Below are 115,343 nucleotides of genomic sequence, written 5' to 3'. Positions count from 1 at the left end.
AAACGTCCTCTTACTTGATGAGCCGACGAATGATATCGACGTCAACACACTTCGTGCTTTAGAGGAAGGTCTTGAAGCATTTGCAGGTTGTGCAGTAGTAATCAGCCACGACCGCTGGTTCCTCGACCGTATCTGTACCCACATACTTGCCTTTGAAGGCAACGGTGAAGTAGTCTTCTTCGAAGGCGGCTTCTCGGACTATGAGATCAATAAGGCTCGTCGATTGGGTAATGAAGAGATAAAGAAAGGTAGGTATAGAAAGCTGATGGAGGAGTAAAAGCCCCACCCCTTCCCTCCCTGAAGGGAGAGGGGGAAAAAGCCTCACCCCCAACCCCTTTCCAAAAGGAGAGGGGGAATGCTGGAAACAATTCGCTTGGGAAAAAGCCTTTTCGGAATTAATTTGTTGGGGTGATAAGCGTTATCAAAACTAATTGGATAGATGATGATAACCCTTATCTGAATTAATTTGTTTGTGTAAGCCTTTCTGTCATTCTCCCAACCAATAGGGGTATCGCGCTAATCACGCCCCTCCCTATGGGGGAGGGGACGGGGAAGGGGCCAGTTGTTTGCTTGTTTGCTTGTTTTTATTTACTTTTCTTATTCAGCAGCACATACCCACCTATTCCGCCTAAGATGGAGGCGAGGAAGATACCCAATTTTGCTTGTGTCATCAATAGCTCGTCGGTGAAGGCAAGGGTAGAGATGAACATTGACATTGTGAAGCCGATAGAGGCAAGCATACCTAAGCCCAGCAGTGTGCGACGAGTGATGGCACTTGGAAGGGTTGCCCAACGCATTTTTACCATTAAGAAAGTTGCTCCGATAATACCAATCGGTTTTCCTAAGAGCAGACCCAATGTCACTCCGAGTACTACGTGGGTAGAGAAGATGTCAGATAGACTTAAATCTGTGAAGCTGATACCAGCATTGGCAATTGCAAAGATAGGCATGATAAAGAAAGTAACGATAGGTGTCATCTTATGTTCAAGTTGTTGCAGCAAGGGAATTGCGATAGTAGTGTCGTGCTGGATATGTGTCAGTACGTCAACCTGTCCCTCCTCCAAGGTTCTCACCTCGTTAGCTTCCTCTTTCTCGAAACGTCTTGTCAGTTTCTTTATACGCTTAAGATAGACCGACTCATTAATCTTCGCATCGGCTGGAATCATAAAGGCAGCAAGTACGGCAGCAATCGTTGCGTGGATTCCTGACAACAAGAATGTTACCCAGACACCACCGATACCAAGTGCGGCATAGAAGAATAGGCTCTTGATACCGAGTCTGTTGCCTATAAACATCACTGCGAGAAAGCCCAAACCAAAGAGCAAACTCGCAATAGAGAGTTCGGAAGTGTAGAAGAAGGCGATGACAAGCACAGCCCCAAGGTCGTCTACTATGGCAAGCGTTGTAAGGAAAACCTTAGCCGATACGGGTACTTTATCGCCCAAAAGATATACTACTCCTAAGGCAAAGGCAATGTCAGTTGCCATCGGTATACCCCATCCCATCGTTTGTGGGGTACCTATGTTCAGACTTAAAAATATCAAGGCAGGTACAATCATACCGCCTATTGCTGCGCCGATAGGTAGAATGGTGTTTCTGATGTCAGCCAGTTCGCCACCGATGAATTCTCTTTTCAACTCTAAGCCGACCACAAAGAAGAACATAGCCATTAAGCCATCATTAATCCAATGGTGCAGACTATAATTCAGATAAGGCTCTCCGTTGACGATAAAGCCTACTTCCTGCTCAAAGAAATGGGAATAGCTTTCAGCAAGGTTGCTATTTGCCAATATCATCGCTAAGGTGACACTGAGAATCAGAACGATACCTCCTGACTTCTCCCTACCCATAAACAGCTTTATCGGTAGCATCAAATGCTGGTTTAGCTTCTTTTCAACTCGTTGTCTCATAATTTTCTTGTTATCCTTATTTTAGAATATATATAATAGGTGAAGAACGCAACAAGCCCTATATAATAAAAGCATATAAAACCTATATTCTAAACACTCTTCGATTTAAACGGAATACCCTCGTAAGCCAATATACTTGCGAGGGGGTATTCAGTCTTATCCTTTTTTATCTTCTAGCTTTCATCCTTTATGGGGAATTTCCTCGTCCTTTCCCCCTAACTTCCCTTCTGGCAGTTACCACAAGTTCAGAAATACTAAGGGGTATCGCGCTAATCACGCCCCTCCCTATGGGGGAGGGGACGGGGGTGGGGCCAGTTGGTTGTTCTATTTGTTTACTTCTTCTTCCACTCCATATACCCTGCTCCCGCAATCGCCAAGAGGAGGATAACGATAGAGATGTAAGCAATGGTCTCAGTAGTAGAGATACTTGTTGGGTGGAAGTCGAGTACTACGATGTGCTTACCTGGCTTCACATTTACAGCGCGAAGAATATAATTCACTCGTCCAAGTTCTACAGACTGTCCATCAACGGTTGCTTTCCAACCCGGATAATATATCTCTGAGAAGACAACAATACCACCATTCTTTGAGTTAACAGTGTATTGCAGGTTGTTTGGCTCATACTTATCAAGCTTCACTGTGGCTGTAGAGTCGTTCGCCTTTGCCTGTCCGAGCACTGCTTCGAACTGCTTATCAGCTACAGCTTCATGCCGAACATCAATCTTCCCTACCTCAGCATACTCTGCATTAGCATCAGCAACATAGTCAATCTTATCAACAAACCAACCGTTACCCTGCGCATAGATATTCTTCAATGGGATTGTTGCACCACCTTGAAGAGGGAAAATAAAATACTTTGTGTTCAACATATTGAGCACAGGGAACAACTTCACGCCATCTACCTGCTGCATGTTTCCACCCTTAGCTGCAATAGCCTGCATCGCTTTCTGCATCTCAGGAACGATATAAGCATCTACCATCTCCTGGTAACGACGCAACTTTGCTGGGTGATAACCACCTATACTCTTATGGAAATAAGAGGTCTCATTCTCGTTAAAGGTATTTGAAGCAAAGTTCAATACACGATAATCAAGGCTCTTATCCTTATTTATTTCAATATCTGTAGCCGTTGGCTGCTGTGGCATATCACGTTCACTCTTCGGTACAAACATCTCATCATTGAGGTAACGCTTATCTACTTGCCACATATCAACAAGACAAAGCACCAGCAAAGCAGCTATCATATAGTCGGCACGGAGCTTCTTTAGCTTATAAGCAAAGAGCAAAGCAAAGCCTATCAGGATAATAATAACCGACCGCCAAGCATCAGAACTGACCATTGCAGCCCGCATATCAGAGATATTTGCAAGGATAGTACGAGCTGTACCTCCATCCATTCCCTGAATACTTCCAATCATCTGACGCTCCTGTTCGCTGACAAATGGTCCCATCATATCCGGGAATAGAGCTATTAAAGCTGCTACACCTGCCGTAAGAGCAAGACTAATATAAGCAAACTTCATCTGTTTACTGAGTACATCAGGCTCATCAACGATCTTCTTCAATGCCAAAGCAGCAAGCAATGGGATAGTAAACTCGGCTATAACAAGGATACTTGCCACTGTTCGGAACTTCGCATACATCGGTATATAATCGAGGAAGAAGTTCGTAAAGCCCATGAAGTTATGCCCCCAGGCTAAGAGAACGGACAATACTGTTGCTGCTAACAAAGCCCACTTCATAGGACCTTTCACAATGAACAAGCCTAAGATAAAGAGGAAAAGCACGAAAGCACCCACATAAACAGGACCGCTCGTACCCGGTTGTGTACCAAAATACTGTGGAAAGGCATCGTAAAGTTGTGGTATCATAGACTGAATCTGTGGGTCAGCCTTTGCCATTGCAGTTGCATTCTTGCTCAATGGAACACTTGCTCCACCCTTTGCATCAGGCACAAGAAGCGTTAATGTCTCATCAATACCATAACTCCACTGTGTGATATAATCACGATCAAGCCCTGAACTGGTCTGGTTGGCAGCGTCTTTCTTGACCAATTCACTCTTACCACGCATACTTTCCTTCTGATACTGCCATGTATGATAAAGGCTTGAGAGGTTGATTGCTATACCAATCAGTGCTGCGGCAGCCAGAACACCCGTCGCTTTAAGGAATACAGCAAGCTGTTTCTCACGGATAGACTTTACCAAATAGCCTATTACCATGAAGAGAATGATGAACAGATAATAGTAAGTCATCTGCACATGGTTCGCCTTTATCTCAAAAGCTGTGAACAATGCCGTGACAATGAAACCCGAAAGGTAACGCCCACGATAAGCCAAGACGACACCAGCTATCATTGGTGGGAGATAAGCCAACGCCATAACCTTCCATAAGTGGCCTGCAGCAATGATGATTAAGAAGTAAGATGAGAATGCCCACATCACACTTCCAAGTGCTGCAAGGGACTGTCGGAAGTCGAAAGCACGTAACAAAATATAGAAACCTAACAGATAAGCGAAGAGGAACCACACGTTGTCTGGCAGCCAAAGATGGTAAGCATTCATTACCTGTGACAGTCCATCTGTAGACTGATAAGACGGTGACATCTGGTAAGTAGGCATCCCTCCAAAGATAGAATTGGTCCATCTTGTAGTCTCACCCGTACGGTTCTGATACTCTGTCATCTCCTGTGCAGCGCCAACTCCAGCTGAAGCATCATGCTGATAGAGGATCTTACCCTGTGTGATTGGTACAAAGAAGTAAGCGAAAGAGATAATCGCAAACACTGCAATCACCACGACGTCAGGTAGAAATTTCTTCCAAGTTTTCATATTTATTGCGTTTTGTTTCTTCTCAAATGTATATAATTATGCGTGCAAAGTTACAAAAAACAAAGTACTTACAATATCCAACTTCTAACTTTTTCGTACCTTTGCCGTATGAAAATAGGAATCATCGTTGCTATGGACAAGGAGTTCAAGCAACTCAACACAATTCTTTCTGACACGCAGACGGAGCATATCAATCACAAAAACTTCGTCAGAGGAAACTTAGAAGATAAGGAAATCATCCTCCAACAGTGTGGTATTGGCAAAGTAAACTCAGCTATTGGTGCCGTAGAGATGATCAATCACTATCATCCTGACCTTATTATATCCAGCGGTTGCGCCGGTGGAGCAGACACATCACTGGAAGTTACTGACGTTGTTGTAGCTACAGAGTGCGCATACCATGATGCTTACTGTGGCGATGAGGTTGCTTTCGGACAGATAATCGGTATGCCTGCTCGCTTTAAAGCACCTTCAGAACTGATTGAGAAAGCCCTTTCATTAAACAATCTACCCGATTGTAAGGACCTACATATCAAAGCTGGACTCACTGTCAGCGGCGAATGGTTTGTCAATTCACAAGAAAAGATGCAACAGATCATAAATAACTTCCCCGATGCAACAGCCGTTGACATGGAGAGTTGTTCTATTGCACAGGTCTGCCACATCTATGGAATACCTTTCGTTTCCTTCCGTGTTATCAGCGATATCCCTCTCAAAGACAACAAAGCAAGCCAATATTTTGACTTCTGGGAACGCATTGCCAATGGCAGTTTTGAGGTAACGAAACATTTTATCAGTGCTATTTAATAGTTAGAGAAGTTAAGTTGTTAGTGACATTAAGCCAACACCAAGGTATCCCTGTGCTGCACTTAACAAGGCAGTATCTTGTTGTATCCCTTCTAAACAAACACATCAGGCTTGCCCCATCTAACTCTCTGACTTCTTAAACTCCCTATAAAAATAAACAAAAAGAGACAATGAATAAGATTCCATCATTCACTATTGACCACGAACGTTTGCTCCGTGGCATCTATGTAAGTCGTAAAGATAAAGTGGGAAACGAGACAGTTACCACATTCGATATCCGTATGAAGGAACCAAACCGTGAACCAGTGGTACACGTTGGGGCTATCCATACTATCGAACACTTAGCAGCAACTTATCTCCGCAATGACCCTGAATGGAAAGAACGAGTTATTTACTGGGGACCAATGGGCTGCTTAACTGGTAATTATCTTATCCTTCAAGGTGATTTAGAGTCGAAGGATATCGTAGAACTCATGCGCCGTACTTTCCAGTTTGTAGCTGATTATGAGGGTGAAATACCTGGCGCTGCGCCTCGTGACTGTGGAAACTATCTGCTTCACGACCTCCCTATGGCACGCTGGGAATCACGTAAATTCCTTACAGAAGTTCTGGATAAGATCACAGAGGATAATCTGAAATATCCTGAAAAGAAATAAGAAACTTCCCCACCCTTCCCCGAAAGGCAAGGGATACTTAATAAAAGAACATAGGGACAAATGCCTCCGTCTATCCGCCACAACATCCTGCGGCGAAAGAACGAGGACATTTGTCCCTATCTTTTATAACAGAATAATAATTAATTCAGAAAGTTTTAAAAAGCTACTAACTACTAAAGATTAAGCTTATAGCCTACTGACACTTCCAAGATGTTACTTCTTGAGGAAAGTCCTTGATTAGAAATATTCAATACACCCACATTGTAACGAGCATCTAACACAACATTTTCATATTCATAACTGATACCAATAGGTATAGAAAGACTAAACTTACGCAATCCATCTTTCACATCCATATCAATCTCATCTTCCCTTATGTTAGTTTTATGACCATCTGCATCATGGTCATAACTCTGAAGTCCAGCGTGATATTTGCCACGAACCCGGAATGAAGGTGACAGTCCTGCATTAATAGAAAAGCCTTGTGCAACATAAGAATGTATCAGGATTGGTACTACAACATAGTCCGCCCTCAGATAATGGTCATGCCAAACATTTTCATTAATATCAATATCTTTATAGTTACATCCACCTTGAATATATGCAAGACCTGCAGAGATTCCTACCCTATCCGTTGCTTGATACATCACATCAGCACCTCCCGTGAAACCAAGACGAGCATGTGGTTTCAATTCAAGTCTCTCATTATCGGCTATTGCAATATTCATTCCTGCACCCGTAAGTGTTGCCACTGACACCCCAATATGTGGAATCACAGACCACGTTTTCTTCTGTTGTTGTGCCCATGTCGTCAGCGTTGCTGCAACGAATAATACTAAAAAAGCTATGCGTCTCATTTGGTTTTATAGTTATTTAATTAAAGATTGCATAGTCATAACGGGGATATGGCTTAGCTTATTGTGGATATCAAGACAAAAATATCCACGATTCCTCAGACTGTCTCAGCACTAAGGCTAACAGTTCTGAGCACTATCTGATAGCAGAGATTCAATATATAATGTCAGATAAATTCACATCTGCTTTCTAATAGATGCTCTTTTGGGTTCTAAAAGGGCACCTTTTGCAATGTAAAAGATGCCCTTTTGCAGTGTAAAAGACGCCCTTTTACGATGCAAAAGGGCGTCTTTTATTTCTGTTTTTATAACCATTTGATATTCTATAAGTTACAAAACCGAAATCAATACATATTTAGGTAGTATGGAATTATTGTGCTTTCCTTTTTTGTAAAATCATTTCTCTACTTCCATTCGAGCAATTGTTTTAGGGCATTCAGCTCTGTTCTCTGTTCTGGCCCATCTATATTAATCAACTCAATATTAACCTTTTATTTACAGAAAGACATTGAAAAACCTATACATCACAGACGCTTTAACAAAGAATTATTTTAAGATTGATTATATAAAAGAAACGAAATATAATACATAAAACATGCAGTCTGTATCCACTCTTTATATATAAGGTAGAGATATGCCCTAAGTTACTGTTAAATAACTATTTAACCTTTTGCTTCTTTAACCTTTTATCTTTCTTCTTTTACTACTTTTTAACCCCTGCACATCCAATCATTATGCAACGAAACTCTAACTTTGCGCTCAAGAAACTAATAATCAAATAACTAAGATGAAAAGAATAACTCTACTGATTACATCAATCCTCATTGGCATGGCGGTTCATGCACAAACAGGATTACCAAAACTAATCCTAAAAAACATTGAGGGTAAAAGTGTGCAAATAGACACACTATCCAACAATGGGAAACCAATGATTATCTCTTTCTTCGCCACTTGGTGCAAACCATGCAACCGAGAGCTGAAAGCTATCAATGAGGTTTATGCTGATTGGCAGGAAGAAACAGGAGTAAAACTCATTGCTATTTCCATTGACCAGGCACAGAACATGAATAAGGTTAAGCCGTTAGTAGATGAAAACGGTTGGCCCTATGAGGTCTTATTGGACCCTAACAGTGATCTCAGACGTGCCCTCGGAATACAGCTAATACCATATGTTCTGGTAATCGATGGCAAGGGAAACATTGTCTATAAGCACAATGGTTACACTGATGGGGCTGAAACTGAACTTTATGAGAAAGTAAAGGAAGCATGCGGTAAGTAACTATGAAGACTTATATCTTAGCGGGATTGCTGCTCTGTGTTCCCCATACGATGTTATGGGCACAGGAAAACAACGATAAGATAAGGCTTTCAGGTAGCGTACAAAGTGATGTTCTCATTCCACAGAATGATGAAAAGACCGGTGCATCCAAAGCTTCTGGTAGTTTCCTCACCAACACTTATGTGGATGTTAACGCTACAAGCAACTATGTAGATGCAGGACTTCGCCTGGAATATCTCAAACATCCACTCCCTGGATATGAGAATGATTTTAAAGGATGGGGTATTCCTAACTTCTATCTGAAGGGTCGTTACAAGAATGCTGAGCTGACATTGGGTACTTACTATGAGCAATTCGGGTCTGGATTTATCCTCCGTACTTACGAAGAACGTAGCTTAGGAATAGACAATTCACTGCTCGGAGCTCGTCTGTTGTACAAGCCTTTCAATGGTGTCAGTCTCAAATTACTCTCTGGAAAGCAACGTAGATACTGGAAACATAACAAAGCTTTAGTTTCAGGAGCTGATGTTGAGCTCAATCTTGATGAGTGGTTTAAAGCCTTAAAGGATAAGACCTACATCACACTGGGTGCTTCATTCATCAATAAACATGAAGGTGACGAGGACATAATGGTTGATGCCACACACCGACTGAACCTCCCTCGCAATGTGAATGCCTTTGATGTGCGTGCTCGTTTACAACATGGAGCCTTCAGTATTCTGGCAGAATATGCAGCAAAAGGGCAAGACCCATCGTTTGATAATGGTTATATCTACCGTAATGGATACGTAGCCATGCTCTCTGGGTCATACTCTAAACGAGGTGCAAGCATACTTCTGCAAGCTAAACGCAGCGTAAACATGTCTTTCCGTAGTGCTCGTAGCATGTCTGGGACATCCTCCTTCATCAATCATCTGCCACCATTCACAATGGATCATAGCTATGCTTTGGCAGCTCTCTATCCTTACGCAACACAGCCGGGAGGTGAATGGGCTTATCAGGCAGCCTTCGGATACAACTTCCCAAAGCACACTTTCTTTGGTGGAAAGTATGGAACGAATCTGAAATTAAACGTGTCACACGTGCATGGCATACGTAAAAATGAGAACGGAGGTAAGGGAACAGATGGTTATGGGTCACCTTTCTGGGCATGGGGACCGTCAACTTATTACCAGGACATCAATGTTCAGATGGAGAAACGTCTGTCAAAAGGTATCAAACTGAACCTCATGTACATGAATCAGCTATACAACAAAACAGTTGTTGAGGGTGAAGGAGGTGTCATTCACTCTGATATCTTCATCGCTGATGCAAAGTTTAAGTTAGCACCGAAGGCCACTCTACGTACCGAGATGCAGTATCTTGCCACAAAAGATGACGACGGAGACTGGCTCTTTGGTCTTGCCGAACTATCTATAGCACCATCATGGATGTTCACTGTATCTGACATGTACAACAGCGGTAGCACCCATATCCACTACTATCAAGGGCTCGTCACCTTCCTAAAAGGTGCCCACCGCCTGCAAGTAGGTTATGGAAGAACCCGTAGCGGGTACAACTGTTCGGGAGGAGTATGCCGCTTCATACCTGCAAGTAAAGGTTTCACACTCTCATATAACTACAACTTCTAACACAAGATGAACAAACTACTTTCTTTCATAGCATGTGTTCTCATCATGCTATCTTCGTGCAGTAATATAGATGAAAACGACCGTTTTATCTATGTTCCACCTGTAGCTGTAGGACGATGCGTACTCATTGAGGACTTCACTGGGCAGACATGCCTCAATTGTCCACGTGCTGCTGAGACCATTGAGAAGCTTCAAGAGCAGTATGGAGCCGACACTGTGATAGCTGTTGCTATCCATTCGGGACCTCTTGCACTAAAGCCTACGGCATCAGTCATCGGACTTCGAACAGACTTAGGCGACCTGTATTACGGTTATTGGAAGGTTGAAAGCCAGCCTTCAGGTCTTGTTAACCGTAAAGGTGGACTTACCAATGACTCTCAATGGGCATCAGTCGTCTACAATGAGATACAACAGAAAGCTACCGTTGACATCAAACTTGCTATCAATAATGATACGATTACCCATCAATCGCACGTGAAAGCAACCATCAACAACTTAGGAGAATCTTTCAGTGGGAAGCTACAACTTTGGCTTGTAGAGGATGATATCAAGGCTTTACAACGTATGCCTGACGGGAAATTCAATAAAGAATACATACACAATCACGTCCTTCGGAAAGCCATCAATGGTGACTGGGGAGAAGAGATTGCCCTTGGCAAGGATGCTACAGCTGATAAAGAAGCTGATTTTCAGCTTGAAAACGGTTGGAAAGTAAAGAACATGAGCATCGTAGCTTTCGTCTATAATGACAACGGTGTACTGCAAGTCACACGCAAAAAGCTCGTTAACCCTTAATTATTCACAATTATAAAACAACAAGTATGAAGAGATTGTTTACATTTATTCTCGCCACAGTGCTGGGTACAACAGCATTAATGGCGCAAAACAAACAAACGTTTGAGTTTGTTGATGCTAAAGGGAAAGTCATCCCGAATGGCTCTACTGTCACCTTCAACAAGGTGGAAGAATTCGTTCCAGGAGTACCAGAAGCTGGTCTAATCATGCCTGCAGACATCTCTGTCCGCAATATATCAGGCAATGCTCAGAAAGTAATCCTCGTAGGAACGGTTAAAAATATGAAAGAAGGAGTACTGCAAGTATGCTTCCCAGCAGGATGCAAACGATGGAAAAAGGTTGGTTCTTATACTTCTGAAGCAGGTGATCTTTCAGCAAAAAAGACTGACTTGACTTCACTTGAGATGGAGTTCAGCCTTGCAGAACAAGCTACCAACCAGGCTAACTGTACCGTTCAAGTACAACTGTATACTGCAAAGAAGGCTGGTAATGACTGGGTAACAGATAAGCCAGGTCCAAAGATTACTATTGTTTTCGACAAGACTGCCACAGGCATTAACACTGTCAGCACAGAAGGACCAGTTACTTATACCGTCTACACGCTGCAGGGTAAGCTCGTTGGTAAGGGTATTTCATCATTACAAGGACTTGCCAAAGGTACTTACATCATCCAGAAAAAAGACAACAAGGGTGTCGTAAGTGCAGAGAAACACATCATTCAGTAAACCTAAACAATAAACCTTTAAAAATAAAAATCATGCAGAAAAAAATAACACTGAGGCTTTTCTTAGCCCTATCACTGGCATTAATGCAAACTAATGCATTCGCACAAGTTCCTTCACAAGAAGCTTATGTTAATCTAAATTCAACAGGAGTCAACGTTCCTGTGCCTCTTACCAACATCACAAATGGGGCAAAGAGTATTGAATACACACTCACACGCAATGGTGAAGTAATCGAAACGAAAACCATTGCACTTAACGGAGCAGGCAGAACACGCAGCAATCAGACACTCAATGTGGTAGTTCCTCCTTCTACTGATCCTACCGTTGACGAGCTTGCGCTTAATATCACAAAGGTTAATGGTCAACCAACAAACACTACAGAGCCTTACACTACTATTACCCGAACAACACTTACACAGACTCCTAAGCGCAAAGTCGTAGTAGAAGACTTCACTGGTATGTGGTGTCCATGGTGCCCAAGAGGTATGGCTGTATTATCTTACCTAACTCGTACCCATCCAAATGACTTCATCGGTATCGCCGTTCACAATTCTGATGCATTGGAATGTGATGATTACTCTGGCATACGTGTCTCTGGATATCCTACTGTTAGATTTGACAGAAGAACTGATACCAATGACTACACAGGTGAGTCAACGTTCCGTTCAGAACAGAACAGAGGAGCAGAAATGGATGTTAAGGTCTTTGCTGCATGGGATGAATGGAAGCGCAATATCTCAATCACAACGAGAACAACTTTCCGTGTTAGCAAGTACAACTCACACTATGCACTCGCTTATGTACTGTTGGCAGACGGTCTGCAGAGCCGTTCATACTACCAGAAGAACGGTTTCGCTGGAGGCTACCAATACAGAGGTTACTCACAAGACCTTGACTTCTTTGTGAATTCTTCAAACCCAGTTTACAACTTAAAGTTTGACCATACAGCTATTGCAGCTTTAGGTGTAACCAGAGGTCTACAAGGAAGTATCAGCACTCCTATCGTAGCTGACAAAGTACAAGTACACCAAACAGCTTTCAAGAATATATCACAGTATTCTCTTATCCAGGACAAATCAAAACTCTCAGTTTGTGTATTGGTAATCAACACTCAGACAGGTGAGATTGTAAACGCTGATAAATGTGAGATTTCTGACCACACATCAACTGGTATTGAGAATGCACCAACAACTGGAGAAGTAGTAGAAGTTGCTCGTTACAACGCAGCTGGATGCCGTATCTCACAACCTACACGTGGTTTGAACATTGTGAAATACAGTGATGGTCGTACAGTAAAAGAGATCGTGAAATAACGAGAAACGAGAATTATAATAGGAACTCCTAATAGAGTTCATAATGACCGATTAAGAATTAGATTCCCATTGATTGTAAGATTAATTCAAACATAGAAACTAATTGACGGTCTTTTACATTCTAAAAGGGCATCTTTTGCAAGTCAAAAGATGCCCTTTTGCCATGTAAAAGGTGCCCTTTTGAACTGCAAAAGGGCACCTTTTAAAACGCTCAAGATAACCTGCTGATTATCTGTAGTTTACAAAAGCGGAAAAGAAGCCAATCCTTTCAAATCAGATTTAAATGGAGAAAATAATTGTAAAGGTATTTCTATAACCCTTATGAATCATAAGAACGACATCTACTCACATACGGAAAGAGGCGGCTGCCCTATATGGACAGTCGCCTCCCGACTTATGATTGAAATAAGATTTAATCCTTATTCTGGCGTTTACGCCCTAAATGATCAAGTGTAATCTTACGCATACGAATATTCTTAGGGGTCACTTCAACATATTCATCACCCTTAATATACTCCAAACATTCCTCAAGACTCATCTCAGTCTTAGGGATAACACGAGCCTTCTCATCAGAACCTGATGCACGGACGTTCGTCAACTGTTTAGCTTTAGTAACATTGATAACAAGGTCATTATCATGAACATGCTCACCAACAACCTGACCACCATACACCTCTTCACCAGCATCAATGAAGAACTTACCGCGATCCTGTAACTTATCAATAGCATAAGCATAAGCAGTACCAGCCTCCAGAGCTATCATTGAGCCATTAGTACGACGGATAATCTCACCCTTAAACGGTTGATAATCCTTGAAACGGTGTGCCATAATAGCCTCACCCTGACTTGCCGTCAGTACGTTGGTACGCAAACCAATGATACCACGTGAAGGAATTTCAAAGGTAATATTGACACGATCACCCTCAGCATCCATACCAAGAAGGTCACCTTTACGACGGGTTACCATATCAATCATCTTACTGGAGAAATCAGTTGGGACATTGATTGTCAACTCTTCAATAGGCTCACACTTCTGACCGTCAATCTCTTTATAGATAACTTGTGGCTGACCAACCTGTAACTCATAGCCCTCACGGCGCATAGTCTCAACGAGGACAGAGAGGTGGAGCACACCACGACCACTAACAATCCACTTGTCCATAGAGCCTTCCATCGGGCGAACACGCAAAGCAAGGTTCTTCTCAAGCTCTTTGCTCAAACGGTCACTGATGTGACGTGAAGTACAGAACTTACCCTCTTTACCAAAGAAAGGAGAATCATTGATGGTGAAGAGCATACTCATTGTTGGCTCATCAACAGCAATTGGTGGCAGAGGTTCTGGATTATCAAAGTCTGCAATAGTATCACCAATCTCAAACTTCTCCAAACCTATTACCGCACAGATATCACCTGAATCAACATGGTCAGTCTTTTTGTGCCCCATACCCTCAAAGGTGTGAAGCTCTTTGATCTTTGTTCGCTCCTGAGTACCATCACGATGACAGATAGTTACATTCTGTCCATCTTTCAAAGTACCACGGTGTACACGACCAACGGCAATACGTCCTGTATAACTTGAGTAGTCCAAAGAAGTAATCAGCATCTGTGGAGTACCTTCAAGCTGCTTAGGAGCAGGTATTTCCTTAAGGATAAGGTCGAGCAAGTACTCTATATTATCTGTTGGTTTCTTCCAATCGGCACCCATCCAACCATTTTTAGCAGAACCATATACCACAGGGAAGTTTAATTGTTCTTCTGTTGCATTAAGATCGCACATAAGATCAAAGACCATTTCATATACTTCCTCAGGGCGACAGTTCGGTTTATCCACCTTATTAATAACCACAACAGGTTTCAAACCAAGCTGTAAAGCCTTCTGCAACACAAAGCGTGTTTGTGGCATAGGGCCTTCGAACGCATCAACAAGTAACAGACAGCCGTCTGCCATGTTCAAGACACGCTCTACTTCACCACCAAAGTCAGAGTGACCCGGTGTATCAAGAATATTGATTTTTACTCCTTTCCAATTAATACTTACATTCTTACTCAGAATTGTTATCCCACGTTCACGCTCCAAATCGTTAGAATCGAGAACTTCTCCACTGTTGTCTTGTCCGTCACGGAACAGTTTACCAGCGAGCATCATCTTATCAACCAAGGTCGTTTTACCGTGGTCAACGTGCGCAATAACTGCGATGTTACGAATATCTTGCATTTATTTACCTTAAAAGCTTATGCTAAATTATGGTGCAAAATTACGAATAAAAAATGGAAAAGTATTGTCGTTCCAATAAAAAGTTGTAACTTTGCACCGCAAATTCGGAGACTCCGATGCATTTGAAGTCGTACTCTTGTTGTGATTAAGGCAAGTTAACGACTGAAAGATGTAATAGCAAAACTTATTAATCAAACAAAAATTATGTATTTAGACAAGGCAAAGAAAGAAGAGATCTTCGCACAGTATGGTAAAGAGCAGAAGACAACTGACACTGGTTCAGCAGAGAGTCAGATTGCACTTTTCACTTATCGTATCAAGCACTTAACCGAGCATGTAAAGCAGAACCGCAAGGACTATGTTACAACTCGTTCTTTGACACAACTCGTAGGTAAGCGTCGTGCATTGCTCGATTACCTCTATGACCGTGACATTGAGCGCTATCGTGCTATCGTTAAGGCTTTAGGTTTGCGTAAGTAATCATCTAAAGAATAAGAAAATCCCCGCTACCTCATTGGTAACGGGGATTTTTATTTTCAATATCTGCTCTACCCAAGCCGTAAACAGGCAACTAATAATTACCATGTAAACCCCTTCTAAAAGACAGTTTCCAATAAGACATGTTCTTACTGTCTCTGTTTTGCTGTCATTACTGTCACAATTTTTATCTCATAATGACTTTATTCACAAGTACTTATCTAAAATGTTAAATGTGACAGCAAAACGATTTCAAACTTAATCTGGTGTTTTGAGAAGAGTAATTTCACTACAAATTCATTAGATCAGATACTGGTAAACCACTCTATCTAACTTGTTATTCTTTAATTTCCAGCAAAGGCTTCATAACGAACTCGCGTTCTTCCATCAGAGGATGAGGAATGACAAGATCAGGTTCGTTGATATGGAGATCATCATACAGCAAGATATCAATATCTATAATACGATCTACGTATTGTAAACCAACCGTCTTCTCAATCCTTCCCATATCACGTTCTATAGCTTGAGTCACCTCTAGGAGCTGACGAGGAGCAAGCTTAGTAGACACGCATATACATGCATTCAAGAAAAGATTGGGACTCTCAAAGCCCCAGGGCTCTGTCTCATAAAAAGAAGATTGGCGCATAACTGTGCCAACCTTCTTTCCTATATTATCTATAGCCTCGCGCATAATAGCCTTCCTGTTACCAAGGTTTGTGCCGAGAGCTAAGTACACTGTATGCATATTAATCATTGAGGATCAATAACGAATCACCAAAACATCCAAACATATAACCATTCTTTACTGCCTTATCATATGCCTCCATAACAAGATCATAACCACCAAAAGCAGCAGTCTCCATTAACAATGTAGAATAAGGATGATAGAAGTTGACCAACATAGAGTCAGCAAACCCAAACTTATAAGGAGGAAATATGAATTCATTGGTCCAACCATCATACTCTTTCAGCATACCATCTGTACCTACAGCTGTCTCAGTTGCCTTTACAACACTTGCCCCAACAGCACACAAGCGATGTCCACTTTGCTTTGCTTCATTGGCAATTCTACAAGCCTCAGCATTGATATGCATCTCTTCAGAGTCCATCTTATGCTTTGTGAGGTCTTCCACTTCAATATCATGGAAGTTACCTAATCCACAATGTAAGGTAATAAATGACTTGTGAATACCACGTATATCCATCATCTTCATCATATGTTCAGAGAAATGAATATTCGTACCTGGTGCAGAAACAGCACCCTCATTACTTGCAAAAACAGACTGGAAGTTCTCCATATCCTCAGCAGTAGCATGAGCAAACTCCTCACCTTCTTCTTTCGGACGATTATCTATAATGTAACGTGGAAGTGGTGCTTCACCCAACGCAAATAGTTCACGTTTAAACTCTTCATGAGGACAATCATAGAGGAAACGAAGGGTACGTCCACGTGATGTGGTATTGTCAATAACCTCAGCCACCATTGTTCCAGACTCATCAAAGAAAAGTTTATTACCTATACGTATCTTACGTGCAGGCTCTACTAATACATCCCACAGACGCATTTCCTGATTCAACTCACGCAAAAGGAACACTTCTATCTTGGCATCAGTCTTTTCCTTCGTACCATAAAGGCGTGCTGGGAAGACTTTTGTATCATTGAAGATAAAAGCATCACCCTCATCAAAGTAGTCGAAAACATCCTTAAATCGTATGTAATCCTCTTCCTTCGGTTCGCCTTTAACCTCATTTTTAAACATATCAATGGTCCCTGACTTGCGATGAAGAACCATTAGTCTGCCCTCATCACGACGAGTAACCGTGAAAGTCTGCGTACTACCATCTGTACGTGTTAACACACGCTTAGATGAATGAGGATATAAAGCGACCTGATCTTTAGGTAAATTGAATTTAAACTGTGAAAGCTTCATATTTATATATTGGGGAGTTTTTGTTATTTTTCTATTGTTTGCTGCTGAAGCCATGTGTCAAACTGGTCATAATCAACACAGTTCTCAACCTTAACATCACCAACACGCGTCCGTCGCAAGGCCGTTAAGTAAGCCCCACTGTTTATTGCACGCCCGAAATCACGTGCCAATGCACGTATATATGTTCCTTTGCCACATACTACTCGAATAGATAATTGCATTTTATCTATATCAAAGTCTAGCACTTCTATCTCATCAATACGAATATTCTTTGGCTTTAACGTAACATCTTTTCCACTACGCCGATAGTCGAAAGCACGTTTTCCATCTACCTTTACAGCGCTATAAGTTGGTGGAATCTGCTCGATGTCTCCAACAAATTGTGGCAGTGTAGCATCTATCAGTGCTCTTGTTATATGTCCCGTAGGGAAAGTTTCGTTCACCTCATGTTCCATATCATAGCTTGGTGTTGTTGCCCCAAGCTGTAAAGTTGCAACATATTCCTTTGTATGCGCCTGTAGAGTCTCTATCTGTTTCGTCATCTTTCCAGTGGCTAGGATAAGTACTCCTGTGGCTAAAGGATCTAATGTTCCTGCATGACCTATCTTCACTTTCCCGTCATTAGCCTGTGTACAAAGGTAACGTACATGTGCCAATGCCTTGAAACTGGTAATGCCATAAGGTTTATCTATCGGAATAATTACTCCTTCTTTGAAGTTCATTCGAATTATGATACTAAGAGATTAAAGATTAGTCTACCATATTCAATGACATACCAGAGAGCAACATCACAAGAATAATGGCGCCAACAATGATACGATACCATCCGAAAGCTTTAAAACCATACTTGGTTAAGAAGCTTACAAACCACTTCATTGCAAACAAAGCAACGACAAATGATACGACACAGCCAATGAGAAGCATTGTCAGATTATGAGCTGTTGCCCATGAACTATCTGCCTCTAACAAATCATGTAGGTCCAACAATGTAGCTCCTGCCATTGTTGGTACAGCTAAAAAGAAGGAGAATTCAGCAGCACGCTTACGTGTCAAACCATTCGCCATACCACCAACTATAGTTGCCATAGAACGACTTGTACCAGGGATTACTGACAGGCATTGGAATAAACCAATATTGAATGCACGCTTCTCATTCACCAAGTTCTCTTCAATACCTTTATTAAAGATCTTATCACAGAACAACATGAACACACCACCTACGACAAGCATGATCGCAACAACCCATACAGAATCAAGCAACCAGTCCAGCAATCCACTCTTCTTTGCTGCCATTCCAACAACAACAGCTGGCAGTACACCAACAAAGAGCAGCCAATAGAACCTGATGGGATGAATCATTCTGAGGAAAGAAGATTTACAATCAGCAGGTACAGGAGAACGGTCTATATGAAAGAAACGCTTCCAATACAAGCATACTACAGACAAAATTGCACCAAACTGGATAATGAATGTGAACGCATGCACGAACTCATCACCCTGCGGAACACCCAGAAGGTTCTGCGTGATAATCATGTGTCCTGTAGACGAAACAGGGAGGAACTCCGTAAGTCCCTCCACAATTGAGATAATGATAGTTTGTAAAAGTGTCATTATTCCTCCGTGTCTTTTGCTTCTTTTGGTCTATAAATAATAGCACCAATGATTGAGATAAACCCGATGAAGGTCACAACAGGAGCCACCTTTATACGGCGTGCGCTGAAGATACCTGGGTCAAACATCGTCTCAGTAGAACCACTTCCACTCATCAAGATAAACCCAATAACAACAATGGCAATACCTACTGCCAACATAATAAAGTTGGTTTTCCCAAAAGCTAAGTTTCTTTTGTCCATATTTTTTGAGGAGTTATAAGGAGTGAAAGGGCCTAAACAGAAGTGATAGGGAGTAAAGACAAAAGCGTCTTTCCTTATGATATCAACTTACTTCTTTCCCTTTTACTCTTTTACCTTTTTACTTTTCGCTATATCTTATACAAGTCACCAGCCTTCATTCGTAGGAACTTATTGACTGACAACCATGAGCAGAACGTTGCTATCAGTACACCAAAAGCAAGCATAACGCCAGCGGTTATGACTAACACGTCCCACGAAAGAACCTTTGTTATATCTGGTTCGTAGTCATAAAGGAGGCATAAACCAACCCCTAAGGCTGCAATTGCAAGTAATGCTGAGACCAATCCCTCCATAACAGCACGCCGAAGGAATGGTGCACGAATAAATCCCCACGATGCGCCAACAAGCTTCATAGTGTGAATAGAGAACCGGCGAGCATAGATACTCAACCTAATCGTATTGTTCATCAGCGAGAATGAGACGATAGTCAGCAATATTGCAATTACCAACAACACGAGACTTATCTTGCCCAATGTGTGGTTTACACTCTCAACAAGGTTCTGAGGATAAGTGATATCGCTCACTCCACGATAAGTTCTAAGCTCACGTTCAATGTTTTTAATAGAATCATTGTTGGCATAATTGGCCTTTAGCTGTAGCTCTATCTCACCAGTAAAAGGGTTTTGTCCAGCAAACTCTGCTGGATTAGCACCAAGTTCACGCGTTCCTTCCTTCAAAGCTTGTTCCTTACTAATGAAATTCAGACTGCTGATATAATGTAAAGAACGAATGCGTTGACAAAGAGCTGCACTCTCTTCTGTGCTCATATCTGGTTGAAGAATCATTGTTACAGTAAGATTCTCCTTCACATAAGAGCTTAAATTACGACTTGTAAAAACAGTCAGCACAACCATGCCTATCAATATCAGTACCATAGCTGTACTGATGCATAGTGTTACAACCTGCAAGCTATGATGACTGCGAGCTTTGTTTCTTCTTTTTGCCATTTCCGAAAAGGATATAATACACCGAAATTGATGCAAAGATACTGCAAAATAAAAGAATGACAAAGGAATTTATACATTATTTAGACTTACAAAGACATTTCCTTATTGTGCATGAAACGTTGTAGTTTATTTGTTTTATCTTTGCACAATACCCCTCTATATACACGAAAAAAGATATCAAATGAGTACAATTATCTATCCGTCACCTATCTTTGGACCTGTCCATAGCCGCCGATTAGGCATTTCACTCGGCATCAACCTCATGCCTGCAGATGGGAAGATTTGCACGTTCGACTGCATATATTGCGAATGTGGATTTAACAAAGACCATCGGACAAAGACACCCCCCCCTACTCGCGAACACGTGGCAAAGGCGTTAGAAGCAAAGCTAAAGGAACTGAAGACACAGGATATTCATCCGGACGTATTGACATTTGCCGGTAACGGAGAGCCTACATCGCACCCTGACTTTGCGGGAGTTATAGATGATACCATCAGACTTCGCAATGAATATTGCCCACAAGCAAAGATTTCTGTACTCAGTAACTCTACATTCATCCATCGTCCAAAGATTCACGAAGCACTGTCAAAGGTAGACAACAACATTCTGAAACTTGACACTATCAATGCTGATTATATAAATAAGGTAGACCGTCCTACACAACCTTCGTATGATGTTAACAGAATAATTGCAGACATAAAGTCATTTAACGGACAAGCAATTATCCAGACTATGTTTATGAAAGGGGAAACAGAAGACGGCACGAATATCGACAATACGGGGGAAGAGTTTGTAAAACCATGGCTTGATGCTGTCAAAGAGATAGCACCGAGAGAGGTTATGATTTATACAATTGACAGAGATACACCTGACCATAGTCTTCAGAAAGCCACACATGAGGAGCTTGATGCGATCCGTGATCGAGTCATTGCACTAGGGATTCCTTGTACGGCATCATACTAAAACAGCATAATAGACAGATAAAACGCACTTAAGAAGTATCTTTACAAATAAACAACTATAAGGAGCTGAGTCCCTGTACATAACCCCATTTTATCCCATCTGTAACTAACGAATTACTAAGCAGTTACAAATAGTATTCTAAAAGGTGCTCTTTTACCTCTTAAAAGGGCACCTTTTACATGTCAAAAGACGCCCTTTTACAATGCAAAAGATGCCCTTTTGAAACACAAAAGAGCAACTATTAAAATCCAGAAGTAATATTATAAGACATTCTTAGTTTTGCAAGACGAACAGAAACGTATGCATTACGTTCACAAAACAACTTCTCCCTTACCCCAAAAACATAAAAGAAGGCATTATAAAAAAGAGGGCTAACCTCGCGGTTAACCCTCTTAATCATCATGAAATGTATAGGTATGAAATTTACAACTTACTGATGATTCCTGCTTCTGTACCACGTACGAAGTTTACAATATTACGTATTTCTGTAGAATCAGGTACCTGCTGATCAATCTGAATACATGCATCAAAGACTGAGGTCTGCCCATGGAAAAGCAAACGATAAGCATTTGCAATATGCTTCAGGACCTTTTCATCAAAGCCCTTAGCACGACATACAGATGTATTCACGCCATGATATTCAACAGGAGCACCACCTGCGATAATATAAGGTGGGACATCCTTAGAGAATGTAGTACCTGCCTGTACCACAGCATACTCACCAACACGTGTATTAGCCTTCTCTACTACGTTTGAAGAGAGGATTGCACCACTTCCTATCACACAATCTCCAGCTATCTTAGCACCATAACCGAAGACGCAACCATCCCCTACGACGGTGTCATGACTAATGTGTGCACCTTCCATAAAGAAGTTATTAGAACCTATAACAGTCTTACAACCGCGATGTGTAGCACGATTTACTACTACATTCTCACGAATAATGTTGTTATCACCAATGATAAGTTCGCTTTTTTCTCCAACGAAATTGAAGTCCTGTGGCAGTGCTGCCAGCACTGAACCTTGATGAACCTTATTACCATTGCCCATCCGAGTACCCTTCAAGATGCTCACGAAAGGGAAGATAATACAATTATCTCCAATGACAACATCGTCTTCTATATATACAAACGGAAATATCTTGCATCCATCTCCAATCTTTGCTTTTGGAGAAACTTCCGCTTTTGGGCTGATTTCACTACTCATAATCTTGAATATTGATTATTAATACTTGTGTTTTTTACTTAGAACCTCCACCAAGAGCATTGTACAAATTCACAATAGCTTGTAGCTTTGTAAACTGTTCTTGCACCTGTGAGATCTCGGCATTAAGCAAACTTTGCTGTGCAGTAATAACCTCTAAGTAAGAACTTGAGCTCTGTGCATAAAGCATCTGAGTATGGTCTACATTTTGCTTCAGCACATCTATCTGCTGTTGCTGTAGCTTATTCTTCTCATCAGCCGAGTTATATGCAACCAAAGCATTGCTCACTTCAGCACCAGCCTTTAGGATACTATTCTGCCATGTGTTATAAGCCTGCTTATACCTATCCTCTGCTACACGCAGACCAGCTTTCAATTGACCACGCATAAAGATGGGTTGTGTGAGGCTTCCCACCACTGAAAGCAACAATTTTCCTGGATTAACCAGTCCGTTGCTATTGGTCCATGCACCTGTCGGAGAGATGTTTAATGCTGGATAAAAACGACTTCGAGCTTCCTGAATATTATAGAAACATTGTGCTAAAGCCATCTCATTGGCATGAACATCTGCACGATTGCTTAATAATTGAACACCAATTCCACCAGAGAAGTTCGCCGGGAGACTCTGGTTTTCAAGTGAACCACGTGCAATAGACTGTGCTGGCTCACCAAGAAGTAAGCTAAGTGTGTTTTCAGTCTCACGAATTTGGCGTTTAATATCCGCCCCCTGAGTCTGTACACTATAATAAGCAGCCTCAGCACTCTGTACACTTGTTGAACGAGCACGTCCGAATTCCATCTGCAGCTTCATCATATCCCAAGTGTTTTTGGTCAATCCAGACATGTCATCCACTATTTGTTTTTGACGATCAAGCATCAAGAGCGTATAGTAAAGATTGGCTACATTACATATAAGATTAGTCTGTACAGCCACCTTATAGTCGCGTGACTGAATCAAAGCCATCTGTGCTGCCTTCTTTTGTGAGCGCAGTTTACCAAACAAATCAACATCCCAGCTTGCAGTAATAGGTAGAGTGTAAGCCTGAGTTGAGGAGGTATGCGTACCAAAATGAGATATACTGCCATTCGGAGCAAACACTACAGACGGCAGGAAAGCCAGCTTTGACGCACGTAATTGCTGTTCGGCAATATCAATATTCAATGCAGCATTAAGCAAATCGGGGTTATTTTCCAGTGCCTTTTCTATAAGAGTTTGTAACTGAGGATCAGTGAACACACTACGCCAAGGCAGATTTCCAAAATCACTGGAGCCTGCTAATGCAGCCTTATCATCAACTGGATCACGAACAATTCCAGAAGTTTTAATGTCTGGACGCTCGTAATTACCATACAGACTCTTACAGCCTGTCAGTGACAAGGCTGCAAAAGCTATAATGATTATATTCGTTTTCTTCATTGTTCTTCTTTCTTTTATATCCTACTCTTCTATGATGTAATCAGTAGCTGAACCTTTCGCAAATTGTGCAAGTTCCTTAGAAACTTCCTTGTTCTCCTCATCTTCAAATACAAGAGGCTTGATACGCTCCTGTAAATACTCAAAGCCTGCAAACAGAGCTGGGACAACAAAGACCTGACAGAGTGTACCGATTAACATACCACCTACGGCCGCTGCACCCAGTGTTTGGTTACCATTACGACCAACACCACTTGCAAACATCAGTGGCAACAGTCCGACAATCATAGCCAAAGAGGTCATCAAGATAGGACGGAGACGAGCTCCAGCACCTAAGATGGCAGCATACTTGATAGCCATACCCGTACGCCGGCGTTCAAGAGCGAACTCTACAATAAGAATAGCGTTCTTTGCTAACAGACCAATCAACATGATTAAAGAGATCTGCATATAGATGTCATTATTGTGACCGAATATCATTGTAAAGATAAACGCACCAGCCAAACCAAACGGAATGGAAAGAATTACAGCCAAAGGAAGGAGGTAACTCTCATACTGAGCACTCAGAATCAAGTACACAAACACGATACAAAGGACGAAGATCATCGCTGTTGAGTTAGAAGACTCTTGCTCTGAACGTGTCAAGCCAGAGAACTCATAGCCATATCCCTGTGGTAACACTTGTTTTGCCACTTCCTCTGCTGCCTTAATAGCCTCTCCAGAAGAGACCCCATTTGCTGGTGTCGCATTAACAGCAATAGAGGTAAAGAGGTTGAAACGAGTGATATTTGACGGTCCATAAACACGCTTCAACGTACAGAACTCACTTACTGGAGCCATACCTGCTGCTGTTCGAACATAGATGTTATTCATGCTCGACTCGTCCATGCGGCTCTCTGCTGTTCCTTGTATCATCACACGGAAGAGCTTACCGTATGCATTGAAGTTGGAAGCATACATACCACCATAGTATCCCTGCAATACAGAAAGAATAGCTGCCGGTGATGTTCCTGCCTGCTTTGCCTTAGCAACATCCACATCAACCATGTACTGTGGATAGTTAGGATTATACGTTGTAAGTGCTCGACTGAACTCTGGACGCTTGTTCAATGCTGCTAAATAATCCTGAGCAACCTTGAAGAACTTATTCAAATCACCACCAGTCTTATCCTGTAAAGAGAATGAAAGACCGTTTGACATACCATAACCAGGAATCATTGGTGGTGCAAAGGCAAGTATCTGTGCGCCCTTAATACTAGCTGTTTGCTTATAAATCATACCCAAAATCATGTTAGAAGAGGTTGGGTCAATGAACAATCCAGCAATACCAGCACCCGTGAATACCGACTTAATACGATCAAACATACCATATTCACGCTCAGCAAAAGGCTTCAACTTAACAATAAAGGTTGACTGGTTAGAACCCTGTCCAGCCAAGAAGTTGTAACCAACTATCTGCTCACGACGTTCAATGTAAGGATTACTTGCCAACATCTTATCCACCTGATCGGTCACTTTCTGAGTCTCTTCTTGTGATGTCCCTGGAGGCATACTGACCATAGCGAACAATGTTCCTGTATCCTCATCAGGTACAAGCCCTGTATTGGTAAAGCTCATTGTCAAAACAAGAGCAACTATACCAACAACAACAGAAAGACCAGCTATCAATCGATGGCCAATAACCTTCTCTACAACTTTCTGATATTTATTATTAATCTTGTCGTACTGGGTATTGAATGCCATATGGAAACGATCAATAGGCGAGAGTTTCTTATGTTCTTCATCCTTACTGTGCGGTTTCAGGAAGATAGCACATAAGGCTGGGGACAGAGTCAAGGCATTCAAAGCCGAGATAACAATGGATACTGCCATCGTTACACCAAACTCTCTATAGAACGTTCCAGAGGTTCCTCCGATAAAAGATACAGGAACGAACACTGCTGACATCACCAAAGTAATAGAGATGATAGCTCCTGAAATCTCATTCATTGCATCAATGGCTGCAGTCATCGCGCTCTTATAACCTAAGTCGAGCTTTGCATGGACAGCCTCAACCACCACAATGGCATCATCGACCACAATGGCAATCGCTAATAACAATGCTGACAAGGTCAAAAGGTTGATGGAGAATCCAAACACCCATAGGAAGAAGAATGTACCAATCAATGCCACTGGCACAGCAATCATAGGAATTACTGTCGAACGGAAGTCTTGCAAGAAGACATACACAACGAAGAATACCAACACAAGTGTGATAACCAGTGTACGAATAACTTCCTCTATAGATGCAAAAAGGAACTCTGTTACATCCTGTTCTATCGTCACTTTCATCCCTGGAGGCATCTGTTTCTGTGCATCAGCCAAGGCTGCTTTTACATCATCGGCAATCTGTGTAGCATTTGAACCTGCCACCTGGTTAACCATACCTAATACAGCTGGTTGACCATTGCTACGCATAGCAACAGAATATAGCAAACCGCCCAATTCCACCTTTGCAACATCACGTAAATGTAATGTCTGCCCATTTGTATTGCTTGAGATAATGATATTTCCATATTCTTCTGGCGTCTTCAAACGTCCCTTATAGCGCATAGTGTACTCAAACTTGAGCTTACTTTGCTCACCAAAGGAACCTGGTGCTGCCTCAATATTCTGTTCTGCAAGAGCACCAGAGATATCAGAAGGAACAAGACCATACTGCTTCATCTTATCTGGCTGGAGCCAAATACGCATTGAGTAAGTCTTCATACCAGGTATATGGACGTCACCTACACCATTAATACGCTTCAACATTGGAACGATATTGATGTTGTTATAGTTCGTCAAGAACTCATCATCATATCGTCCATCATCTGTTGTCAAGGAGTACATGACCACAGTCGAATTCTGACGTTTCGATACAGTCACACCCACACGGGTAACTTCAGCAGGTAACAAAGCCTGTGCTTGTGACACGCGGTTCTGCACATTGACTGCCGCCATGTTTGGGTCAGTACCTTGCTTAAAGTAGACTGTGAGCATCGCCATACCAGCGTTAGTTGCAGTCGACTCAATATAAGTCATATTCTCTACACCATTGATACTCTCTTCCAATGGTGTAATAACTGAATTCAATACGGTCTGCGCATCAGCTCCTTGATAGGAGGTTTGAATGGAGATCGTAGGTGGTGCAATGTCCGGATACTGTTCAATAGGCAGTGATATCAATCCTATTATACCCAAAAGGACAAAGAAGATTGATATAACCGTTGACAATACCGGTCGTTTAATGAAATTTGTAAATGTCATAACGTCTACTGTTTGGATTCTTAGAACTCATCTTGACAACTGCGACCTCATTTATATACAAATGTCATCAACAATCTTAAGCATTAAGTTCCAAGCTCATAATTTACTTACTGTCACCTTTCATTGTCTTCAAGAAGCCTGAGGCTGAACTCTGATTTTCACCGAGTTTCTCAGCTTTCTTTATTGCTTCTTCGTACTCTGCAGGTGTAAGTGCTTTAATTTTTGCTCCATCCTCAAGACTAGATACTCCCTTACTAACAATGCGTTCACCCATCTTAAGACCGCTTGTCACGATGTAATTGATACCATCATTCTGAGGATCGACTGTGATTTCACTATAATGAACCTTATCTTTTGCATCAACTTTATAGACGAACATTTTGTTCTGAACCTGTGTTACAGCCTCTTGTGGAATCAGAAGTGCACGGTTATTATTCTTAGCAATTACAATCTTACCACTACCGCCACTCTTCAACAGATGTTCAGGGTTAGGGAATCGGGCAATAACATTTATCGTTCCAGTTGTCGCATCAATCATGCCACTGGTCTTAACAATTGCACCTTCGTGATTATAGGTAGAACCATCAGCCAACAACAAGCTAACTGCAGGGAACTTCTTAATGGCATTACTGAGTCCATCATCCGTACGGCTAAGCTTCAAAACATCAGCTTCTGTCATAGAAAAATACACTTCTATAGTAGAAGTATTACTGATTGTTGTAACAGGCTGGGCTGATGAAGCACTCACAAGGGCACCTTCCTTAAAAGGAAGGCTTCCTACATAACCTGAAGCTGGACTCTTTACATAACAGAAACCAAGGTTGTCCTTAGCCGTAGAAAGCATCGCTTGTGCTTGTCGAACACCTGCTTCAGCTTGTTTTACAGCAGCCTGAGCGGAAGCAATACCGCTCTGTGCCTGACGAACAGATGCCTGTGCAGTCTCATAAGTATTCTTTGCACTCTGCAATTCATAGTCACCTATCACCTTATTATTATATAGGTTCTGACTATTATTATAAGTAAGACGAGAGGTAGCAGCCTGCGCATTGGCTGAATTCAAGCTTGCATTAGCTTGTACAACATTAGCCTTTGCTTGAGCCACAGCGCTCTGAGCTGAGTTCACCTGTGCCTGTGCCTGACGTACTGCAGCCTGATAAGTAGAGTTATCTATCACGAACAGAACCTGCCCTGCATGAACATATTCTCCTTCATGTATATTCAATTTAGTAATAAAACCACTTACCTTTGGACGTACCTCAACGTCCTGTACACCTTTTATCGTGGCAGGATAAGTTGTTTTCAACTGTGCATTTGATGCCCCAATCGTAATGACTGGATACTCATCACTCGTTGGGAGTCCCTTCTGACCACCCCCACAACTGGTAAGTACTGCCACAAGTGCAGTGACAAACAGTAAGATCTTAGCTTTCTTCATATATATAATAATTATATAATTTCGTTCTGTGATTATCTTTAATATATAAGGTCTCTGCCCTATTCTTCCTCCTTTTTCTTCTTCCATGGATAAGAGATTGTAAAAAACTACATTGTGTACTTGTAGTTTTCTACGTGCAAAATTACATATTAATATTTAAACTACACCACTTATAGAACGCTTTTTAACAATTATTATCGGAGTCTATGGTAACTCAAAACACCAACTCCGATAATCTCAACACATTGCACGTTATAAAAAGAACATTATATCAAGCCCATCTCCTTAGCCTTATCTCTCAATAGATTTAGTAGTGGTTCACGTTCATTAGCTACCTTATTATCAAGCACTGCATCCTTTAAAGTATGTTTTAAGACACCTACTTCGCGGCTCGGTTGCAGGTTAAACATCTCCATAATCTCATTTCCATCAACACAGGGTTGCAGTAACCGCTTGTAATCACGTTCCTTCAAGTCCTTCAACTTTTCACGAACAATACGAAAATTATCTAAGAAATGCTGCTTTCTAATGGCATTTTTACTCGTAATATCAGCTTCACAGAGTGTCATAAGGTCGTCTATGTCATCTCCAGCATCGTTCATGAGGCGTCGAACCGCCGAATCTGTCACCTCTTCATCAGCAATAACGATCGGACGCATGTGCAGATCGACTTGCTTTTGGACATACTTCATTTTACTATCCATTGGCAACTTCAACCGTCGGAAGATACCAGGGACCATTTTTGCACCCACGAAATTATGATTATGAAAGGTCCATCCAGCGGCTGGATCCCACCGTTTACATTTTGCCTTACCTATATCATGCAACAAAGCAGCCCATCTCAACCACAGATTATCGGTATGTTTGCAGATATTATCAAGCACCTCTAGCGTATGATAGAAGTTATTTTTATGTGCCCGACCGTTCTTTGTCTCAACAACATCAAGTGCAACAAGCTCAGGAAGAATAAGCTGCAGAAGCCCACAACGATATAATTCAATAAAGCCTTTACTTGGTGTTGGGGTCATCATAATCTTGTTTAACTCTTCCTCTATGCGTTCACCACTGATGATTTTGATACGATCAGCATTGCGTTCAAGAGCTTCGAAGGTTTCATCTTCTATAAAGAAATTAAGCTGAGTTGCGAAACGAACACAACGTAACATGCGCAATGGATCATCAGAGAAGGTTACATCTGGGTCAAGCGGTGTACGAATAATACCATCCCACAAGTCGTCAACACCCCCAAAGGGGTCCACCAACTCACCAAAACGGTCCTTATTCAGACAGACAGCCAGTGCATTAATAGTAAAATCACGCCGATTCTGATCATCCTCCAGCGTCCCGTCTTCCACAATCGGTTTCCTACTATCATGGCTATAGCTTTCTTTACGTGCACCGACGAACTCTACTTCTATATTCTTATATTTCACTTGAGCTGTTCCAAAATTACGGAAGACAGGAAAATCTACCTTCTTCCCTAACTTAGCATTTAGCTCACTCGCCACCTGAATACCACTACCTACAACCACAACGTCAATGTCATTTGACGGACGTTTTAAGAATAAGTCGCGAACATAACCGCCTACGACATAGCACTCTAAGCCTAACTTATCAGCGGAATCTGAAATATGATGAAATATATCCTTATCTAAAAGTTTTGCCAACTGGGCATCTGAGAGGTTTCGCATATAATGATGTCTTTATAAAAGCAATGCAAAGATACACATTTTCCCTAAGCCTAACAAATCAAATCATGGGTAAAAAAATGGTAATAGACATAATTTTATGAGATTTTCCATCAACCTATTATCATCAATAAGGTTTTGTTTCATCGCCGCATAAAAGTAGTTTATCACCACCCTCACCACCTTTTAATGTAAATTCTTTTCCCACCTACAAATTAAAAGACGCTCTTTTGCAATGTAAAAGGTGCCCTTTTGCGTGGTAAAAGATGCCCTTTTGATGTGTAAAAGGTGCCCTTTTGCAATGTAAAAGACGCCCTTTTAGAAGCGTGCTTATAAACAATTGAATATCTGCATATTACAAAACACATTTAAAAGTATATTCAAAGAATTATCAATCGACAGTCGCAAGAATATTGTAAGGGCTTTTCAAACTTTGAATTTAAGCTATAGCAGGAATCTTTAAGGCACACGAATATGCCGTACAAAGTACGGAACATATCGAACGAACACTATCAGCAAAACAATCAGGGGATACAATGAGAACCGTTAACATCTCTCTTTGTTTTAGTTAATTATCTTTTAGAAGATATCTTTTCTTTGTAAATTTTACAATTGTTTATAAAAATAGTTGTAACTTTGCACCCGAAATAAAAGAACACTAAATAACTTTTATACAACACTATTAAAACCTACTGTATAACAATAGCAATAAAAATAAAGTTCATAATCGACTATACCGACCCTTAATTCCTTATAACTTTTTTAGACTTTAAGACTATTAAAGGGATAAGTTTTCTGTGGCAAGACAATAAAATCGGCAACGATTGAAGATAGAAAGATTTATAAAAACGAAATAAGACTTAAAAACAAAGAAGATGAAAAAAAATTATAGAAAACCCTCAACTACAATAGTATTCATGGAGATAGAGGGTAACTTATTAATGGATAGTGCGCATGGCACAAGTCACGAAGGTTTCAGTGGGGGATCTGATCTGAGCTCACACGTTGAAGATGGAACTGATGATGACTCACCATTCTAATCAAAAGAAATTAAACTTGCCACAAAAACAAATAAACCAAAAGGAACAATATGAAACTTTTTAAAACATACTTATCATTCTTAGGAATCGCTTTGGTATTTGCATCATGTGCAAAAGATGAACTATACAACAAAGAGACGAACAATGAGGAGTTAATAGACATGGTATTTACTGCCCATTCAAACCATCCTCTATCACGTACAGTCTTAGGAGCAGATGGAGGAACTGTTACTTGGCAGGAAAACGATCAAATTGGAATAGGATACCAATATTCGGATAATAATGTGACCAAACCTTTTAAGACTCCTACTGCAGGAAGTAACGTACATTTCTGGGGTAAAGCAGCAGACGTCACTTCATCCTATTTCATGATGTATCCTTACCAAGAGAATGCAAGAATCAGTTATAAAACTAACTTACAAGCAGAATACAAATTTAACTTCCCTAAAAATCAGACGGCTACTGCAGGTAGCTTTGATCCTAAGGCTAACATCTCTGTTGGTGTTATACCAAAGCGTTATGAACCATTTATCGCTTACAATGTTGGTGGACTCGTTCGTTTTACGATCAAAGGTACGGATAAAGTAAAACAAGTAAAATTATTTGCCATTGGACAGGACAATCTTGTAGGCGATATCACTTCTACTATCTCGTTTAAAACGAATGGTCAGATAAACAAGATGCAAACAAAGATTACTAATGGCACACCTGTTGTGAATCTCATTGCAGAGAATGGCGGACTGAAGGAAGAAACCCCTTATTATATAGCATTACCAGAAGAGAAAATATCTAAAGGAATTAGTATAATATTCACTTTAGATGATGGCAAATCTATCATTAAGAAAGTAAAACAAGAGATAAATATCGAGCGTGCAAAAGTGTACGACTTGGGAGAAATCGTGTTAAATCCAACCTCTGCTAAAGCATTCATCTTAAAAAATAAGGTACTGATTGATGCTGTCGCTGAGATAATCCATGGGATTGAACGTTATGGTAATGGAGACATGAATATCTATGAGGGTGAGAATCTTGAGAAGATTCTGTCTTTCAAAGGGACTTTGAGTATCCAAAACAATAACGAACTTACGACATTAGATGAGTTACAGTATTATCGTAATGTAACAAGTCTAAATGTACAAAACAATAAGAATCTTGCTGGAGAAATCGATTTTAATAAATATCCACAACTCACGAATTACATTGTCATCAGTAATAGTCCATTAGTAACAAAACTTGATATCTCAGGATTGACAGAACTAAAGTTCTTATCAGCTCATCAACTGGATGGACTGACAGAAGCGAAAGTGGGTAACAACCCTAAAATGACTTCCCTTGCGTTATATAATAACAAGCTGCTTACTAAGATTGACGCAAGTAATCTTCCTGCTCTGGAAACATTGCAAGCTTATAACAATGGAGAACTGACAAACATCAATACATTGAACTCACCAAAGATACAAACTATCGATATAAGTAACACAAAGAAATTGACCCAAATAGAGGGATTATCCGATAAAGATCAACTTGAAAAATTTGTTGCTTGGAGTAATAAGATAGAAAGCTACGACTTTAGCAAAATGACTAAGTTGAAGTCTATCAATCTCATAGGTTCTCCAGTGAAAGAGATAAAAGGGTTGTCAGCTGCTGGCACAAACTTAACTTCACTTGACTTGGGCAGTACGCAGATAAGTTCATTAGACGTAACACAGAATACAGAGCTGCAAAAACTTAACCTCAGTTATGTTAAAGGAATAACAACATTAGATTTAAGTAATAATACACGCCTAACAGAACTGACAACGAACAATTCAGGTATTCGCGAGTTGAAGTTAGGGAGTAAAAACGGATTGAAAAATATAAATGTTTCAGGTAGCAAACTCTCATCTCTCGACATAAGTGAAGCTGGGACGATTGAGAATATAGCTGTAGGACTTCAAACTGATGCTACTGGGACAAATCAACAGATAAAAGTAACAATGACACAGCAGCAAAAGGATTATTTCGACAGTAAGGGTATAATATTCACAGAGAATATCATAACTAACAATAATGACAAGAATAAACCAAATAGCAATGTCAAGGTCATAATTAAACAATAATCAGATTATAACACTTCAAAAGAGAGGATATGTTCACGAAAAAAATGACATATTCTCTCTTTCTTTTATAAACCCAAATTGGTCTTTAGAAACTGAACATATTGCGGTATCATGAACGATTTGGGGTTAATTTGTGGAGAATAAAAACTACAACATTAAGAGATTCTTCAACGAAAGAAATGAAAACACCGAACGAATCAATCTACATTTTATCTGGTGAGAGAATGTCAAGTTTCCCTTTTCAGAAAAATGCACGTATACTACAATAACGTGAGTTCGATGAATTCAGAACAATGTAAGCTGTGTGTCAATGGTCCTTTGTACATTAACACAAGGCTTCTTTGGGAACAAACAATAGGCAGCAATTGCCCTTAATAAGTTGACGATGAAATTGTCAAAGTATCTATGTCTGGAGTATTCCACTTACACAATGTTCTTAAGTTCATCACTAACACTACCCTCTAATGTAAATTCTTTTCCCATCTACAAATAAAAAGACGCTCTTTTGCAATGTAAAAGATGCCCTTTTGCGTGGTAAAAGATGCTCTTTTGCAATGTAAAAGGTGCTCTTTTGCAATGTAAAAGACGCCCTTTTAGAAGCACATTTATAATCTACTGATTGTCTGTACATTACAAAACACATCTAAAAGCATATTCAAAGAATTATCAATCGACAGCCACAAGAATATTGTAAGGGTATTTCAAAAGTACGAATTTAAGCCATAGCAGGATCCTTTAAGACACACGAATATACCGTACAGAGTACGGAACATTGCAGAGAATTACCATTAGCGACACTATGAGGAAACACAACGAGAGTCTTTAACATCTCTCTTTATTTTAGTTAATTATCCTTTAGAAAGTATCTTTTCTTTGTAAATTTTACAATTGTTTATAAAAATAGTCGTAACTTTGCACCCGAAATAAAAGAGCACTAAATAGCTTTTATACAACACTATTAAAACGTGCTATATAACAATAGCAATAAAAACAAAGTTCATAATAGACTGTACTGACCCTTAATTCCTTATAACTTTTTTAGACTTTAAGACTATTAAAGGGATAAGTTTTCTGTGGTAAGACAATAAAATCGACAACGATTGAAGGTAGAAAGATTTATAAAAACGAAATAAGACTTAAAGACAAAGAAGATGAAAAGAATTTATAGAAAACCCTCAACTACAATAGTATTCATGGAGATAGAGGGTAACTTATTAATGGATAGTGCGCATGGTACAAGTCACGAAGGTTTCAGTGGGGGAACCGATCTGAGCCCACACGTTGAAGATGGAACTGATGATGATTCTCCATTCTAAGCGCACAAGAGATTAAATTAATAACAAAAAAGACGAAGAATAACAATATGAAGTATACAAATCGACTGAAGACTTATGCTTTATGCATAGGGCTTGCACTAAGTGTTGTGTCTTGTTCAAATGACGACTTCGAGGGTACTAACACCACAGATGATCAACTGGTAGACATGACTTTCGTATCTGCAGGATTGGAAAGTCCCTCAAATGCAGAGGATATTACCCCATCAAACCAAGCTAAAACCCGTACCGTATTAGGCTCCGATGGGACAACTGTCACTTGGCAAGCAAACGATAAGATTGGTATTGGCTTTAAATCACCTACTGCCAAGAACTATCCTTTCACCACTCCTACCGCTGGAAGTGACGTACATTTCTGGGGACAAGCGCCAAATGTCAATAATGTAGCATACTTTATGATGTATCCTTATCAGCAGGATGCAAAGATATCAGCAAATAATAACACCCAAGCTATATATCAATACAACTTTCCAAAGGCTCAGAATGCCATTGCTGGCACTTTTGATCCAAAGGCAAATGTTTCTGTAGGCATAATCCCACAGCGTGGAAAACCATTCGTTGCTTACAACATAGGCGGCTTACTCCGCTTTAGTCTTCGTGGAACTTCAAACGTAAAACAGGTGAAGTTACTTTCTGTTGGCCAGGAGAACCTTGCAGGCAACTTAAAGTCTACCATTACTTTTGCTAATGATGGGAAGATTAGTACTGCTAAAAACGAGTTCAGCGCAGCATCTCCTGTAGTAAGCCTCACGCCTGCATCGGGCACTTTTGAGGAAGGAAAGGCATATTATATAGCACTTCCAGAGCAAAAGTTGGCACAGGGACTGACACTCATCTTTATCATGCAGGATGGCAAAGCCATATTGAAAAAGGTTAAGCAGGAGGTAAATATCCAACGCGCTAAGGTGTACAACCTTGGCGAAATGGCGCTTGATCCAACTAAAGCTAAGGATTTCATTCTCAAGAATCAGGGTTTAATCGAGGCTGTTGCTGTGAAAGTATCAGGCTTAGTCAGAACCGCAGATGGGCACCTGGACATCTATGCAGCAGACAATTTGGAGAAGATCCTTTCTTACAAGGGAATACTGGAAGTCAATAACAAAGACAACTTCACGTCAATTGATGAGCTACAATACTATCGTAATATTAACGGACTGAACCTTCAAGGTAACAAGAACCTTGCAGGAGAGCTCAATCTCAACAAGTATCCACAGCTCACTGGTCAAATAGTAATTAGTGGTAGTCCATTGGTTACAAAGATTAATGTGACAGGATTGGATAAGATAACACAGTTACAAGCGCACCACCTGGATGGACTGACAGAAGTTGTAACTGGTGGTAACACTAAGCTCAACTTATTCGCATTGTATAATAACAACAGCCTTCAGTCGGTTGATGCAAGCAATATGCCTTCATTATCAACATTACAGACATATTATAGTCCTAATATACAGACTATCAATACCACCAATTCACCGAACTTGAGCGACTTTAATGGTCTCTCTAACGGTAGTCTTCAGAGCTTCATAGGTTTGTCAGATAACTCAAAGCTGCAAAGATTTTGGGCATCAGGTTCACAAATTGAGAGCTATGACTTCAGCAAGATGACAAACCTAAAGAATGTCAACCTTGCAAGTGCAGCAGTGAAAGAAATTAAGGGATTGTCTGCTGCTGGTGCTAACTTACAGGAACTTCAACTATCAAATACCCATGTAAGTTCATTGGATGTATCAAACAATCCAAACCTCACCAAGCTTGACTTGTATAATGTAAGGGAGATGACAACAGTGGATGTAACGCATAATCCAAACTTAACATATTTGCGAACAACCTTCCTTCCTCTGACAACGCTTGACTTATCAAACAATACAAAGTTAGTAGAATTAAGTATTGCGCACAACAAGCTTTCATCATTTGACATACGTCACATGCCAAACTTGGCGAAATTTTATGCTGGTAGCCAAAGTCCAAATGGCTTCTTAGCAAACATTACTGTCACAATGACTGCTGCACAAAAGGCAAAACTGGAACAAGTAAAGCCATTCAAAGAAAGTGCTAATGATGACAGAGCTAATTACGATGACACGAATAGTTGGGTAAAGGTTGTAGTTGCACCATAAGGTAATGCATCCTTCACACATAAATCCAAAGAACGGGAATGTCTACAAAGATGTTCCCGTTTCTTTGTGAATATCAGTTCTTCTAAGAAACAAAATAATTTTGCAGTCATTTCTGTCACACCTTTCCATACCATAACAGACTAAAAGACAACCTATTAGTACAAATGTTAAAACTGACAGCAACTATAATTAAAACTAAATTAGGGGATTTTTAGCTTTTCCTCTGCACTAACTAACCACCTTTCTAATCTATCCAAGTCCTTATGAAAAGTGGGAAAGTCAAGCAAAAACAACATCAATATTACTCTCCCAACTTACTTCAGTCAAGCAATCTTCTTTCTTTGGGGAGTCCCAGCAGAGTTCATTCTCGCCTTGGAAAGGCTTTATGCTCCCATATCCTTCGCCTGAATTAGTTGCTAATTCCTTCGTTTATTACAATGAAAATAAGTATTTTTGCAGTCAAATCAATTCATCACAATGGCAAGTCAATTAACAAAGACACAGCAAGAATTCCAAGATACTTTGGCAGAGTGCCGAACACTCTTTGCAAAGAAGCTCCATGACTACGGTCCCTCATGGCGAATCCTACGCCCATCATCGCTTACTGACCAGCTATTTATCAAAGCTAAACGCATCCGTTCCTTGGAAATCACTGGGGAATCACTGGTTGGAGAGGGTATCCGCCCTGAGTTTATTGCATTGATAAACTACAGTATCGTTGGACTCATACAATTAGAAAAAGGGTTTGTTGATAGTGTTGACATGACTGCTGACGAGGCTTTAGCACTTTACGATCGCTATGCAAAGCAAGCATACGAACTGATGATGAAGAAGAACCATGACTATGGAGAGGCTTGGCGGGACATGCGCACAAGCAGTTACACGGACCTTATCCTCACAAAGATTGAACGCATCAAGGAAATAGAGAACCTTGGAGGTGCCACACTGGTAAGTGAAGGGATTGATTCAAATTACATGGACATAATGAACTACGCCGTTTTCGGAGCTATCAAACTGCATGAATAAAGTAAAAACAATATTAGTAAACCTCAGTCGTGCGCTACTTGCATTGACATTTATCTTCTCTGGATTCGTCAAAGCTATCGACCCATTGGGCTCACAATATAAAATAGCTGAGTACTTAGAGGCGGTGCAGTTGTCTGCTTACGTTCCAGATTGGACTCAACTAATATTATCTATTGTACTTTCAGCTATTGAATTCACCTTAGGTGTAATGCTTTTATTGGCTATTCGCCGTCGCTTTGCCAGCAAGGTATCACTGATATTCATGACATGTATGACCGCCGTAACACTGTGGCTTACGATCAGTGAACCTATCCAAGACTGTGGATGCTTCGGTGATGCCATTCATTTAACGAATACACAGACTTTTATCAAGAACCTTATACTGCTGATAGCAGCACTAATATTGGTCAGGTGGCCCAGATACCAGTCGCGTTTCATCTCCAAAACAAACCAGTGGATAGCCTTCTATTTCACAATTGTATTTATCTGTCTGGCTTCTGTACTAAGTCTTTATCATCTTCCTATCTTTGATTTCCGCCCTTATCACATCGGACAGAACATTAAAAAGGGAATGGAAATCCCAAAGGGAGCTAAGCAAACAACCTATAAGACCACTTTCATCTGTGAAAAGAATGGTGTGACGAAGGAATTTACAGAGAAGGATTATCCATATAATGATTCCACATGGGTATTCAAGGACACACATCAGGAAGTACTTGAACAAGGCTATGAGCCACCAATCCACGACTTCTCCATTACTGATGAAAAGACTGGAGATAACCTTACAGACAGTATTCTGAACAAGGATGGATACACATTCTTGCTCATTTCCCCTATCTTAGAACGTGCTGACGATAGTAATTTCGGAGAGATTGATGCTATTTATGAGTATGCCAAGGAGAATGGTTATGGTTTCTACGGGCTCACAGCAAGTACGGATAAAGCTATAAAGCATTGGAGAGATGTCACCGGAGCAGAGTATCCTTTCTATACAACGGATGGCACAACACTAAAAACCATCATCCGTAGTAACCCAGGATTAGTATTACTCTACAAAGGAACCATCATCAATAAATGGAGTCATAATGATCTTCCAAAGCAAGCTGAGCTTAATGCTCCGCTATCATTAATAGAAACGGGACGGGAACCAGAAAATAAAACGTGGACAAAGATTGTCCTAATCATCATCTGTTACATCTTCCCCCTCGCCTTTCTTATTGCTGCTGACCGCATTTGGTCATGGACCCGATGGGTACAGAAGCGTGAGCAATGGCTCAAACAAAAGGAAGAATGGCTTAAACAAAAGGAACAATCAAACAGATTATATCAACTTTTAAAACGTAAAAGACAAATGAGAAAGAAAATTGTAGCAGGAAACTGGAAGATGAATGAAACCCTCCAGGAAGGTGTTGCTTTGGCAAAAGAGATCAACGAGTCACTGAAAGCAGAAAAGCCAAACTGTGATGTTGTTATCTGTACTCCATTCATTCACCTCGCAAGTGTAGCACAAGTACTCGATTCTAACGTTGTTGGACTTGGTGCTGAGAACTGTGCTGACAAGGAAAAAGGTGCTTATACAGGTGAAGTTTCAGCCGCTATGGTAAAGAGTACAGGTGCTCAGTATGTCATTCTTGGCCACTCAGAGCGTCGTCAATACTATGGTGAGACTGCTGAAATACTGAAAGAGAAAGTTAAGTTGGCATTAGCAAACGGTCTGAAGGTGATCTTCTGCTGTGGCGAAACACTCGAAGAGCGTGAGGCTGGAAAGCAGAATGAAGTAGTAAAGGCTGAGTTGGAAGGTTCTGTATTCAACCTCTCTGCAGAGGAATGGAAGAGCATCATCCTTGCTTATGAACCAATTTGGGCTATCGGTACAGGCAAAACCGCTACTTCAGACCAGGCACAAGAGATGCTGGCATACATCCGTTCTATCGTAGCAGAGAAGTATGGCAATGAAGTTGCAGAGGACACTTCTATCCTTTATGGTGGTAGTTGCAAGGCAAGTAATGCTCCTGAGTTGTTTGCAAAGCCTGACATCGATGGTGGATTAATTGGTGGTGCTTCTCTGAAAGCTGCTGATTTCAAGGGTATCATCGACGCTTGGAAGAAGTAATCCAAAGTAAATTAAAGAATTCTACTGGTAGCATCAACGGTCATTGAACTATCAGTAGAATTCATTTCAATTATAAAAGAAATGAAAAGACTCCTTACTATCATCGTATTTATGCTGACTGCCATTGTGGCTGTCAATGCTCAAGGATCAGTTACGGTAACACAAAGTGCCGAAATTGATGCTTTAGTTAATGGTAAAAAGGCTGCAAAGAAAGCAAATAAGGAACGCCAGAGAGTAGAGAGTCAGCATGAATCACAGAAGACGTCAGCTGCTAATACATCCAAGAAACAAGATACAAAGAAGCTGACAGTACCCAAACTCAACGACCACAGACCTGAGATCTCACGTCCAGAGAATATTCCCGCACAACCAGTTCGCCCTGCAGGGACAAAACTTGTCAAACGTTTAGTCAAAAGACCGCACATCCCAACGGATGAAGAAATAGATGGAACGTATCTTGTGACCAAACGTGTTAAGAAGGGAAACAAGAAGGTTAGAGGGTTTCGAGTACAGGCTTATAGCGGTGGTAATACCCGTATTGCACATCAACAGGCTGATGCTGCTGGGCAAAAAGCTAAGGAACTGTTCCCTGAACAACCCATCTATGTCCACTTCTATTCTCCACGATGGATGTGTCTTATAGGTAATTTTACGAACTATAATGCAGCAAAGAAAGTCATGAGAACCCTTCGTAAGAATGGTTTTCCACATGCAAATATCATCCGAACCATGGTAACAATCAAAACATCCCAATTTGTTAATTGATAAAAAAGATAATATGACACCACAAGCTGAGTTCCGCGAAGGACTTGATGAGTTAGCAGTACACTACAAAGAAGTACTGAAACTATTAGGAGAAGATCCAACAAGAGAAGGATTAGAGAAGACTCCAATACGTGTTGCAAAGGCTATGCAAGTGCTAACACGAGGCTACACACAAGATCCAAAGAAGGTTTTGACCGACGCTCTCTTCGAAGAAAAGTACAATCAAATGGTCATTGTTAAGGACATTGACTTCTTTTCTATGTGTGAACATCACATGCTCCCATTCTATGGAAAGGCCCATGTAGCCTATATTCCTAATGGACACATCACCGGTTTAAGCAAGATAGCACGCGTCGTAGATATTTTCTCTCACCGACTTCAGGTGCAGGAGCGCCTCACAGAACAGATTATGCAATGTATTAACGATACATTAAAACCACAAGGTGTGATGGTTGTCATCGAAGCAAAGCACATGTGTATGCAAATGCGTGGTGTGGAAAAGCAGAACTCTATCACTACAACAAGTGCTTATAGCGGCGTATTTGAATCAAGTAAAACCCGTAATGAATTTATGAACTTACTACGTGGAGAGACTAAACGGATATAATAACGACTTAATATTTAAAAGGAATCATTATGAATAAATTACTAAAGACAACCACTTTTACATTCGCAGTAATAGCCACTATCAACATCTTTTCCGCTTGTTCTAAGGAGGAAAATACACCCAGTATAAATATTGACCAGCTTTACCAAAACATAAATGGTTCCTATGTTGGCACAGCAAATATGCGCAACAGTGAAAATATCTTAGGCTCGAAAAGTACAACATGGACCGCAAAGAAGGAGATGATCAGTGTTAAGAATATCACAGGTAGCGAACTTGCTGGCGGTGTAAAGGATCATTCCTCAAAATTATACCAAGCCCTCTTGAACGCTACAAACGGTAAGCTGGAAATCACTATGATGAGTTTTAGGCCACAGGAGCGGAGCATTGTTTTCAGTACATTAGCTAAACTCAGCTTCACTATCAATCTTGATGGACAACAAGTAGAAGTTGTTGGTACAGGAGGTTCACGTCCTTTCTCTTGTTATTACGTAATGTCGACACAAGAGATGTTCTTTAATTTCACAATAACAAATCTGAAGAAGAGCAACGGACGAGGTTCATTCACTCCCCTATCCACTGATTACAACTTACCCGTAACGTTTGAGTTTGACTCACATCAGAAGAATTAATAATAATATTAGAAACAATAGAAAGAAAGAGATATGAAACTGATTTCTTGGAATGTAAATGGCTTACGTGCCTGTGTTGGGAAAGACTTTGAACAGCAATTCAAGGACTTAGATGCCGATTTCTTCTGCATTCAAGAGACCAAAATGCAGGATGGACAACTCGACATCAGCTTCCCAGGATATGAATCATACTGGAATTATGCCGAAAAGAAGGGATATTCAGGTACTGCCATATTCACAAAACATAAACCATTGAACGTATCATATGGTATTGACATCGAGGAACACGACCATGAGGGACGTGTGATTACTTTAGAGATGGACGACTTCTTTCTCGTCACAGTATACACACCAAACTCTCAAGACGGGCTTCGTAGGTTAGAATATCGTATGAAATGGGAGGACGACTTCCAAGCTTATCTACACAAACTTGATGCTAAAAAGCCTGTCATAGTATGTGGAGATATGAACGTTGCACATGAAGAAATAGACATCAAGAACCCTAAAACAAACCGACGTAATGCAGGATTCACTGATGAAGAGCGTGAGAAAATGACCCAGTTGTTGAACAATGGATTCATTGATACCTTCCGTTCACTCTATCCAGAACAAGTAACTTACTCTTGGTGGTCCTATCGTTTCCGTGCAAGAGAGAGGAATACAGGTTGGCGTATAGACTATTTTCTCATCTCAGACAGGCTAAAGGATAGGCTTGTAGATGCTAAAATACATACAGAAATAATGGGAAGCGACCACTGTCCAGTGGAAGTTGACTTGAAATAAGGCCTACCTATGCATGCCCAGATAAAGACCTTAACACTGATGGCTGCTGTTTTAGCAGCCATTGTCGTTTATGCTGTTATCCCGAAAGAGGTAACGCTGGGCAGCTATACACTAAAGAAGATCACCTTTTCCAGTATCTTCCATCATGCTCCACAAGTAAAAAAACACCCAAAGAGTGGACGAAAAATCCATCGAAACCAAACTATTCTCTTCATTGGAGACTCCATGGTAGAGGGATTATCACGCCGTTTGGGAGATTATTCTGCTGAAAATGGACATACACTCTACACCGTTATATGGTACAGTTCATCCACTGAACGCTGGGGAACGACCCATACTCTGGAGTATTACATGCACAAATACAAACCAACTTACGTAATCATCTGTCTCGGAAGCAATGAACTCTTCGTCAACGACCTAGAAAACAGAGCACAATATGTACGTGAGATTGTGAAGAAACTTGGTAATACGCCTTTCGTTTGGATTAGTCCTTCAGACTGGAACGGTGATACTGGCATCAATGATGTTATCAAAGAGAATATTGGAAAGGAGCATTTCTTTGACAGCAGACACCTCAAACTCAAACGAGGTAGCGACCATTATCACCCGACATGGGCTGCTGCTGCCTACTGGATGGACACTGCAGCACAGTTCATTGCCAGCCATCAATGTGCTAATCCCCTACAATTAAACAAGCCAAAAGCACACCACAAGGCAACTAAGACAAAGCTCTTACAACCTTCTTTCGAAGGTTATTAACAGGAAAATATGGCAGATATGACACAACTATCATCCACTTTACTCAGCTTCTTGTCCACACAAGACAAGAACTGGTCGTTGTGTACCTTGCCATTCATGGCTACCTTCTTGGTATTCTTTGCCATTTTCTTGTGTCTGAACCGCTATCAGCGAACATGGATGAAGCTGTATGTCATCCTCTTCAGTCTCTTTTTTGCTTTTAAAGCCAATGGAGCCTTAATGTGGTTACTGCCTTTTACAACACTCACCTCATGGTATCTCACACGTTTCATGATGAGGTTGAAGAGAGGAAAGATTCGTAAAATAGGACTGGCGATTGTTATTTTTACAGAGCTTATCCCCCTACTCTACTATAAATACATGAACTTCACGCTCGAAGTCATTCATGAAATACTACGCAGTAACTTTGCTCCAGAGAAGATTATCCTACCCGTTGGTATCTCATTCTTTACTTTCCAAGCCATCAGCTACACTGTAGACGTTTACAAAGGACGGTTTCCTAAGACTACAGAGCTGATCGATTATGCTTTTTATCTCACTTTCTTTCCACTCTTCATTGCTGGTCCTATCACCAGAGCAGAAGTACTTGTACCGCAGATACAAGTAAAACGCCCCGTAAAAGACGACTTAGTATATAAAGGACTATGGCTCATTATCTGTGGACTGATAAAAAAAGCACTCATTGCCGACTACATTGCACAGTATAACAACATTGTTTTTGATGCCCCATCCGTACAAAGTGGCTTTGGAGATCTGATGGGTGTACTGGGATTCTCAGTACAGATTTATTGTGACTTCTCAGGATATAGCGACTTAGCTATTGGTGTTGCAGCCCTCATGGGATACGAATTAAAAGATAATTTCAACTTCCCTTATCAGAGTTTGAACCTCACAGAGTTCTGGCATCGATGGCACATAGCACTCTCTACATGGTTTCGTGACTATCTGTATATCCCACTGGGAGGAAACAGGAAGGGGGCTTTACGTACCTACCTGAACAGCTTTCTTGCAATGATTGTGGCTGGATTATGGCATGGAGCATCATGGATATTCATTCTATGGGGTGTTCTTCACGGCATGGGACTGGTAATTCACAAATTCTGCTTGAACAATGGACTTAATAAAATCCCAAACAATACATACGTAAAAGTCGTCAGTTGGCTTATCACTTTCTGTTATGTGTCCTTCGCCTGGATATTTTTCCGTGCTAATAACATAGACTCTGCAATAGAATTAATCAGTCATATCATTCATGAGACACACCTTAGTGATGCCTACACCTTCCTCATGGCTTACCCAGTATGGCTACTTTTGGTTCTCATTAGCTTAGAACTTCATAGTATCCGAAAGACTGATTATGATTGGTTACAGCAGAAATTTATTGTGTTACCATGGGTTTTAAAACTTATTATCTTTATCCTGGTAACACAATTAGTGATAAACCTTAGCCAACAGAGTATCCAACCGTTTATCTATACACAGTTCTAAGAACTGTCAACACAGAACTATAAATGTAACATTAATTCATAATTAGAAAATAAACTACGCCCTTTTGGGTTGTAAAAGATGCCCTTTTGCATGTCAAAAGGTGCCCTTTTGAAGAGTAAAAGGTGCCCTTTTAGAACGCAAAAGGGCACCTTTTGTTTTCGAATTCGTAACCTATTGAATCTCTGTTAGTTGCGAAGCAAGAAAAAATGAATTATCTCTTATAGCACCATTCATAAGAGGCTAAATATTGTAAGGGTGTTTCATAAAGTCCTAAACTACGTTATTAAAAGTATAAAACATCCATAGTAGATGAAAAGAGACAAGTAAATACTCTTTGCAACTCCATACAATAAAATGTCCCCAGTAGGCTTCGCTCAGCTTACTGGGGACTGGTTTTTATAGAGGATTTTACAATCTCACTTGATAAAACAAGCGTAACTATAAAGTCTGATACCGCATCTCACGACGCAATTTCAACAGATCTAACCCTTATTTACAAACTTATAAAATCATTGAATATTAATCTTATCTCATAAGAATCGACTCTATTAAACAACCATCTGCCACCAAAAAGCCTTCGGTGGACTTATGACAAGCTCTCTTCGTCATACTATTTTAAAACATAAAAATAGTATCAAAAGTAAATTCTTCTTTGTCCTTAGGTTTTTAATATATATCTATTCTGCGTGCAAATGTAACGCTAAGAAGTGATACCTCCAAATATTATGACTGATATTTTCTAATTATTTCTTGCGCTTTTTTAGTTGTTATTTAACGTATATCAAAACTTTCAGAACGTTAAGAAACAAACATCAGAATACTAAAAAAAGAAAGTCAACTATACAAAAATCAATAATCTGCCTATTGCAAGCTATCTTTTTGCTATATAGTTGACCTATATCAAGTCACCCTGTATGGCTATAATTTACAGGTATGACACTATGAACATATAATGTATTATTGCAAGTAAGAAGAACTAAAAGACTAAAAGAAAGCCCTTACTTTATAAAACATTACAGGTGTAATCAATCTTACTTACAAATAAAACCCTCAACACTTGAGATTTAAAAGCATTTTATTGCTCATAACTTCATGAATGAAGTCTGGCGTCGTTGTGCTGTTTTACCACTCTTTGGAGTGAACTTATCATTCAGTTCCATCACACCTGTAAACCGTATTGACTCCTTTCCACTTGGATTTACAACAAGCGAAGCTGTAGCATTATCAAACACTTCAAGCACCATCTGATAACTCTCATAATCATTACGAGTGGTCATAAAGATGCGACGTCCTTCCTTCATAGGCTCTTCTTTATAACTTGTAAGAGGCTCAACAAGACTCAAACCGCCACCTCTTCCATACGGAATCTGATAAACTCTACCAAAGTAAGGAAGAAAAAGACCGACAGAATCGCCACTAACTTCTATGCCCCAATCATCAGTCAGATAGACAGATGGACCACGCATAGGATACATTCTATCCATGAAAATACGGTAACGATGTTCCCCAAGATGCGCCCTTACAGCTTCCATTCGTAGCTGTTCCATCTTCTCTTTCGGTACAGGATTACCTGCTGAATCATAGTAAGTTGTTGCACAACCAGCTATAAGAGCCGCAATGAAAAACAATAAAATAAAACGTCTCATACTTCACCTCACTTTCTATTTATTTATACACTACAGATACAATAGGTATCACATGACAAACTATTCTATCTTTTCCACCCTCGGTGCATTCATCTTCTCTATCGTCGGAGCTGATGGCTTTGCTGTCGGATCGGGGGCTGGAGCTGGAGTAACGGGGGGAGCTGGGGCTGCCATAGGTGCCTCTCCACCTGATGCAGCAGAGGATTTTGCCTCATGATCTGTCTTATCTTGTTTATCTTTAGCATCCTCTTTCTCCTTTGCTTTCTCCTCATCAGTCATCATATCTTGCCGAGAAGGTTTCATACGAGGCCATAGATAATCGCCCACAATATCTATTGTGTCCATGTCAGCCTTCCTCTGTTGCTCTTCTTCCTGCTCCTCTTCACTCATTGGAACATCATCTTCTGCTACGATGATGTTGTAACATAACCCCAAAAGGAATAGGACTACCAAGCCACAAAGTACCTTAAATGTAAGTGTTTTCGTAAATTTACGCCGCCCGTTCTGCTTTGACATATCGTTTCTTAGTTTATATAATTCATAGAAGAAAACAATCGGTGCATTCTCCTTCTCAGTCTACAAAGGTAGACATTTAAAAGGAAAATGCACCGAAACAATACTAAAAATAAATAACTTCTACTCTTTTATACGAATAAAAGCATTAGCAAGAATGGCTGTTAAGCCACCTGTTGTTATTCCACTGGAGAATATATTCTTTATAATATCAGGCATTTTGTCTAAGATTCCTGGTACAAGTTCAACGCTAAGTCCCATCGCAAAGCTAATAGCCATGACCAATACAGCCTTACGAGTTATCTCTGTAGAGGCTATAATACGAATACCTGCTGCTGCAACTGTACCAAACATCAGCAAAGTAGCACCACCCAGGACTGCATCAGGTATCAAAGAGAACAGCTGACCAACCACAGGAAAGAGTCCTAAGATGACCAATGCTGCTGCAATAAAGTATCCAACATAACGGCTGGCAACACCTGTTAGCTGTATCATACCGTTGTTTTGTGCGAAGATTGAGTTTGGAAAACTATTGAAAACAGCTGCAAGGAAAGAGTTAAAGCCATCTGCCAAAATACCACCTTGCGCACGTTTCAGGAATACAGGACCCTCAACCGGTTGTCCGGAGATAAGAGAATTGGCTGTAATATCGCCGAAAGCCTCAACAGCTGTTACAAGATAGATGAGTCCAAGACCAATGATTGTTCCAGCATCAAAGCGTACCCCATACTTAAAAGGTACGGGAATATTCAAGCTACCAGCACCGTTAAGACGAGAAAAGTCTATCATTCCAAGCGCATATGCCACAATGCAACCTATCAAAAGCCCCAAAACGATAGACGCCATACGAAAGAAACGATTGTTAGAACGGTTGAAAAAGATGATACTTACCAATACTAACAATGCCAAACCAAGGTTCTGAAGAGAGCCAAAGGTACCTGCATCAATCGCAGACTGTCCTCCTCCGCATGAGTTAATACCTGCTTTTATAAGACACATACCAATCAATGAGACAACAATACCCGACACTAACGGGGTAATTACCTTACGTGTATAAGGCAAAAGACGGCTTACTACCATCTCAACAACGGCAGCTAACATACAACCACCAAAGATATAGCTCAGTCCCATCTCTACATTCATCTTCCCATTGACCATCCCTAACATACCAGCACCTATGATAGGACTGATGAAAGAGAAGGATGTTCCTTGTATACAAAGCAATCCTGCACCTACTGGACCAATCTTTTTACATTGAATAAATGTAGCTAATCCCGATACAAAAAGTGACATAGAAACAAGGAATCCTGTTGTCTCTAAATCAAATTTCAACGCCGAACTGATGATAAGAGGAGGTGTAATAATTGCCACAAAGATTGCCAACAGATGCTGTAATGCGGCAAAGAGTGTCTCACGGAGGGGTGGTCTGTCATTTAGACCATAGATAAGTTCTTTTGACTTTTCCATCTTTTTATTTTTATAATTATATAAGGTGAAAACTAAATCACCAGATTATACTATGCGATAATCATATAAATGAAAACAACATCATCAGATTATACTATGCTACTATCATTATAGTGAAAGCTAATTCAACAGATTATACGATGCAATCATTATAGAAGCGAAAAGCGGAATCACTATATCATGCGATGCAATCATTATATAAGAGAGAGATAAATCACCCCACTATACTATACCAATGATTATGTCAACAGGAAAGAATTTACCGTGCTGTACAATATAACAACTAATAAGTTGAGACTTAAACCATCATATTACACCACGTAAAAACCTCTATAATCAAAAAGTGGCAGGCGCAAAAGCCCACCACATTAATCTTCTTTCATCTTTATTTCACAATTATCAAGCGACTCAATAATAGCCAGACTTTCGCAGCGTACACCTGCTTTTTCTATTGCATCTCGCCCATGTTGAAAAGCTTTCTCTATGATAAAGCCCATTCCAACCAGCTCCGCTCCTGCCTGTTTGCATAAGTCTATGACACCTTTCGCAGCATTTCCGTAAGCCAAGAAGTCGTCTACAAACAACACTTTATCGCCCTTTCCCAAGTATTCCTTCGATATAACGACATGATATTCACGCTGCTTTGTAAACGAAAAGACCGTCGTTGAAAGCATATTTGTCATTGTTGAAGGCTTCTTTTTCTTAGCAAAGACAACGGGTAAGTCCAAAAGAAAGCCCATCATGATGGCTGGTGCGATTCCACTTGCCTCTATTGTGATAATCTTATTAATCTCTGTTGAAGCGTAACGGCGTATAAACTCTACACAAATCTGCTTCATCAGATTAGGATCCATTTGATGGTTGATAAACTTATCTACCTTCAAAATACCGCCAGGATAACATTTTCCATCCTTCAGGATACGGTCACGTAATGCTTTCATCGTGCAATTAAATTTCAGTCGGGTTCAAAAACTAATTGCCTACAAAAGTAGTAAAAAGATTAAATATACCAAGGTTTCCAGCGCATTTTTATCCCTATCAAACTGAAAAAAACACATTAACCAAGCGTCAACACCCACTGTTACAAAAAAAAACATTACTTTTGCAGCCGTTTGGCAATAAGAGAACACTCTTCTCTTACGCCTTTTTATTAATTTAATATATGTACAAACCAACATTTCAAAAGCGCAGTGTTCTGAAGTTTAAGCACTTCTCCAACCACGGCTATTCCCTATTTTCTGTTCTTGGAAAAGAGGTTTTGATTGGTGTACTGAGTGTTGCTACCTTGCAGCATGCCACTGCCAAAGGCATAAGCATTGAGACTAACAAGGTTGAAAGCGATTCTACAGCAACCCGTCAAAGCGTGATGATGGATGAAGTGAGCGTCACTGGAACGCGCGCACCACTGACTGTCAGTCAGCAAGCGAGAATGGTAACTGTACTGAGTCGTGAAGATATTCAAGCCGCTCCAGTACAAAGTGTAAATGATTTGCTCAAATATGCCGTCGGAGTTGACGTCCGACAGAAAGGTCCTCTGGGCGTTTTGACCGACGTAAGTATACGTGGAGGCAACTCAGAACAAATCACAATCCTCCTCAATGGCATCAATATCTGTGATGCACAAACAGGACATAACTCCTTCGATTTCCCCGTTGACATTAGCGAAATTGAACGAATAGAAGTCCTTGAAGGCCCCGCTGCCCGCGTTTATGGTACATCTTCATTATTAGGAGCCATAAACATTGTTACTCGAACTCCCGAAAAAACAAGTCTTTCTGCCCATGCTGAAGCAGGTTCTTATGGTTATTTCAGTGGTGGATTACGCGCCAATATAGCATCAAACAACCATTGGAACAATCAGCTTTCAGCATCCTACACACGCAGCGATGGCTATCTGCGCAACAAGGCTGGAGCCCTTAGCGCAGATTATCATACAACAAAAGCCTTCTATCAAGGTAACTATAAAGATGACGAAGTACTTGTTAAATGGCATGCAGGACTAAGTGTGAAGGATTTCGGAGCCAACACTTTCTATGCATCTAAGTACGATGATCAGTTCGAACATACGTTTAAAACGTTCACTGCCATACAGGCTGAGAACCTACATGGGCGCCTCCACCTCCGTCCTTCTATTTATTGGAACCGTAGTATGGACCGTTTTGAACTCTTCCGTGGTGCCCCTAACAAGTATCCTTACAACTATCACCGCACGGATGTATATGGTGTAAACCTTAATGCCTACTTTGATTGGTCATTAGGACGTACTGCTTTCGGTGCTGAACTACGCAATGAAGATCTCGTAAGTGGGAATCTTGGTGAGCCTTTAGAGCGTCCACACCACATTCATGGGACTGATCGTGACTATACAAACGGACTGAATCGTACCAATATACAGTTCATTCTCGAACATAATATCATCCTTGATCGCTTCACACTCTCTGCTGGTCTTGTTGCAGTTAAGAACAGTCAGGCAGACATGCCCATGCATATTTACCCTGGGATTGATGCCAGTTACCGCATAGGAACAGCCTGGAAGTTATATGCCTCCTATAATTCGTCCCTCCGCATGCCATCTGTTACAGAGCTTTTCTATTCTGTTGGCGGACATAAAGCAGATAAACATCTCCGCCCTGAAGAGCTTTCTGCAGTGGAAACAGGTATCAAATATGCGCTGAATGGCATCTCTGCCAAAGCAAGTGTCTACTGGAATCATCATAAAAACCTCATTGACTGGATCAATGACGGGACGTTAGACGCAAACGGTGCTGTCCTTTGGAAAAGTGTAAACTTTGGAAACATCAACGACTTCGGTGTTGAAACGGCTCTTGATTTCGACTTTCAGCAAATGTTCCCTTCGATGCGCACTTTGAAAAAGTTCAGTCTTGCATACAACTATATCCATCAGAATAAGGGTGAACAGGCAGGTATCGTGAGCCAATATGCTTTGGAATATCTGAAGAACAAGCTTGTTGCAAACCTTCAGTTAAACCTCTATAAACACTTGGACTTGGGTATCTATTACCGATTCTTACACCGAATGGGTAGCTATCCTGATGCTTCCAATCAGCGACATGAGTATGCCAGCTATGGTATCGTAGACAGTCGACTCAGTTGGACAGCACAGAAATGGTCTGCATACGTAGAAGCGAACAACCTTCTCAACAAGCATTATGTTGATTATGGTAATGTTCCACAACCTGGAGCATGGATTGTTACAGGCGTAAACATCAATTTATAACAAGGAGTTTATATCTCGATATTTAAGTTTACACGGGGAGTTAGAACTTGTTCTGACTCCCCTTACTTTTAACTTGACGTAGACTTTATGTAAAAGAAAATCACATTCGTAAAACGAAAGGGGCTCTTTTGCATTGTAAAAGGGCATCTTTTACCATGTAAAAGGGCGTCTTTTGCACTTCAAAAGGGCGTCTTTTACAACGCAAAAGGGCACCTTTTACAAGCCACTTTGCAACCTATTGATTATCTGATGGTTACAAAGCCCGTTTTTATCCAAACTCTTCAAAACAGCCATCTATCTTCAATTTTATTTGTAAAGATAGTTCCAACATCTATCAATCTTAAACACGAATGTTGCATTCATACCCAAGGAATCGTTCCTGACACGCTCCTCTATATCTGAAATAATCTATTTCTCCAATCAATGAGGACATCACTTCCTATAAAAAAATTGGCATGAAGGCTTCCAAAACAGCTACTAAGAAAATAAAAAGAACACGCTATTAGATAATACAAGTGTGTACGACCTGAAACTAAACACAAAAGAAAGAAGCTAAACAAAGAGCAAAACTCTCTATTTAGCTTCTTATTTCTTCGTCGGGATGACCAGACTCGAACTGGCGACCACTGGTCCCCCAGACCAGCATTCTAAACCTACTGAACTACATCCCGCACTTTATTCGGAACGCAAAATTACTCACTTTTACTGAGATTAGCAAACTTTTGGACTTCTTTTTCTCCCATGCCAAGTTTATTTTGTAATTTTGTCATGTTAGAATTTTGTAACGGAACACACATGCAATACGTCATAATTCCCCCTAAAAATATCAATGCCCACATAATGCTTCCTGCCTCTAAAAGCATCAGCAACCGTGCACTGATAATTCAGGCACTATCAGGCAGTAGCATAAAGCCCGACAATCTGTCCGATTGTGATGACACACAAGTGATAGTAAAAGCTTTCAAAGAGAAGCCAGAAGTCATAGATGTAAAGGCTGCAGGTACAGCAATGCGCTTCATGACAGCCTACCTTAGCGCAACAGAAGGAGAACATACGATTACGGGAACAGAACGAATGAAACACCGTCCGATAGGTGTTCTTGTTGATGCCCTACGCTATCTGGGTGCCGATATAGAGTATAAAGGTGAAGAAGGATACCCTCCACTCCATATAAATGGACATAAATTAGAAGGTGGTTCAATAGAGATTCCAGGCGACGTGAGTTCACAATACATCTCAGCCTTGCTTATGATAGCCCCCACTTTCACGGCAGGATTAGAACTAAAGCTCACCGGAGAGATTGTGTCACGCCCATATATCGACCTCACATTACACCTGATGCACCAGTTTGGCATCGTTGCTGAATGGAGTGACTTCGATACAATCAGCGTAAAACCACAAACATACAAGTCACGACACTATACGATTGAGAACGACTGGAGTGCTTCCAGCTATTGGTATGAGATATTAGCTTTACAGGAAGAGATAGGCGCTAGCGTTACATTACCGGGTTTAATGAATGGCTCAAGACAAGGTGATTCTTCCGTCAAGTACATCTTTTCACTCTTAGGTGTCAAGACAAACTTTGCTAATAAGGAGGAAGGGGCATTGACAGATGTTACGTTGACACGGCACAACTGCATGCTCAACCGATTGGATTATGACTTTATCAATCAGCCAGACTTGGCACAAGCACTGATTGCAGCATGTCCTGTACTCGGCATTCCCTTCCATTTCACGGGTTTAGGTAGCCTGAAAATAAAAGAGACTGACCGTATAGTGGCAATGAAAACAGAGATGGCAAAGCTTGGGTTCGTGCTGCATGAGACGAATGATTCAGAACTTTCGTGGGACGGAGAGCGTTGTGAACCAGCAGAACAACCTACTATTGACACCTATGAGGACCACCGTATGGCAATGTCTTTTGCTCCTTTGGCAATAAAATTGGGTAAAATACGTATTAATAATCCAGAGGTTGTATCCAAATCATACCCACATTACTGGGAAGATTTACGCAAAGCAGGGTTCCAAATCGAAGAGATTAGGTAAACAATCCTCGTCCTCACATAAAAAAAACGAAGACAGAAAAAGAATGAATATATTCATCATAGGTATCGCATCACTCGTTGTTTTGGCTGTTATAGCAGCTATAACGACCCTTCTTTCCAAGCACAAAGAGGGTGAACCAGATGTTGTTATGCCTACATCAGGCGACTGTTCATCATGCGATGGCATGGATGACAAGTGCGAACAGGTCTGTATGATGGAGGCTGCAACAAAGGAGATTGAATACTATGATGACGAAGAACTCGACCGCTTTTGTGGTCGTTCTTCCGAGAACTATACTGATGAGGAAGCCGAAGAGTTTGCTAATGTACTCTACACCATGCAACCTCAAGAAGCAAAAGGCTGGAATCGAAGTCTTATTCTCCGTGGTATCAATGTTCCAAACCAAGTCAAAGACGAACTGATAGCCGTGATTGAGGGTAAATAAAAGAGAGATTAAATCAGGCAACCAAACATAAATAAAGACAATAAAAGAGTGAAGAAAACATCCACCAGACATATCATATCCGCACTACTTGCAATCATTTTCCTGACGATTGTTAGTTGTTCTACGAATAAGAACACGTCGCAATCAAGATGGTGGCATGCTTTTAATGCTCGTTACAATACTTATTTCAATGGAGCACAAGCCTATATAGATGGCTCTTTGGAAAAAGAAAACGGTAACAAAGACAACTTCACAGAGATGATTCCACTCTATACTGTAGGTAACAAGAGCAGTAGAGAACTGGGAAAGACCAACTTTGACCGTGCAATAGAGAAGGCTGAGAAGGCTATTGCCAGGCATAGTATCAAGAAAAGACCCGAATGGAACAAGAGTAGACGTAAGACTGCAAGTGACATAGAATGGCTTTCACGCAAAGAATACAACCCTTTTTTGTGGAAAGCATGGATGCTTATGGGACGTTCACAGTTCCATCAAGGGGCTTTCGAGGAGGCTGCTGCCACCTTCGCATACATGAGTCGTATCTATAAAGGACAACCAGCTATCTACGGAAAAGCACGTGCCTGGCTGGCAAAATGCTATGTAGAGCAGGATTGGTTATATGATGCTGAGGACGTAATCCGCAACATGCAACGTGACTCTATGGACTGGCGTGCTGTAAAAGAATGGGATTATACCTATGCAGACTACTACCTACACACTGGAGAATTGGCCAAAGCCGTACCTTATTTACAAAAGGTTATTAAGCATGAGATGCGCCGTAAACAGAAAGCACGTGAGCTTTATCTTCTCGGACAAGTACTTGCTGCACTCGGAAAGAACCAAGAAGCTTACAAAGCTTTCCAACGTGTGATTCGTACAAACCCACCTTATGAACTGGAATTCAATGCACGTATCGCACAAACGGAGGTTACTGCAAAGGGACAATCAAAGAAAATGATTGGTAAACTGAAGCATATGGCAGCTTCAGACAATAACAAAGAATACTTAGACCAGGTATATTACGCCATGGGTAATATATATTTGGCAGACCGAGATACCCTTGCAGCAATCAATGCTTACGAACAAGGAAACAAGAAAGCTACACGTAACGGGATTGAGAAAGGCGTGTTGCTGCTACATTTGGGCGACCTCTATTGGGCAAAAGAGCGTTTTGGAGATGCGAAACGTTGCTATGGAGAAGCTATTGGACTACTTGATCAGGATCGAAAAGACTACGAACAATTATCAGAACGTTCAAAAGTGCTGGATGAATTGGTTCCTTTTACAGATGCTGTACAGCTACAAGACTCATTACAACATCTGGCTAAATGCTCTGAAACAGAACGTAATGCAGCCATAGATCGCGTCATTACGGCACTGAAAAAGAAAGAAAAGGAAGAGAGAATACAGCAACAAGCTCTGAATAACGGTCAGGAACAAGGGATTGAAAACAGTTTTGGAAACAACAATCCTGGCAATACAATAAAGCCAAACGGTGATAATCGGCAGCAAGGTAACACCTGGTACTTCTATAATCCAATGGCTGTACAACAAGGAAAGGTAACCTTCCAACAGCTATGGGGCAAGAGAGAGAATATTGATAACTGGCAACGAATAAACCAAACAGTTGTTGGGACACCAGGGAAAAACGGCAATAACCTTTCAGAACTGACTGATGCGCAACGCGATTCTATCACGAAAGCTGAAGCGAAACAAGACTCTATCAGTCATACAAGAGACTCTCTTAAGAACGATCCACATAAACGTGAGTACTATCTTGCGCAGATTCCGCTCACTCCAGAACAAATGATTGCGAGCAACAAGATACTGGAGAACGGTTTACATCACTCTGGAGTAATCTTTAAAGATAGGCTTGATAACCTTCGATTAGCAGAAAAAGCACTTCGTAGGGTAAGTGATAACTACCCTGACTATGAGCAGATGGATGATGTTTATTACCATCTTTACCTCCTTTATATGCGAAAAAATCAACCTGACATAGCTGAAACTTATGTCAGTAAGTTAAAGAAAGATTATCCTAAGAGCCAATGGACAACGCTTCTTACGGACCCATATTACAAGGAGAACCTAAAGTTTGGAACACAGATAGAGGACTCTCTCTATGCTGCAACATACGATGCTTTCAAGCAAGAGAGATACAATGAGGTACAAGGGAATACCAAAGTATCCGAGAAACGGTTCCCATTAGGTGCGAACAGGGATAAGTTTTTGTTCATTGGAGGCTTGAGTAAACTGAACAATGGAGATGTAAATGGCTGCATCAATGATATGAAAACGGTCGTAGAAAAGTATCCACAGAGTAGAATCAGTGAGATGGCGGGCATGATTGTCAATGGTGTTCAGGCAGGAAAGAAGCTACATGGAGGTAAGTTTGACCTTGGAGACGTATGGAGTTATCGCTCAAATGTGTTGAATGACAGCGACAGTATCCATCAAGCAAAGCTCTCTCCAGAACGTGATATAGACTTTAAGTTCTTGCTCATATACAACCCTGACTCTGTTAATGAGCATAAGCTGCTATTCGAAATGGCACGTTTCAACTTCACAAACTTCCTTGTCAGGAACTTTGAGATTGAGATACAAGATCTCGGAAGCTTACATCAGATGCAGATATCAGGCTTCCGCAATTACGATGAGGCTTATCAATATGCACGTCAATTGCTTTCTTCTGAGGCTATCATAACGCAGATGGGCAAGACAGCAAAGGGTATTATCATCAGTGACAAGAACTTAAAACTGATAGGAACAGCCTTCAGTTATAAAGATTATGAAGCCTTCTATGCCAAGAACTTTGCTCCTCTGGCCGTCACTAAACGCTATCTATTAAGCGAACCGGCTAATGTTACGAAGCCAAGAGAACGTGATCTGCAGAAGGAAATAGAAGAGAAACATGCGAATGATACGGATCTTTATCCTGACACACAGGATGCTCCAACTGATAATTCCATGACCATTCCGTTGGAAGAACCGAACCAGAAGCAGTCCAAAACAAAGGATACGTCAAAGGATAAGAATGTCATTGAACTACCAAAAGAGGAAGAGAAACCAACGTTGGAGGACACGAATACCTTTGAAATCCCAATGGAGGAGCCAAAGAAAGAGTCTGCACCAGCAACGACAACAAAGCCAGAGGCGCAGCCGAAGACCAAGCTCCCCACCCCATCTGGGGCTCAGAGGCCTGCGAAACAGCAGCCTGCAACAACAGGGCAAGCAACAAAGTTGCCTGTTCAGACACCACAGACACCGCTTCAGAAACCACAAATGAATGGACAGAAGCCGCAGACACCACCTGTCAAAAAGCCGAAACCGACAGATGATGGACCAATCATCTACTTCGGAAATGACGAACCACAACAAGGAAAAGGAAATAACAAGAACAATAAAAAGAATCAACCCATCCAGAATAATATAGAAGATGAGTATTACGATCTGGATGGATTCTAAGAAAGGAGTACGAAAATATGAGCAATGGATTATTACTTTGGGTGGATGATGAGATAGAGTTATTGAAGGCTCACATCATCTTCCTCGAAAAGAAAGGATATGAAGTCATAACGGTAAACAATGGAAGTGATGCCATTGACCAGTGCCGCACGCAGACATTCGACCTCGTTCTGCTGGACGAACAGATGCCAGGACTATCCGGATTGGAGACGTTACAGCGTATCAAGGATATACAACCTGCTACGCCTATTGTCATGGTTACAAAGAGCGAAGAGGAGAATATCATGAACCAAGCCATTGGTGCAAAGATTGCAGACTACCTTATTAAGCCTGTCAATCCAAATCAGATCCTTCTTACATTAAAGAAGAATATTCACCAAAAGGAGATTGTTACGGAAGTCACACAGAGTGGTTATCAACAGGAGTACCAACAGATTGCAATGCAGATTGCTGACTGCCGAACCTTTAATGACTGGGCTGAAGTATATCGGAAGCTTGTTTATTGGGAGCTTGAACTAAGCAGTGCCGACAGTAATATGACTGAAATGCTCAAGATGCAGAAGGAAGAAGCCAACAATGGTTTCGCAAAATACATCATAAAGAATTACCTTCATTGGGTTGCACCACAGGACAATAAGTTGAGCAATGGTTTCTCTAAGCTGACTGGGAATAATAAAAAGCCAACGAACAACAGTGATGACACACGTCCATTGCTCAGTCCTGATATCTTCAAACGCAAGATATTCCCACTCATTGATAAAGGAGAAAAAGTGTTCCTCATCGTTATTGACAACTTCCGACTTGATCAATGGCGTGTCCTGTCAAAGGAGATCGGTGACATGTTTGACATAGAAGAGGACCTTTACATGAGCATTCTGCCGACTGCAACACAATATGCACGCAATGCTATCTTCAGTGGATTGATGCCACAACAGATTGCTACAATGTTCCCAGACCTATGGGTGGACGAGGACGAAGAGGAAGGAAAGAACCTCAATGAAGAACCACTCATACAAACACAGATTGAACGTTACCGCCGACATGATAAGTTCTCTTATCACAAAATAAACGATTCTACAGGTGCAGACAAGTTCATGCAACAGTATAAAAACCTTGCACAAAACAACCTCAACGTACTTGTAGTGAACTTCATTGATATGCTCTCACATGCCCGAACAGAGATGAAGATGATACGCGAGTTGGCAAGTAGTGAAAGTGCATACCGCTCAATCACACTCAGTTGGTTCCAGCATAGTGTGCTGGCGGATGTAATCAAGGAGTTGGCACAGTCTGACTACAAAGTGGTTATCACGACTGATCACGGTTCAATAAGGACAACAAAGCCCATAAAGATCATTGGTGACAGGAATACAAATACGAATCTTAGATATAAGTTGGGGAAGAATCTGAACTATGACTCACGTGAAGTCTTCACTATCAAGAAGCCACAAGAGGCACAATTGCCTGCTCCTAACCTCAGCACAAGCTATGTCTTTGCAACTGGGGATTCTTTCTTTGCTTATCCAAACAACTACAATTACTACGTGTCATACTATAAAGACACCTTCCAACACGGAGGTATCTCAATGGAAGAAATGATTGTTCCGTTGGTAACACTCAGCCCAAGGAAGAGATAACATACGCTTATAACGCAAAACAAAAAGCTTAATTATAATGGAAATAACTATTAAAAGCCTTGACACCATCCAAGAGGCTGCAAAGGAATTTATCAATAGGATGGGTGAAGGAAAAGTGTTTGCTTTCTATGGAAAGATGGGAGCTGGGAAAACAACTTTCATCAAAGCATTGTGTGAAACCTTAGGAGTTAAGGATGTCATTACCTCGCCAACGTTCTCTCTCATCAATGAATATACGGATGGAAAGGGGAATTCTATCTATCATTTCGACTTCTATCGCATCAAGAAACTTGAGGAAGTATATGACATGGGGTATGAAGACTACTTCTACAGTGGTAACCTTTGTCTTCTTGAATGGCCGGAACTGATCGAGGAAATCCTCCCAGAGAATGTCATAAAAGTGACGATTGAAGAACAAGCTGACGGTACTCGCAAGCTAAAATGCTAAAGAGGAGGACTGTATAACACTTCTCTTTAACAGTATCCTTACCAGACAATGTTACACACCGTAGTACTTTTCCCGATTCAATAAGTCATCATCATGCCTGCTTAACAGCTTATAAGGCAAGATTGCTCAGTGACAATTACATCAAGATTCCTATGTATGAAACAAGTAAGAGGGAACAAAGGGAACGGTTGAAGAAGAGAGTTGATAAACGAGGAAATAATATTACATCTCGCAGAATGCCAAGATGAATGATTCTGAGAAAATCCTTCTTTTTCACCAACTGTAACTATAAGGATATTAGACACTTACAAACAGGCTTGTAAAAGGGCGTCTTTTGCACTTCAAAAGGGCATCTTTTACACAGCAAAAGGGCACCTTTTACAATGTGAAAGGTGCCCTTTTACGATGCAATAGATGCCCTTTTAAAAAGTAATAGGGAATTTGTTTTACAAAGAAACCTATCTAAACACAAGAAAGATAGAAGTAAAAGAGCAAAAAAGAAAGCCATATCAGACTCCTCAAGAGAGGCTCTGATATGGCTTTACTTATACTCAATAATTCTTGTATTGTTCCCGAATCTGCTTACAACAGAGCCTTGAACTTCTCATCAAGAACATTCTTAGGGGCTGCACCAACAAACTTATCAACCAACTGACCACCCTTAAAGAAGAGGATAGTTGGGATATTGCGCACACCATACTCTATTGCTACATCATCATTCTCCTCAACATCGCACTTACCAACAACGATCTTACCGTCATAATCTTCCGCAAGTTCAGAGATGATAGGACCAACCATCTTACATGGACCACACCAAGTTGCCCACAAATCTACTACCAATGGTAAATCACCATTCTTATAAGTCTCAAAGTTTTCTGCTGTAATCTTAACTTCCATGATTCTTTTCTTTTTTATAATTGATTATATAATGTATTCTTTATCATCAAAGACCGTGCCACTTTATATTGCCATTCTAATTGATCTTAAACTCCATTTTGTCACTGGAAGTAATGAAATCAATCAGCTTACGGTCTACATTCACACCTTTATTGCGGCTCTGCAACGTAATCATAGTGTTCTCTGGTGTGCGCAATTGGATATAAAGTCGGGTATTCCCAACATGCTCATCCACGATGGTTGACAGTTCTGACACCAACTCTTCATCCAATGCCACGGAATCAACCGTTATTGTAAATCGTTCCAAACGATGTGCTTTCACATCGTAAAGCTGCTCTACATTCTGGACTTTCAGCTCCAACATAGAAGGATTATTACGATAACGAGGCTGACATTTTGCTGTAACAAAGATGGTATAGTTCTCCTTTAACAGGTTATTCCATCGTGCCCAATCATCGCCAAAGAGCGCTAATTCGCCCGTACCATCAAAGTCTTCTATGGTTACAAAGCCAAAAGGCTTACCAGTTTTCTGTGAGAATCGCTCCGTAACAGCTGTTACTATACCGCCAAATGTCACTTCGTCAGTCTTCGACAACTGCGTCATATCGGCATTACGACCAATCTGTGAGCAATGCGTATTACACATATTCCTCAACACAACGCTATATTCATCTAATGGATGTGCAGACAAATACACACCAACAAGCTCACGTTCCTTATTCAACTTCTCTATAGTAGGCCACTTTTCTGACTTTGGTGCCACTGGATGTATCACTGCCACAGCATCCATTCCACCAAACAAAGAATTCTGTTGTTCAGCCTTTTCCATCTGGAAGAGCTGCCCATAACGGACTATAGTATCAAGGAATAAGTCTCCTTTACCTGTAACACCGAAGTATTGTTCACGCTGTAAACCAAAGCTATCAAAGCCTCCACTGTATGCAAGACTCTCAAAAGCTTTACGGTTAACATTACTAAGATCAATACGTTCTGCAAAGTCATAGATGTCCTTATAGGGACCATTTGCCTCCCGCTCACGTACAATACTCTCTGCAGCACTGGCACCCATTCCCTTTATTGCAGACAGACCGAAACGTATCTCACCATGCTTGTTAACACCAAACCCTATCTGACTTTCATTTACATCAGGGCCAAGTGTAGCTATCTTCATAGCCTTACACTCTTCCATTAGCTTGGTAATCTCAGTTATCTGACTGAACCTTCGAGTCATCAAAGCAGCCATATACTCTGCTGGATAATGGGCCTTTAAGTAAGCAGTTTGATAAGCAACCCATGAATAACAAGTAGCATGTGACTTATTAAAAGCATAACTTGCAAACTTCTCCCAGTCACTCCATATCTTCTCTAACACCTGTGGATCATGACCATTCTCCTGCCCTTGCTTGATGAACTTCGGCTTCATTTGATCTACAATAGCCTTCTTTTTCTTACCCATAGCCTTACGAAGTGCATCACTTTCACCACGAGTAAAGTTGGCTAATTGCCTACTTAAAAGCATCACTTGCTCTTGATAAACCGTTATACCATAAGTATCCTTAAGGTACTTCTCCATACATGGGATATCATACTTCACCAAAGAAGGATCATTCTTACGCTTGATAAAGTCTGGAATATAATCCATTGGACCTGGACGATAGAGAGCATTCATGGCTATAAGGTCCTCAAATACAGTTGGATGTAGTTCTCGAAGATACTTCTGCATACCAGCAGATTCAAACTGGAAAGTACCAATTGTCTGTCCACGCTGATAGAGTTGATATGTAAGTTCATCATCAATCGGGATATTATCAAGGTCGATAACATCACCAGTTGTCTGCTTAATAACCTTGCAAGCCTCCTTCAATTCAGACAAAGTCTTCAGTCCTAAGAAGTCCATTTTGATAAGACCTGTAGACTCAATAACATGTCCGTCATACTGAGTTACAGGCACTTTCTTCTCGGGAAAGTCTGGATCTGTTGCTGTTGATACAGGAACCCAGTCATCAATAGGATTACGACAGATAATAAAACCACAAGCATGAATACCCGTACCACGCACAGTTCCTTCCAGCATCTTTGCATACTTAATGGTGTTACGCTCACGTATATCTTCACTAACTTCAGCATCTTGCAGCTGTGGAGTACACTTAATGGCATTCGTTAGATTCATCTTCATGCCATCTGGTAACCGTTCTGGGATAGCCTTACAAAGAGCATTTGACACATCCAAAGGTAGCTTCTCAACACGTGCAACATCCTTAATGGAGTTCTTCGTTGCCATAGTTGAATAGGTAATGATATGTGCACAATTCTCATGACCATACTTATCCATTACCCATTGCAGCACTCGTCCACGCCCATCATCATCAAAATCCGTATCAATATCAGGGAGATTGACACGATCAGGGTTTAAGAAACGCTCAAACAGCAAGTCATATTTAAGAGGATCTATCTTTGTAATGCCTAAACAATAAGCTACAACTGAGCCTGCAGCAGAGCCACGCCCTGGTCCAACCATTACTCCTAAGTCCTCACGAGCAGCGTTAATGAAGTCCTGTACTATCAAGAAGTACCCAGGGAAACCCATCGTTTTCATTACATGAAGCTCAAAACGGATATGCTCTTTCACCTCTTCTGACAATGGATCACCATACAATTTCTTAGCTCCATCATAAGCTAACTTAGCTAAATAGTCAGCTTCAAACTTGATTCGATAAATCTTTTCATAACCTCCCAAGCGAGCAATGACCTTCTTTCCTTCCTCCTCAGACAATGGATTCAGCCCATTTTCATCCGTCGTAAACTCCTTATATAGGTCTGCTTCAGTGAATTTCTTTTCCCATTCTTCCTCAGTTCCAAAGCTTTCAGGTATGGGGAAGAAAGGCATTATAGGCCCATGATCGATACTATAGGTTTCTATTTTATCAAGAATCTCCAACGTATTAGCCATGGCTTCAGGCACATCAGAGAACACTTCATTCATCTCTTGACGTGTTTTAAACCACTCCTGCTTTGAATAACGCATTCGTTTAGGGTCATCAAGATCCTCATTCGTTGACAAACAGAGCAAGTGATCATGTGCTTCTGCCGTCTCTTTATCCTCAAAATGGCAGTCATTTGTACACACAAGTTTGACCCCATACTCCTTTGCGAACTGCATCAATACCTTGTTTGCCTTCTGTTGTAGAGGGTAAGCTTCACGGTTAGCTACCAATGTTGGGTCCTTTACTTCATGCCTTTGTAACTCCAAATAATAATCATCACCAAACACTCGATGGTACCATTCACAAGCTTCTCGTGCTCCTTCTATATCTCCACGTATTATTTTATTTGGCACTTCACCTGCAATACAAGCAGAACAGACTATCAGATCTTCGTGATATTTCTCTAATTCCTCACGATCTGTACGTGGTTTATAGTAGTAACCATCAACCCACGCATGTGAAACAAGCTTGATAAGATTCTTATAGCCATTGTAATTCTTAGCTAATACAATAAGGTGATAGCCTGAATTATCATGCTTATCTTTCTCTTTATCATGCATTGAACGACGTGCAACATACATCTCACAGCCAAAGATTGGCTTGAAAGGTTCCTCCCCTTTAGCTTTCCTTTCCTTATTTATCTTGGCACAATAATCAGAGAATTCCTTGATTCCGAACATTACACCATGGTCAGTAATAGCCATACCCTTCATCCCATCAGCAATAGCCTTATCCACTAAGCGAGTCACTTTAGACTGACCATCAAGAATAGAGTAATTGGTATGAACGTGTAAATGTACGAAATCTTCCATTAGTTAATACTTTTTTGAGGTGTAAAGTTACTATGAAAAGCCGACATATCCAAAAGAATGAGAGTGAAAATTTGTGCAAATAACAAAAAAGGAGTACCTTTGCAACAAACAAATTCGTCGTTTATCGACCATGGGGAAAATAAAAAAGAAACTCAAAAAGATAAGAATTCATCGTGAAGGGACCAACACTTTGCTCTATGGAGCCATCTGTTTAGCTCTCATTGCACTGATTCTTTGGTTTGCAGTTCCATCAAAGATACCATTTTGGATATTTGCAGTTGTCTTCGGTACCATCTACGGTATAGTTCTTAATTTCTACCGTTGTCCTATCCGTTATTTCGGAAGTGAGGATACAGAAGGTATTGTTGTAGCACCTGCAGATGGGCATATTGTTGTTATAGAGGAAGTTGATGAGCATGAATACTTTCACGATCGTCGTTTAATGATATCCATTTTCATGAGTCTATGGAATGTCCATGCAAACTGGTTTCCTGTTGATGGTGTTGTAAAGTCAGTCAAACACTTCGACGGAAACTTCCATAAAGCATGGCTACCTAAGGCAAGTGAAGAGAACGAACATGCTGATACGATCATCACAACACCTGATGGCACAGACGTTTTATGCCGACAGATTGCAGGAGCCATGGCCCGTCGCATTGTTACTTACGCCAAAGAAGGTGAAGATTGCTACATTGATGAGCACTTAGGGTTCATTAAATTAGGCAGTCGTGTGGACATTTTCCTCCCTGTTGGCTCTGAAGTATGTGTCAAAATGGGGCAAGCCACGACAGGTGACCAGACAGTTATTGCCAAGCTTAAGCCTCAAAAATAAGCAAAAGTAATGAAGAAACATATCCCAAACAGCATTACTTGTTGCAACCTCATCTCTGGTTGTATTGCCACTGCATTTGCTTTTGGCGGAAACATAGAGATGGCTTTGCTATGGATTATCATCGGTGCGGTATTCGATTTCTTTGATGGTATGACGGCAAGGTTGCTCCATGTCAGTTCACCAATAGGCAAAGAGCTTGATTCATTGGCTGATGATGTCACCTTCGGTGTGGCTCCTTCAACAATAATCTTCAGTCAATTGCAGGTCATGGCATACCCAACAATGCTTGAACCACTACGTGATTACTTGCCTTTTGTGGCTTATATCATGGCAGCTTTCTCTGCTTTACGCCTTGCAAAGTTCAATCTTGACGAGCGACAAGCATTGGGTTTCATCGGACTACCAACTCCTGCCAACGCACTTTTCTGGGGTTCACTCCTCGTTGGGGTTGGTAATAAGATGGAAAACCATGACTGGATGCTTTATATAGTACTCATTGGGATTGCTATCAGTTCATGGTTACTGGTGTCAGAGATCCCGATGTTTGCCTTGAAGTTCAAACAATGGGGTTGGAAAGGCAACGAGGTTAAGTATATTTTCCTACTCACTTGCATTCCTCTTCTCCTTGTCTTTGGCATCACTTCCTTTGCTATTATCATTGCATGGTATGTGATTCTTTCTATCATTGTCAAGCCTTCAACAGCTAAGGGCTAAAGAATAAGAAACTAAAACACTTAAAGTCATGGTAGCATTTATAACTTTTCTTCTGAAGTTTGCGCTCTTTTTCTTTATCTTTTTCCTTGCTTTGATCTTGTGGATTACCTATACTTTTTACAAGCAGATAAAGCGTACGCGCCGACAATTCAACCCTTATGACCAACAAGAGGGCACTGAAACGAAAGGAAATACGGTCACAGACAATCGTCCGATAGAGAAAAGAAACAAACAAGTCATCCCTGATAGCGAAGGAGAATATGTTGATTTCACAGAAGTAGATGACCCTGAACCGAAACAACAATAACGAAACATCATTTTAAAGAATAAGTATAGCGCCTTTCACGATAGTGGAAGGCGCTATTTTGTTGCATTAAAACGTGTTTCTTACTTATACTTTCACGGCTCGAAAGTAATACTTTTGCACTTACAATCGCTGCTTTTCAGCATTACCAGCACCTTTTCCCTTGTATTTACTGCGTGCTGAATTAAACCTATATGTAACGGTAAAGACAAGCTGACGACTGTCATATGTGCTCAATTGACTTGTCTCCATGACTCCGGTATATGCTGTTCCACCTTCTTTAACAGTATGGAACAAGTCTGTTCCACCCAACCGAAGCGTGAGACAATCCTTTAGGAACGACTTTGAAAGAGACACATCAACTGCCCCAGTATTGCTCACCATGGATCCAACTTCATCATCTCCTTTCCTCACAAAATATGACTCCATATCAAAGATCCAGCCTTTGCCAAAGTCAAACGTATTATTGAAGACAAACTTAAGGATTGGTTTGTTCAGCTTATACGTCTGGATATCTGTCTGAAGATTAAGCCATTGCTTCTTCATAAGGAAACTGACTTCAGGATTCCAAATACCTATCTTTGGGCTAAAAGCAAGTTTTGCCATCACATTTTTTATACTAGGAAGGTTCCTGAAGGTCAACCGTGAGATGGAAGAACTGTTCCTATCCTGATTGCTCCAAAACACTATTGCATTACGACGATCGTTGTAAGCAACACCAAACTGTATGAATTTCCATGCGCCACCCAAAGAGATGGTATGGATATACTCATGCTTCAAAAGTGGATTACCCGACTGAAGAAGGAAGCGATTACCATAGCTGACATTATTACTCAGCTGACTGTACGACGGGCGACGCGTCTTTGCAGCATATGCAAGTTGGAGTTGCACATTACCTATTTGCGTTGCTGCGGAGATACTCGGGAACAGATTACTGAACGAACGGCTCTGAGAAGGAATGTGTTGCCCGTCTTCATAGTAGTTAAAACGGGTGTTTTCCCACCGTAATCCTACGGTCAGCTGGCAGATAGGAAGCATATGAGTATATTCCACGAAAGGTGCGATGTTCGACTCTTTCAGCTGTGCATACGATGTGGGGACATAATGTTCAGGATTAATGTAATCGTCATTACGGTTCGTATAGGTGTACTCTGCACCTGCCGACAGATTACCCCCGAGAAGCGGATAACCAAGCGTTAGCTTAGAAGCAAAGAGCCTGTTGCGTTCCAAATGGTTAGAAGTGACGGTACGACTGGTTCTACTCTGACTTTGTTCATGTGTCGATGTGTTGTCACGTGAGTTATTATAGAGGTAGTCAACATTCATATCAACATCCATTTTCCCCAGCTTTCCTACGTAATAAAGATTCAGGAAGTGGGCTGGTTTATAAGTTTCCTTGCGCACAGACAACGTGTTAAGATGGTCATAAAACACACCGTCAGCAGTCACCTCACTACTGATATTATTCGGTTTAGGCGACTCATGATGAAAATTGACAGTATATTTAAAACCAATGGAGTTACTATCATTCAACTGATAGTCAGCTCCGAGCGTATTCTTAAAGTATATTGCCTTCTCTCGTGTATCTTGTTCAAGCTTCTGATTCCATAGTGTATCAGTGCGAACAACTGTTGTTATCGTACTGGGATAATAACCATTATCAAGCGTATAACCATGACTACCAAACACATCTAAGCGCTTATGGCGGTAATTCCAGTTCAGTCTGTCTGAAAGATCAACGTTTTCCGACTGGTAGTAGGACGATCTAACATCAAATCCGAAACCGTCTCCCTGTACCTTCTTTGTACGTATTTTCACAACAGCCTTTACTGCTGCATTATACTTAGCACCTGGGTTTGTTATTACCTCAACACTCTTGATGTCGCTCGACTTCAGTCTTTCCAACTCTGCACCATCACGCATCAACCTTCCGTTTATATATATAATAGGTGCGCCCCTGCCAAAGACTTCATAACCATTTCGCTGCTTTGTCAACCCAGGGATATGTGTCAGGACATCCTCACAAGTACCTAACTTGCTCAAGAGTGTGTTTTCTACATTCGTCTGTACACCCTCTATGGTAAGTTTATGTTGAGGAACATTCCCTTTAACAACCACTTCTGACATTAGATGAGCATCTTCTTTCAGTACTATTGTTAGCGCATCAAGGGTGTTAAGGGTTGTGACATAAGGTTCATAACCAATGAAAGAGACCTTCAGAATATCCCCCACGGCGGCTTTATCCACACGGAATTTTCCTTTTTCATCGGTTATCGTACCAACGACAAAGCCTGAATCCTTTGCCGATAGGACAACAACATTGGCATAAGGCAATGGCTTTTCCTGGCTGTCAAGAACAACACCAGAGATTGATTGGGCACAAAGTGTTAACCCAATGCATAACAGACCGAAGACAAGTATTAGTTTTCTCATAAGTAATAATTAGTATTCAAGGGCATGCAGGCATAGCTCTCAGATTAATGATTATGATAATAATATCACTTCGCAAAGATAGAAAAAAAAACAATAAGTCAATAAATTATAATAAAAAACTTCATTTTTCTACATTTTTATCAATCACAAAGCATTTCAAACCCATGTTTCCCCATTCTTAACATGCACTCTTTGGAATCTTCAACCTTACACTTTCATAAGTTGATAAGTTCATGTAGGAACAATCGCAGAAGGCTAAAAGACAATTAAGAAATAATATTACAGAAAGAGAACTACGAATATTGAGAGAATAGACAAAAACCTATCCAAAACGGATTTGTAACAAACAGATAACCAAACTGTTACAAACAGGTTTGTAAAAGATGCCCTTTTGCGTTTCAAAAGGGCATCTTTTGCACATCAAAAGGGCACCTTTTGCATGGTAAAAGGGCATCTTTTACAACGCAAAAGGGCGTCTTTCGAAAATCAATAATGAAGTTATTTTACATCAATAGCATTATCATTCGTCCAACGAAACAGTATCAGTGGGATTTAAATCGCAAACAACACTAAAGTGTTAGACATAAAAAAATGGCACAGAGGGCGATTGCCTTTGTGCCATTTTACTTTCAATGAGACCTCTCGTTATCTGCCTTCAACCATCATTATGCCGAACACAGTGCAGTAGAAGTCCAACGAATATTATCGTTTTGCCTGATAATTCTCGAGTCCTTTGTTGAGGAAATCAAGATAACCGGGTATATCCTCTTTGTAACTGAAGCTCCCGTTCAACGGTTTTCCTTGATTATCAAGTGGTACATAGAATGGTTGTGCAAGGTAACCGAACTTTGTTTCCTCTAAATAACTCCACTTGTCACCCACCGTACGGAGCGTACGCATGGTGCCATCAGGACGCTTCACCTCAACAGGTTGCTTCAATGGAGTCTTGTCATCCACATAAAGTGAAATGAGAACATAGTCCTTCATTAGCTTCTCAGCTACACGTGAATCAGTCCAAACGGCTGCCTCCATCTTACGACAGTTGACACATCCGAAACCAGTAAAGTCCAAAAGCACAGGCTTACCAGCTGCTGCAGCAGCACGCATACCCTCTTCATAGTCAGTATACTGTGCATGAACAGTCTGTGGAGCAAGGTTAAAATCCTGCGTATTGATAGGAGGAGCAAAAGCACTGACAGCCTTACAAGGTGCACCCCAAAGCCCAGGAAGCATATAAACAGAGAAAGCCAACGAACAAAGTCCTAACATAATTGCAGGAACTGGCATTGCTTTTTGATCGGGATCGTCATGTGGGAACTTGAGTTTACCAATGAGATACAAACCGAGAAGTGCAAAGAGTGCTATCCAAATAGAAAGGAATGTCTCACGATCAAGTATATGCCAGCCATATGCAAGGTCGGCAACTGAAAGGAACTTCAGCGAGAATGCAAGTTCAACAAAGCCAAGAACAACCTTGACCATATTCATCCATGAACCTGATTTTGGTGCCTGCTTCAACCAAGATGGGAAGAGAGCAAAGAGTGTGAAAGGCAAGGCAAGAGCCAAAGCAAAGCCAAACATTCCCACAGCAGGTGCTACCCAATCGCCACTTGTGGCTGCCTGTACGAGAAGAAGTCCTACTACTGGTGCTGTACAAGAGAAACTTACGAGTGACAAAGTGAATGCCATCAGGAAGATTGAGAACAGTCCTGTCGTTGCAGCAGCCTTGTTATCAACAGCATTTCCCCATGAAGAAGGTAGTCGAAGTTCGAACCATCCGAAGAAACTGAAGGCAAATACAGCCAACAAAAGGAAGAAGAAGATATTGAAAGGTGCATTTGTTGCAAGCTCATTCAGCTTCTGTGGGCCGAAAGCAGCTGTCACAATCGTTGCCAAACCCATGTAAATGACAATGATAGAGAGTCCGTATGTCACTGCATCACGGATACCTTTCTTACGGTCATCCTTAGCTCTTTTGAGGAAAAAGCTTACAGTCATCGGGATAATAGGCCATACACATGGTGTCAAAAGAGCAACCAAACCACCGACAATACCCATAAAGAAGATGTACCATAGTGAGGCATTGTCAGTGTTTTGAGCGGTATTAAAGGCCTTCAACTCCTTGATTACAGGTTGCCAAAGGTCTGAATCATTTGTCCCAGAGGTAGCAGCTGGTGCTACACTCGCTGCAGAATCAGCTGTTGAAGCAGTCACATTTTTAGTAGTATCTGCCGTCATTGCTGACAAAGCAGCTGTTCCTTCAGCTTCTGTTGGGGTAGCTACAGCTGCGTCAGTCGTTTTTTTTTCTACGTCTGAAGGTGCTGCTGCAGGAGCAGAAGCAGGGCCATTCCCTTTGAAGTTGAACTCCACCTGCATTGGAGGCATACACATTTCTTCATTACAGGTACTGTATTCCAAATAACCTTTTATGCTGTATGTCTTAGCAGTTATCTTATAACGTTGAACGAAGCTGACGCTATTTTCAAAATAACGGAGCTTCATATCAAAAGCTTTATCAAATACATTCAGCTCTTTTCCATGGGCAGTAAGCTTGCCAACAGGGCTTACACCTTCCGCATTATCCAAACGCAGAACAGTGGAATTAGGACCTCCAGCTGGCAGACCAGTGGAATATACGTGCCACCCTGATGCGATCTTAGCTGCAAAAATGATATCAACCTCTGTTGGAGACACACGCTTCTGCTGTACAGAAACATGTACAGGGTTCTGTTGTCCCATAGCGACTATACTCACCAACAGGGAAAAAATGAGAGTTAATAATTGTCTTTTTTTCATTTGACTTGTATTATTTTATTAATTATGTACTAAGGTTCCAATGTTTTCACCATCCATTACTTTCTTCAAATTGCCAACAACATCCATATTAAAGACGTAGATAGGCAGGTTATTTTCCTTACACATGGTTGTTGCAGTGAGGTCCATCACCTTCAAACCCTTGTTATATATTTCATCATAAGTAATGTCTGAGAACTTCGTTGCAGTAGGATCTTTCTCTGGATCGGCGGTATAAATGCCATCAACACGTGTCCCTTTCAGCATTACGTCAGCCTCTATTTCAATACCACGAAGGCTTGAACCCGTGTCAGTTGTGAAGTAAGGACAACCTGTTCCAGCAGAGAAGATACAGATACTTCCGGCTTCCATAGCCTCAATAGCTTTCCATTTGCTATAGTATTCACCAATAGGTTCCATACGAATAGCGGTCAACACCTTGGCTTTTGCACCTATAGCTTCCAACGCAGAACTAAGTGCAAGGGAGTTTATGACGGTTGCGCACATCCCCATCTGGTCTCCTTTCACACGGTCAAAGCCTTTCTGACTACCGCTAAGACCACGGAATATATTGCCACCACCTATGACAATACCGATCTGTACACCCATATCATGTACTTCTTTTATCTGTTTGGCATAGTCATCAAGACGTTCTGGATCAATACCAAAGCCTTGTTTGCCCATTAGACTCTCACCAGAGAGCTTTAATAAGATTCTTTTAAATCTTGCCATAACTTACTGTTTTTTATCTAGGGAGTTAAGATATTTAAGGTATTAGAGGAGTTTATACCATATACGATACACACTTTGACTAAATAATAATTTTCGTTTCATGCGCTCATCAGCCAATCCAAATAGCTTTCATGGCATTCTCTTTCAATCCTCACTCAATCTCCTACTCGCTCAATTAATAATAAATTCTACTTCTTTAAACTGATATTCACGAATCATACCACTGCGGTCACGAAGGATAAGATGCCCATCATCTTCTACTTCAACGATTGCTCCTTCAAACTCGCCATCGGCATCCCGGAACTTATGAAAGCCTCCTCGGCGATACAAGACATCGTGATACATCGCACTAATATCATTGTATCCACCCATCTCTAACAAATGATAGAACTCCGAAAACTTCTTTATTATTTTATTCAAGAGCTCTTCTTTTTCCACTTCATGCCCTAAAATCTGGCAAAGAGAGACTGGATTAAGTGCATCACTATGGAACATTGACTGATTAACATTCAGTCCAACGCCAAAGATACAATCCTTTATATGACCACCACCCAGCTTTGTTTCTATCAGAGTTCCACTGAGTTTCTTGTCTTTCCAATAGATATCATTCGGCCATTTCAGTCGAATTTCATCCTTTATCTCATCTGGTAAAGCGTCTCTTAAAGCCAAGGCACCAGCTTCAGAGAGTAAGAACTGACTCCGAACGGGTATCATCACAGGATGAACAAGGACTGAAAAGAGGAGATTCTTACCCTCTTCACTCTCCCAAGTGTTAGTACCTTGACCGCGTCCTGCCGACTGATAATCAGCCACAACAACCGTCATTGGTTCATTCTCTGTAGGTACGTAAGTCCGCAGATAGCTGTTTGTACTATCTACAGAGTCAAGATGAATAACCTTCACATCAGGCTTTTTCTCAGCAGATGGCTTCAGAAAGCCTAACATTGCGTCTATTATCTTCATTTATCCTCGTACTTTTATATGAAAGGAAGAAAGGCATCTTTAACCTGTCTTACCTCATGAATGTCCGTGGGTTGACCTACTATTGTGATGATATCAAAGCGAATATCAAGGCTGATACCATACTGTTTGACATACGCATTGGCAGCGATGGACAACGAACGGACCTTCTGTGGGGTCACAGCCTCATCGGCATTGGCATAACGTTCATCACGACGTGTCTTCACTTCGATGATAACAAGTGTGCCTTTATCTATGGCTACAATATCTAAATCACGATGCCTATAGCTCCAATCTCGATGCAAAATGACATAGCCTTGCTGCTGAAGATAACTTACAGCAACGTCTTCTCCCCACCGCCCTATATCATTATGCAAAGCCATGCACCTTTCTTACATTTTTATTACAGCGCAAAGTTAGGATAATCTTTCGTAAAATCAAAATAAAACTCGTATTTTTGCAGCATGAGTACAGAAGAACAAAGCAAGAAAGACCTATACTATATGCAGCGTGCATTGGTGGAAGCCGAAGCTGCCTATAAAGAAGGTGAAATCCCAGTGGGCGCAGTCGTTGTATGCAAAGACCGTATCATCGCTCGTGCCCATAACCTGACAGAGACGCTCAATGACGTTACTGCACATGCAGAAATGCAAGCAATAACCATGGCTGCCAATGAGTTGGGAGGGAAATATCTGCAAGATTGCACGCTATATGTGACAGTTGAGCCTTGCATCATGTGTGCTGGTGCTATCGGCTGGGCACAACTTCGGCGCATTGTCTACGGTTGTCCTGATGAAAAACGGGGTTACCACGAGTATGCACCCAAAGCTTTCCACCCAAAAGCTAATGTTACTTACGGTGTGATGGAAGAAGAATGTCGTGCCTTGATGCAGCGATTCTTCCAAGAGAGAAGGTAGGTTTTGAGGAGTTAAGGAGTGAAAGGGAGTGAAAGGAGTTAAGACATCACCTCTGTTCCTGATACTACGCGAGTTCGGGATAAGAAAAGGCTTGAAAAAGTTGGTAATCTCGTCAAAAATTCGTATCTTTATAGGTGAAAATCAATAGATTACAAGATTTTTGAACGATGATTACCAAGGACAAAGTTACTGAAATTTTCTGTATAATCGACGAGTTTGATAAGAATTTGAGTGCCGAATTAGCGAAAAACCTGCGTCTACCGTCCCATAACAGTGACGGCAAACGCTACCGAAACCGCAAGGGCAGACTCTCGGAAAGTGAGATTATGACCATTTTGGTATGCTATCATTTCGGCGCATATCGCAATTTCAAGGAGTATTATTTGAATTGGGTCAAAGGGGTGATGCGTCAGGATTTTCCCGACGCGGTTTCCTATAACCGCTTCGTTGAACTCATGCCAAGAGTGTTCTTTAAGATGATGCTGTTCATGAAGCTCTATGCCTTCGGCAAGTGTACGGGTATAACATTCGTTGACAGCACAATGATACCCGTATGTCACAATGTACGACGATATTACAACAAAGTCTTTGCCGGCCTCGCCAAGGACGGAAAGGGTACCATGGGCTGGTGTCATGGATTCAAGCTGCACCTGCTATGCAATGATTCTGGTGAAGTGATAACGTTCTGTCTTACAGGAGCAAATGTGGATGACAGAGATAGCAGGGTATGGACGGTATTTGCAAAGGTCTTATTTGGGAAGATCTTTGCTGATAGAGGGTACATCAAGCAGGAACTCTTTGATAGTCTGTTCAGTCAAGGTATCCAACTCGTTCATGGGCTCAAGGCTAAGATGAAGAACAAACTGATGCCTATGTGGGACAAGATTATGCTGAGGAAAAGATACATTATCGAGTGCATTAACGAACTACTCAAGAACAAAGCCAACCTTGTTCACTCAAGACACCGCTCGATACACAACTTTATCATGAACTTGTGTTCTGCCCTTACAGCATACTGCTTCTTTGAGAACAAGCCAGAGGCACTGCCAGTGTATGTGGAAAAATCAAGGCACTTGGAACTTTTTTCATACTAAACTTATCCCGAACTCAAGTATACTAATAAAGATATAGAAAGGAAAGAGAAAGGATTTTACTTGTGCTCTCTACGATTATTAGAGGTAAGAAATAAACTGCTGATAGATGCCCTTTTAACCTCTTATAGCTACACTCCAACGAATTATTTACATGTAAATAATTTGCTCAAAAGTTATTGTAAGCATAAAAAAGAACCATTATCAAGAATACAATTAATACCATAAAACAAATAAATTTATGCCTTTGATGTCACCTTCTACAAACTAATAACGTTATACAAGTGAATCGGTTCAGAAAGAAAACCAAATGTATAACATATTAAAAATAAATGATTATGAATTATGTAATATTAATATCAATTATTGAAAGTCTCGTTCCGATAGCAATTGTAGTAGTTCTTCCAATCGTAATAGTTTGGTTCTACTATAGAAACAAACAACTTGAAGCGACCAAAAGGAGTGAGATTATAATGGCTGTTATTGAAAAGAATCCTGAGGTTGACATACAGGAGTTCCTCAACAAACTGAACTCTCCCAAAAAGTCATATAAAGAGCAACTGATGACAAAAATGCATAAGGAAATGCTTTGGGGAACAATATGCCTTATCGTAGGGGCGACAGGCATCTTGGCTATCATAGTTCTGAGCATCCTGCAAGGCTTTTACAAAGGAAATATCGGTATAGGTTTTGTATTTGGCGTTGTCCCATTGGCAGTAAGCTGTGGGCTGTTGGTAGCCTACAACAATGCCAAAAAGACTTTGGAAAACTTGAAAGACAACGATTAGGTTATTATGACAAGAGAACAATTCGTCGAACAGGTCAGTCGGGAACAGGCACATCTACGCCGGTTCCTGACGGCTTTATGCTGCGGCAATAGTGCTGAAGCTGACGATATTGCTCAAGAGGCTCTCATCAAAGCCTACCTTCGCAGTAGTCAATATGACGAACGTGGACAGTTCTCGGCTTGGCTAATGAAAATTGCTTATCGTGTCTTCATAGACTCTCGTCGCAAACAGAAACACCAACAGGAACTACCCCTTGAGAAGGCTATCACGCTCCAAGGAAACAGTAAGAGTGATGAAGCCTTCCGCTATCAAGAACTACACACTGCGTTGGCAACGCTCTCGGAGACAATGCGCACAAGTATCCTGCTTCATTATATGCAGGGTTATCAGATAAAAGAGATTGCAGAGATAACCGAAAACAGTGAGGATGCAATTAAGAAACAACTCTCACGTGGACGGCAAGAACTTAAACATATTTTGGAAAGATGAACGAAGATAAATTCTTGAAAGACTTGCTCTCGGACTATCATCCACAACTATCGGATGACAATGCCTTTATGCAAAGACTGCAACGACAGATGGAACTCATCGAAGAAGTCAAGGCATATCAACGTGCGGAGAGCCGAAAGAACAAACTGATGTCGCTTAAACTGCTTGTTGTTGGGGTTGTTTTGGGCTGTATTGTGACGCTTGCAAGTTTCACACTGCCTAACATCTTTGACAGATATATCAATGGGACTGAATCGGAATTCATCCTTACTTTGCTTCACAACATTCAGTATATCGGACTGGCAATAGGTGCAGGCTTCGTCACACTCAGCCTATTGTTTACCACGAAATTAGTAAATCTAAAAGACGAAGTACCACTTCAATAGTGGTTTCTTTGGGCTTTGCTGAAGTTGACATAACAGATAACGCGATTACAAAAAAGGTAGACCTTTTTGGGCAAAAAGGTCTACCTTTTTTAAAGAAACCGTCAACCTTTTTGAAGAAAGAGTTACCCTCTTCTGAATATATCCAATTATAAGACAGGAATAAGTTTGGAGAAATAAAAAAGGAGATGTGCTGTTATAACACATCTCCTCTTTCTTATTTTGTATTTTATGATTATCTAACCTGAATAACCAAGTATTTACTTGTGCTCCAGAAGGTCTGTGGATCAGAGATACGAAGTACATACTGACCGTTAGTATCCGTTGTAAGTGAGTAACTGTTGCTCGGGTGAGAAGTCAAAAGACGCGCACTCTTACTGTAAAGTTTAATCTCCTTAGTAACACGGATATCAATCTTTGTGAAGTAACCTTTGTTGAATGAGCCCTGCAAAACCTTACCTCCATCGAGGATTCGCTGTGCTTTCAGCTCGCTCTTTGTACCGAATACGTACCAACCAGTATTCAGTTGTCTATCTTGAGTATTGATAGTTTCAGTCTTCTGGTTGCTCTCTGTCTGAAGATTCTCTTTCTCCTTAGTAAGGTTTTCCTTCTCAGTTGTCAAGTTTTCCTTATCGGTCTTCAGATTCGTTACGTCAGTATTTAAGCCTGTAATAGTCTCATCAAGTTCCTTAATGTGAATATTCTTTGAATCAAGCTCAGCACGAAGTTTCTTCAATTCAGCCTCCTTCTGGCCCAACTGAGTAGTCAATTGTGCGAGAGTTTTTCTCATAGCCTCACCCTTAAAGCCAGTCTCACGCAACTGCTGCTGTAGCTTTTTGATGAGTTCACGGTTCTCTTTCATGCGCTGAGCAATGAACTGAATGTTCTCTTTTACTTGTGCTGCCTTATCTGCACGTTCGCCATCCTTAGCGATTGTTACACGATTCTCTGCCGCATTAATATCAGAAAAGCCTTGCTGAATATCATTCAGCGTACTCATCATGTCATTAATTTCATTATCACGTGCGTCTATAATAGCGCGTAAAGAGTCATTTTGAACATCAGCTGAGTTAAGAGCTGACTTCTTGTCTTGGTTGCAGGATGCAAGTGCAAAGACACCACATGCTGCCAAAATTAATAGCTTTTTCATAATTATTCGTTTTTATCAGTTCTCTTCTTTATTATCTATTTACTTTGTTTTTATCAGAACTTTTAACCTTTTCTTTGCCTGCGACGACAATAACAAACTCACCACGCGGTTCTGTTTCCTTGAAGTGAGCAATGACATCAGCCAACGTTCCACGCACACTTTCCTCATGAATCTTTGATATTTCCCTACAACAACTAACCTGTCGTTCGGTTCCAAAGACCTCAGCAAACTGTTCTAAGGTTTTCACTACACGATAAGGAGACTCATAGAAAACCATTGTTCGCGTTTCATCTACCAGACTTTCCAACTGTGTTTTACGTCCTTTCTTCTGTGGCAAGAAGCCTTCAAAGCAGAAACGATCACATGGAAGACCACTTGAAACCAATGCTGGAACAAAGGCAGTAGCCCCTGGAAGAGTTTGAACAGTGATACCATTGGCAGCCGCTTCACGTGCAAGAAAGAAGCCAGGGTCACTGATTCCAGGCGTACCAGCATCCGAAATGAGCGCAATCGTTTCCCCTGCTTTCAATCGATTGACTATTCCTGCAGACGTACTGTGCTCATTAAACTTATGATGAGACATCAGATGATTCTTTATTTCGAAGTGTTTCAGTAAGATACCAGAGGTCCGCGTATCTTCACACAAAACTAGATCAGCTTCCTTAAGGATTCTGATTGCACGGAGTGTCATGTCCTCCATGTTTCCAACCGGCGTCGGTACAAGGTATAATATTCCCATATATCGGCTGCAAATGTATAGTAAAACACAAAGAAGCCAAAATAAATTAGGCTTTTTTACACAACTATCAAATCCCTTAGCAAAGCCTTTTAATATATAAATAAGGCAATAAAAAACTACTCATTAGTCATTTAACCTCGAACAATTAACTGTTCTTAGGATTTTTATTTATCTTTGCATGACATATGATATCTATGGATAATTTAAATGGAGAGAGACGTCGAAGGGGACGTATAGAGGTTATTTGCGGGAGTATGTTCTCTGGTAAGACAGAAGAACTCATCCGACGTATGAAGCGAGCACAGTTCGCTAAGCAGAGAGTTGAGATCTTTAAGTCATCAATTGACACACGTTATTCGGAAGAAAACGTTGTCAGTCATGACCAGAATACCATACGTTCAACTCCCATTGACTCCTCTGGTAACATTCTACTCCTTGCTTCAGACATTGATGTTGTGGGCATAGATGAAGCTCAGTTCTTAGATGATGGGCTGATGGATGTATGCAATCAATTGGCAAACAATGGTGTCCGCGTCATCGTAGCAGGACTGGATATGGACTACAAAGGTGTTCCTTTTGGTCCAATACCTGCACTTTGTGCTGTTGCAGATGAAGTAACCAAGGTACATGCTATCTGTGTAAAGTGTGGCGCATTGGCCTATGTCAGCCATCGACTCATAGCTGATGACCATCGTGTCATGCTTGGAGAGCAACAAGAATATGAGCCTTTATGCCGAGAATGTTACCAAAAGGCCCTCAAAGAAGAGAAAAAATGATTTTAAAAGGATAATACTTTATGCCACAAGTTATCACATTCGATAAATTCATTCGATGGTCATTGATGGCGCTTGCAGCCGTTGCTGTGTTTTTGATTATCAAAGGACTATCAGAAGTTTTACTACCATTTTTCATTGCATGGTTCCTTGCTTACCTGCTCTACCCTATCGTAAAGTTCGTACAATACAAACTACACGTACCAGGAAGAGCAATAAGCATTATCGTAACACTTGCCTTTGTTGTAGCTATCATCACGGCAATCTTCATGTTTATCATACCTCCTATGCTCGATCAGGTGGACCGTTTCACCCATATCATCAACCGATATGTACATGAAACAGCCCATACAAGCAACATTGCAACTATCATTCAACGGTGGATCTTAGAGAATCAGGAACAAATAGAGAAGTATCTGAAGAGTCCAGACTTCACAAATACCATTAAAACTGCCATGCCCAAGCTGTTTTCGGTAATCGGTCAGACGGCAAGTATAGTCATTTCTATCATCGCATCGGTCATTACTTTACTCTACATGTTCTTTATTTTGCTCGATTATGAGACACTAACAGAGAACTGGATAAAGATATTTCCCAAGAACGTACGCCCTTTCTGGGCTGGTTTAGCAAAGGATGTTGAACGTGAATTGAACAACTATATACGTGGACAAGGATTGGTTTCGCTATGTCTGGGAATCCTTTTTTGCATCGGCTTTACAATCATTGACTTCCCGATGGCTATCGGTATGGGAATCCTTATAGGTATTCTGAATCTTATACCTTATCTCCATACCTTTGCACTTATCCCTACTGCGTTTCTTGCTTTACTAAAGGCTGCAGACACAGGGCAGAACTTTTGGATCATATTTGGCTCTGCTTTAGCCGTCTTTGCCATTGTTCAAGTACTGATGGATATGGTGATAACGCCAAAGATCATGGGTAAGGCAATGGGCTTGAACCCTGCTATTCTGCTTCTTTCCCTTTCTGTTTGGGGTGCCCTGTTAGGCTTTATTGGACTTATCATAGCCCTACCTCTAACAACACTCATCATTGCTTACTGGCAACGTTACGTCACTAAAGAGCACAAACTGAATGAGGTTGAGGCATCTTCTGCACCCACTGAGGCAAAAGATGATGATAAGAAATAAGGGAAAATAGCCGTAACAGGCAAGGAAGAATAGTACTTTGACAAGGTACAAATCTGCTAATTTCAACCCATAAGTTGATTAACAAGACAGAGATACTACGTGGTTTATGTAAAATAATATCACAACCTGCTTTTAAACGATGCTCTTTTGCGTTGTAAAAGGTGCCCTTTTGCAACGCAAAACATGCCCTTTTGATGTGTAAAAGATGCCCTTTTGCAACGCAAAAGGGCATCTTTTATTTTACCTTTAATAACTAACTGGCATTCTGATGGTTACAAAACAAGATTTTAAACATTATCTCCTACTTTCCTATCGTAGCCAAAGTAAAAACTGTTAAGATATTTCCTACAACCCTAAACTTGGCTTTCAAACTATCAAAAGTAGTGAGTAAGAATCCAGTTTTACACATAAGACTCCAGGAACTTGATTGTTCCAGAGACCTTCACAGTTGTCATTGTAGCTGGTAAAAGAACACTTTCGCCTGCCTGGAAAGGAGTAACGTTCCCTTCAGCATCCGTTATCTCGCCACTACCAGACAAGCCTACGAAGATTACAAAGGAGTCTAAGTCACTATAATCTATCGTCATTGGTTCCGTAAGATCGTATACAGACGTGGTGAAATAAGGACAACGAACCAACTCAACTGGCTCATCCTTCCGTGGTTCATACTTTGTTCTGTAGTCTGGATAGACCGTATAATCTATACATGCGGCAGCCTCTTTCGTGTGCAACTGTCGATAGTTTCCTTCTTTATCCTTGCGTTTGAAATCGTAAATACGGTAAGTAATGTCGCTTGTTTCCTGTATCTCAGCCAAGAAACAACCAGTACCGATAGAGTGAATACGCCCTGCAGGAAGGAAGAACACGTCACCTTCTTTAACAGAATACTCAGCCAGAGCATCTGTAATGGTATCGTTCTCCACCATCGCTGTATACTCTTCAGGGGTAATCTGCTGCTTCAAGCCACTTCGTAAAGAGGCATCAGCATCTGACTTCATAACGTACCACATCTCCGTTTTACCCCTACTCTTACCCAAAGCCTGTGCCTGTTCATCAGTTGGATGTACCTGAATAGAGAGTTGCTGACGTGCATCGATAAACTTAACAAGCAGAGGAAACTCATTACCAAAGCGTTCGTAGTTCTCTTTTCCCACTAACTTATCCTTCAAAGAGGCAACAAGATCATTTAGTTTCCAGCCTGCATAGTCGCCTTCAGCAACTATACTCTCATTGTCTTTCACACCTGAAACTTCCCAACTTTCGCCTACTTGCTTCTCATTACTGTCCAAATGTTTGAACGGAACAATCTTTTCTCCGCCCCAGATGGTTGTTTTCAGCAGTGGCTTAAACTTAAGTATATTCATAAATCTTCGCTATTTGGAATTACTTTAAATGGTTCTGTACCTTAAACAGATACACTTTTTTTATATGTGCAAAGATACACTTTATTCTCCAAACAACGTCTACCATTCTAACAAAAAAGGACTTTCTAAAAGCACTATCGATGGGTAATACATTCTCTATATGTGTAAACTTATCAGTCTATAAGCCCCGTTTTCTCACTTTTATTTGCTAACTTTGTAGCCAAATGCACAGTAAAGTATGGACATAAAGACACTTCTGAACGACGGTACTACGGAGAGGCGTTTCTCATTTGAGGTATTACCACCATTAAAAGGCAATGGTACCGCATCGCTCTTTCGCAATATTGACCAACTCAAGGAATTCAATCCACAATTCATTAACATAACAACACATCACAGTGAATTCGTATATCACGAACGGGAAGACGGACTACTGGAACGACAAAGCATACGTCGCCGACCAGGAACAATAGCTATTGCGGCAGCTATTCAACAAAGATATGGTATCCCAGTCATCCCACATGTCATCTGTTCGGGTGCCACAAAAGAAGATATTGAATACGAATTACTTGATTTACAGTTCCTCGGCATTGACACACTCATGCTCCTTCGTGGTGACAAAGCACGTGAAGACCGGCAGTTTACACCAACCAAAGGAGGACACAGGCATACAACTGACCTGATAGAACAAGTAAAACTGTTTAATGATGGTAAGTTCATTGATGGGTCAGAGATGAAACATCCAGGTAATCCTTTCACCTATGGAGTAGCCTGTTATCCCGAGAAACATGAAGAAGCGCCTAACATTGAACAGGACCTTCAGTACTTAAAAAAGAAACAAGAGTTGGGTGCTTCCTTTGCTGTTACGCAGCTTTTCTACGATAATCAGAAGTTTTATGACTTCCTACAACGTGCCCGCAACATGGGAATTACGATCCCTATTGTGCCCGGTATCAAGCCTTTTGCTAAGCTTTCACAGCTGAATATCGTTCCAAGGACATTCCACTGTGACATTCCAGAAGAGCTTGCAGGATTAGCAAGGCTCTGCAAAAATGATGATGAAGCACGTGAACTGGGTATTGAATGGGCTACAAGACAAGTCAAAGATCTCTATGCTCACGGCATAAACAATGTACATTTCTATACTGTTTCAGCTGTTAACAGTGTGCATGAAGTGGTCAGACGACTCTTATAAGACTGTGTACCGGACTTTAAGCAACACCTAATTAGAGTACAAGAAAGATGGATTTCTCAAACGTTATAGGACAAGAACCTGCCAAAGAGAGGCTCATACAGATGGTAAAAGAAGGCCGTCTGCCTCATGCTTTGCTCTTCTGCGGACCAGAAGGGGTTGGCAAAATGGCACTCGCTATGGCTTTTGCAAGTTATCTATTGACGAACCCTGACGGTGAAGACAATGGTTCTATAGATACCACTAACGCACTTGCAATGCTGCGAAAGTGGGAACATCCTGACCTGCACTTCTCCTATCCGACCATCAAACGCCCTAACATGAGCAGTGATCATCAGCCAATAAGCAACGACTTTGCGCAAGAATGGCACGAAATGATCATGCAAGGAACCTATTTCACCATGAATCAATGGATGAAACAGATGGGTGCTACAACACAACAGGCCATCATCACAGGAGCAGAAAGTGATGAGTTATCTCGCATATTGGCACTGAAATCAAGTCAAGGAGGCTATAAGATTGCTATCATATGGCGTCCTGAACGCATGAATCTCACCTCTGCCAATAAGCTATTGAAGCTATTAGAGGAGCCACCACACAAGACAATCTTCCTTATGGTGTGTGAAGAACCAGAGAAACTGCTTGAGACTATCATCAGCCGAACGCAACGTATTGACGTAAAACGTATTGATGATGATGCTATAGAGCAAGCTCTCATCACACAAAGAGGTATTGATCACGATGCAGCACACCGCATTGCACGCATTGCAAACGGCAGTTGGCTGAAAGCTTTAGAGACTCTTGACACTGGAAATGAGAACCGCGAATTCCTCAATATGTTCCAAATGCTCATGCGACTTTGCTACATGCGCAATGTAAAAGACCTAAAACGATGGAGTGAAGTGGTGTCTGCCTATGGTAGAGAGAAGGAACGTCGGATGCTCACTTACTTCCAACAACAAGTGCGAGAGAACTTCATTTTCAACTTCCAAAGGCCTGAACTCAACTATATGACACTTGAGGAAGAGGGCTTCGCAAGGAACTTTGCACGCTTCATCAACGAAGCAAACGTCATAGAAATCAATGAACTCTTTGAGAAAGCGAACCGAGATATCGGGCAAAATGCAAATGCTAAGGTTGTTTTCTACGACATCGCACTGAAACTTATAGTGCTTTTACTGAAAAAATAGAGGAACAATCAAGTCAATAGAGACTCTGATAAAGAAGTGCTTCGGAGATATAAAGGCAGTTCATCCTCAACCTTTCAGCAAGTAAATTCAAACCATTTAAGGAATAAGAATACAAAGGCGGCAACGCCCTACAATATATATAACAAACAAGTATACAATCAATGGATTATAAAGATATGAAATTCAAGGTCTGGCATGGCTGTGACAGAGGGTTATGTCACAAAGGTTGTGGCAGGCAAGACCGCCAGTTAAACACCTTTGACTGGCTGGCAGACGTGCCTGGAAACAACCAGACGACCGACCTTGTAGAGGTTCAATTCAAGAATACCCGTAAGGGTTATTATCACAATGTCAATAACCTTGACCTCAAAAAGGGGGACATTGTTGCAGTAGAAGCTAACCCTGGACACGACATTGGAGTAGTTACACTGACAGGAAGACTCGTCAAACTACAGATTAAAAAGGCATCTGGAATAAAGTCACCTGATGACATTAAGCGTGTATATCGGCTTGCTAAAGATGTTGATATGCAGAAATATCAAGAAGCAAAAGCACGTGAACACGCCACAATGATAGAGAGTCGACAGATAGCAAAGGGCTTAGGACTGAAGATGAAGATTGGTGATGTGGAGTATCAAGGCGATGGAAACAAAGCAATCTTCTATTATATTGCTGATGAACGTGTTGATTTCCGACAGCTCATCAAAGACCTTGCAGCTGCATTCCACGTACGTATAGAGATGAAACAGATTGGAGCACGACAGGAAGCAGGGCGCATTGGAGGTACAGGACCTTGTGGTCGGGAGCTCTGTTGTGCTACTTGGATGAAGAATTTCTCAAGTGTTTCCACTACAGCTGCCCGTATTCAAGATATATCCCCCAACCCAACCAAGCTGGCAGGTATGTGTGCTAAGCTGAAATGCTGCCTGAACTACGAGGTAGATGACTACATGGAAGCAAGCAGAAAGCTACCAAGTAAGGAGGTTTTGTTGGAAACAATGGATGGTGAATACCACCTTTTCAAGACAGATATCCTCAGTGGTCAATGCACTTACTCTACTGACAAGAACCTCGGTGCTAACCTTGAGACTATCAGTGCAGAGCGTGCTAAGGAGATTATCGAGATGAATCGACGTGGCGAGAAGCCTCTTTCTCTTCTTGAAGATGGTAAGGCGAAACCTGCAAAGAAGTCTGCTGACTTGCTTGCCGGTGCTGATCTAAGCCGATTTGACAAGGCTAAGAAGCGCAAAAAGAACAACCAACAGCGCAACTATAACGGTCAACAAGGTGGTAGACCACAACGGGAAAATCGCCGAAATCAGCGTGATCAGCAAGACAATAGCCGCCAACAAGGTGACAACAGACGACAACCAAACGAGAATCGTAGGCCACAAAACAGTAACCGTCGCCCCAATAACGGTCCTCGTCCGGTACAACAACAGAGAGAAGGAGCAACTCCTAACGGTAGAAACGAAGGCAGACAACCTCAAAAAACGGAAAGAACGCAAGAATGATACGTAAGGTTTCCACCTTATTATATATAGTAGTACTCATGATTATCATCATGGGCACTGCTTCATGTAATGACCCTCGCACTTACGATCACTATGAAAGTGTATCGCTTCGTGGCTGGTTACGTAATGACACTCTTACCTTTGACATTCCGCGCCAGTGGGAAGGCAACTATCAATTAGCCCTTGGCATACGTGCAACACAATCCTATCCTTACCGCAGTATAAGTATGATCATGGAACGAAAGGTCATCAACTACAGGCACAGGAAGAAGCATGAAACGACCTATCATGATACGATTAACTGTGAGATCGTCACCGATAAGGGGATGTTGGCAGGACAAGATGGCGTCAGTAATACTGAAATACGCCAGAGAATCAGTTCGTTTCATCTAAATAGAAATGACTCTCTGCATATTACTATACACCATATCATGAGTCGTGATGCCGTTCCTGGTATCAGTGATATTGGTATTCAACTCCGGAAGAGATAAGAGTTTGAATATGATCAGCAAAGAAAAGCAAGCCAAGAAATATCCTTACAGAATGCATTCCCATACAAGATGATTATTGATTAAGACTCGTTCTTTTTACCATTCATAATCATTTGGATACCAAATGATTACAAAAGCAAAAATAAAAGGTGCCCTTTTGCAATTCAAAAGGGCACCTTTTACGTGTCAAAAGGGCATGTTTTGCAATGCAAAAGGGCATCTTTTACAACGCAAAAGAGCATCTATTGATTTATAGATGTGAATTTATATTACATTGAATACTAAAAGACCGTCTTATTGACGGATAAGATTACGCCCTGCATCAATGCGTAAGAAAATAAAGAGAAGTAAGGTAAAGCCCCATAGAGAGGAGCCTCCATAACTGAAGAATGGTAACGGAATACCAATAACTGGAGTCAATCCAAGCACCATCCCGACATTTATAAATAGGTGGAACAGGAAGATTCCTGCTACACAATACCCATAAACACGCCCAAACTTAAAGGGTTGTCGCTCCGCAAGGTACATTAAACGCAGAATAAGGAACAGGAACAAGACAAGAACTGAAGCTGAACCGAGGAATCCTTCCTCCTCTCCTACTGTACAGAAGATAAAGTCTGTATCCTGTTCTGGTACAAATTTCAACTTCGTTTGTGTACCATTGAGGAAACCTTTGCCCTGCAATCCACCCGAACCAATGGCTATCTCACTCTGATGAACATTATATCCAGCACCCGCAAGGTCCTCATCTAATCCTAAAAGTACATTGATACGCACCCTTTGGTGAGGCTGCATGACATCGTTCAGTACGTAGTCAGCAGAATAGAAGAAGGCAATTGAACCCAAAGCAAACATTGCTATATACAAGTAATTGCTGAAGCGCGTATTCATAGCATTATAGATAAGATAGCCAATCATACAAGCAGACAGAACCAATTGTATCCAAACGACATCGAATGGTATCACGAACTCTGAGAACAAAAGGGCTAAACCAGTCAAACCAAGTACGTAAGTAAGCAACAGACGTGTGCGCTCTTTATCTCCACTATATACCCATACCATGGCTGAAGTGAAGATCTGTACCAGGAGCAAGACTACAAACTTTCCGACGGATGTTGGCGTATCCCATAACAAAACATTCTCATACTTTATACCCACAACGAAATATATCACCATGGCTAAACCTGTAAAAAGGAATGAACCCGGCATACCTTCGCGATAAAACATGAGAAAGAATGAAAGATAAACCAATGCAGAACCCGTCTCCCGTTGCCCAACAATACACAGCATTGGTAGGAAAATAATGCCACAAGCACCTGCAAAATGCTTCCAGTTCTGGATTGTAAAGCCATAAGCCGACATGAATTTCGCTATTGCTAACGCCGTTGCGAACTTCGCGAACTCAGCTGGTTGCAGGCGGAGAGGCCCCATAACAATCCATGATCGAGAGCCTTTTATACTATGAGGATTGAAGATTGTGGCAAAAAGCAATAGCACTAAAAGTCCATAAATGACGTAGGCAAAAGTGTCATAGAACCGATCGTCCATCATCAACAGAACGAATCCCAAACATATAGAGGTACCAATCCACACAATCTGCATACCCGAACGACTGGCAAGTGAGAAGATCTCAGTATCGCCATAGGTGTAACTGGCACCGCAGACGCTCACCCATCCAAAGGTGAGCAACGCTAAATAGATTCCTATCGTCCACCAATCCAATGAACGAAGAACGCCTGGTTGTCTGTCTGCTGTATAATTACTTGGCACGGTTTATTGTCTCCTTACTTTTCGACTTGTCCTTGGATTGCCCTTTAGATTTACTTTTTTCGTGCTCCTTCGACTTGTCTGTACCCTTATTTTTATCTTTACTTTCCTTTCGGGAGTCCTTATTGTCTTTATTCTTTTCCTTCTCTTTCTCCTTCTTATCGTCCTCCTTATCCTTCTCTTTCTTGTCCTGTTTAATCAATTCTTCAGGTTCTACACGGATAGCAGGGTCATTTTGAGGTTGCTTTTTCTTCTCTTTCTCTTCCGCTTCTTTCTTCTTCTGCGCTTCTTTCATACGCTCTGCTTCTGCCATATCTTGCTTCTGCCGTACCAGCTTCAACGAGTCTTTAATCATATTCACACGCTTAATGGAATCAAGACGGAGAGAATCTGAATGCGTCAATGGGTGCTTGAAGGCATAAGAGATATGACGTTTCTGCAATGCATCTGCCTGAGCTGCATCACCAGGAGTCAGTTTCCCATTGATATACTGCTCAATCATTAAAGAACCGATAGGCACACCAAAGTCTGCTCCAAACCCTCCATTCTCTACATAAACAGCAATAGCTATCTTCGGAGTATCGACAGGTGCGAAGCCCATAAACACCGAATGGTCCTTTCCACGGTTCTGTGCTGTACCCGTCTTACCGGCCAATGAATAGCCAGGATGGAAAGCATGTGCACAAGTTCCACCACGTACAGAGGAGATCATACCCGCTATCACCTCTTGATAAGCTCTGACACTACCTTTCGTGCGGTGGTGTTCCATGTACTTCTTGTCCAAGTTCTTTCCTTGTATATGGCGTACAACATGTGGTGCTATATAGTAGCCCCGATTGGCTATCGTTGCTCCGAGGTTAGCAATCTGCAAAGGCGTAAGGTTCACTTCACCCTGTCCAATGGAGATAGAGATAACAGAAAGTGGGTTCCAATGCTTAAAAGCATGATCATAGAACTGCGCATTAGGAATCATTCCACGCTTCTCTCCAGGCAAATCAATACCTAATTTATACCCAAAGCCCATCGAAACCATGTAGTCACGCCACACATCCATTGCGTCATCAAGGGTTTTATACTTGCGACGATTAGCTAACATGTGATACAATCCCCAACAGAAGTAACTGTTACATGAGGTACTTATTGCAGGAACTATCGAGACTGGAGAGGCATGAGCATGGCAACCAACATGGAGTCCTTTGAAGTAAAAGCCATGATGACAGGGGTATCTGGTAGAGTCAGATACTATACCTTCCGTATAATAAGTCACTGCTTGGCCCGTCTTAAAAGTAGATCCCGGAGGGTATTGTCCCATAATAGCACGGTTAAGTAACGGCTTAGCAGGGTCGAGTGTCATCTCATGTTGATGCTTTCCACGTAGCTTACCAATCATAGCACGTGGATCAAATGTGGGAGAAGAAACCATCGCTAAGATCTGACCTGTCTTAGGTTCTATAGCTACTACAGCACCTAACTTCCCTTCCATCAGTCTTTCTCCCAGAGCTTGTAAGTCGGCATCAAGTCCAAGTTGGATATCTCTTCCAGGTCTAGGCTTTTGGTCATACTTGCCATTCTGGTAACGTCCTTTTATCTGTCCATGGGCATCACGCAGGAGAATCTGGACTCCTTTCTTACCGCGTAAGTCTTTTTCATACTCACGTTCAACGCCCATTTTCCCTATATAATCGCCTGGTTGGTAGTAGTCATCCTCCTCAACATCACTCTGACTAACCTCCGCAACATCACCTAACACGTGTGCTCCAATAGGTCGTTGATACTGTCTGACACTACGTTTCTGCACATAGAAACCTGGAAAACGATAGAGTTTCTCTTGAAAAGCACTGAAATCTTTATCACTCAACTGGCTTAAGAACAACTGTTGTGTGAACCTCGAATAACCCGGATTCTTGTTCCGGTCTTTGATATCGAGCATTCGTTTATTGAAATCTTGCCGTGTAATATGAAGTGCTTTACAAAACTCAAGTGTATCCAAGTGCCCTGCCATTTCATTAGTTACTACCATAATATCATAAGCAGGTTGGTTATACACTAACAGTTTTCCTTTCCTGTCGGTAATAATACCACGGGAAGGGAACTCTATTTTCTTTAAGAAAGCATTTGAATCTGCACTCTTCCGATAGTCGTCACTGGCTATCTGAAGAGCAAAAAGACGAATAATATATATCACCACTATGCCTATTGCAACAGCACTCAGCACAAGGCGACGCTTCTCGAGATCATAGTTCTTCATTCTTAACGCCTCCTAACGTTCTCTACAACAAGAATGAGAATCAATGTAAGTAACGAACTTCCAATGACACATTCCAGCCACTCCAACACATTAAAGAAGCTGAACATCTCCAAAGAGAAGAACACTACATTATATATAAAGGTGAGAATAGAAGCGTACCATGTATATTGTGGTACGCCAAGGGTATCCATTCCTGGTTGAAAATCATCACTACTATCCCTCGGAATGAATGGTTGAAGGACGAAAGGCTGCACTGCTGCAATAAGAGTCAGTGCTCCAGCCGCAACTCCAGGAGTATTTGAGAAGGTGTCAATAACGACTCCCATGAAGAAACCCCATAGCATTGAAGCCCACTGAGGATAGTTACGATGGAGCTGAAGGATAAAATAAATATAGAGCAAAGGTGTGGCAACAGCAAACAGATGGATGTGATTAAGTACAAACACCTGCACTACTATCAATACAGTAAACCACAGCAAACGCTTTAAGAAATCTATATTCATTCTCTTTTCTTATCATTCTCAAGCTGTAAAACCATTATTTCTAAGGTTTGAACAGCCTCCTATTACCATATAAACACCTGCTTAAACAACTTATTGTCCTTGGGTTGCATTCTGCTCTTCCAAAGGTTTGATAGAGTCCTGTGCCGCCTTTATAACTTGACGTTGCTCACGAATAGAGGCATCATCTATGACACATACATCCCTAAGATTGCCAAAATCAGTAGACAACTGTACTGCCAAGCGGTAAGAAAGACCATCTTCAGAATTGTAGACATGCTTGATTTTACCAACTAATACACCTGCTGGAAATACGGAGGAATAACCACTTGTAACAATCCGGTCACCCAACTTGAACTTAGCATGGCGTGGTACATCATCCAAATAAGCCATATTACTAGCCCCACCGTTCCAATGAAGATAGCCAAAATAGTTACGTCCTTGGATAGAACAACTGATATTTGACTTTGAATTCAGCACAGGAATGACTACAGCGTAGTGTATTCCAGCCATATATACAATACCGACGACACCATTTCCACAGGCAACTCCCATGTCTTTTCGTACTCCATCCCATGTTCCTTTATTAATGGTTATGAAGTTATCTGGCCTATCAAGAGAGTTAGAGACAACCTTTGCCTGTATTAAACGGAACTTTGAAAGGAAGTGATATTGCCCTTTCTGAAGATATATGGAATCCTTCGTCTTATCATAAAGTTTCGAAGAGAGTTCTCTAACCTGCTGTTCCAGTTCTACATTACGCTTAGTCAGCTTCTCGTTCAGTGCTCCCATTGACAGATAAGAAGTCACTTTAGAAGTCGCTTCATAAGCCACACCAGTGACATAATTCGCTGATGTGAACCACACACTGCCCTGATAGTCATTGAAACGGAACAAAAGAACCATACTCAAGACTTCCAGGGCAACGAACAAGAACCAGTGCTTGTATTTAGCAAGGAACTCTGTCAGATTGTGCATGAACGTCGATTGTTATCTCATCAAGAACGAGAAACGGTCTACGTTCTTCAATGCTATGCCAGCACCCTTAGCCACACTGTGTAAAGGATCCTCAGCAATATGGAATGGAATGTTAATCTTATCGGTCAAGCGACGGTCTATACCACGCAGTAAAGCACCACCACCACTGAGATATATACCGTTCTTTACGATGTCAGCATAAAGCTCTGGAGGAGTATTCTCCAATGCGGAGAGGACCGCATTCTCAATTTTCGCAACGGTTTTGTCCAAGCAATGCGCAATTTCCTGGTAACAAACAGGAACTTCCATTGGTAAAGCAGTGATTCGGTTAGGACCATGTACGATGTAATCTTCAGGAGCTTCCTCTCCGAGATCCGTCAAAGCAGAACCTACATGTAGCTTAATACGCTCAGCCATACGCTCACTTACCTTTACGTTATGCTGACGACTCATATATTCCTGGATATCTGCAGTAAGGTCATCTCCAGCAACACGGATAGAGTTATTACAAACAATACCACCTAAAGAGATAACAGCAATCTCAGTACTACCGCCACCTATATCAACAATCATGTTACCTTCAGGGGCCTCAACATCAAGTCCCATACCAAGAGCTGCAGCCATTGGCTCGAAAATCAGATAGACATCACGTCCATCAGCATGCTCAGCTGAATCACGTACTGCACGAAGTTCTACTTCTGTAGAGCCTGAAGGCACTCCAATCACCATACGTAAAGATGGTGAAAAGAAGCGATTACCACTATGTACCATCTTGATTAATCCACGCATCATCTGCTCACAAGCAGTAAAGTCAGCAATAACGCCATCATGCAATGGGCGGATAGTACGAATATTTGGATGTTCCTTCTCGTACATCATCTTAGCATCACCGCCCACAGCTATCATCTTATCTGTACGACGATCCAATGCAACAACGGACGGTTCATCAACAACAATCTTATCACCACTGATGATGATTGTGTTTGCTGTCCCCAGGTCCATAGCAATTTCCTGGATAAATGAAAATAATCCCATTAATATTTATTTTGTAAAAGTTACTTTCTTATTACGAATTACCAAGCTTATTCCGCTGCAAACCAGCTATGAATAGCCGTATCATAATGACTACTTACACCGAATGCACGCTCAGCAAACATCTTACGGTCTTCGATATCAGTCTCAGCACCTTTGGTATTGAGAAGCTGAAGGAGTACTGGATACTCTGCTTTGCTTGGTACTATTACAACATCCTTGAAGTTTTTAGCACCGGCACGAATCAAAGAGATACCCCCAATATCAATCTTTTCTATGATATCCTGTGCACTTGCGCCACTGGCAACAGTCTGTTCAAAAGGATAAAGGTCTACAATGACAAGGTCAATTGCTGGGATAGTATACTCTACCATCTGCTTCTGATCCTCTTCATTATCACGACGAGCAAGAATTCCACCAAAGATCTTTGGATGTAAAGTCTTCACACGACCGCCAAGAATAGAAGGGTATGACGTTACGTCTTCCACCTTTTGGCATTCATAGCCTAATGATTCTATAAATTGTTGGGTTCCTCCTGTACTCAGGAACTGAACTCCTTCTTGGTCTAACTTCTTGAGTAAATCATCCAGTCCATCCTTATGAAAAACCGAGATGAGTGCGGTCTTAATGCGTTTTGTACCAGCCATTATAAAACTTTTTATGGATTCGTTCTGCAAAGTTACTAATTATAAGCGACTAAACAACATTTTTACTTCAAAAAAACACAAAAGACTGCCAACTATCTTCACAAAGTTAGATAGGTTGGACAGCCTGTTTATTTTATCACTATTACATCTTAATGCCTAAAGCATCTAGGATTCCTTGTAACTCACCACCAGCACCAAGGACCTTATCTACCACACCTTCCTTAGCACCTTTCACCATATAACGTGCACAATCACCCTCTAATTTACCTATACGTTGGCGTTCTGCTGCCGTATAATCAAAGCGTGAAATATTCTTACGTATCTTTCCGAATCTGTTAACGGCCTTTTTCCACTTCTTTACCGTATAATACTGACTGTTATCTCTCAATTCGTATGAGAAATTCTGTAAGTCATTAATAGCTGACTCACGCGTTGCACATGAGCTAACTGTTATGGCTGCAACTACGAAAGCAAGCCCAATGAATAGTATTCTGAATCCATTTCTCATCTTTTTTTATAATCTCTAATTTAAAATATATAATCATTTCCCGAAAATAGTTATCAAGGCAAATGTAGGAAATAATAATGGTTCTGACTAGAAAAGTAGACTTTTCTTTTCATTCTTTTTCTTCTTTTTAACTACCTTTGTCGTATGAATTTCTCTACAACTCTTCTTCAATGGTTCGCAAAGAATGGTCGTTCACTACCTTGGCGAGAGACTTCTGACCCTTATGCGATATGGCTCAGCGAGATTATCCTGCAGCAAACTCGTATAGTTCAAGGGCAATCTTATTGGGAACGTTTCATGAAACTGTGGCCTACTGTGTCCGATCTTGCCCATGCAACAACAGATGAAGTTCTGAAGGCTTGGCAAGGATTGGGATATTATTCACGCGCAAGAAATCTCCACACAGCTGCCATGCAGATTGTTGAAAGGGGACAATTTCCTAAGACATACAAAGAGCTAAAGACGCTAAAAGGGGTTGGAGACTATACCGCAGCTGCCATTGCATCAATCGCTTTTGGAGAAAATGTTGCCGTTGTTGACGGAAATGTCTATCGTGTCCTTGCCCGTTATTTTGGGATTGACACTCCTATTGACACCACAGAAGGCAAGAAACTGTTTCAAGAACTTGCACAATCACTTATCCCAAGTGACCAGCCTGCTAATTATAACCAGGCTATCATGGATTTCGGAGCAATACAATGTACTCCGACATCACCACATTGTGACACCTGCCCTCTTTGCGAAACATGCATAGCTTTTCGTGAGCAACACATTGATACGCTACCCGTCAAAAGCAAAAAGGTGAAACAACGCGTACGCCATCTCACCTATATCTTTATTCAACACCAAGGTCTTACTGCCATTCACCAGCGTGGTGCAGGGGATATCTGGCAAGGACTATGGGAGCTTCCACAAGCAAAACACCTTGATTCTATTGGAGAAGACACTTGGAAAGGGCATGCACAACTGGTCAGCAAAGACGTAAAACATGTTCTGACACACCAGATTCTTCTTGCTGACCTGTACCTTTGGACACCACAAAACCGACCTCCACTACCAGAAGACTTCATCTGGAGCCCGACAGAAGCACTTGAAGATTATGCGTATCCCAGGCTTATGGAGATTCTATTGCAAGCTATAAAGAAGTACTAAAGAGACCTCCTTTGTAAGAAAAAATCAACTATCGCAAAACAATCTACGCCCTTTTGCAATGTAAAAGGGCGTAGATTGCAATGCAAAAGATGCCCTTTTGACGTGTAAAAGACGCCCTTTTACAACGCAAAAGGGCGTCTTTTAAAAACGATTTTGTAACTCTTTGATTATTTGAGGGTTATAAAGCCGAAAATACTAGTAAATCCTTTAAAACATCAGAGATAATCAATCGGCAAACTGTAAAGACTTTTTAAGTACAAAGAAGACACAGATTACTTTCTTCCAAAGCCGGCATCAATCTTCAACTGATGGGCTACTAAGAACGGGAATACGCACACAATCATAACGATAACAAAGAACCATTCATAGCCAACAAGCTCCGACAAGGCACCAGCAAACAGATTTGGAATCATCATTGACAATGCCATGAATCCCGTACAGAGTGCATAATGACTTGTCTTATGCTCACCCTGACTGAAATAAATCATGAAAAGCATATACGCACTGAAGCCAAAGCCGTAGCCAAGATTCTCTATAAATACAGCTATACTTATAGCTACTATGTTCTGAGGGAGCACATAAGCAAGATAAACATAGGCTATATTGGGTAGCGTAATGGCAGCTGTCATGGGCCAAAGCCAGCGTTTCAGACCGTCACGACTAATCATCATACCACCTAAGATACCACCTAAAAGTAGCCCCACAACGCCCACTACCCCATTTACCGTACCATATTCTATCTCAGAAAGCGCCAAGCCACCTTTCTCTATAGGCGCCTGAAGGAAGAGTTGGGAGATAGGTGTAATAAGAGCTTCGGGTAAACGGAAAAGCAAAAGGAAGCAGATTGTTGTCAGAGCCTGCTTCTTTTTGAAGAAAGATACAAAGGTTTGGGCAAAATCTATCATGAGTTGGCTGGCTGAAACCTCTTCCTTATCAGTATCTTCCGTTGGTCGGGGAAGAATAAAGAAATGGTAAAGTGCCAGACCAATGAACAAAGCCATAAGTCCATAAAAGACCAACATCCACGTTATCTGTACGTTGAATTGCTGATGAAGGAAGCCTGCAACGGCTATCAAGCCACCTTTCCCAACAACCATTGAGATACGATAGAACGTCGAACGGATACCAACAAAGAACGCTTGATCGTGCTGATTAAGTCCCATCATATAGAATCCATCAGCCGCAACATCATGTGTCGCACTACTGAAAGCCAACAACCAGAAGAAACAAATGCTTCCTTGAAGCCACAGAGAGGTATTTATGGTAAACGCTACTCCCGCAAAAGCCGCACCAAGAAGCATCTGCATGATAACAATCCACCAACGTTTCGTCTTCATTAAGTCAAGAAGTGGACTCCACAAAGGTTTTATGACCCATGGCAAATAAAGCCATCCTGTATAAAAAGTAATCTCTTTATCCGAGAGTCCCATCTGCATGTATACCTGTATTGACAGTACCATCACAGCAATATAAGGTAACCCCTCCGCGAAATAAAGCGATGGAATCCATGCCCAAGGAGTAATTTTTCTTTCTGGTTTCAAAACTTAATCATTCTTATATTATTATACAATGCAAGGCATCCACTTATAAATAGATGATTGTTCAAGCGAAGACAAAGATACACAAAATTAACAAAAGAGGGTATATCAGTTATTATGAAATGGAACAAAAGCATAAAAAAAGCACAAATTAGGTAGTATTTCTCTCTCAAACCCAAGTTCTGATGAGCTTTTAGAACACGCTTTACATCATTCAATATATGAGAAAGAAGACGCTCAACATAATCTTCATGTCTCACAAAATACCGTCCATCCCCACTATTTTTGCTCCCTATTTGCTGGCAAAAAAACAAAAAAGCCTTGTGAATCGTTGATTCACAAGGCTTCATTTGTAGCGGGGGTGGGACCCGAACCCACGACCTCCGGATTATGAATCCGACGCTCTAACCAGCTGAGCTATCCCGCCATCATTCAACTTTCATCCTTGAAAGCGGGTGCAAAGTTAGGAAAAATAAATTATACTGCCAAACATTAAATACACTTTTATTAATTATTTGAGAAAAAAGGAGTACCTTTGCAGGCGAAAAGAGAGGCGAAGTTACTGCTAGATAACAGTAATATTATATCAGTACTAGACTCAAAAGCTAAATAACATCCCACAAAAAGAACAATTCAAAAGAGCAATTAAAGCTACAAAAAACTTTAAAAGAAACAATGAAAAAGAAGGTTGAAATGGAGTATGAGTTAAGGACTCGCTCAGGTAATACAGTGTGGACACTCATCAGTACACCTATGGGACTTATGAAATGGTTAGCAGATGACATAAAAATCGATGGTGACAAAGCAACTTTTTCATGGGGAGATCCACTTCGCGAGCAGGCCACACACCATGCAACTATCCTCGAAGAGGCAAAGAATAAGTATATCCGTTTTCACTGGAATGACACAGATCACGACGTGTACTGGGAAATAAAGATGCAGAAAAGTGAGATTGCGGGGAACTATCACCTACTCATTACCGACTTTGCTGAGGAAGATGAGATAAACGATCTGAAGCTACTCTGGAATCAAGATATTGACCGATTACTGCAAATAACAGGATAGACAAGATAGCATACTACTGGTAACAAAAAGTCTGAACAGGCAGAAAATTAAAGCAAATATTATAACTCTTAGAACCTTATCTAAAGAATAAAATTACTAAAAAAGACATTTACTCTGATATTTTTATGTACTTTTGCAGAAAGTAAAAAGCCCAGAGTGAATCTATGTTTGCTATCAAGAAATTAGATATTTTCATAGCCAAACAGTTTGGCATGCTCTTCACTGGAACATTCTTCATCAGCTTATTTGTACTGATGATGCAGTTTCTGTGGCGTTATGTTGATGATTTAATTGGCAAAGGATTGTCTCTTGACATTTTAGGTCAGTTCTTTTGGTACATGAGTCTCATGATGGTACCACAAGCACTACCATTGGCTATTCTGCTTTCTTCCCTCATTTCTTATGGAAACCTTGGTGAAAGTTCTGAGCTTACAGCCATTAAAGCAGCTGGAATATCACTGATTCAATCATTCAGAGGATTGATTGTCATAAGTATTCTCATTGCTTTGGGGTCATTTTACTTCCAAAATAATGTTGGTCCAAACGCACAAAAACATATTGCGCAACTCCTGATCTCCATGAAACAGAAGAGCCCTGAACTGGAAATACCAGAGGGAATCTTCTATGATGGCATACCACAAACAAACTTATATGTAGAAAGAAAAGATCTCAAAACAGGTCACCTATATAATATAATGGTGTACCGAATGACAGATAGTTACGAAGATCAAGCAATAATTCTTGCTGATTCGGGTATGCTACAGTCAACTGCTGAAAAGAAACACCTCATATTAAACCTATGGAATGGGGAATGGTTCGAGAATATGCGGTCGCAAGAAATGGGTAGTAGTGCCAGTGTTCCATACCGTAGAGAGACCTTTGCACACAAGCATATCGTATTAGATTTCAACGGAGACTTCAATCTTACGGACATGGCAGGCATATCAAATGATGCGCGAACAAAGAGCTTAGCCAAGATCAGTAAAGATAAAGATTCCCTCGTACATGTGTATGATAGTGTGGGAAAAGCATACTACAAAGATGCACAAACAATCTATTACCCTAGTCCAAAGCTGCAACCTGCACAATTGGCAGAGGCAAAAAAAATAGCAAATAATAAGAATATCAATATTGATTCACTCTTCCAAAAGCTACCAGCTGACCAACGTCGCATGGTTGTTGACCAAGCTTTATCCACTGTTCAGCAAGAAGTCAGTGACTTGGAGTTTAAGAGTATGATTACAAGTGACGGAGATAAGATGATCAGACAGCATGACATCGAGGCCATTAACAAGTTTACTCTGTCACTCATCTGCATAATTTTCTTCTTCATTGGTGCTCCTCTCGGCGCAATCATTAGGAAAGGAGGACTGGGATTACCAATAATTATTAGTGTAATTGTCTTCATTATTTATTATATCCTTGACAATACAGGATACAGAATGTCACGTCAAGGCACATGGGCAATATGGTTTGGTAAAGGATTATCACTGGCAGTACTCATTCCAATGGCTATATTCTTTACCTACAAAGCCAACAATGACTCTACTGTCTTCAATGCTGACATGTACAAAAACATGCTTATGAAGATGTTTGGAATACGTATCAAGCGTAGTATCCAAAGCAAAGAAGTAATCATTAATGACCCAGATTATGCGAAAGATACGCAGATTCTTGAGGAGATAAGTACCAAGATTACGTCCTACTCACAGTCACGTAATCTTAAATCACCACCAAATATCATAAAAGTTTTCTTCCGTTATCATCCTGATCACACGATAGAGGACATCTACGAAGAGCTCGAAAAGGTAATAGAAGACCTGGGTAACACACGTAATAGGGTAATTATAGCAGAGTTAAACAAATACCCTATACTTGCTGTTAAGGCCCATACACGACCATTTGACCACAGATGGCTGAACATTTTGTCTGCTATTATCGTACCAGCAGGAATCTTTTTCTACTTCCGAATGTGGAGATTCCGACTTCGTCTCTACCGTGATTTACGTACAATCATTGCATGTAATGAAGCAATTACAAAAGAGATCGTTAACAAAGGGATGGACACGAGAGGACTAAAATAAATAGAATAAATCAGTAACAAGATATGGAAGAATTTAAACTTAATAGCATCGAAGATGCACTCAAAGACTTTCAAGAAGGAAAGTTTGTCATCGTTGTAGATGACGAAGACCGAGAAAATGAGGGTGATCTCATTATGGCTGCAGAGAAGATTACACCTGAGAAAGTAAACTTTATGCTGAAGAATGCACGTGGAGTCCTCTGTGTTCCGATAACAATGTCTAGGGCAGAAGAATTGGATTTGCCGCATCAGGTATCGGACAATACCTCCATGTTAGGCACACCCTTTACTGTTACAGTAGATAAACTGGAAGGCTGTACGACTGGAGTATCTGCTCATGACCGTGCAGCAACTATCAAAGCACTTGCTGATCCTACATCTACTGCACAGACTTTCGGCCGCCCGGGACATATCAACCCACTCTATGCCCAGGACAATGGTGTGCTTCGTCGCTCTGGTCATACGGAGGCTGCCGTTGATCTCTGCAAGCTATCAGGCTGCTTCCCTGCTGGTGTTCTCATGGAAATCATGAATGAAGACGGTACAATGGCACGTATGCCAGACCTCCAAAAGCGGGCTAAGGAATGGGGAATGAAGATTATCAGCATCAAAGACATCATTGCTTATCGACTAAAGAAAGAGTCAAGTATAGAGGTTGGAGAAGAGGTTGAGCTACCAACAGAGTATGGTTCATTCCGCTTAATACCCTTCCGTCAACCCAATGGACTGGAACATATGGCGCTTATCAAAGGAACATGGATGGAAGATGAGCCTGTTCTCGTTCGCGTACATTCGTCATGTGCTACAGGAGACATCCTTGGTAGTCAGCGTTGCGACTGTGGTGAACAACTACATAAAGCAATGCAGATGATAGAGAAGGAAGGAAAAGGTGTCTTGATTTATATGCAACAGGAAGGAAGAGGCATTGGTCTTATGAACAAGATTGCTGCTTATAAGCTACAAGATGAAGGCTTGGACACTGTAGAAGCTAATATTCACCTTGGCTTCCGACCAGATGAACGCGACTATGGGTGCGGTGCTCAGATGCTAAGACACCTTGGTATACACAAGATGCGTTTGATAACCAACAATCCAACAAAGCGCGTTGGATTAGAAGCATACGGCTTGGAAATAACAGAGAATGTACCTATTGAGATTAGTCCTAACAAGTTTGACTATCGCTATCTTAAGACAAAGCGTGACCGTATGGGACATAATCTACATCTATAAAAGAACAAATCAGAAAGAAATTAATAAAGCTCCGAATGCTAAACCCATTCGGAGCTTTATTTGTTTATGTACTTATTGGAGTCCTATCGTAGCAAGATACCAAATGAAAGGGTCTTGAATTTAGGTCCATAACCATTACGTAACAAATCACAAGGACTATACTTTACGTAGAAATCTGGTCCACCGTAGATGTTTACAGAACACATAAAGTCAATGGTTACGGGATTCACTCGAACACCAGTACTTTCATCTGCTATCTTGTGTCCATCCATCTTATAACGAGTCTTCAGGCTACTATAAGTATTGAAATTGACAACTGGTCCAACACTAAACCCGAAGTATTTCCCATCATATTCATAGGTAAGGGGGAAGTTTACACTGAAGACTTTGATGCGAGAGAACTGTGGATTACTATTAGCAGGGTATGCATCAAATGTTACAACACGATTGTTCTGCACGAAACGCTGGTCACCTGTTATCCGATAATTGCGCCAATCGACTCCCACACCTACAGAAAAAGCATGATTATTACGCCATGGCTTATAGACCCAGTCGGCTATAACCCACCAAATTTCCCATGATTTGAAAGGTTGTAAATCTGCTTCACGAGGCATTCCTGGTGCGTTATTGAAGCCAAAGGCTAAACGCATAGCAAACTCTACTTTCTTATTACTACTCTTCGATTTGTTGAATCCAGCAATAGAAAAGTCCCAAGTCTTCTCGTTAATAGATGATGTACTCACATAATTACTATCAACTAATTGAATAGTATTCACATATCGATAGGACGGATTGTCCTTACTCCCCAACACTTCTATATGCTGCAGAGAATCATTTGTGATGATTTTCACTTGACGCGGAGATTCTACTATTAAGGTGTCGTTGTCATTTACTGTTGCAAAAGCTGAAGAACTAAACGCTAATGCCATACCGAGTAGGATTGTTTTCATAAGCTTTGTTTTTTATTGTATTAATTTTCTAAGTTCAGTTATACTTGCTACCTTCCCCTCCATATATACTAATGTGATAACAAGAGTGTGCCCTTTCTTCTGTGTAAGATAACAGAGATATTTATGTTGAGTACCTTGCTGAGGCAAAGCAAGGATAAGACTCTGGTTGTCTTTCTTCGTTTTCTGCTCTACACCAACTGCGTTTTTGCGATCTTTCTCAACCAACTCGTTCACCATAGCACGCTGTTGCTCGGAGGCTTTGAAGCGAATACTATGATAATAATCTAATCTGTATTTGCTGATAGCACGACCTTTTGCCCGAACATCAACCATATCTCCACGCGGAACTATTTTACCTTGGAAGACCGGAGAAACATTTAAATCTTGCTGTGCACGGGCTATCAGCGTTGCTAATCCCAGCAGTATTGTCAAGCATAAACGATGTTTCATAATACTATCTTTATTTATTATTGATTGTTCCTATATTCAATTAAAGATGTCATGTAGCTGATTGTCTACATCGGTTGCTTCATTTTGATGTAGATCTTGCAACGTTCCACTTATCTCTTTCATCACTTGTTGCTGGTCTGTCACGTGCTTACCATAGACATAAGCTTCACAATAATCTTGCTGCTGCACGTGCCAGACCATACTACCAACAGCCAATAACAGTGCTATAGAAGCTACCATACCCAGCAATGTCTTGTACATAGGAATCTTTCTGGTACGCTTTTCAGTGCTTTCTGCTTTTTGTTCAGGCTCATTTAACAAGCTAAGAGAACAAAACATCTCCTTCAGTGGAAGCAATTCGGCATCCACTTCTCCACTATTAAAATAGCGATAAAGCACTTTTTCCTCATCAAGAGAAGTCTCACCTTCCATGAAACGACTCACTAACAGCTTTATATCTTCAGATTTATTCATTGCTATTGAGTTTTAAAAATTGTGTTTTAATAGCCTGACGAGCACGACTCAAAGCCTTTCTTACTGTTGCTTCCTTGCTATCTATCAGATTTGCAATATCACTTATCTCCATTCCCTCCATGTGACGCAGACGCATTATGGTTTGCTGCATCGTTGGCAAAGTATCAATAATAGCTATCACCGCCTCGTACCGGTCATCATCTCTCTGCTGTTCATCTACGATAGAATCCTTCACCTCTACCATATAGCGGTGCCGACGAAGAACATCTATACAACGATTCTTCACAAGCACTGAGGCAAGAGGCGACATTGGCAGACGTAAAGTTTCGAGCAGTTGCCAAAGTTTTAACAGTACATCTTGTACCACATCCTCTGCTTCATCATTGTCTCTAAGGTAACTCTGAGCAATGAAAAGCATCTGTGGGCGTATCTGTTTCACCTCTTTCTTATACTCATCGATAGTCATTGTTTTCTCTGGCTTTGTCTTTAATACGTATTAGTTTGCGATTTGTGACATCAAAGGTTCAACTTTTTTTTCATTCACACAAGTAATTTATAATGTATTCCACAAAGAAAAGTGTTTACGATTAGATCTACTTAGCAGCTCCCATCAATGTAGCTCTATCCAAACTCATCATATACCTCCCTACAAAACAGAACCAACTTTTGTAAAAAGTATTCACAATCATAAAATGAAAGATGCCCTTTTGCATTCTAAAAGATGCCCTTTTGCATGGTAAAAGGTGCCCTTTTGACATGTAAAAGACGCCCTTTTGCAACGTAAAAGGGCGTCTTTTAAAATCCCATCTACAAACTTTTGATTATCAACGCATTACAAAGACGATAAAAATAGATTCATGCGTATATTTCACGTTACTTGCTATTTTTATTTGTAAAATCTATTCCAAATACTCAAAAGAAAATGTTTCGAATACCAATATTAAGATTAATCACAGTTCAAACATCATAACATAAACTAATCAAAGCAAGAAACTACGCAAAAAGAACACAATACAAACAGTTTTTACCCACCGATAACAATCATAAAAAGGAAGTTTAAGCGTTATGATTTTGCTGATATACAAGCATACAAAATGTTACCAATTAGACAGATAAATATATAATTTAATAAAATAAAGTAATATAAATTGCAATATAAGAATATAAATGCGTACTTTTGCAAGTGAAACTTACACACAAAGAAAGACAAGTTTAATATGGCACAACTATCAGACCGTCTGAACAGACTGGCACCATCAGCAACACTGGCGATGTCACAAAAGAGTAGCGAAATGAAAGCGAAAGGGGTTGACGTTATCAACATGAGTGTGGGAGAACCAGACTTCATGACCCCTGAACCAATAAAGGAAGCTGGAAAGAAAGCTATTGATGACAATTTCTCAAAGTATTCTCCAGTATCTGGCTACCCAGCGCTTAGGAATGCCATCTCAAAGAAACTTAAAGCAGAAAACGGTCTTGACTATGCCGCTTCGGAGATTATTGTGGGTACAGGAGGTAAACAAGGAGTATGCAATACCATCATGGCGTTGGTAAACCCAGGTGATGAAGTCATCATTCCTGCACCTTACTGGGTTAGTTATCCCCAGATGGTAAAACTGGCTGGCGGTAATCCCGTCATCATTTCTGCAGGTATTGAACAGGATTTCAAAATCACAGCTGACCAATTAGAGGCTTCTATCACACCTAAAACAAAGATGATTATCCTCTGTTCGCCCAGCAATCCAACAGGTAGTGTATACACAAAAGCAGAATTAGATGAGCTTGCAAAAGTGGTCATCTCTCATGAAGACGTATTCGTTCTATCTGATGAGATCTATGAACACATTAATTATATAGGGAAACATGCAAGCATTGCAGCGTGCCCAAACATGAAGGAACGGACAATAATATGTAATGGTGTGAGCAAAGCTTATGCAATGACAGGATGGAGACTCGGATGGGTGGCAGCACCAGAATGGATTGTCAAAGGACTCAATAAACTACAAGGACAATACACTTCAGGTACAAGCAGCGTAAGCCAAATGGCTGCTCTAGCAGCTTACGAGGGGAATCAGCAATGTGTAGAAGACTTCCGTAAGACTTTCCAACGACGCAGAGATCTGATTGTAAACTTAGCAAAAGGTATACCAGGACTTGAGGTTAACATACCACAAGGAGCCTTCTATCTCTTCCCAAAATGCTCAAGCTTCTTCGGAAAGAGCAACGGAAAGTATACCATTAATAACTCAACAGACTTAGCAATGTACCTTCTTGAAGAAGGACATGTGGCAACTGTCGGAGGAGATGACTTCGGTTCACCAGATTGTTTCCGAATGAGTTATGCAACAAGTGACGACAACATCAAAGAAGCACTTCAACGTATCAAAGATGCTTTGTCAAAACTGAAATAATACTTTTGGGCAACAGACTGTAAGAAAGAGTAGGATTATACTATACATTTCCAACTGTTAAATGTTATTAATCATAGTTTTAGTTGCCCATTAATTGCTATCTTTGCGGAGATAAGACCGTTCGACAGATAGTCTGTTGCAACGTTGTTTTACTCAAACGCTTAGAAATCAGAAAGATATTAACAATTCAATTCATTAATAACCTAAAATTAAAATTTCATCAAATTATGGCAACTACACAACAAAAAGCAGCCCCACAGAAAAAGTCTGAGGGCTTCACAGGAGTAAGAGGCGCATTCTGGATCATCATCGTATGCGCTGTCGTTGCATTCACATTGTTCTACACATGGTTCGCAAATGACATGCACTTCCAGGATCCAGGTACTAACGAACACCCTGCAGACGTTTGGGGTACTATCTTCAAAGGTGGTGTCGTCGTTCCTGTTATTCACACATTGTTGTTGACCGTTCTCGCAATGTCTATCGAGCGTTGGTTGGCTCTTAAGACCGCTTTCGGTAAGGGTGCTCTCCCTAAATTCGTAGCAAACATTAAGGCAGCTCTTAACGCTAATGACCTTGCAAAGGCTAACCAGCTCTGCGATCAGCAGAAGGGTTCTGTAGCAAATGTTGTTAAAGCGTCTTTGAATGCTTATGCTGACATGGAGCATGGCGCAAACGCAAACCTCAGAAAAGCTCAGAAGGTTGCTAAGATTCAGCAGGCTCATGAGGAGGCAACTCAGCTCGAAATGCCAACTCTGACAATGAATCTTCCAATCGTTGCAACGATCGTTACCCTCGGTACTCTTACCGGTCTTCTCGGTACTGTAACCGGTATGATCAAGTCATTCTCTGCTTTGTCTACAAGTGGTGGTGCTGACTCAACTGCACTTTCTGCTGGTATTTCTGAGGCGTTGATCAACACCGCATTCGGTATCGCAACATCTTGGTGTGCTGTAGTTTCTTATAACTACTTCTCAAACAAGGTTGATAAGTTGACATACGCCCTCGACGAGGTTGGTTATTCTATCGCTCAGACATACGAAGCAAACCACACAGACGAGGCTTAATTTTTGCTAACCCTTTAAATATTTATCGCTATGGGTAAAGTAAAAATTAAGAAGAGTGACGTCTGGATCGATATGACGCCTATGTCAGACGTTATGACCCTGTTGCTTACCTTCTTCATGCTGACATCTACATTCGTAAAGAATGAGCCAGTAAAGGTAAACACACCAGGATCAGTGTCTGAAACAAAGGTGCCAGAGAATGGCGTCTTGACAATTCTCGTAAGCCCTCAAAAAGGTCCTAACGGGAAACCTACTGGCGAAGGCCAGGTATTTTTGAGCTACGACAACTCTACTGAGTTAGCACAGATTGTCGATAATATGACAACACTGACACCTGCACAGAAGAAGACATTCGTATCTGAATCTATGTTCGGTGCACCACTCGACAAGCTAGCAGCTTACCTTTCTAAGCCAGCATCAGAGCGTAGCAAGGAACTCCCAAAGATGGGTATCCCTCTCGACAGTATCCAGGGACAGGACATGACAGAATTCCAACAGTGGGTTAATGCAGCCCGCCAAGTGAATCCTAAAGTAAGACTGGCTATCAAGTCAGATGCTGACTCTCCCTATGGAACAGTAAAGAAAGTAATGAGCGAACTCCAGGATATGGACGAAAGCCATTACTACATGATCACACAGTTGGACGCTAAAAAGGCTGCTGATGCAGCTAAAAAGTAAGGAGGTCAAAGAATGGATATGATGGAAACAGGAAAAGGAGGCGGCAAACAGAAGAAGATGACCGTACGCGTAGACTTTACGCCTATGGTTGATATGCTTATGTTGCTGATTACCTTCTTCATGCTTTGTACCTCACTTAGCAAGCCTTCAACTATGGAGTTGACCATGCCAAGTAATGACAAGAACACTCATGAAGCACAGAAGAACGAAGCTAAGGAGTCACACTCTATCACAATTTATCTTACTGATGGAAATAAAATATTCTATGGTAATGGTAAACCAGAGTATGATAATCCTAATTGGCTGAAGCCTGCTGATTGGAGTAACACACCAAAAGGCATCCGTTACGTTCTTCAACACAAGCAGGTCGGTGACCCTTCTACTGGCGAAGCAATTTCACTTCCATTCCAAGATATGGACATAGCAGTGAAAGAACTGAACCGAAAGAGACAAGCTGATCCAAAAGCTTATCCTGATAGTATCTATCAGTCTGAGCTTGCTGCAATCAAGAGTGGTACGATCAATGGCAAAAAGGTATCTACAATGACAGTTATCATCAAGCCAACTGATCACGCATCTTATCGTAACTTGGTAGATATTCTCGATGAAATGCAGATTTCATACATTGGAACTTACGTCATTGACAAGCTGACAGACCAAGACAAGGCACTATTGGCCAAGAAAGGTGTTAAGGCTTAATCACTGATTCGTAAACAATTAAAGAAAGAAAAACAATGGCAAAAATAGATCTATACGATCCTAAATGGGTCGACATGGTGTTCGCCGGTAAAAACAAGGAATACGGTGCTTACAAGCTTCGTAAGACTGTTTCTCAGCGTAACGTCAAGGCTTTAGCTATTCTGCTTGTTGCTGCATTCCTCGGTGGCGGTTACTTAGCATATCAGATTAAGAAGCACAACGACGAGTTAGCTGCCCAGGCAGCTTATCAGGCAAAGATGGAACTTGCAATGCTCGATGCGCAGAAGAAAGCACAAGAAGAGCGCAAGAAACAACAGAAACCTGAACCAAAGAAGATAGAACCGGAAAAGGTTGTACCTGAAACTCGTGCAACAGTAAAGTTTACAGCCCCTGTCATCAAGGATGATAAGGACGTTAAGGAAGAGATGCCTCCAATGGTCAAGATGAACAAGGAGACCAAAGCTATCGGTACAGAGAACAAGGAAGGTACGGAAGATCGTACTGAAACTGCAGCTCGTAGTACCGTTGCTACTCCAGAACAGATTGTACCAAAGATTGAAAAACCTGTTGAGGCACCAAAACCAGAACCAAAGGAAGAGGTTGAAAATAAGATCTTCACAGTTGCAGAACAGATGCCTTCATTCAAAGGCAACGTAAATGCATGGTTAAGTTCTCACATCTCTTATCCAGCTGTTGCAGCTGAAAACGGTATTCAAGGACGTGTTATCGTTAAGTTCGTTGTTGGACGCGACGGTAGTGTAAGCCAGGCACAGGTTGTTCGTGGTGTTGACCCTTCACTTGACCGTGAGGCTCTCCGCGTGGTAAATAGTATGCCAAAGTGGAACCCAGGTATGAACAATGGTCAGGCTGCAAACGTTTGGTTCACTCTGCCAATCACCTTCAAACTGCAGTAAAAGCAATATTTATATGAAAAGATCCAGATTCTACATAACAGTAGGATTGATACTATCTCTTACCCTTCTAATGTCTGCTTGCGGACAAAAGAAGGCTAAGGATGGTAGAACAGATACACCGACGTCAGGGACGATTAAGTTCGCCTCTGACGAAAGTTTTAGTCCTATCGTTGAGGAATTAGTACAGAACTACCAGTTCCGTTATCCTCAAGCACACTTGTTGCCAATCTATACAGATGACAACACAGGTATGAAACTGCTCCTCGATCAGAAGGTTAATCTCTTTATAACGTCTCATGCAATGACAAAAGGAGAAGATGCCATATTACGAGGGAAAGGTCCTATCCCAGAGGTATTCCCAATAGGATATGATGGAATTGCCTTTATTGTCAATCGTTCAAATCCAGATTCATGCATTACGGTTGATGACGTAAAGAAGATTCTACAAGGAAAGATTGCAAAATGGAATCAACTGAATCCCAAAAACAATAGGGGAGCCATTGAAGTGGTCTTTGATAACAAGGCATCAGCAACATTACATTATGTAGTTGATTCTATATTAGGTGGAAAAAATATAAAGAGTGAGAACATTGTAGCTGCCAAGAACAGCAAGTCTGTAGTAGACTATGTCAATAAAACTCCTAATGCTATAGGTGTTATTGGGTCAAACTGGTTGAATGATCACCGTGACACAACAAACACTACATTTAAGAAAGACGTAACTGTTGCAAGTATTTCTAAAGCTACAGTAGCATCACCCAGCAATAGCTGGCAACCTTATCAGGCTTATTTATTAGATGGAAGATACCCATTCGTACGTACCATCTATGCACTTCTTGCCGACCCACACAAAGCATTACCATATGCTTTTGCAAATTATATTGCGAATCCAATTGGGCAGATGATAATCTTTAAGGCAGGGTTACTACCTTATAGAGGTAACATTAATATTAGAGAAGTGGAAGTCAAGAACCAATAACAAACAAAGACTAAGTAGAAGAAGGGAAAATGCTTCTAGTATTCCAAGCATTTAAACCTTAGGGACCTGATACACGTCTCAGTAATATTAGAACTCACTTGAATAAACGATTAAAAAGAGAGAATTATGAATACGAAGAAATATCTTATAGCAGGAGCACTGGCATTAACGATGTCTGCTCCAGCAATGGCACAGGAAGTTAATTACGCAAAGGCTTTGGAACCAATTACAGCAGCTCTCAAGGCAGCACCAAATGACCCTAAGGCAGCAAAAGATCTCATCAAAGAATATCAAAAGACATTTAAGAAAGATGAGGAAGCCATCGTTGCGTTGGGTAATGTATACCTCCTACAGCACAACTTTACAGAGGCAGAAGCCTTAGCAAACAGTGTAATTAACAATAAGAAATTCAATGGTAGTAAGGCGTATGTCCTTCTTGGTGACATAGCAGCAATCCAAGATTCTATTGGTAATGCTGGTGCAGCAGCACAACAATATCAGACTGCCATAAGTCTTGATCCACACAATGTAACTGCTTATGAGCGTTATGCAAAAGTTTATCGCCACGTAAACTCTAAGGTTGCAGTTGCAAAACTTGAGGAGTTACGCAAAGTTGAGCCAAACTATCCAGTAGAAGCTACAGCAGCCGAGATCATGCTGAACGATGGTAAATATAAAGAGGCTCTGGCATGGTATAACAAGGCTAATCCAGCAAACATGTCTGAAGATAACTTCTACAATTATGGTTTTGCTGCATACATAACAAAAGATTATCAAAAGGCTCTTGACGTTGCCAGGCAAGGTTTACAGAAGTTTCCAAACAGTGAATACCTTAGCCGTATTGCAATGATGGCTGCTGTAGAGTTAAAAGACTATCCAACGGCTATCAGTTTTGCTAACACCGTCTTTGCAGGAAAGGGTAAAAAGGTATCCAATGACTACGACGTATACGCAAAAGCTCTTTGCGGTAACAAGCAGTATGATGAGGCTATTGCTAACGTAAATAAAGCACTTGACCTCGATAAGAACAATCTTGAGCCTATGAAGACCTTAGCTGCTATCTACACAGCACAGGGTAATGAAGATAAAGCTTTAGACGTTCAGATGGAATATCTCTCTAAGAGTAAGAAGGCAACTTCAAGTGACTATGCTGCGCTTGCAAGTACATACATTGCAAAAGCAGAAGGTATTACTGATCGTGCTGCAAAGAATGAAGTCTTAGCCAAAGCTATTGCAGTATACGAAGACATGATAACCAAGTTCCCATCAATATCTGATTGGATTTGGTTGAATGAGGCTAATGCAGCCCAACTCATGAATGATCCAGATAAAGTTGCAGATATATACAAGAAGGTAGCAGCCTTTGAAGAGGCTAAACCAAGTCTTGATGAGGACAGCAAGAGCTATCTTGAGAATGTATACTACGGCTTAGGCTACTACAACTCTAAGAAAGGAAACAAGCAGGAGGCTGATGAATACTATAATAAAGTATTGAAAGTTAATCCTAACAACGAGAATGCCAAGAAGGCATTGGGCATGTAAAGAATTAAAATATACACCATATAAAAGGGCGACAGTCGTATGACTGTCGCCCTTTTATATGGTGTATACAAATGAATTCATTACTCTATGAATAATAAAACCAACCCATAATAAGGATGAAATAAGCAATGATTCTATAATATGAAGGTATCTTCAAAAATATAGCTGAGATATTCTTATATACTATAAGATAGCCCCTCCCCCATTCACAAAGCATTATCTAACTAAAAGAATCCTATCCAGCCACATTCTATACCTCTATAAACGAAAAAAGCAAGTCCTAAGACTTGCCCTATGAATTTAATCAGTAACAGGTTTGAACCTTATGGAAGGCTAATAGCCTCATTAGGACAAACTGATGCACAAGTACCACACTCTGTGCATGCGTCTGCGTCAATCTTATAGATGTCGCCCTCAGAGATAGCCTCTACTGGACACTCATCGATACATGTACCACAAGCGATACAGTCATTGCCAATTACGTAAGCCATAATATAATAATTTATAATGTTAATAATGTTCTTGTATTACAAATGGGTTTAATACCTAAATTTGATGGTGCAAAGTTAGAAATAAAATCTTTAATACCTAAACATTATGAGGAGAAATATAAATATTTAGACGCCATACAAATAGAAATTACAAATAAATAAGAAAGGATTTACCAACAGAAAAACTACATACAGAAATAGGAAACCAAGTAAAATACCAAGCAAAAGGCAATAAAATAATATTACCTTTGTATGACTTTACATGTCACAATATCCTATACAAACCTACCTATAAATAGGTATGAGCATATTACCTTTAAGGAAACATTGTCTCAATGACCAAATAAACCCTATCGATTCCTGGTGATTCTACTTTTAAGCAACTATAGATGGCTACCATTACAACACCCCTTTCTCAAAGCGTTGACCCTAAAATTCTATTTATGCCTACCAATTACCTCATAGATAAAGAGTAAAACGCTACAGGTAAAGGAAAAACTACATAGATGATGAACATAAACTCAATAGGTAAATAGGCAAAAACTTCATTGATGAAGAGTAAAAACTCTATAGATATGGGAAACAACTTCATAAGTTATGGGCAAAATATCTATAGATGAAAGGTAACAACTACATAGATAATGGGCTACATCACCTTTGTTGATAAGCAACAACATACAGGCTGTAAACTAAAAAAGGAACTTCCTTCTACCACGATAATCCATATATAAGGTGACTAAGAATCAACTAACACGTAAAATGTTTAACCAACAGAAATAATAAAATAAAAAGTAAAGCGTTAAAAAGAATAACATGAAGAGAATAATATTATCCCTCAGTCTATTAGCTATTGTGCTTGGAGGTCATGCACAGGAGCGAAAGGTTCAGAACCGCCCCTATACCGATCTACGAGAATTCCACTTCGGAGTCCTTGTCGGTACACACCTGCAGGACCTCGAACTCAATAATGTTGGACCACAGATGATCGACCTTGAAGATGGTAATGGATTAGTTGAAAAGACGATTTCAGCTGATCAGGATCGCTGGGATGCAGGATTTACAGTGGGTGTATTGGGAGAATTACGACTTAATTCTACATTTCAGTTCCGCATCGCTCCAGCCATGTACTTTGGCACACGACATCTTACATTCCGTAATCATACAGACCTAACAGCACAGGGAGAGCCTACAGAACAGGTACAAGAGATGAAGACTGCCTACATATCTTGTGCTCTTGACCTCATTGCTGCAGCCCCAAGATTCAATAATCATCGTCCTTATGTGATGTTAGGAGTCAACCCTATGCTCAACCTTTCTGGGAAAGATAATGACTATATCAAACTGAAAAGAAGTGATGTTTTCTTAGAAGTTGGACTCGGATGTGACTTTTACCTCCCCTATTTCAAACTTCGTCCAGAGCTAAAATTCATGTATAGTCTCACCAATAGTCTTGATAAGAACCATGCAAAGAACCTTAGAGACAGAAATATGCTGATGTATACCAACTCTGTTAATGAGACAAGGGCTAAGATGATTGCACTCACTTTCTACTTTGAATAATCGCTCATAACCATCTTTTACATTTCTATTATCCATTCGGAATACTCAGAAAAGGCGAAGATTGTAGTAATAAAAGCACCCTAAAATCTATGTAAATTTGAAGTTCAACTCCAAATTTACATAGATTTTTCATTAAAAGAGCTCCCTTTTCTTGTTCAATAAGTGTTTTTTATGTAATTTTGGAGTCGTACTTCAAAATTACATAAAGTAATGAATAACTATATACACCGCCAACTAGAGAAAACCATTCTGGAAGCTTCTAAATACTTCTCTGTTATTGCTTTGACAGGACCAAGGCAGTCAGGAAAGACTACACTGCTATCCCAACTATTCCCACTATACGATAAATTTAGCTTAAAAGACCTCAACTTACTGGACTATGCACAACATGATCCTATTGCATTCCTCAACCAAACAGATAAAGGAATGTTTATAGATGAGATTCAAAAATGTCCTCAGTTGCTTGACTATATCCAAGGAATCGTTGACAACGATCCCTCTAGACATTTCCTACTATCAGGTAGCTCGAACTTTGAAGTTATGCACAATCTTTCCGAATCACTTGCAGGAAGGGTTGGGGTTTTCGAACTAATGCCAATGTCTATACCAGAGATTGCAGAACAAACCAACTTTAACAGCCTCAACAACATCCTATATAATGGACTTTATCCTGCCATCTGTTCGGGGAAAAATATTGCTAAATTCTTCTATCCATCATATGTCAGAACGTATTTAGAAAAGGATGTTCGAGATGTCTTAAAGATAAAAGATCAACTACTATTTAGCAAATTCATGAAGATGTGTGCATCACGTATTGGATCCATATTCAATGCTTCTGAGCTGGGTGCAGAGGTTGGTGTTAGCTCCAAAACCATCAGTCATTGGCTATCTGTCCTACAAGCTTCTTACCTCATAACGCTCCTCCCGCCCTACTATGAGAACATACCCAAAAGACTGGTGAAGAGTCCTAAACTCTATTTCAACGACCCTGGTCTAGCCTGTTATCTACTCGACATCGAGACTCCACAACAGTTAGACAGGGATAAGATGCGTGGTGCTATCTTTGAGAATATGATTGTTATGGAGGCCATCAAGCATCGCTATAACATGGGTTTAGAAGGTGGAGTGTTCTTCTATCGCGACTCTAATCAGAATGAAGTTGATATCTTAATCAAGCAGGAAGGAGAGCTAACTGCCATTGAAGTGAAGTCTTCTATGACTTATAGTTCATCATTTGAGAAGACACTCACACAGATTGAAGGCTGGATAAAGACCCCCATAAGTAAGAAGGCTATTGTCTACTCTGGCGACTTTGAGAACTCGAGTGGTGATATCAACCTTATCAACTATCGCCATATTTCTTCCATTCTCTGAGTCTTTATTATTCAAGACAAGGTACTATTTCTCTGTTACAGAGGCTCTCCTCTTCTTTTCTCTATGCCAAACAGGTAGATAATAAAAGATGTTAAAAAAATAAGGACATTGTTTCACAATATAAAAAAACAGTATCTTTGTTGTATTACAAATCGTAAACAAAAGTAGTTATGAGAAAGTTTATTATCCTTCTTTGTGCACTCGTTGCAAGTATAAACATCAGCGCACAGACTAAAGAAAAGCAAGATAGTCTGAACATACCAGTGTTTCTTGTAGATGGAGTTGAGGTACAGAGTATTGATAACCTTGACCAAAAAGATATTATCAGTGTAGATGTCATCAAGAATAGTGCGCTGACAAAAATCT

98 protein-coding genes, 2 tRNA genes and 1 pseudogene (2 of these 101 running past the window's edge) are annotated in these 115,343 nt (G+C 40.9%); 56 read left to right on the top strand and 45 right to left on the bottom strand.

What is annotated here, in order from left to right; genetic code table 11:
• Positions 1 to 277 carry the final stretch of an energy-dependent translational throttle protein EttA gene (ettA, locus tag ACZ48L_RS08645; protein WP_008822127.1) on the top strand. It extends 1,421 nt beyond the left edge of the window, so only the last 277 of its 1,698 coding nucleotides appear in the window; the start codon falls outside the window, past its left edge; it ends in the stop codon at positions 275 to 277.
• A 307-nt stretch (positions 278 to 584) separates the two neighbouring features.
• Here ettA and nhaA read toward each other — a convergent pair whose 3' ends face one another.
• Both nhaA and ACZ48L_RS08635 read right to left on the bottom strand, forming a co-directional pair.
• The gene (gene nhaA / locus ACZ48L_RS08640; protein ID WP_025792097.1) at positions 585 to 1,910 is read right to left on the bottom strand and encodes a Na+/H+ antiporter NhaA; all 1,326 of its coding nucleotides are present in this window, start codon (positions 1,908 to 1,910) and stop codon (positions 585 to 587) included.
• 332 nt (positions 1,911 to 2,242) lie between these two features.
• A complete protein-coding gene (locus tag ACZ48L_RS08635; protein WP_025792095.1) occupies positions 2,243 to 4,741 on the bottom strand; it encodes a YfhO family protein in 2,499 nt (832 codons plus the stop codon).
• A 108-nt stretch (positions 4,742 to 4,849) separates the two neighbouring features.
• On the opposite strand from ACZ48L_RS08635, the gene ACZ48L_RS08630 reads away from it, so the two are divergent.
• Positions 4,850 to 5,548: a 5'-methylthioadenosine/adenosylhomocysteine nucleosidase gene (locus ACZ48L_RS08630; RefSeq protein WP_025792092.1), complete on the top strand. Its 699-nt coding sequence runs from the start codon at positions 4,850 to 4,852 to the stop codon at positions 5,546 to 5,548.
• A gap of 170 nt (positions 5,549 to 5,718) precedes the next feature.
• Complete coding sequence (locus ACZ48L_RS08625; protein WP_008822123.1) at positions 5,719 to 6,204, top strand: S-ribosylhomocysteine lyase; 486 nt, start codon at positions 5,719 to 5,721, stop codon at positions 6,202 to 6,204.
• A 173-nt stretch (positions 6,205 to 6,377) separates the two neighbouring features.
• Here the strand turns inward: ACZ48L_RS08625 and ACZ48L_RS08620 are convergent, their stop codons facing one another.
• A complete protein-coding gene (locus ACZ48L_RS08620) occupies positions 6,378 to 7,061 on the bottom strand; it encodes a porin family protein (protein WP_025792090.1) in 684 nt (227 codons plus the stop codon).
• Between the two features lie 784 nt (positions 7,062 to 7,845).
• On the opposite strand from ACZ48L_RS08620, the gene ACZ48L_RS08615 reads away from it, so the two are divergent.
• Genes ACZ48L_RS08615 through ACZ48L_RS08595 form a run of 5 tightly spaced genes read left to right on the top strand, consistent with a single transcriptional unit; the run spans position 7,846 to position 12,801 of the window.
• Positions 7,846 to 8,337 (top strand): TlpA family protein disulfide reductase, encoded by a 492-nt coding sequence (locus tag ACZ48L_RS08615; protein WP_025792089.1) that lies wholly within the window; start codon positions 7,846 to 7,848, stop codon positions 8,335 to 8,337.
• Between the two features lie 2 nt (positions 8,338 to 8,339).
• Positions 8,340 to 9,968, top strand: a complete 1,629-nt coding sequence (locus ACZ48L_RS08610; RefSeq protein WP_025792087.1) for a DUF6029 family protein — start codon at positions 8,340 to 8,342, stop codon at positions 9,966 to 9,968.
• A gap of 6 nt (positions 9,969 to 9,974) precedes the next feature.
• The gene (locus ACZ48L_RS08605; RefSeq protein WP_025792085.1) at positions 9,975 to 10,763 is read left to right on the top strand and encodes an Omp28 family outer membrane lipoprotein; all 789 of its coding nucleotides are present in this window, start codon (positions 9,975 to 9,977) and stop codon (positions 10,761 to 10,763) included.
• 26 nt (positions 10,764 to 10,789) lie between these two features.
• Positions 10,790 to 11,488, top strand: a complete 699-nt coding sequence (locus ACZ48L_RS08600) for a T9SS type A sorting domain-containing protein (RefSeq protein ID WP_044113905.1) — start codon at positions 10,790 to 10,792, stop codon at positions 11,486 to 11,488.
• Between the two features lie 32 nt (positions 11,489 to 11,520).
• On the top strand, positions 11,521 to 12,801 hold the full coding sequence (locus ACZ48L_RS08595; RefSeq protein WP_025792083.1) for an Omp28-related outer membrane protein: 1,281 nt from the start codon (positions 11,521 to 11,523) through the stop codon (positions 12,799 to 12,801).
• A 412-nt stretch (positions 12,802 to 13,213) separates the two neighbouring features.
• Here ACZ48L_RS08595 and typA read toward each other — a convergent pair whose 3' ends face one another.
• The gene (gene typA / locus ACZ48L_RS08590) at positions 13,214 to 15,016 is read right to left on the bottom strand and encodes a translational GTPase TypA (protein ID WP_025792082.1); all 1,803 of its coding nucleotides are present in this window, start codon (positions 15,014 to 15,016) and stop codon (positions 13,214 to 13,216) included.
• Positions 15,017 to 15,220: 204 nt separating this feature from the next.
• Between typA and rpsO the strand changes: the two genes are divergently transcribed.
• On the top strand, positions 15,221 to 15,496 hold the full coding sequence (gene rpsO, locus ACZ48L_RS08585; protein WP_008822115.1) for a 30S ribosomal protein S15: 276 nt from the start codon (positions 15,221 to 15,223) through the stop codon (positions 15,494 to 15,496).
• A 334-nt stretch (positions 15,497 to 15,830) separates the two neighbouring features.
• Here the strand turns inward: rpsO and folK are convergent, their stop codons facing one another.
• The 6 genes from folK to ACZ48L_RS08555 form a co-directional block, all read right to left on the bottom strand.
• Positions 15,831 to 16,238: a 2-amino-4-hydroxy-6-hydroxymethyldihydropteridine diphosphokinase gene (gene folK / locus ACZ48L_RS08580; RefSeq protein WP_025792081.1), complete on the bottom strand. Its 408-nt coding sequence runs from the start codon at positions 16,236 to 16,238 to the stop codon at positions 15,831 to 15,833.
• A 1-nt stretch (position 16,239) separates the two neighbouring features.
• Positions 16,240 to 17,424, bottom strand: coding sequence for an S-adenosylmethionine:tRNA ribosyltransferase-isomerase (locus ACZ48L_RS08575; RefSeq protein ID WP_008822113.1), 1,185 nt, complete (start codon positions 17,422 to 17,424; stop codon positions 16,240 to 16,242).
• 23 nt (positions 17,425 to 17,447) lie between these two features.
• Positions 17,448 to 18,146, bottom strand: a complete 699-nt coding sequence (gene truB / locus ACZ48L_RS08570) for a tRNA pseudouridine(55) synthase TruB (RefSeq protein WP_025792080.1) — start codon at positions 18,144 to 18,146, stop codon at positions 17,448 to 17,450.
• Between the two features lie 28 nt (positions 18,147 to 18,174).
• Positions 18,175 to 19,035, bottom strand: coding sequence for an undecaprenyl-diphosphate phosphatase (locus tag ACZ48L_RS08565; RefSeq protein WP_008822111.1), 861 nt, complete (start codon positions 19,033 to 19,035; stop codon positions 18,175 to 18,177).
• On the bottom strand, positions 19,035 to 19,277 hold the full coding sequence (locus ACZ48L_RS08560; protein WP_008822110.1) for a DUF3098 domain-containing protein: 243 nt from the start codon (positions 19,275 to 19,277) through the stop codon (positions 19,035 to 19,037). The genes ACZ48L_RS08565 and ACZ48L_RS08560 overlap by 1 nt, the downstream gene beginning before the upstream one ends.
• 128 nt (positions 19,278 to 19,405) lie before the next feature.
• Entirely contained in the window at positions 19,406 to 20,284 is an 879-nt protein-coding gene (locus tag ACZ48L_RS08555) for a cell division protein FtsX (RefSeq protein WP_025792077.1), read from the bottom strand.
• Between the two features lie 181 nt (positions 20,285 to 20,465).
• Between ACZ48L_RS08555 and ACZ48L_RS08550 the strand changes: the two genes are divergently transcribed.
• Positions 20,466 to 21,248 carry a radical SAM protein gene (locus ACZ48L_RS08550; RefSeq protein WP_464721986.1) on the top strand — a complete coding sequence of 261 codons (783 nt, stop codon included), beginning with the start codon at positions 20,466 to 20,468 and terminating at the stop codon, positions 21,246 to 21,248.
• A 423-nt stretch (positions 21,249 to 21,671) separates the two neighbouring features.
• Here the strand turns inward: ACZ48L_RS08550 and lpxA are convergent, their stop codons facing one another.
• From lpxA to ACZ48L_RS08525, 5 genes are all read right to left on the bottom strand, one after another.
• Positions 21,672 to 22,454, bottom strand: coding sequence for an acyl-ACP--UDP-N-acetylglucosamine O-acyltransferase (gene lpxA, locus ACZ48L_RS08545; RefSeq protein WP_025792075.1), 783 nt, complete (start codon positions 22,452 to 22,454; stop codon positions 21,672 to 21,674).
• Positions 22,455 to 22,488: 34 nt separating this feature from the next.
• A complete protein-coding gene (locus tag ACZ48L_RS08540) occupies positions 22,489 to 23,868 on the bottom strand; it encodes an efflux transporter outer membrane subunit (protein ID WP_025792073.1) in 1,380 nt (459 codons plus the stop codon).
• A 21-nt stretch (positions 23,869 to 23,889) separates the two neighbouring features.
• A complete protein-coding gene (locus ACZ48L_RS08535; protein ID WP_464721985.1) occupies positions 23,890 to 27,153 on the bottom strand; it encodes an efflux RND transporter permease subunit in 3,264 nt (1,087 codons plus the stop codon).
• Positions 27,154 to 27,256: 103 nt separating this feature from the next.
• The gene (locus ACZ48L_RS08530) at positions 27,257 to 28,588 is read right to left on the bottom strand and encodes an efflux RND transporter periplasmic adaptor subunit (RefSeq protein ID WP_025792071.1); all 1,332 of its coding nucleotides are present in this window, start codon (positions 28,586 to 28,588) and stop codon (positions 27,257 to 27,259) included.
• 266 nt (positions 28,589 to 28,854) lie between these two features.
• Complete coding sequence (locus ACZ48L_RS08525; RefSeq protein WP_025792069.1) at positions 28,855 to 30,279, bottom strand: CCA tRNA nucleotidyltransferase; 1,425 nt, start codon at positions 30,277 to 30,279, stop codon at positions 28,855 to 28,857.
• 872 nt (positions 30,280 to 31,151) lie between these two features.
• On the opposite strand from ACZ48L_RS08525, the gene ACZ48L_RS08520 reads away from it, so the two are divergent.
• Together ACZ48L_RS08520 and ACZ48L_RS08515 are read left to right on the top strand one after the other, a co-directional pair.
• Positions 31,152 to 31,316 carry a hypothetical protein gene (locus tag ACZ48L_RS08520; protein ID WP_044113904.1) on the top strand — a complete coding sequence of 55 codons (165 nt, stop codon included), beginning with the start codon at positions 31,152 to 31,154 and terminating at the stop codon, positions 31,314 to 31,316.
• Between the two features lie 50 nt (positions 31,317 to 31,366).
• Positions 31,367 to 33,415 (top strand): hypothetical protein, encoded by a 2,049-nt coding sequence (locus tag ACZ48L_RS08515; protein ID WP_025792067.1) that lies wholly within the window; start codon positions 31,367 to 31,369, stop codon positions 33,413 to 33,415.
• Positions 33,416 to 33,700: 285 nt separating this feature from the next.
• Here the strand turns inward: ACZ48L_RS08515 and ACZ48L_RS08510 are convergent.
• A pseudogene (locus tag ACZ48L_RS08510) lies at positions 33,701 to 33,871 on the bottom strand (IS982 family transposase); the annotation flags it as partial.
• 695 nt (positions 33,872 to 34,566) lie between these two features.
• Here ACZ48L_RS08510 and ACZ48L_RS08505 point away from each other — a divergent pair.
• The 10 genes from ACZ48L_RS08505 (at position 34,567) to ACZ48L_RS08460 (ending at position 45,042) form a co-directional block, all read left to right on the top strand.
• Positions 34,567 to 34,731, top strand: a complete 165-nt coding sequence (locus ACZ48L_RS08505; protein ID WP_008822102.1) for a hypothetical protein — start codon at positions 34,567 to 34,569, stop codon at positions 34,729 to 34,731.
• Positions 34,732 to 34,778: 47 nt separating this feature from the next.
• Complete coding sequence (locus ACZ48L_RS08500; protein ID WP_219449475.1) at positions 34,779 to 36,869, top strand: hypothetical protein; 2,091 nt, start codon at positions 34,779 to 34,781, stop codon at positions 36,867 to 36,869.
• Between the two features lie 477 nt (positions 36,870 to 37,346).
• Positions 37,347 to 37,895 carry a DUF1599 domain-containing protein gene (locus ACZ48L_RS08495; RefSeq protein ID WP_025792065.1) on the top strand — a complete coding sequence of 183 codons (549 nt, stop codon included), beginning with the start codon at positions 37,347 to 37,349 and terminating at the stop codon, positions 37,893 to 37,895.
• On the top strand, positions 37,888 to 40,008 hold the full coding sequence (locus tag ACZ48L_RS08490; RefSeq protein WP_219496929.1) for a BT_3928 family protein: 2,121 nt from the start codon (positions 37,888 to 37,890) through the stop codon (positions 40,006 to 40,008). Before ACZ48L_RS08495 ends, ACZ48L_RS08490 begins: the two co-directional genes overlap by 8 nt.
• Positions 40,009 to 40,089: 81 nt before the next feature.
• Entirely contained in the window at positions 40,090 to 40,773 is a 684-nt protein-coding gene (locus tag ACZ48L_RS08485) for an SPOR domain-containing protein (protein WP_008822098.1), read from the top strand.
• A gap of 13 nt (positions 40,774 to 40,786) precedes the next feature.
• Entirely contained in the window at positions 40,787 to 41,380 is a 594-nt protein-coding gene (gene folE, locus ACZ48L_RS08480) for a GTP cyclohydrolase I FolE (RefSeq protein ID WP_219447292.1), read from the top strand.
• 29 nt (positions 41,381 to 41,409) lie between these two features.
• A complete protein-coding gene (locus tag ACZ48L_RS08475; protein ID WP_025792063.1) occupies positions 41,410 to 42,012 on the top strand; it encodes a DUF4840 domain-containing protein in 603 nt (200 codons plus the stop codon).
• Positions 42,013 to 42,045: 33 nt separating this feature from the next.
• Positions 42,046 to 42,795, top strand: a complete 750-nt coding sequence (locus ACZ48L_RS08470; RefSeq protein WP_025792061.1) for an exodeoxyribonuclease III — start codon at positions 42,046 to 42,048, stop codon at positions 42,793 to 42,795.
• 9 nt (positions 42,796 to 42,804) lie between these two features.
• The gene (locus ACZ48L_RS08465; RefSeq protein WP_025792060.1) at positions 42,805 to 43,554 is read left to right on the top strand and encodes an SGNH/GDSL hydrolase family protein; all 750 of its coding nucleotides are present in this window, start codon (positions 42,805 to 42,807) and stop codon (positions 43,552 to 43,554) included.
• Between the two features lie 9 nt (positions 43,555 to 43,563).
• On the top strand, positions 43,564 to 45,042 hold the full coding sequence (locus ACZ48L_RS08460) for an MBOAT family O-acyltransferase (RefSeq protein ID WP_025792058.1): 1,479 nt from the start codon (positions 43,564 to 43,566) through the stop codon (positions 45,040 to 45,042).
• 1,082 nt (positions 45,043 to 46,124) lie between these two features.
• Here ACZ48L_RS08460 and ACZ48L_RS08455 read toward each other — a convergent pair.
• The 4 genes from ACZ48L_RS08455 to xpt form a co-directional block, all read right to left on the bottom strand.
• Positions 46,125 to 46,688 carry a DUF4251 domain-containing protein gene (locus ACZ48L_RS08455; RefSeq protein WP_025792057.1) on the bottom strand — a complete coding sequence of 188 codons (564 nt, stop codon included), beginning with the start codon at positions 46,686 to 46,688 and terminating at the stop codon, positions 46,125 to 46,127.
• 60 nt (positions 46,689 to 46,748) lie between these two features.
• On the bottom strand, positions 46,749 to 47,204 hold the full coding sequence (locus ACZ48L_RS08450; RefSeq protein ID WP_025792055.1) for a hypothetical protein: 456 nt from the start codon (positions 47,202 to 47,204) through the stop codon (positions 46,749 to 46,751).
• 120 nt (positions 47,205 to 47,324) lie between these two features.
• Positions 47,325 to 48,668 carry a nucleobase:cation symporter-2 family protein gene (locus ACZ48L_RS08445; RefSeq protein WP_008822090.1) on the bottom strand — a complete coding sequence of 448 codons (1,344 nt, stop codon included), beginning with the start codon at positions 48,666 to 48,668 and terminating at the stop codon, positions 47,325 to 47,327.
• 368 nt (positions 48,669 to 49,036) lie between these two features.
• A complete protein-coding gene (gene xpt / locus ACZ48L_RS08440; protein WP_008822089.1) occupies positions 49,037 to 49,609 on the bottom strand; it encodes a xanthine phosphoribosyltransferase in 573 nt (190 codons plus the stop codon).
• 221 nt (positions 49,610 to 49,830) lie between these two features.
• Between xpt and ACZ48L_RS08435 the strand changes: the two genes are divergently transcribed.
• Positions 49,831 to 51,906 carry a TonB-dependent receptor gene (locus ACZ48L_RS08435; protein ID WP_025792054.1) on the top strand — a complete coding sequence of 692 codons (2,076 nt, stop codon included), beginning with the start codon at positions 49,831 to 49,833 and terminating at the stop codon, positions 51,904 to 51,906.
• 596 nt (positions 51,907 to 52,502) lie between these two features.
• On the opposite strand, the gene ACZ48L_RS08430 is transcribed toward ACZ48L_RS08435, so the two are convergent.
• Positions 52,503 to 52,577: transfer RNA gene (locus tag ACZ48L_RS08430), tRNA-Pro, on the bottom strand.
• 124 nt (positions 52,578 to 52,701) lie between these two features.
• Between ACZ48L_RS08430 and ACZ48L_RS08425 the strand changes: the two genes are divergently transcribed.
• Genes ACZ48L_RS08425 through tsaE form a run of 5 tightly spaced genes read left to right on the top strand, consistent with a single transcriptional unit; the run spans position 52,702 to position 59,950 of the window.
• Positions 52,702 to 53,955, top strand: coding sequence for a 3-phosphoshikimate 1-carboxyvinyltransferase (locus ACZ48L_RS08425; protein ID WP_025792052.1), 1,254 nt, complete (start codon positions 52,702 to 52,704; stop codon positions 53,953 to 53,955).
• 43 nt (positions 53,956 to 53,998) lie between these two features.
• On the top strand, positions 53,999 to 54,400 hold the full coding sequence (locus ACZ48L_RS08420; RefSeq protein ID WP_008822086.1) for a FeoB-associated Cys-rich membrane protein: 402 nt from the start codon (positions 53,999 to 54,001) through the stop codon (positions 54,398 to 54,400).
• Positions 54,401 to 54,448: 48 nt separating this feature from the next.
• Positions 54,449 to 57,865 (top strand): type IX secretion system periplasmic lipoprotein PorW/SprE, encoded by a 3,417-nt coding sequence (porW, locus tag ACZ48L_RS08415; protein WP_025792050.1) that lies wholly within the window; start codon positions 54,449 to 54,451, stop codon positions 57,863 to 57,865.
• Between the two features lie 17 nt (positions 57,866 to 57,882).
• Entirely contained in the window at positions 57,883 to 59,502 is a 1,620-nt protein-coding gene (gene porX / locus ACZ48L_RS08410; RefSeq protein WP_025792049.1) for a T9SS response regulator signal transducer PorX, read from the top strand.
• A 37-nt stretch (positions 59,503 to 59,539) separates the two neighbouring features.
• Positions 59,540 to 59,950: a tRNA (adenosine(37)-N6)-threonylcarbamoyltransferase complex ATPase subunit type 1 TsaE gene (tsaE, locus tag ACZ48L_RS08405; RefSeq protein ID WP_008822083.1), complete on the top strand. Its 411-nt coding sequence runs from the start codon at positions 59,540 to 59,542 to the stop codon at positions 59,948 to 59,950.
• 582 nt (positions 59,951 to 60,532) lie between these two features.
• On the opposite strand, the gene trxA is transcribed toward tsaE, so the two are convergent.
• Both trxA and dnaE read right to left on the bottom strand, forming a co-directional pair.
• Positions 60,533 to 60,847, bottom strand: coding sequence for a thioredoxin (gene trxA, locus ACZ48L_RS08400; RefSeq protein ID WP_025792046.1), 315 nt, complete (start codon positions 60,845 to 60,847; stop codon positions 60,533 to 60,535).
• Between the two features lie 76 nt (positions 60,848 to 60,923).
• Positions 60,924 to 64,643, bottom strand: coding sequence for a DNA polymerase III subunit alpha (dnaE, locus tag ACZ48L_RS08395; RefSeq protein ID WP_025792044.1), 3,720 nt, complete (start codon positions 64,641 to 64,643; stop codon positions 60,924 to 60,926).
• A gap of 130 nt (positions 64,644 to 64,773) precedes the next feature.
• Between dnaE and ACZ48L_RS08390 the strand changes: the two genes are divergently transcribed.
• From ACZ48L_RS08390 to ACZ48L_RS08380, 3 genes are read left to right on the top strand one after another with little or no spacing between them, the layout of a single operon-like run.
• The gene (locus ACZ48L_RS08390) at positions 64,774 to 65,475 is read left to right on the top strand and encodes a phosphatidylserine decarboxylase family protein (protein ID WP_040559218.1); all 702 of its coding nucleotides are present in this window, start codon (positions 64,774 to 64,776) and stop codon (positions 65,473 to 65,475) included.
• Positions 65,476 to 65,484: 9 nt separating this feature from the next.
• Positions 65,485 to 66,189 carry a CDP-diacylglycerol--serine O-phosphatidyltransferase gene (gene pssA / locus ACZ48L_RS08385; RefSeq protein WP_008822079.1) on the top strand — a complete coding sequence of 235 codons (705 nt, stop codon included), beginning with the start codon at positions 65,485 to 65,487 and terminating at the stop codon, positions 66,187 to 66,189.
• A gap of 28 nt (positions 66,190 to 66,217) precedes the next feature.
• Entirely contained in the window at positions 66,218 to 66,496 is a 279-nt protein-coding gene (locus ACZ48L_RS08380; RefSeq protein WP_025792042.1) for a hypothetical protein, read from the top strand.
• Positions 66,497 to 66,616: 120 nt separating this feature from the next.
• On the opposite strand, the gene ACZ48L_RS08375 is transcribed toward ACZ48L_RS08380, so the two are convergent.
• The 5 genes from ACZ48L_RS08375 to ACZ48L_RS08355 form a co-directional block, all read right to left on the bottom strand.
• On the bottom strand, positions 66,617 to 68,926 hold the full coding sequence (locus ACZ48L_RS08375) for an outer membrane beta-barrel protein (RefSeq protein ID WP_025792041.1): 2,310 nt from the start codon (positions 68,924 to 68,926) through the stop codon (positions 66,617 to 66,619).
• Positions 68,927 to 69,628: 702 nt separating this feature from the next.
• Positions 69,629 to 71,722 (bottom strand): cytochrome c biogenesis protein CcdA, encoded by a 2,094-nt coding sequence (locus ACZ48L_RS08370; protein WP_025792039.1) that lies wholly within the window; start codon positions 71,720 to 71,722, stop codon positions 69,629 to 69,631.
• Positions 71,723 to 71,740: 18 nt separating this feature from the next.
• Positions 71,741 to 72,451 carry a UMP kinase gene (pyrH, locus tag ACZ48L_RS08365; RefSeq protein ID WP_008822075.1) on the bottom strand — a complete coding sequence of 237 codons (711 nt, stop codon included), beginning with the start codon at positions 72,449 to 72,451 and terminating at the stop codon, positions 71,741 to 71,743.
• Between the two features lie 171 nt (positions 72,452 to 72,622).
• Complete coding sequence (locus ACZ48L_RS08360) at positions 72,623 to 73,414, bottom strand: biotin--[acetyl-CoA-carboxylase] ligase (protein ID WP_025792037.1); 792 nt, start codon at positions 73,412 to 73,414, stop codon at positions 72,623 to 72,625.
• Between the two features lie 14 nt (positions 73,415 to 73,428).
• Positions 73,429 to 73,794: a YraN family protein gene (locus ACZ48L_RS08355; protein WP_008822073.1), complete on the bottom strand. Its 366-nt coding sequence runs from the start codon at positions 73,792 to 73,794 to the stop codon at positions 73,429 to 73,431.
• Positions 73,795 to 73,875: 81 nt separating this feature from the next.
• Between ACZ48L_RS08355 and ACZ48L_RS08350 the strand changes: the two genes are divergently transcribed.
• The 5 genes from ACZ48L_RS08350 to ACZ48L_RS08330 all read left to right on the top strand — a co-directional run bounded on the left by ACZ48L_RS08350 (position 73,876) and on the right by ACZ48L_RS08330 (position 77,082).
• Entirely contained in the window at positions 73,876 to 74,328 is a 453-nt protein-coding gene (locus ACZ48L_RS08350) for a nucleoside deaminase (protein ID WP_025792035.1), read from the top strand.
• A 167-nt stretch (positions 74,329 to 74,495) separates the two neighbouring features.
• Positions 74,496 to 75,422: an IS982 family transposase gene (locus tag ACZ48L_RS08345; protein WP_155716760.1), complete on the top strand. Its 927-nt coding sequence runs from the start codon at positions 74,496 to 74,498 to the stop codon at positions 75,420 to 75,422.
• Positions 75,423 to 75,757: 335 nt separating this feature from the next.
• On the top strand, positions 75,758 to 76,207 hold the full coding sequence (locus ACZ48L_RS08340; RefSeq protein ID WP_025792813.1) for a hypothetical protein: 450 nt from the start codon (positions 75,758 to 75,760) through the stop codon (positions 76,205 to 76,207).
• Positions 76,208 to 76,213: 6 nt separating this feature from the next.
• Positions 76,214 to 76,696, top strand: a complete 483-nt coding sequence (locus ACZ48L_RS08335) for an RNA polymerase sigma factor (RefSeq protein WP_025792814.1) — start codon at positions 76,214 to 76,216, stop codon at positions 76,694 to 76,696.
• Positions 76,693 to 77,082, top strand: coding sequence for a hypothetical protein (locus ACZ48L_RS08330; protein ID WP_025792815.1), 390 nt, complete (start codon positions 76,693 to 76,695; stop codon positions 77,080 to 77,082). The genes ACZ48L_RS08335 and ACZ48L_RS08330 overlap by 4 nt, the downstream gene beginning before the upstream one ends.
• A 232-nt stretch (positions 77,083 to 77,314) precedes the next feature.
• Here the strand turns inward: ACZ48L_RS08330 and ACZ48L_RS08325 are convergent, their stop codons facing one another.
• Positions 77,315 to 78,229 (bottom strand): Cbp1 family collagen-binding glycoprotein adhesin, encoded by a 915-nt coding sequence (locus ACZ48L_RS08325; RefSeq protein WP_008822068.1) that lies wholly within the window; start codon positions 78,227 to 78,229, stop codon positions 77,315 to 77,317.
• Between the two features lie 31 nt (positions 78,230 to 78,260).
• Positions 78,261 to 78,968 carry a 16S rRNA (cytidine(1402)-2'-O)-methyltransferase gene (rsmI, locus tag ACZ48L_RS08320; RefSeq protein WP_025792817.1) on the bottom strand — a complete coding sequence of 236 codons (708 nt, stop codon included), beginning with the start codon at positions 78,966 to 78,968 and terminating at the stop codon, positions 78,261 to 78,263.
• A gap of 185 nt (positions 78,969 to 79,153) precedes the next feature.
• Between rsmI and ACZ48L_RS08315 the strand changes: the two genes are divergently transcribed.
• The gene (locus ACZ48L_RS08315) at positions 79,154 to 79,744 is read left to right on the top strand and encodes a thymidine kinase (RefSeq protein ID WP_008822066.1); all 591 of its coding nucleotides are present in this window, start codon (positions 79,154 to 79,156) and stop codon (positions 79,742 to 79,744) included.
• Between the two features lie 20 nt (positions 79,745 to 79,764).
• Complete coding sequence (locus ACZ48L_RS08310) at positions 79,765 to 80,889, top strand: AI-2E family transporter (RefSeq protein WP_314695284.1); 1,125 nt, start codon at positions 79,765 to 79,767, stop codon at positions 80,887 to 80,889.
• Between the two features lie 401 nt (positions 80,890 to 81,290).
• Here ACZ48L_RS08310 and ACZ48L_RS08305 read toward each other — a convergent pair whose 3' ends face one another.
• The gene (locus ACZ48L_RS08305) at positions 81,291 to 82,253 is read right to left on the bottom strand and encodes a type I phosphomannose isomerase catalytic subunit (protein WP_025792818.1); all 963 of its coding nucleotides are present in this window, start codon (positions 82,251 to 82,253) and stop codon (positions 81,291 to 81,293) included.
• Positions 82,254 to 82,491: 238 nt separating this feature from the next.
• Between ACZ48L_RS08305 and metF the strand changes: the two genes are divergently transcribed.
• The 4 genes from metF (at position 82,492) to ACZ48L_RS08285 (ending at position 86,640) form a co-directional block, all read left to right on the top strand.
• Positions 82,492 to 83,448, top strand: a complete 957-nt coding sequence (gene metF / locus ACZ48L_RS08300; protein WP_025792820.1) for a methylenetetrahydrofolate reductase [NAD(P)H] — start codon at positions 82,492 to 82,494, stop codon at positions 83,446 to 83,448.
• Positions 83,449 to 83,495: 47 nt separating this feature from the next.
• Positions 83,496 to 84,635 carry a DNA polymerase III subunit gene (locus ACZ48L_RS08295; protein WP_025792822.1) on the top strand — a complete coding sequence of 380 codons (1,140 nt, stop codon included), beginning with the start codon at positions 83,496 to 83,498 and terminating at the stop codon, positions 84,633 to 84,635.
• Positions 84,636 to 84,796: 161 nt separating this feature from the next.
• Positions 84,797 to 86,149: a PSP1 domain-containing protein gene (locus ACZ48L_RS08290; protein ID WP_025792823.1), complete on the top strand. Its 1,353-nt coding sequence runs from the start codon at positions 84,797 to 84,799 to the stop codon at positions 86,147 to 86,149.
• Positions 86,146 to 86,640, top strand: coding sequence for a gliding motility lipoprotein GldH (locus ACZ48L_RS08285; RefSeq protein ID WP_025792824.1), 495 nt, complete (start codon positions 86,146 to 86,148; stop codon positions 86,638 to 86,640). Before ACZ48L_RS08290 ends, ACZ48L_RS08285 begins: the two co-directional genes overlap by 4 nt.
• 294 nt (positions 86,641 to 86,934) lie before the next feature.
• Here the strand turns inward: ACZ48L_RS08285 and rodA are convergent, their stop codons facing one another.
• The 7 genes from rodA to ACZ48L_RS08250 all read right to left on the bottom strand — a co-directional run bounded on the left by rodA (position 86,935) and on the right by ACZ48L_RS08250 (position 94,320).
• Positions 86,935 to 88,410 carry a rod shape-determining protein RodA gene (gene rodA, locus ACZ48L_RS08280; RefSeq protein ID WP_008822058.1) on the bottom strand — a complete coding sequence of 492 codons (1,476 nt, stop codon included), beginning with the start codon at positions 88,408 to 88,410 and terminating at the stop codon, positions 86,935 to 86,937.
• On the bottom strand, positions 88,400 to 90,655 hold the full coding sequence (gene mrdA / locus ACZ48L_RS08275; RefSeq protein ID WP_036870140.1) for a penicillin-binding protein 2: 2,256 nt from the start codon (positions 90,653 to 90,655) through the stop codon (positions 88,400 to 88,402). Before mrdA ends, rodA begins: the two co-directional genes overlap by 11 nt.
• 2 nt (positions 90,656 to 90,657) lie before the next feature.
• Positions 90,658 to 91,158 (bottom strand): rod shape-determining protein MreD, encoded by a 501-nt coding sequence (gene mreD / locus ACZ48L_RS08270; protein WP_025792826.1) that lies wholly within the window; start codon positions 91,156 to 91,158, stop codon positions 90,658 to 90,660.
• A gap of 90 nt (positions 91,159 to 91,248) precedes the next feature.
• Positions 91,249 to 92,133 (bottom strand): rod shape-determining protein MreC, encoded by an 885-nt coding sequence (mreC, locus tag ACZ48L_RS08265; protein ID WP_025792828.1) that lies wholly within the window; start codon positions 92,131 to 92,133, stop codon positions 91,249 to 91,251.
• Positions 92,134 to 92,145: 12 nt separating this feature from the next.
• Positions 92,146 to 93,168 (bottom strand): rod shape-determining protein, encoded by a 1,023-nt coding sequence (locus ACZ48L_RS08260; RefSeq protein ID WP_025792830.1) that lies wholly within the window; start codon positions 93,166 to 93,168, stop codon positions 92,146 to 92,148.
• 47 nt (positions 93,169 to 93,215) lie between these two features.
• Complete coding sequence (locus ACZ48L_RS08255) at positions 93,216 to 93,812, bottom strand: IMP cyclohydrolase (protein ID WP_025792831.1); 597 nt, start codon at positions 93,810 to 93,812, stop codon at positions 93,216 to 93,218.
• 142 nt (positions 93,813 to 93,954) lie between these two features.
• On the bottom strand, positions 93,955 to 94,320 hold the full coding sequence (locus tag ACZ48L_RS08250) for a hypothetical protein (RefSeq protein ID WP_008822051.1): 366 nt from the start codon (positions 94,318 to 94,320) through the stop codon (positions 93,955 to 93,957).
• A gap of 144 nt (positions 94,321 to 94,464) precedes the next feature.
• Between ACZ48L_RS08250 and mutY the strand changes: the two genes are divergently transcribed.
• Positions 94,465 to 95,472, top strand: coding sequence for an A/G-specific adenine glycosylase (mutY, locus tag ACZ48L_RS08245; RefSeq protein WP_025792832.1), 1,008 nt, complete (start codon positions 94,465 to 94,467; stop codon positions 95,470 to 95,472).
• Positions 95,473 to 95,744: 272 nt separating this feature from the next.
• Here mutY and ACZ48L_RS08240 read toward each other — a convergent pair whose 3' ends face one another.
• On the bottom strand, positions 95,745 to 97,013 hold the full coding sequence (locus ACZ48L_RS08240) for an MFS transporter (RefSeq protein WP_025792833.1): 1,269 nt from the start codon (positions 97,011 to 97,013) through the stop codon (positions 95,745 to 95,747).
• A gap of 350 nt (positions 97,014 to 97,363) precedes the next feature.
• Positions 97,364 to 97,437: transfer RNA gene (locus ACZ48L_RS08235), tRNA-Met, on the bottom strand.
• Between the two features lie 248 nt (positions 97,438 to 97,685).
• Between ACZ48L_RS08235 and ACZ48L_RS08230 the strand changes: the two genes are divergently transcribed.
• The 3 genes from ACZ48L_RS08230 to ACZ48L_RS08220 all read left to right on the top strand — a co-directional run bounded on the left by ACZ48L_RS08230 (position 97,686) and on the right by ACZ48L_RS08220 (position 101,388).
• Positions 97,686 to 98,075 carry an START-like domain-containing protein gene (locus ACZ48L_RS08230; RefSeq protein ID WP_008822048.1) on the top strand — a complete coding sequence of 130 codons (390 nt, stop codon included), beginning with the start codon at positions 97,686 to 97,688 and terminating at the stop codon, positions 98,073 to 98,075.
• A gap of 164 nt (positions 98,076 to 98,239) precedes the next feature.
• Complete coding sequence (locus ACZ48L_RS08225; RefSeq protein ID WP_025792836.1) at positions 98,240 to 100,159, top strand: LptF/LptG family permease; 1,920 nt, start codon at positions 98,240 to 98,242, stop codon at positions 100,157 to 100,159.
• Between the two features lie 23 nt (positions 100,160 to 100,182).
• Complete coding sequence (locus tag ACZ48L_RS08220) at positions 100,183 to 101,388, top strand: bifunctional 3,4-dihydroxy-2-butanone-4-phosphate synthase/GTP cyclohydrolase II (protein ID WP_025792837.1); 1,206 nt, start codon at positions 100,183 to 100,185, stop codon at positions 101,386 to 101,388.
• 83 nt (positions 101,389 to 101,471) lie between these two features.
• Here the strand turns inward: ACZ48L_RS08220 and ACZ48L_RS08215 are convergent, their stop codons facing one another.
• The 4 genes from ACZ48L_RS08215 to ACZ48L_RS08200 are packed head-to-tail and all read right to left on the bottom strand — an operon-like array spanning position 101,472 to position 103,728.
• Entirely contained in the window at positions 101,472 to 102,338 is an 867-nt protein-coding gene (locus tag ACZ48L_RS08215; protein WP_025792839.1) for a hypothetical protein, read from the bottom strand.
• Between the two features lie 12 nt (positions 102,339 to 102,350).
• Entirely contained in the window at positions 102,351 to 102,788 is a 438-nt protein-coding gene (locus ACZ48L_RS08210; protein ID WP_025792840.1) for a DUF6108 family protein, read from the bottom strand.
• Positions 102,789 to 102,824: 36 nt separating this feature from the next.
• Positions 102,825 to 103,262: a hypothetical protein gene (locus tag ACZ48L_RS08205; protein ID WP_025792842.1), complete on the bottom strand. Its 438-nt coding sequence runs from the start codon at positions 103,260 to 103,262 to the stop codon at positions 102,825 to 102,827.
• Positions 103,255 to 103,728, bottom strand: a complete 474-nt coding sequence (locus ACZ48L_RS08200) for an RNA polymerase sigma factor (protein ID WP_025792843.1) — start codon at positions 103,726 to 103,728, stop codon at positions 103,255 to 103,257. The genes ACZ48L_RS08205 and ACZ48L_RS08200 overlap by 8 nt, the downstream gene beginning before the upstream one ends.
• A 751-nt stretch (positions 103,729 to 104,479) precedes the next feature.
• Between ACZ48L_RS08200 and ACZ48L_RS08195 the strand changes: the two genes are divergently transcribed.
• The 7 genes from ACZ48L_RS08195 to ACZ48L_RS08165 all read left to right on the top strand — a co-directional run bounded on the left by ACZ48L_RS08195 (position 104,480) and on the right by ACZ48L_RS08165 (position 111,552).
• The gene (locus tag ACZ48L_RS08195) at positions 104,480 to 105,673 is read left to right on the top strand and encodes a pyridoxal phosphate-dependent aminotransferase (protein ID WP_025792844.1); all 1,194 of its coding nucleotides are present in this window, start codon (positions 104,480 to 104,482) and stop codon (positions 105,671 to 105,673) included.
• Positions 105,674 to 105,900: 227 nt separating this feature from the next.
• The gene (locus ACZ48L_RS08190; protein ID WP_008822039.1) at positions 105,901 to 106,740 is read left to right on the top strand and encodes a MotA/TolQ/ExbB proton channel family protein; all 840 of its coding nucleotides are present in this window, start codon (positions 105,901 to 105,903) and stop codon (positions 106,738 to 106,740) included.
• 30 nt (positions 106,741 to 106,770) lie between these two features.
• A complete protein-coding gene (locus ACZ48L_RS08185; protein WP_008822038.1) occupies positions 106,771 to 107,418 on the top strand; it encodes an ExbD/TolR family protein in 648 nt (215 codons plus the stop codon).
• Positions 107,419 to 107,430: 12 nt separating this feature from the next.
• The gene (locus ACZ48L_RS08180; protein WP_008822037.1) at positions 107,431 to 108,117 is read left to right on the top strand and encodes an ExbD/TolR family protein; all 687 of its coding nucleotides are present in this window, start codon (positions 107,431 to 107,433) and stop codon (positions 108,115 to 108,117) included.
• Positions 108,118 to 108,152: 35 nt separating this feature from the next.
• Entirely contained in the window at positions 108,153 to 109,031 is an 879-nt protein-coding gene (locus tag ACZ48L_RS08175) for an energy transducer TonB (protein WP_008822036.1), read from the top strand.
• A gap of 13 nt (positions 109,032 to 109,044) precedes the next feature.
• Complete coding sequence (locus tag ACZ48L_RS08170; protein ID WP_025792847.1) at positions 109,045 to 110,010, top strand: PstS family phosphate ABC transporter substrate-binding protein; 966 nt, start codon at positions 109,045 to 109,047, stop codon at positions 110,008 to 110,010.
• A gap of 126 nt (positions 110,011 to 110,136) precedes the next feature.
• Complete coding sequence (locus tag ACZ48L_RS08165) at positions 110,137 to 111,552, top strand: tetratricopeptide repeat protein (RefSeq protein ID WP_025792848.1); 1,416 nt, start codon at positions 110,137 to 110,139, stop codon at positions 111,550 to 111,552.
• Between the two features lie 323 nt (positions 111,553 to 111,875).
• Here ACZ48L_RS08165 and ACZ48L_RS08160 read toward each other — a convergent pair whose 3' ends face one another.
• Entirely contained in the window at positions 111,876 to 112,043 is a 168-nt protein-coding gene (locus ACZ48L_RS08160) for a DUF362 domain-containing protein (RefSeq protein WP_008822033.1), read from the bottom strand.
• A gap of 813 nt (positions 112,044 to 112,856) precedes the next feature.
• Here ACZ48L_RS08160 and porT point away from each other — a divergent pair.
• The 3 genes from porT to ACZ48L_RS08145 all read left to right on the top strand — a co-directional run.
• Positions 112,857 to 113,603: a type IX secretion/gliding motility protein PorT/SprT gene (gene porT / locus ACZ48L_RS08155; RefSeq protein ID WP_219496953.1), complete on the top strand. Its 747-nt coding sequence runs from the start codon at positions 112,857 to 112,859 to the stop codon at positions 113,601 to 113,603.
• 210 nt (positions 113,604 to 113,813) lie between these two features.
• Positions 113,814 to 114,977 carry an ATP-binding protein gene (locus tag ACZ48L_RS08150; protein ID WP_025792031.1) on the top strand — a complete coding sequence of 388 codons (1,164 nt, stop codon included), beginning with the start codon at positions 113,814 to 113,816 and terminating at the stop codon, positions 114,975 to 114,977.
• 170 nt (positions 114,978 to 115,147) lie between these two features.
• Positions 115,148 to 115,343: the 5' portion of a hypothetical protein gene (locus tag ACZ48L_RS08145; RefSeq protein ID WP_025792030.1), read on the top strand. 137 nt of this gene lie beyond the right edge of the window; only the first 196 of its 333 coding nucleotides appear in the window; it begins with the start codon at positions 115,148 to 115,150; its stop codon lies off the right edge, out of view.

The sequence above is a fragment of the Prevotella histicola genome (assembly GCF_055385135.1).
This window is presented reverse-complemented; position numbering and strand designations above follow the sequence as displayed.

Excerpts from the sequence above, each read along its gene's own strand:
- ACZ48L_RS08540 (WP_025792073.1), bottom strand. The coding sequence starts at position 23,868 with ATGAAGAAAACGAATATAATCATTATAGCTTTTGCAGCCTTGTCACTG.
- ACZ48L_RS08205 (WP_025792842.1), bottom strand. The coding sequence starts at position 103,262 with ATGAATAAATCTGAAGATATAAAGCTGTTAGTGAGTCGTTTCATGGAA.
- ACZ48L_RS08520 (WP_044113904.1), top strand. The coding sequence starts at position 31,152 with ATGAAAAAAAATTATAGAAAACCCTCAACTACAATAGTATTCATGGAG.
- ACZ48L_RS08625 (WP_008822123.1), top strand. The coding sequence starts at position 5,719 with ATGAATAAGATTCCATCATTCACTATTGACCACGAACGTTTGCTCCGT.
- ACZ48L_RS08630 (WP_025792092.1), top strand. The coding sequence starts at position 4,850 with ATGAAAATAGGAATCATCGTTGCTATGGACAAGGAGTTCAAGCAACTC.
- porX (WP_025792049.1), top strand. The coding sequence starts at position 57,883 with ATGAGCAATGGATTATTACTTTGGGTGGATGATGAGATAGAGTTATTG.
- truB (WP_025792080.1), bottom strand. The coding sequence starts at position 18,146 with ATGAACTTCAAAGAAGGAGTAATTATTCCGATAGATAAACCTTATGGC.
- ACZ48L_RS08325 (WP_008822068.1), bottom strand. The coding sequence starts at position 78,229 with ATGAAAAAGCTATTAATTTTGGCAGCATGTGGTGTCTTTGCACTTGCA.
- folE (WP_219447292.1), top strand. The coding sequence starts at position 40,787 with ATGACACCACAAGCTGAGTTCCGCGAAGGACTTGATGAGTTAGCAGTA.
- ACZ48L_RS08450 (WP_025792055.1), bottom strand. The coding sequence starts at position 47,204 with ATGTCAAAGCAGAACGGGCGGCGTAAATTTACGAAAACACTTACATTT.
- ACZ48L_RS08615 (WP_025792089.1), top strand. The coding sequence starts at position 7,846 with ATGAAAAGAATAACTCTACTGATTACATCAATCCTCATTGGCATGGCG.
- porT (WP_219496953.1), top strand. The coding sequence starts at position 112,857 with ATGAAGAGAATAATATTATCCCTCAGTCTATTAGCTATTGTGCTTGGA.
- ACZ48L_RS08420 (WP_008822086.1), top strand. The coding sequence starts at position 53,999 with ATGAATATATTCATCATAGGTATCGCATCACTCGTTGTTTTGGCTGTT.
- ACZ48L_RS08185 (WP_008822038.1), top strand. The coding sequence starts at position 106,771 with ATGGGTAAAGTAAAAATTAAGAAGAGTGACGTCTGGATCGATATGACG.
- ACZ48L_RS08500 (WP_219449475.1), top strand. The coding sequence starts at position 34,779 with ATGAAGTATACAAATCGACTGAAGACTTATGCTTTATGCATAGGGCTT.
- ACZ48L_RS08330 (WP_025792815.1), top strand. The coding sequence starts at position 76,693 with ATGAACGAAGATAAATTCTTGAAAGACTTGCTCTCGGACTATCATCCA.
- ACZ48L_RS08380 (WP_025792042.1), top strand. The coding sequence starts at position 66,218 with ATGGTAGCATTTATAACTTTTCTTCTGAAGTTTGCGCTCTTTTTCTTT.
- ACZ48L_RS08255 (WP_025792831.1), bottom strand. The coding sequence starts at position 93,812 with ATGGCTGGTACAAAACGCATTAAGACCGCACTCATCTCGGTTTTTCAT.
- ACZ48L_RS08170 (WP_025792847.1), top strand. The coding sequence starts at position 109,045 with ATGAAAAGATCCAGATTCTACATAACAGTAGGATTGATACTATCTCTT.
- ACZ48L_RS08335 (WP_025792814.1), top strand. The coding sequence starts at position 76,214 with ATGACAAGAGAACAATTCGTCGAACAGGTCAGTCGGGAACAGGCACAT.
- ACZ48L_RS08345 (WP_155716760.1), top strand. The coding sequence starts at position 74,496 with ATGATTACCAAGGACAAAGTTACTGAAATTTTCTGTATAATCGACGAG.
- tsaE (WP_008822083.1), top strand. The coding sequence starts at position 59,540 with ATGGAAATAACTATTAAAAGCCTTGACACCATCCAAGAGGCTGCAAAG.
- lpxA (WP_025792075.1), bottom strand. The coding sequence starts at position 22,454 with ATGAGTAGTGAAATCAGCCCAAAAGCGGAAGTTTCTCCAAAAGCAAAG.
- ACZ48L_RS08610 (WP_025792087.1), top strand. The coding sequence starts at position 8,340 with ATGAAGACTTATATCTTAGCGGGATTGCTGCTCTGTGTTCCCCATACG.
- ACZ48L_RS08515 (WP_025792067.1), top strand. The coding sequence starts at position 31,367 with ATGAAACTTTTTAAAACATACTTATCATTCTTAGGAATCGCTTTGGTA.
- ACZ48L_RS08220 (WP_025792837.1), top strand. The coding sequence starts at position 100,183 with ATGGAAGAATTTAAACTTAATAGCATCGAAGATGCACTCAAAGACTTT.
- mreD (WP_025792826.1), bottom strand. The coding sequence starts at position 91,158 with ATGAATATAGATTTCTTAAAGCGTTTGCTGTGGTTTACTGTATTGATA.
- ACZ48L_RS08195 (WP_025792844.1), top strand. The coding sequence starts at position 104,480 with ATGGCACAACTATCAGACCGTCTGAACAGACTGGCACCATCAGCAACA.
- ACZ48L_RS08470 (WP_025792061.1), top strand. The coding sequence starts at position 42,046 with ATGAAACTGATTTCTTGGAATGTAAATGGCTTACGTGCCTGTGTTGGG.
- mrdA (WP_036870140.1), bottom strand. The coding sequence starts at position 90,655 with ATGAAGAACTATGATCTCGAGAAGCGTCGCCTTGTGCTGAGTGCTGTT.
- ACZ48L_RS08375 (WP_025792041.1), bottom strand. The coding sequence starts at position 68,926 with ATGAGAAAACTAATACTTGTCTTCGGTCTGTTATGCATTGGGTTAACA.
- ACZ48L_RS08605 (WP_025792085.1), top strand. The coding sequence starts at position 9,975 with ATGAACAAACTACTTTCTTTCATAGCATGTGTTCTCATCATGCTATCT.
- ACZ48L_RS08460 (WP_025792058.1), top strand. The coding sequence starts at position 43,564 with ATGGCAGATATGACACAACTATCATCCACTTTACTCAGCTTCTTGTCC.
- dnaE (WP_025792044.1), bottom strand. The coding sequence starts at position 64,643 with ATGGAAGATTTCGTACATTTACACGTTCATACCAATTACTCTATTCTT.
- ACZ48L_RS08535 (WP_464721985.1), bottom strand. The coding sequence starts at position 27,153 with ATGACATTTACAAATTTCATTAAACGACCGGTATTGTCAACGGTTATA.
- ACZ48L_RS08360 (WP_025792037.1), bottom strand. The coding sequence starts at position 73,414 with ATGAAGATAATAGACGCAATGTTAGGCTTTCTGAAGCCATCTGCTGAG.
- ACZ48L_RS08190 (WP_008822039.1), top strand. The coding sequence starts at position 105,901 with ATGGCAACTACACAACAAAAAGCAGCCCCACAGAAAAAGTCTGAGGGC.
- ACZ48L_RS08315 (WP_008822066.1), top strand. The coding sequence starts at position 79,154 with ATGATATCTATGGATAATTTAAATGGAGAGAGACGTCGAAGGGGACGT.
- mreC (WP_025792828.1), bottom strand. The coding sequence starts at position 92,133 with ATGCACAATCTGACAGAGTTCCTTGCTAAATACAAGCACTGGTTCTTG.
- ACZ48L_RS08490 (WP_219496929.1), top strand. The coding sequence starts at position 37,888 with ATGAATAAAGTAAAAACAATATTAGTAAACCTCAGTCGTGCGCTACTT.
- trxA (WP_025792046.1), bottom strand. The coding sequence starts at position 60,847 with ATGGAAGTTAAGATTACAGCAGAAAACTTTGAGACTTATAAGAATGGT.
- ACZ48L_RS08525 (WP_025792069.1), bottom strand. The coding sequence starts at position 30,279 with ATGCGAAACCTCTCAGATGCCCAGTTGGCAAAACTTTTAGATAAGGAT.
- ACZ48L_RS08425 (WP_025792052.1), top strand. The coding sequence starts at position 52,702 with ATGCAATACGTCATAATTCCCCCTAAAAATATCAATGCCCACATAATG.
- ACZ48L_RS08635 (WP_025792095.1), bottom strand. The coding sequence starts at position 4,741 with ATGAAAACTTGGAAGAAATTTCTACCTGACGTCGTGGTGATTGCAGTG.
- ACZ48L_RS08165 (WP_025792848.1), top strand. The coding sequence starts at position 110,137 with ATGAATACGAAGAAATATCTTATAGCAGGAGCACTGGCATTAACGATG.
- ACZ48L_RS08550 (WP_464721986.1), top strand. The coding sequence starts at position 20,466 with ATGAGTACAATTATCTATCCGTCACCTATCTTTGGACCTGTCCATAGC.
- nhaA (WP_025792097.1), bottom strand. The coding sequence starts at position 1,910 with ATGAGACAACGAGTTGAAAAGAAGCTAAACCAGCATTTGATGCTACCG.
- ACZ48L_RS08530 (WP_025792071.1), bottom strand. The coding sequence starts at position 28,588 with ATGAAGAAAGCTAAGATCTTACTGTTTGTCACTGCACTTGTGGCAGTA.
- ACZ48L_RS08175 (WP_008822036.1), top strand. The coding sequence starts at position 108,153 with ATGGCAAAAATAGATCTATACGATCCTAAATGGGTCGACATGGTGTTC.
- ACZ48L_RS08475 (WP_025792063.1), top strand. The coding sequence starts at position 41,410 with ATGAATAAATTACTAAAGACAACCACTTTTACATTCGCAGTAATAGCC.
- mutY (WP_025792832.1), top strand. The coding sequence starts at position 94,465 with ATGAATTTCTCTACAACTCTTCTTCAATGGTTCGCAAAGAATGGTCGT.
- ACZ48L_RS08620 (WP_025792090.1), bottom strand. The coding sequence starts at position 7,061 with ATGAGACGCATAGCTTTTTTAGTATTATTCGTTGCAGCAACGCTGACG.
- ACZ48L_RS08225 (WP_025792836.1), top strand. The coding sequence starts at position 98,240 with ATGTTTGCTATCAAGAAATTAGATATTTTCATAGCCAAACAGTTTGGC.
- xpt (WP_008822089.1), bottom strand. The coding sequence starts at position 49,609 with ATGAAAGCATTACGTGACCGTATCCTGAAGGATGGAAAATGTTATCCT.
- rpsO (WP_008822115.1), top strand. The coding sequence starts at position 15,221 with ATGTATTTAGACAAGGCAAAGAAAGAAGAGATCTTCGCACAGTATGGT.
- ACZ48L_RS08355 (WP_008822073.1), bottom strand. The coding sequence starts at position 73,794 with ATGGCTTTGCATAATGATATAGGGCGGTGGGGAGAAGACGTTGCTGTA.
- ACZ48L_RS08505 (WP_008822102.1), top strand. The coding sequence starts at position 34,567 with ATGAAAAGAATTTATAGAAAACCCTCAACTACAATAGTATTCATGGAG.
- ACZ48L_RS08340 (WP_025792813.1), top strand. The coding sequence starts at position 75,758 with ATGAATTATGTAATATTAATATCAATTATTGAAAGTCTCGTTCCGATA.
- ACZ48L_RS08215 (WP_025792839.1), bottom strand. The coding sequence starts at position 102,338 with ATGAAAACAATCCTACTCGGTATGGCATTAGCGTTTAGTTCTTCAGCT.
- ACZ48L_RS08465 (WP_025792060.1), top strand. The coding sequence starts at position 42,805 with ATGCATGCCCAGATAAAGACCTTAACACTGATGGCTGCTGTTTTAGCA.
- ACZ48L_RS08200 (WP_025792843.1), bottom strand. The coding sequence starts at position 103,728 with ATGACTATCGATGAGTATAAGAAAGAGGTGAAACAGATACGCCCACAG.
- ACZ48L_RS08230 (WP_008822048.1), top strand. The coding sequence starts at position 97,686 with ATGAAAAAGAAGGTTGAAATGGAGTATGAGTTAAGGACTCGCTCAGGT.
- ACZ48L_RS08310 (WP_314695284.1), top strand. The coding sequence starts at position 79,765 with ATGCCACAAGTTATCACATTCGATAAATTCATTCGATGGTCATTGATG.
- ACZ48L_RS08285 (WP_025792824.1), top strand. The coding sequence starts at position 86,146 with ATGATACGTAAGGTTTCCACCTTATTATATATAGTAGTACTCATGATT.
- ACZ48L_RS08370 (WP_025792039.1), bottom strand. The coding sequence starts at position 71,722 with ATGAAAAAAAGACAATTATTAACTCTCATTTTTTCCCTGTTGGTGAGT.
- pyrH (WP_008822075.1), bottom strand. The coding sequence starts at position 72,451 with ATGGCAAGATTTAAAAGAATCTTATTAAAGCTCTCTGGTGAGAGTCTA.
- ACZ48L_RS08555 (WP_025792077.1), bottom strand. The coding sequence starts at position 20,284 with ATGGCAAAAAGAAGAAACAAAGCTCGCAGTCATCATAGCTTGCAGGTT.
- ACZ48L_RS08495 (WP_025792065.1), top strand. The coding sequence starts at position 37,347 with ATGGCAAGTCAATTAACAAAGACACAGCAAGAATTCCAAGATACTTTG.
- pssA (WP_008822079.1), top strand. The coding sequence starts at position 65,485 with ATGAAGAAACATATCCCAAACAGCATTACTTGTTGCAACCTCATCTCT.
- ACZ48L_RS08290 (WP_025792823.1), top strand. The coding sequence starts at position 84,797 with ATGGATTATAAAGATATGAAATTCAAGGTCTGGCATGGCTGTGACAGA.
- ACZ48L_RS08595 (WP_025792083.1), top strand. The coding sequence starts at position 11,521 with ATGCAGAAAAAAATAACACTGAGGCTTTTCTTAGCCCTATCACTGGCA.
- ACZ48L_RS08295 (WP_025792822.1), top strand. The coding sequence starts at position 83,496 with ATGGATTTCTCAAACGTTATAGGACAAGAACCTGCCAAAGAGAGGCTC.
- ACZ48L_RS08560 (WP_008822110.1), bottom strand. The coding sequence starts at position 19,277 with ATGGACAAAAGAAACTTAGCTTTTGGGAAAACCAACTTTATTATGTTG.
- ACZ48L_RS08160 (WP_008822033.1), bottom strand. The coding sequence starts at position 112,043 with ATGGCTTACGTAATTGGCAATGACTGTATCGCTTGTGGTACATGTATC.
- ACZ48L_RS08250 (WP_008822051.1), bottom strand. The coding sequence starts at position 94,320 with ATGAGAAATGGATTCAGAATACTATTCATTGGGCTTGCTTTCGTAGTT.
- ACZ48L_RS08565 (WP_008822111.1), bottom strand. The coding sequence starts at position 19,035 with ATGACACTTTTACAAACTATCATTATCTCAATTGTGGAGGGACTTACG.
- ACZ48L_RS08575 (WP_008822113.1), bottom strand. The coding sequence starts at position 17,424 with ATGAAGCTTTCACAGTTTAAATTCAATTTACCTAAAGATCAGGTCGCT.
- ACZ48L_RS08390 (WP_040559218.1), top strand. The coding sequence starts at position 64,774 with ATGGGGAAAATAAAAAAGAAACTCAAAAAGATAAGAATTCATCGTGAA.
- ACZ48L_RS08210 (WP_025792840.1), bottom strand. The coding sequence starts at position 102,788 with ATGAAACATCGTTTATGCTTGACAATACTGCTGGGATTAGCAACGCTG.
- rsmI (WP_025792817.1), bottom strand. The coding sequence starts at position 78,968 with ATGGGAATATTATACCTTGTACCGACGCCGGTTGGAAACATGGAGGAC.
- ACZ48L_RS08260 (WP_025792830.1), bottom strand. The coding sequence starts at position 93,168 with ATGGGATTATTTTCATTTATCCAGGAAATTGCTATGGACCTGGGGACA.
- ACZ48L_RS08435 (WP_025792054.1), top strand. The coding sequence starts at position 49,831 with ATGTACAAACCAACATTTCAAAAGCGCAGTGTTCTGAAGTTTAAGCAC.
- ACZ48L_RS08485 (WP_008822098.1), top strand. The coding sequence starts at position 40,090 with ATGAAAAGACTCCTTACTATCATCGTATTTATGCTGACTGCCATTGTG.
- ACZ48L_RS08305 (WP_025792818.1), bottom strand. The coding sequence starts at position 82,253 with ATGAATATACTTAAGTTTAAGCCACTGCTGAAAACAACCATCTGGGGC.
- ACZ48L_RS08150 (WP_025792031.1), top strand. The coding sequence starts at position 113,814 with ATGAATAACTATATACACCGCCAACTAGAGAAAACCATTCTGGAAGCT.
- ACZ48L_RS08455 (WP_025792057.1), bottom strand. The coding sequence starts at position 46,688 with ATGAGACGTTTTATTTTATTGTTTTTCATTGCGGCTCTTATAGCTGGT.
- ACZ48L_RS08350 (WP_025792035.1), top strand. The coding sequence starts at position 73,876 with ATGAGTACAGAAGAACAAAGCAAGAAAGACCTATACTATATGCAGCGT.
- ACZ48L_RS08180 (WP_008822037.1), top strand. The coding sequence starts at position 107,431 with ATGGATATGATGGAAACAGGAAAAGGAGGCGGCAAACAGAAGAAGATG.
- ACZ48L_RS08600 (WP_044113905.1), top strand. The coding sequence starts at position 10,790 with ATGAAGAGATTGTTTACATTTATTCTCGCCACAGTGCTGGGTACAACA.
- ACZ48L_RS08445 (WP_008822090.1), bottom strand. The coding sequence starts at position 48,668 with ATGGAAAAGTCAAAAGAACTTATCTATGGTCTAAATGACAGACCACCC.
- typA (WP_025792082.1), bottom strand. The coding sequence starts at position 15,016 with ATGCAAGATATTCGTAACATCGCAGTTATTGCGCACGTTGACCACGGT.
- metF (WP_025792820.1), top strand. The coding sequence starts at position 82,492 with ATGGACATAAAGACACTTCTGAACGACGGTACTACGGAGAGGCGTTTC.
- folK (WP_025792081.1), bottom strand. The coding sequence starts at position 16,238 with ATGCATACAGTGTACTTAGCTCTCGGCACAAACCTTGGTAACAGGAAG.